Origin of the sequence: Parabacteroides faecis (assembly GCF_014647375.1) — a bacterium.
Lineage (GTDB): Bacteria > Bacteroidota > Bacteroidia > Bacteroidales > Tannerellaceae > Parabacteroides > Parabacteroides faecis.
The window spans coordinates 519,044-634,386 of record NZ_BMPB01000001.1 but is presented as its reverse complement, the minus strand read 5'-3'; the positions used below and the strand labels follow the sequence as shown (position 1 = coordinate 634,386).

Here is a 115,343-nt window from a genome sequence, read left to right as displayed (position 1 = left end):
TTTATATTCGGTATCAATGCATTCAAACATGGAAAGATAGTTTTCCGTCAGAATGAAACCACCTGTACCGCTGGCTATAACATTGGAAGATTGGTTTAATATCGCCATTTTCAACTTGTAAAGAGGGGCACTCATCAAAATAATTTCACATGAGACACCACCACTTATCTGCACGTTTCCACTCAACTTGACCGGTACTTTGCTAAATATAGTAGTAGCACTTCCACTGTTAAAGGTTAATGAAGCATTCATATTGGAAATAATACCCTTTATTGTACCCTGATTTATTACTATGGATCCGGACTGGGATCCTACATTGATAGCACCTTCCAAAGCCCGTTCGCCGTCAATGATTGAATTATTGATAATCAATTGTCCCCCTCTGTCGAGATATACAGGTGAACCATTTGATGATCCTTTTCGAGTTATATTTATTTGATTCAAATTAAGTCCTCCTCCTTTCAGGGTAATCCAGGAATTACTGCTGTTTCCTATAATGCTCCCTCCTGTCAATGTAATATATTTACCATCAATAGTGACACCTTTCGTAATTTCCACATTTCCAATAGATATAGAGGTGGGAGAGCCTGTGCTTCCTACCGGAGCCGCATCTATTTTCTTCTGTAGTTCGTCTTCGCTGTTCACAGTGGAAGACTGTTCGGTACATATAATATTGCCATCTTTTAGATCAAAAGACCAATTATTTTGATAATCCTTGAATTTAGCAACATCGTCAGTTGTCAAAGTGTATCCATCCGTAGCTGTCACAGCAATGGCACCTTCTTTTGCCAATATTCTCCAAACAGGAATTACATTTTCCAAAGCAGAAGAAAGCATCAGATGATACTCTCCATTCAGTCTAAAGTAAGATGTAATCTTGGCTGAACCTCCTATTGTAGCATTGCCTTCGGTACAAACAGAACGGATGGTACCACCAGTCATTGTGAACTGCCCTCCTTTAGCAACATAGACTTGCCCCATGTTATAATCATAACAGCCACCTATTTCTCCTCCTGTCATAACAAAAGAAGAACTTCCGTCTACCATAACACCTCCGGCTGTTACTTTGCTCGTTATATCATTATTAGTTATTACTGTTCCTGCTTTAACTGTTAGTTCTGAACTTCGTAAACTAATGAGAGGACCTACCGTATTCTTATTTTTTTCGTTGCCATCTACAACAACAGACTCTAACGTCAAATAACTATCCATCACATGCACAAATGTTCCGGGAGAATAAAAGTTATATCTTAAAAGTGTACCATTCTTTAGAGTAATATTCCTACCTCCGGTAATTTCCAGCATATCGGCTTGTTGGTAAGTTTTTCCTTCTAAATCAATAACTTTCGTCCCTTTAGCCGGAACATCATTAATCAATTGTTGTAACTCGCTCACAGTAGTTTGAGCCTTAGCAGGCAGCGATATTAAAATACCTCCCAAAAACACCAGCCAAATCAGAGAGGTGGTTAGTTTAGATTGGCTTGTATTAATCTTTTTCATGTGCAAATAGGTAAATATTAGAATTTAAGTACTTTATTTCATTTAACATATTTTAGGCGCATAACCTAACCAACGTTGGTTAGAAGTCTTAACTGCCTCCGGTTAGACAGTGTCTCTGCCATTGGTTAATCGGTCTAACCAACGTTGATCGGATAGTATTACTCGATTTCAGGACGGTCTCCTCCTCCACCACTCGGTTTGTTACCCACATAAAGCAATACCGGGAAGGTATAAGTGCGCGGTTCTTTTACGAGCTTGTTACCCGCAGCCGATTGGGTAATGATGCTCAACGTGTATTCGCCGTCTTCAAGAGCAGGCATCATAACAGTCAGTTCCGAAGGATTGTTATGGATCAGCAATGAACATTTCTGTGCCGTACCACCGGTTTTTGTAAAGAAAACACCTATACCCGCATCGTCACCGGCCACTTTGATATTGGACCCACTGATAACAGCAGGGGCAGCAGAAGTGAGTTGGGTATTCATTTCACCGGTTGTAGAGTCAATAATCGAGTTGATGACCGGGCCAGTGACAGCCGTACGAGTATCTATCTCCACATTTTTCAATGTGTCACGCAGTAGTTTGCCGGGGACATAACTGGCGGTGAGTATGTTTTTAGCAGGGTCGAAAGCAGCTTTTTCACCTTCAAAGGAACCGGTAATAGTAGCCATGTACTGGCCTACACCGTCAACAACACTTTTACCTTCGGCAATAGCAGTTACCTTTTCCTGATCACTCATACCCAGGATATACTCGATTGTATCCAGACGTAATTCAGAACCTCTTGCCAGGATGCGTTCGGCAATCTGATGGTTTCGTACTGTTCCTGTAATACGGGGCTTCGCTGTGTAATCGCCTTTTCGCTCCGTGACGGCGTTGTCGTAAAGATCGGCAGTCAAAATAATTTTTTCAGCCATAATAATAAATGATTGAGCCTGCTGGTTGGACAAGGCGTTACCTATGGATCTGTAACCTTATTTGTGAAATAAGGTATCAGTTTATCTTACGATTATCATATACAGAGAGTAACTTCCTCCCCTCTTGAGAGGGGATAGGGGGTGTGTAAATTGCTGTACAAAAGCACGAACTACATAGATTGACGCGGATATTTAACTGTTTTATCTGTGATTTTCTATCTGGATAGTCTTTATTTAGAGTATTAACACACCCACTGCCCCCTCTCAAGAAAGGAAAAGATACCCTCCGCCTTACTATGCCCATAACTCATGAAAAACGTATGAATTTCATCTTTTAATCTAAATCATCCCCTACCCACCTAATAATAAGCAGATATGTTTGTCTTTGTCTAAATAAAATTCCTATATTTGCCCTGTTCCCACATTAGTATAAACTTTGTTTTTCACAGCTTGTATAAAACGGGGCAAAATACCTTATTTCACAAATAAGGTTACGCCCTCACTCCTATCAGGACATCCAATCCTTTTGTAATAACCTCATTTGCCGAATTGAGTCTTGATTGATCGAGAGCTGCCAGATAGTGGCGCGTCGTTCTCTCGGAAGTATGCCCGAGTGCCTGGCTGATGACGGCCACCGGGGTATCATTTCGCAGAGCCTCTGTCGCCCAGGTATGCCGGAAAACATACGAGGTAAGGTAAACCGGGATAGAGAGACGACTCCCTATCTCCACCAGACAACCGTTATAGCGGTGCAGCGCTTGTTTATAAACCTCGTGTAATCGTTCACCGTCTGCCTCTTCCAGCAATACAGGAAAAAGATAACGGTTACCAGTCAACGCATATTTGTCGAGCAGCCGCCGCATACCGGGAGTGATACCGACACGTACCAGGACATTCGTCTTACACCGGTTATATACCAACTCATCACCGACGATATTGTCGTGTGTAAGATGAGCCAGGTCGACAAACGGCATACCACAGGCAAGAAAGGAGAAAAGCGCGAAATCCCTGGCAGCCTGTAACTCCGGCTCGACTGAGAGATCCATCCGGGCGATCTCTTCCATTGCCTGGATACGAAGGGCCCGTTTGGCTGTTTCCTCCTGCCGCAGGTTGAGATGTGCGAAAGGCGAGAGACGATTGACAGGGACCAATTCTTCACGAACTGCAGTATGATAGATAGCCCGGAAACTGCTGAGATAGCTGTTTACCGAGTTCGTTTTCAGATGCCCCAGCGCCAGGAGCCAGTCACAAAAACGGTCTATCATACCAGGGGTAATGTCGTCGAACGACAGATCGGCAGTTCCGCAGAACCGCAGCAACCAGTTGGAAGAAGCACGGTAAAGGTCGGCAGTTGAATATTTGCCAGCCTTGCGTTTACGTTTCACCAATGTATCGACATAGGTGAAGAAGGTTGTTGTCATAAGCATAATAATAAATATATACTTGCATAATAATGTCAAGAAGCAATTATTAAAATATGAATCAATTTATATTGTATACCAATTAATTTTAATACTTTTGTTTCCATATTAACAATCAAAACAGATTAATTATGGAAAGCAAAGATGAAATCATCATTTATCAATCCCAATCCGCTTTACGGTTAGAAGTCAGACTACAGAATGAAACAGTCTGGTTGACACAGGCTCAGATTGCCGAATTGTTCGGCACCAAACGACAAGCAATAACAAAGCATCTACAGAACATTTTCAACAGTGGTGAACTGGATAAAAATTCAGTTAGTTCCAAAGTGGAACTAACTGCTCAAGATGGAAAGAATTATGTAACCAAGATTTATAATCTGGATGCAATTATTTCCGTTGGTTACAGAGTCAACTCCAAGAATGCAACCGCATTTCGCCAGTGGGCTACCCAAGTACTTCGAAGTTATTTATTGAAAGGATATTCCATTAACCAGAGAATGGATCGTATGGAAGTTTCCTAATTATCGATGAAAAAGAACTTTATCATATAGGTGCTTCATTAAAGGATTTAGGTAAAAAATGGTTTGCTTTCTCCCGACTACAATTAGATATAAAAGATATACTGAATCATTTATAGTATCAACAAAACAAGCCTCCCGCCCTATGAATAAGGGACAAAGAGGCTTGCCAATTAAGAGAATAAACTGTTTGTTATTCAGTTATTGTAACCCGGTCGCCGTTAAAAATAGACAGACCCAGTTTATTCATTATATACTTGATAGCCAATTGTGCTTTTACAGAGTTACCTGCACTGTCAATTGGAGGGGCAAAAGCAGCTATACCGAACAGGCCGGGCATCACGCCCATTACACCACCACCTACACCTGTCTTTGCAGGGATGCCGGAAGTGTACAACCAGTCACCTGTATGTTCGTAGAAACCTACGGTAGCGATCAGGGAAGTGATCTTCGGTGACAAGGATGCCTCGAATATTTGCTTTTTGGATACCGGATTCAGACCGTCGTTGGCAATCGTGGCACCGCAGATAGATAATTGAGCGGCTGTGATTCCCAATGAACACTGACGGGTATACAGGTCGAGCGACATATCCGGATCGTCATAGATACGGTTGTAGTTCTTCAGCAACCAGGCAATCGAGCGGTTGTTGAAATTGGTAGCCGATTCCGATTTATACAGTTCGTCGATCAGTTGAGGCGCGCTGCCGCAAAGATCGGTGATATTGGAGACGATCGCCTCCCATTTTTTATTGGAATCACCTACCGGCTGTACCATACTACAAGCAGTGATCGCACCGGCATTCACCAGCGGAGTAGACGGATGATCCTTTTCCAGCAGGATAGCCATGATAGAGTTGAACGGCAGTCCGGTTGCATCGGCCCCGATCATTTGAAGAAGTTTCTGTGCCCCGTACTGGCGCAAAGCCAACACAGCGGTATGTACCTTCGACACAGATTCGATACCGAAGCGGTATTCGGAATCGCCCAGCTGGATGATACTTCCGTCCAACAGACAGATGCTGATACCGAACAGGTTCTTATCTATATTAGCCAGATAAGGGATATAATCGGCATTCTTTCCATCCGTGTTGCTTTTGTACATCTCATAGGCCTCCTGAGCTGCTTCCTTTATTTGCGAAACGGAAATCTTTTTATCCATATTCAAACAGCTTACTTAGTTGATTTTGGAATACCTGTGTGAGTGAATACAGAACCTTTTACTTTCTGGTTTCTGTCCTGTGCGATACGGGTCGGCGTCGGATATTCCAGTTTTTCCAGATCAACGATCGCGTTGTTGATATCACCCAGTAATTGGTCTGCCATGTCGCGGCTGAATCCCTGACGGACAACGATACGCATAACAACCCAGTTTTCAAGGTTTTCAGGCAATGTATATGCCGGAACCATCCATCCGCTCTGTTTCAGTTTATCCTGCAAATCGTATAATGTCCATTTGGCCGATTTAGCATATTCCGGTTTCAGATACCAGATAAACAAAGGGTTTACCACTTCTTTGCTGTAGTTCTGGAACGGAGCCATCTTGCCGATCTCAGCATGCAGGTAATCGGCTACAGCCATACTGTTCTGCTGCACTTCCTTGTAACCCTGGAATCCGAGACGGATGAACTGATAGTATTGTCCCAGGATCTGAGCTGCAGGACGAGAGAAGTTCAAACCGACCTGAGTGATGTTTGCACCTAAATAATTTACACTGAAAGACATGGAACCCGGCAGGTATTTCTTGTCTTTCCATACTACCCAGCCTAAACCCGGATATACCAATCCGAACTTATGTCCGGAAGTACTGATGGAAAGTACCCATTTCAGGCGGAAGTCCCATTTAACCTCCGGTTTCAGGAATGGCAGGATGAAACCACCGGAAGCTGCATCCACATGGATAGGAATATCGTAGCCTGTCTTTGCATTATAGGCATCGAGGGCAGCGTCCAAAGCTTCCACATCATCGTTCAGACCTGTCCATGTAACACCCTGGATAGGAACGATACAGATTGTATTTTCGTCACACATCTTCAGGGCATCCTGCGGGTCGAGAGTAATATGTTCCTGTGTCAAAGGTACCTGGCGCATTTCGATCTGCCACAACTGAGCAAACTTTTCCCATACAACCTGGAAACCGGCAGAGATAACGAAGTTAGGTTTGTCGACCGGTTTACCCTGGGCCAATCTTCTTTCACGCCAACGCAACCAGGCGGCAACACCACCCAACATACATGCTTCGGAAGAACCGATCGCCAATGCACCGGCTTTCCATTGCGCCTGTTCGGGGCTGTTCCACAGGTTGGCCATGATATTGATACATTTCGCATTCATCACAGCGATACGCGGATACTCAGTTTCGTCGATATAGTTGATGTTGATTGCTTCGTTCATCAACTTCGTTGCATAATCATCCATCCAGGTAGTAACGAATGTAGCCAGGTTCAGACGGGGTTGTGTCTGAGCGAAAGTTTCGTCTTTTACCATCTGATAGGCAATTTCCGGAGTAGTAGGACCATCGGGGATTACATCTACCGGAGCCGGATGCAACATCGCATTAGAGCCAAAAATCGCGGTTTTGGCATCACCTTCTCTAAAACTTGAATCTTTCATGTCTTTTTGTTTTTAATTATTTAAGAATTGGCGCAACCGACATTCGTGCGTCGATTTGTAGTGCAAAAACAGCCTCCAACGGCAATTGTTCTCCGTTTTTGGTTAAACATGCAATATTTAATTACTTTTGGCTTGATCCAAAAGTAAACAAAAGATCAAGGCTGCACCTGCCTCGCTACTCCGCATCCTACGTTCGCTGTCGTCTGCGAAACTCGCTTCGCTCAAACAACGCAGCCTCCGGGCGCTCACCCCGGCTGCTGCGCTTAACGCTCGCCCGCTGAGGCCTTTCCAAGGAAGCTTTGCTTCCTCTAAGGATTGCCGATACCGATAGTTTTTTTAGTAACGGAAATAACCTTTCAAATGAACATTCAGTCATAAGAATTGTTTTCTGTCTTATAAAACAGCTATTTAAGTATGAGAATACAGACAGGACAGGGGACGATTCCCCTCATCACATTAATTGGTATATGGTCGATCTCGGCACTGAACGCGCTGCCAGGACTGGCCGTTTCTCCTATCCTGGGAAAGCTTTCGGCGATATTTCCGCATTCGACGGAACTGGATATACAGATGTTGTCGTCGTTGCCTTCCCTGCTGATCATACCGTTCATTATCCTGTCCGGAAAACTGACTGAAAAGATCAATAATATCTGGTTATTACAGATCGGGTTAAGCATCTTTGCCGTAAGCGGTGTCCTGTACCTGCTCTCGACCAAAATGTGGCAACTGATCGCTGTCAGCGCATTGCTTGGAATCGGTTCAGGACTGATCGTTCCCCTTTCTACCGGGCTTATTTCACGATTCTTTATCGGTACATACCGGACAAAGCAATTCGGCCTGAGTTCTGCGATCACCAACGTGACACTGGTGCTGGCAACCGTACTGACCGGTTATCTGGCGGAGATCAACTGGCATTTGCCGTTCCTGGTTTATCTCTTTCCACTTATTTCGATCGTCTTGTCGTTCTACCTGAAAAAGAATATCAGTCCCCTACCCGCTTCCGCAACTGTTTCAACCAAAGAAAAAGGAAAAGAAAGCGATCCTGCATTCGGAAAATTCGGTATACAGGTCAGACACCTCGTACAGATCATGGGATTTTACGGGCTGGCGACTTACCTCGTCATCATTGTCAGTTTCAACCTGCCTTTCCTGATGAAAGAATATCATTTTACCAGTGGTAATTCGGGTATCATGATCTCGCTGTTTTTCCTGGCGATCATGGCTCCGGGGTTCGTACTAAACCAGATCGTAGATTTACTGGGTAAGAAAACGAAATTCTATTGCCTACTCTCGATTGCGCTGGGGATGCTCCTGATCCTGATTTCAAGGACAGAATGGCTGATCGGTTTAGGCTGTGTCTTTACCGGGCTTGCCTATGGCATTATCCAGCCGATCGCTTACGACAAGACAACCCGCACGGCTATCCCGGAAAAAGTAACGCTGGCACTGGCTTTCGTGATGGCGATGAATTATCTGGCGATCCTGTTATGCCCGTTCATTATAAATGTATTTAAAGATATGCTCCATATAGAAACACAACAGTTTGCCTTCATATTCAATATGACCATTGCCCTGGCAGCGGCTGTTTGGGCTTATATCAAACAGGATTCATTCCTGTTCAACGATAGTTTCAAAAGTAATTAAAGGTGCATATAAACGCTAAGCTTATGAAGAATAAAAAGACAGAAGCCAACCTAAGTATGATCGTATCGAAAACCTTCAGCGGTCTGAATGCGAACGCGCTCAGATATCTGCTTCCTTTATGGATCGCACCGCTGACAGGCGTCATGTTCCGATGTGTATTCGGAGCCCTTATGTTCTGGATTATCAGTATATTCTGGAAACAGGACAAGACAACGCTGCGTGAAAAGGTTACCTTGTTCCTTCTGGGAGCGATCGGACTGTTCGGCTTCATGTTCTTCTACCTGATAGGAGTCAGCAAAACAACGCCGGTATCCAGTTCACTGTTCAGCAGTCTGCAACCGATCTGGGTATTCATCCTGTCCGTTATCTTCCTGAAAGAACGGATCACAGCAATGAAAATCATCGGTATTACCATCGGATTAGGTGGTGCCCTGCTCTGTATCCTGACACAGAAAAGCGACGACCTGGCCTCGGATGCTTTTACCGGCAACATGCTCTGCATGCTCAGTTCCATTGCATACGCCGCCTATTTAATCATAAGCAATGTCGTGCTGGGTAGGGTCAGTTCACTCAATATGCTACGTTACAGTTTCCTCGGAGCTGCTTTCTCTTCACTGGCCGTCATGGCTGTTACCGGCTTCGACGCCCATCTATTCAGCCATTTTGAATGGACTCCTTTCCTCGTCCTGATGTTTGTCCTCATCTTCCCCACGACGATCAGCTACCTGCTGATCCCTATCGGACTGAAATATCTAAGTACGACACTGGTTGCCCTGTATGGCTACCTGATACTGATCGTTGCCACCATCGTCTCCCTTTCCATCGGCCAGGACCGTTTCAGCTGGTTCCAGATGATCGCCATCCTCCTGATTTGTTCGAGCGTCTATTTTGTTGAAATAGCGGAAAGTAAAGACAAAGCCACCGCTTCAAAATAATTGGCATATTGGCACATTACCCCATTGGCATATTATTTTTTTCTCTTTCTTTGTAACAACTTATCCGTTGCTCCCGTCTCCCTTATGAAGCTCTTCCAAAGCGCGCAAAAGGAAGGCGGAAATAAACCGGATTAGTAATCATTTAATACAATAGAAAGATGAAACGATACTTTGTTATCCTGGCACTGATCTTGATCTGCCAGGCAGGAAATAGCCAGACTATGAACGACCTGTTCAAAGAATTCTCTAAAATAGAACAGATCAATCATGTCAAGATAGGTAATATCACCATGAAACTTGCCAGTATATTCACCGAAACCATGGGAGTGAACGGCATTGAAGTGATCGAATTCAGTGACTGTAGAAACGAGATAAAAGAACGTTTTGTCAAAGCGATCAAAGAACTGAAAGACCCGGGCTTCGAAACAATGCTTACCTCCAATGAGAAAGGCAGCCGCACGAAAGTAATGGTCCGCATTGAAAAAGATATGATCCGCGAACTGGTAGTTCTCACGACAGGTAGCAGGAATGCCCTGGTCCGCATCAAAGGCAAGATCAAACCGTCCGACGTAAATAAAGTGATGATAGATCATGGGAATGGATGCTGAGAGCTTTAAACGAAAGTTCCTCTCCTTCCATCCCAAGCTTTTCCGGATTGCTTACGCACTTGTCGAAAACAAAGCGGACGCCGAAGATATCCTGCAGGATGCTTACTTCAAGTTATGGAATAAAAGGGATGATTTGCCCGATATAGCAAACCCCGAAGCCTTCTGTGTCACGCTGGTTAAAAACCTCTGCCTCGACTTCCTCCGGTCGCCTCGTGCCACCCGGCGGGAAGAAGAAATAGGAGAAGTCATTACGCTGGCAACCGATGCTTCTCCTGAAAAAGAACTGGAAACAAAGGATAAGGAACAGAAAATCCGGCAACTGATCGACCGGCTGCCTGAAAATCAGCGACAAGTCATCCGCCTTCGGGGAATAGACGATTGCTCGATGGACGAGATAGAACAGATCACCGGCCTGAATGCCGTAAACATACGCGTGTTACTCTCCCGGGCACGCAAAGTAATCCGGGAACAATTTGATAAAATATACGAATATGAACGATAAACAGATAGATGAATTAATCAACAAAGTCCTCCGGGAGGACCAGACGTTGCCGGAAGGACTTTCCGAACGGTTGGAGCAGCAGATCGACAGTTGGGCTGCCGCTGAAAAGAAAGAGACGGTCCGTTCATCTTTTCACCGCCGTTCATTGTACTGGCTTAGCGGAGCCGTCGCAGCTATCCTGTTGCTTTGTGTCGGTATCTTCGGACTGACAGACCTGAATACAGGCAAACAACAGTTGGCCGATACCTATACCAATCCGCAGGAAGCCGCCATAGCCGCCCAGAAAGCACTTGCTTTTATGTCTTCCAACCTGAACAAGGGAATCGACCAGATAAACGATGCCCAACAGGAAATAAATAAAGTAAACCGTATTCTGAATAAACATTTAAATGACTGATAAGATGAAAACTAAAAATATATTACTCCTTCTCTTTCTATGCTGCACAAGCATCTGTTTTGCACAAAACAAACTGTTCGACAAATATTCCGAAATGGATAATGTCACCTCCGTTTTTATCTCGAAAGCCATGTTCCAGATGATGCCTAATTTTGAAACGAACGGCCTCAACCTGATGAACCTGAAAGGAAAAATAGAAGGTCTGCAAATCCTTACGACCGAGAACAACAATATAAAAGAGACTATGCGCAACGACTTCAAAAACCTGATCGGTAAGGATCATGAAGAACTGATGAAAGTAAAAGACGGTAAGACACGTGCTACTTTCTATGTAAAACAAAAGGGAGACCTGATCAGCGAACTGATCATGCTCGCCGATACAGACAAAAGTTTTAATGTGATCCGGTTATCAGGCAACTTTACTTTGCAGGATATTCAGGAGATCACGAAGGAAATGAATAAGTAAAAGGCAGGAGGTGTCATTTTCCTAAGTCATAAAATCATTTTTAATACTTTCTTTTACTTATAAATGAGCATCTTTGTACAGCTTGGATCGTAACACTTTAATTCTGTACAAAATGAAAAAGACAAGGTCATTCCGTCTCTCCATATTGTTTACCTTTCTCTCATTGGCAATGTTTGCCAAAGGTTCTTTCTCTGTCCATCACTTAACATGCGAGCAGGAAACGAATCCTTTGGGAATAGAAAAACTTCAACCCCGTTTCGGTTGGCAGATCAATGCGGAGGAAAGAAACTTTGAGCAATCCGCCTGGCAAATCTTAGTAGCCGACACTCCGGAAGCTCTCAACTCCGACAACGGCACTGTCTGGAACAGCCAGAAGGTAAATAGTCCGGCCTCTATCCTGGTTCCTTTTGAAGGGAACGGGATAAAAGCCGGACATACTTATTTCTGGAAAGTAAGGATATGGGATAAACAAGGGAATGTATCTCCCTGGAGTTCCGTCAATCGGTTCCATATCGGATTACTTTCGGAAAAAGATTGGAGTAATGCCAAATGGATCGCTTTAGAAAAAGATAAAAAAGATGAGATTATCACTACCGGCATCCATACTCCGCTGGCAAACAACGTTCTCGGTGATAAGAAAACGGGAATGTATCGCCTGCCCCAATTCAGAAAAGAGTTCATGGTCGGCAAACAGTTAAAACGTGCTGTCGCCTATGTTTCCGGACTCGGTCATTTCGACCTGTTCCTGAACGGAAATAAGGTAGGAGATCATTTCCTCGATCCGGGTTGGACCAAGTATGATAAATGTGCTCTTTACGCATCTTTCGATATTACCGGACAGTTACAGCAAGGCAATAACGCGGTAGGGATTATGCTGGGTAACGGCTTTTTCAATATTCCGAGAGAACGGTATTACAAAATGCTCACTTCCTACGGAGCACCTAAATTTATTATGAAGATACAACTGGAATATACCGACGGCTGTGTACAAAATATAGTCTCCGGCACAGATTGGAAAGTAACCGAAAGTCCTATTACCTTCAGCAGTATTTACGGCGGAGAAGATTACGATGCCACCAAAGAACAGGAAGGATGGTCATCACCCGGCTTCAACGATAAAAACTGGAACAAAGCCATCGATTCCAACTGGAAAACAACATTATTATCCCAACGTATCCCTCCGTTAAAAGTTCGCGATCATATCCCGACAGTCCGTATCCTCCGGACAGAAAAAGGAGGCTGGGTGTATGACCTGGGACAAAACTTTTCCGGCATTCTCAGGCTGACAGTCCAAGCAAACGGTAAACAGCCGGTCAGACTCTATCCGGCAGAATTACTGAATCCTGATAACAGTATCAATCAAAGTGCCTCCGGCGATCCTTTTTATTTCACTTATACCCCCAAAGGCAATCAAACGGAATCATGGCAACCACAATTCACTTATTACGGTTTTCGCTATGTACAAATTGAAGGGGCTGTTCCAAGCGGAGAACCGAATCCGGAAAGACTGCCTGAAATAGTGAATATCACCGGACTCCATACCTGCAACTCTGCAGAGGAAACGGGGTCATTCAGTTGTTCCAATGAAATGTTCAACAAAATATATAACCTGATCGACTGGTCTGTCCGCAGCAACATGGCAAGTGTCCTGACGGATTGTCCCCACCGGGAAAAACTAGGCTGGCTGGAAGTGGCACACCTGATGCAATACTCTATCCAATACCGGTACAATATGGCCCGTTTCTATGAGAAAGTGATGAACGATATGCGTTCGACACAAGCAAAGAACGGGCAGATCGCCACCACAGCCCCCGAACTGGTGGAGTTTGAAGGAGGTTTCAAAGACACACCTGAATGGGGAAGTGCTTTTATTATCTCTCCCTGGTATGTCTACCAATGGTACGGGGATAAACAACTCATCGAAAAGAATTACCCCGACATGCAGCGTTATCTGGATTACCTGCTATCGAAAGCCGATAACTATATCATTTCCTACGGTCTGGGAGACTGGTACGACATCGGTCCGAATCATCCCGGCGAATCACAGCTGACTTCCAACGGAGTAACAGCGACTGCTATTTTCTACTATAATACGACAATCATGCAAAAGATAGCATCGTTATTGAATAAACCGGCTGATGCCGACAAATATGCCGGACAGGCAGCCCGGATCAAAAAAGCATTCAACGATACCTTCTGGAACAGATCGAATCATAAATACGATCGCAACAGCCAGGCTGCCAATGCTATCGCTTTATATACCGGATTGGTCGAACCGGAGAACAAAGAGCAGGTATTCAAGAATCTGATCGCTGATATCCGTGACAGGAACAATGCCCTGACAGCAGGTGATGTCGGATATCGGTATGTGCTTCGCGCACTGGAAGAGAATGATGCATCCGATGTTATTTACGATATGAATTGTAAATACGACGTTCCCGGCTATGGCTGGCAACTCGCACATGGCGCTACTTCCCTGACAGAATCATGGCAGGCATACGGATTTGTTTCCAATAATCATTGTATGCTGGGACACCTGATGGAATGGCTTTTCAGTGGACTTGGCGGCATACAGCAGGAAAAAGAGTCGGTAGCTTTCAGGAATATCGTTATCAAACCGGAGCCGGTAGGCGATATCCGCTATGCCAATACATCCTACGAATCTCCCTACGGACTGATCCGGTCGGACTGGAAAGACAATGAGGATACATTCGAACTACGAGTCGAGATACCGGCAAACAGCCAGGCTTCAGTCTGTCTCCCCGCCAGTACTATCGAGCAAATATCGGAAAGCGGAATACCCTTGAAAACACGACAGGGAATGAAGTTCAGCCCTCTTACAAACGGACGGATCAAAATAGAAATAGGATCAGGAATCTATAACTTTATGGTACAAAAGTAAAAATGAAGCAATTATAAGCCATAGTAAACGCTCTAAAATGTTATATTTGCGAGATATTAGGTATTTGACCCTGATTATCTATCAAATAACAAACGAGTAGAGAAACGTATGAAAAGTGGAACAGAGAGGTTGAATGTACTGATTATCCTGATTGCAATGTGCTTTCTATCCGGCATTGCATTCGCTGATGAAGGGATACATAAAAACGTACCGGAGGATATGACAGATTCCATATCCTACTCGCGTCATTTGATTCATCGAATAGGTATCGATGTCAGACCTACCTATATTTTCCCTACCAACTCTTTCCTGAGAGGAGATAATATGGATATGGAACCGATTCGGAAATCCGTCTCCGCCCATTTGAAATACTCTTTCCAATACTATCCGAACAGCTATACGGACCGGATTTACAGAGGCTCTTACCAAGGTCTCGGGTTGTCCATGTATTCGTTTGAAGATAAAGAAGAGATAGGAAATCCTTTTGCCATTTACCTGTTCCAGGGAGCCCGGATCGCCCGGATCAATCCGCGTTTATCGCTCAACTATGAATGGAACTTCGGGGTATCTTTCGGCTGGAAGCCTTATGATGAATACGATAACCGATACAACAAAGTGATCGGATCGAAAATCAATGCATATATCAATACGAACTTCTATCTGAACTATATCCTCTCAAAAGAACTGGACCTGACGGCGGGAGTCGATCTAACACACTTCTCGAATGGAAATACCCGGTTTCCGAATGCCGGACTGAATACGATCGGACTGAAAGTAGGATTGGTATATAACTTCAATCGAAATGGAGATTTATTTTCCAAGTCGTTCTTCCAGCCTCCTGTCCCCCGCTTTCCCCGTCATATCAGTTATGATGTCGTTCTGTTCGGTTCCTGGAGGCGAAAAGGTGTTTATGTAGGAGAAGGACAGATTGCCGCACCGGGAGCTTTTGCGGTAGCAGGGTTCAATATCAATCCGATGTATAATTTCGGATATAACTTCCGTGCCGGTGTATCCGTGGACGGCGTTTATGACGAGAGTGCCAATATCTATGCCGACCCGTCATCGTCTTCGACCGAACAGTTTTACCGGCCGCCACTCAGTTACCAGCTGGCACTGGGACTTTCTGCCCGTGCCGAATACGTAATGCCTTATTTTACAGTCGGAATAGGTTTAGGAGGAAATGTAATACACCGGGGAGGTGACCTGAAAGGTTTATATCAGGTCCTGGCTCTTAAAATAGAAGTTACCCGCAGCTCATTTATCCATATCGGATATAATCTGCAAAACTTCCATACTCCCAATTACTTAATGCTAGGTATCGGATACCGGTTCCATAACAAGTATCCGACATTCCATCGGTAAAAAATAATTTGTCACATTCCTGGAGGTAGATTTAGATAGTTCATTGTATCTACAACATCTACAATCTCATCCCGAACATTTTATAAATAAGCATCTTATATAATGGTTGAAGATAGTATATTATCTACAATTATTATTCGTTATCTACCACTTTATGTATCACTTTTGCCTTTCCCTTTCGAAGGGGAAAGGGACGAATAAAAAGTTTCTACAGGGAGAAAATATAGTTTCCTATAGGATAAACTTTTGTTTTGTGCTTAGAAAACAAAAGTTTAGACGGCAGAAAAACAAATAAACATTTAACTCTTAAGCATTTATCCTCCTACTATATTTCCTCGCAAAAAAAGTGAGTGTCATTTTATTTCCGGACGTTAAAAATAAGACGGAATAGACTGATATTTCGTTTTTTTCTGTATTTTTACAACCGGATCAAGGAGACTTGTCCAGACATATTAAGAAATTAAAGAAGCGTTATGCTTATTTCTTGCGAATGAAAACCTAGGAAATTTTCAAAGCGAACAAGAATAGCATGGTGGTTCTCACGCTATAGCGTGGGCTGCTATTACTACATCTGTTCGCAAAGGTTTTCCTAGGACCTTCATTCAAAGACGTGGCATTGCAGTTCCACGCTTCGTATTTTATAAAAGTCTACTAAGGGACTGGGGAGACATAAATAATAATACTTTTATGGGACTATTAGATTTATTCCGAAAAAAGACGAGTGATAATCCTGTTGTAGATTTGTATAGTGATTTAACGAGAGAACAGAGATATTCTATCATGCAATTGTATTCTCTTTTCAATGTGACTTGCTTCGAAAACCTCGAGAACAGCAAGATTTCATATGGGATTCTAATGACAGCAAGTAACGACTTGGGAGTAACTATTCAACAAGCTAATAAATATTTTGAGACACATGGACAATTTGTGAATCTCATGGTGCAAATGCGTTCCATCAACGACAAATCAATACTCGATATTCTTCTTTTAGATTATATGAAAATGATAGCACTTAGTAATGAAGAAAAAAGGGTTCAACGCTGCGAATTGATCACAAATATATATGAAGAATTGGGGTATACTGAAGATGATATCATAGAGAGAATCGAAAAAGCCGCAGCTATGGCGGGAATGTTTAATCTATAATTACAAAAATCATGATTATAAGAATCCTTATCCAAGTTGTCGTGATGTGTTTCATCAGTTGGCTATTATGTGACATCGAACCCTACGAGAAATATTCTTGGTACTCAGGTATCTGGCACGGATTATTTTTACCAGTAAACTTCATCCGAAGTTTAATATTTGATGATGTATTATATCAGGCTGCACGTCATACTACCGCCTATTCCGTTTTTTACTGGATATTTGGAGTCTTTTCCATCTTATCATTTGTTTTCGGCAATGGTAGAAAAGAATAAGATAACCCTGTTAATATTGGCAATAGCCTTGCTGATATGTTTAGCTCCTATGCCTTACGGCTATTATATGCTGATAAGATATGCCGCTACTATTCTGTTTGGTATAATGGCCTATGATTATTTTCAAAATAGACAAAAAAAATTATATGTCACGTGCCTTGCATTGGCGTTACTGTTTCAGCCTATTCTGAAAATACCGTTCGGACGTGAAGTTTGGAATTTAATAGATGTAGTCGTCGCTATATTCTTACTTTGGCTTTTCTTTAGAAAGAAAGAGACGAATATTTAATAAAACTTACTTAACAGAGAAAGTATTCACAATTATAAAATATGTAAAGCCTCGTAGACTATATTAATAAATCTACGAGACTTTACACTCCATATGTGTATTCAGTAATTCCTAATCTCTCACTTTCCTGCGATAATCTTCCGTATCTCGCTTAACTTGTTCAATGCTTCGATCGGAGTAAGATTGTTGACATCGAGATTCTTGATTTCGTCGCGTACCTGACTTAATACAGTAACTTACGTAGCAAACCTATAGATTGAAGACCTGTGAAAATCGAAGCAAATGGAAAACGTAAATTCTCGGCATCCGACCAAACCAGTGTCAATCCTGATTCCGAAGCTTTTGTCTACAGAGAATTACTTTTCAGGAAACCGAGAGCTACGCTCTTCGCCTGTTTCACATCAATAGGTTCAGCACTTATCGACATTGTCAACAAGGCGATAAAGAAAATAAAAGTATATCTTCCCATTACTCGTCATTTTTTAGTTTAAACTTAGTTTGCGCTTATCAGAGGTTTGATTGAGGATGAATGAACCATTAAAATAAGTATATCAAAATCTTCTGATAAATAAATATTATTCATACATTTAGCCACTTATTAATCACCAAAATTTATAAACTATGAATTTACAGGTAATACAAAACAAAATTTATGAGATCAGAGGACAAAAAATTATGTTAGATTTTGATCTTGCAGAGTTATATAGTATTGAAACCAAAGTTCTAAAACAAGCTGTAAAACGTAATATAAAACGATTTGAAGATGAGGACTTTATGTTTGAACTTTCTAAAGAGGAACTTTCAAGGTCACAAATTGTGACCTTGAACAAAGGAAGAGGAAAAAACTTCAAATACATGCCTTTCGCTTTCACCGAATTAGGTGTAGCCATGTTATCTTCAGTATTAAATAGTGACATTGCTATAGAAATAAACCGTAACATTATGCGTGCCTTCGTCCAAATGAGAAAACAACTGATTGCAAACTACGATCAGTCACCAACTAATAAGAAACTATCAGAACTGGAGCAGCAAGTCAAGTTTCTTCAGGAAGACATTGAAAGTCTCAGTAAAGATCATGAAAACTACGAGCAACATTTTGACGATATCTATCTTGCCCTGGCAGAACTTGCTACAAAAAATAAAGAAAAGCCAGGTAACTCCCAACCGAAAATAGGTTATGTGAAGTAAAACTAAATAAATTGACTAACTTTGTGGCTTTAAACTGAAAACGATATAAAACGATTAAATATTATGGAGTACAATTTCAGAGAAATTGAGAAAAAATGGCACGAATACTGGATTGCCAATGGGGTTTATAAAGTGAAGGAGAATAAAGATAAACCCAAATACTACGTGTTGGATATGTTTCCTTACCCATCAGGAGCTGGACTACATGTTGGTCATCCGCTCGGTTACATTGCTTCTGATATTTATTCCCGTTTCAAACGCTTGCAGGGTTTCAATGTTTTACACCCGATGGGATACGATGCTTATGGTCTGCCAGCAGAACAGTATGCTATCCAAACCGGACAACATCCTGAGGTAACTACGAAACAAAATATCGCCCGTTACCGCGAGCAAATGGATAAGATAGGTTTCAGCTATGACTGGAGTCGCGAAATCCGTACCTGCGACCCGGAATATTATCACTGGACACAATGGGCATTTATCAAAATGTTCAACAGTTATTATTGCAACGACGAAAAGAAAGCATTACCCATCGAAAGCCTGATCGAAGCATTTGAAACAACAGGTACGGAAGGTCTGAATGTTGCCTGCGGAGAAGAAATGCAATTCACCGCTGAAGAATGGAAAGCTAAGAGCGATAAAGAAAAACAAGCTATACTGTTGAATTACCGAATCGCTTACCTGGGTGACACAATGGTCAACTGGTGTTCCGAACTGGGAACCGTACTGGCCAACGATGAAGTAGTGAACGGTGTTTCCGAACGTGGCGGTTTCCCTGTAGAACAGAAAATGATGCGTCAGTGGTGCCTGCGTGTATCTGCTTACGCCCAGCGTTTACTGGACGGACTGGACACCATCGATTGGACGGACTCTCTGAAAGATACACAACGCAACTGGATCGGCCGCAGCGAAGGAGCTGAAATCCTGTTCAAAGTGAAAGATAGCGATATAGAATTTACCATCTTTACGACTCGTGCGGATACCATGTTCGGCGTAACTTTCATGGTGTTAGCTCCTGAAAGCGAATTGGTTGGACAATTAACAACACCCGAACAAAAGCAAGTTGTCGATGCTTACCTGGATCGTACCAAGAAACGTACGGAACGTGAACGTATTGCCGACCGTTCTGTGACTGGTGTATTCAGTGGTTCATACGCTATCAACCCGTTTACAGGTGATGCAGTACCTGTCTGGATCAGCGATTATGTATTGGCTGGCTATGGAACAGGGGCTATCATGGCAGTTCCGGCACACGATAGCCGTGACTATGCGTTTGCAAAACATTTCAATCTGCCTATCATCCCGTTAATCGAAGGCTGCGATGTTAGCGAAGAAAGTTTCGATGCTAAAGAAGGTATTGTCTGCAATTCTCCGAGACCCGATGTTACTCCTTACTGCGATTTATCATTAAACGGTCTGACGGTAAAAGAAGCAATCGCTGCTACCAAGAAATATGTATCGGATCATAAGTTAGGACGAGTAAAGATAAACTATCGTTTACGTGATGCTATTTTCAGCCGCCAGCGTTATTGGGGCGAACCGTTCCCGGTATATTATGATGCGGACGGAATGCCTCAGATGTTACCTTTCGAAGCATTGCCGTTACAACTGCCGGAAGTGGATAAATTCCTGCCGACTGCTACAGGTGAACCTCCGTTAGGACATGCAACCAAATGGGCCTGGGATTCCGTAAAGAAAGAAGTAGTCGAAACGCCCCAAATAGATAACAAAACCATTTTCCCATTAGAACTTTGTACTATGCCGGGATTCGCAGGTTCCTCTGCTTATTATCTGCGCTATATGGATCCGCATAATGACAAAGGATTGGTAGACAAACAGATAAATGAATACTGGCATAATGTAGACCTGTATATCGGTGGTACTGAACATGCTACTGGTCACTTGATCTATAGCCGTTTCTGGAATAAATTCCTGTATGATATGGGAGTTATCTGTGAAGAAGAACCGTTCCAGAAGCTGATTAACCAGGGTATGATCCAGGGACGTTCCAATTTTGTATATCGCATAAAGGATACCAATACATTCGCTTCACTGAACCTGAAAGACCAGTATGAGGTTACTCCTATCCACGTGGATGTGAACATCGTAAACAACGATATCCTGGATGTCGAAGCTTTCAAGAACTGGCGTCCGGAATATAACAACGCAGAGTTCATCCTGGAAGACGGTAAATATATCTGCGGATGGGCTGTTGAAAAGATGTCAAAATCCATGTTCAACGTAGTAAACCCGGATATGATCGTTGAAAAGTATGGTGCCGACACATTACGTCTGTATGAAATGTTCTTAGGGCCGCTGGAACAATCCAAACCCTGGGATACGAATGGTATCGACGGTGTTCACCGTTTCTTGAAAAAGCTTTGGGCTTTGTTCTACGGAAATACCGACAGCCTGCAGATAACAGATGCAGAACCGACAGCCGAAGAATTAAAATCATTACACAAACTGATCAAGAAAGTTACATTCGATATCGAGCATTTCTCTTATAATACTTCTATCAGTGCTTTCATGATCTGTATCAATGAATTAAGCAGTCTGAAATGCAATAAACGTGCAATCCTGGAACAATTGATCATTCTGTTGGCTCCGTTTGCACCTCATACTGCAGAAGAGTTATGGCATGAATGTGGTCATACGACTACAGTTTGCGATGCTCAATGGCCTCAGCACAACGAAGAGTATCTGAAAGAAAACTCAGTTACTTACGCTATCTCATTCAACGGAAAAGCCCGTTTCAGTATGGAACTTCCAGCTGACATGCCCCGTGAAGAGGTTGAAAAGGCAGCTCTCAACCACGAAAGTTCCGCTAAGTGGACGGAAGGCAAGACTCCTAAAAAGATCATTGTCGTTCCGGGTAAGATCGTTAATATCGTTATTTGATGAGAACGGCTCAGTTTTATAAAGTTTATTATTCAGTACAGGATTATCTGATGATCTTGTTCGGAACCTTATTATATGGTTTCGGATTCAATGCATTCATCCTGTCTAATGAAATTGTCACCGGTGGTGTAAGCGGTATCTGTGCACTGATATTCTTTGCCACCGGCGGTGCAATACCGGTATCGGTTTCATACTTTGTTATCAATGTAGTCTTACTATTAGCTGCTCTGAAGATCCTGGGATTCAAATTCCTTATCAAAACAATCTTCGGAGTATTCTCGCTTTCCGCTTCGCTGTCATTCTTTGAATGGTTATTGAAAGGCAATCCTATATTGCACGATCAACCATTTATGGCGATCATGATCGGGGCACTCCTCTGCGGAGCCGGGTTAGGATTGGTATTTTCAGCAAACGGAAGTACCGGAGGAACGGATATTATCGGAGCGATTGTCAATAAATATAAGAATATATCTATTGGACGTGCACTGCTATTCTGCGACTTTTTCATTATCAGCTCTTCCTTTTTCCTCTTCCACAATGTGGATAAAATCGTTTTCGGTTTTGTTGAAATGATAATCAGCAACTATGTTCTTGACATGGTTTTGAATGGAAACCGTCAATCGGTACAGTTCCTCATATTCTCCCAAAAGTATGATGAAATAGCCGAGAGGATCATCCACGATCTGGACAGAGGATGTACCATATTGGACGGTGTAGGAGGTTATTCCAGAAAACCGGTAAAAGTAGTCGTACTACTGGCAAAAAAGTCAGAATCGGTATCTATCTTCCGTCTGGTAAAACAGATTGACCACCAGGCTTTCATTTCCCAAAGCATTGTCCGGGGAGTTTACGGAGAAGGTTTCGATCAGATAAAAACTTAAAATATTATTCAAACAATTAAAAGCACTTCCATACGTTATATATATCGTACAGAAGTGCTTTTTTATTTAGATATTCACACATATGAAACTCGTATTCGCAACAAATAACCAACATAAGTTGGATGAAGTACAAAAAATAACAGCCGGTCATACAGAAATAGTAAGCTTGGCCGCCATCGATTGCCATGATGATATACCGGAAACAGCTGCTACCCTGGAAGGTAATGCTCTTCAGAAAGCTCGTTATATCAAAGAAAAATTCGGTTATGACTGTTTTGCTGACGATACCGGCCTTGAAGTGGAAGCTTTAAACAATGCTCCCGGCGTATATTCTGCACGATATGCCGGTCCGGGACATGATTCAGAAGCTAATATGAAAAAGCTCCTTCAGGAAATGAACGGTAAAGAAAACCGGAAAGCCCGTTTCCGTACTGTTATAGCACTTATCCTGAATAATAAGGAATATCTGTTTGAAGGGGTCGTTAACGGCCAGATAACGAAAGAAAAGCGCGGAACAAGCGGATTCGGATATGATCCTGTCTTTATGCCGGATAATTATACGGAAACATTTGCCGAAATGGGTAATGACATAAAGAATACAATCAGTCACCGGGCGGAAGCTGTAAAAAAATTGAATGCTTTCTTATCCACATTATCAGAATAAATTATGAAAAGAATAATATATACTCTTCTATTATTATGCATAGTAATATTTAATACTTCAGCTCAGAAAAGTGTAGGAGAATGGAGTACTTATCTGGCATATTATACGACAACTAAGATCGCCGAAGCAAATAATCATGTGTATGCAGTAGCAGATGGATCTCTTTACAGTTATAACAAAGAAGATAATAGTATAACTCATTATTCAAAACAAACAGGATTAAGTGATAGCGATATAAACTTTATCATTTTCAATCCTGAAGTAAATACACTATTAATTACATATAGTAATGGAAATATCGATCTGTTAAGTGATTCCGGTATTTACAATTTATCCTATTTACTCGATAATTCAAATATAACAGATAAAACTATAAATAACATCTATCTTAATAAAGAACTAGCTTATTTATCTACCAATTTCGGAATCATAGTCTTAAATATGGCCAAAAAAGAAATCAAAGATACATATAAGCTAAATAAAAAAGTATATTCTGTCGTTATCGATACCGATCATATTTATGCTGCCACTGCTGCCGGATTAATTTTTGCTTCTTTGGATAGTAATTTACTGGATTATAATGAATGGAAAAACTATACATTATCTTCTTCTGAATTTGGTACGGAAAGTATTCGTCAAATAGGTTTATTTAAGAATAATCTCTGTTTCCTTGCCGATCCCAGTGATAAAAGCAAGACAGGAATTTATTATCAGGAATCAAACGGAACTGTAAAAAACCTATTAAAAAATAGGGATTTAAAACAGATGGTTATTCAAAATAACAAACTGATAACTTACACCTATTCCGAATTATATATTTATTCATCCTTTACCGATAGAGATGTCGTGAATGCAGTAGTTATTAACGATATTGCATCTCTTAAAGATCCCAACACTTTCTGGATCGCTTCGGGTACCAACGGGATAAAAGGAATAAGAAAAAATAATAATCAATACGAAATTATACTGGAAAATACCAACGATAACACCAAATATCCTAAAAGAAACTATAATTATTTCATGACAATGCACGAAAATAAATTATTAGTAGCCGGAGGAGGACGTGGAACTGATCGTTGGGGAAGAGCCGGTACTTTAATGGAATATGAGGATGGGAAATGGTATAATTTTAATGAAAACGAGGTAAACAATAAATTCAGAAGAGTAAGAGATTATACGGGAATAGCTGTTGATCCGAAAGATCCTGAACACTATTTTATTTCTTCTTACGGAGAAGGTATAGTCGAAATTAAAAATAATGAAGTCGTACAATTATATGACCATACGAACAGTGCATTAACTCCGATTACTTACATACCAGGACTCAACCCTTTGGATTATGTCCGTATAGGAGGTGTTACTTTCGATAAAGAAGGCAATTTATGGGCCACTAACTGTGAAGTAACGGATGCACTTAAAGTACTGAAAACCGACGGAACCTGGGCCAGCTTCGGATTTAGTGATTTCACCAATGCCCATAAAGTAGATAAAATAACTATCACTTCCAACAACCGTAAATGGATCAACGCCGACGAAGGTATCCTCATTTTTGATGATAAAGGGACCATAGATGATAAAAGTGATGATGAATCCCGTTTATATGAAACATTTAGCGATACGAACGGAACCATCGATGCCAGCGGATATTATTGTGTAACGGAAGATAAAAACGGTCATGTCTGGATTGGGACCTCCAGAGGTCCGATCGTTTGTACCAATCCGGGAAACAATATAAACAATATATCCGCATCCCGTATTGTTAGAACAAACGATAACGGAGAACCTTATTATCTATTGGATGGTGAAAAGATCAATGCCATCGCTGTCGACGGAGGCAACCGGAAATGGATTGCAACAAACAGTTCCGGGATTTTCCTGGTCAGTGAAGACGGTATGGAAACAATATCCAACTTTACTACTGCCAATTCCCCTCTTCCGTCCAACCAGATAAATTCATTAACTATTAACCAGTTTACCGGAGAAGTCTTTATCGGTACTGAAAAAGGACTGGTATCCTACATAACCGATGCTACAGAAGGCAATGAAGATTATTCGGATATATATGCTTATCCCAATCCTGTCCGCCCCGAACATAACGACCGTGTAACCATCGTCGGGCTTATGAACGATTCAAACGTAAAAATAACAGATATAAGGGGTAATATCATTTACCAGGGCAAATCTGCCGGTGGAACATTCACCTGGGATTGTCGTAAAAGAGGCGGAAGCCGTGTTGCTACCGGAATCTACCTGGTGTTAGCAGCTACACCGGAAGCCAAAGAAAGCGTAGTTACCAAAATAATGGTCGTAAAATAAACCGACCTGTCAAATAATCGACAAAGTAAAAGCCGGAGATATTTAAGTATTCTCCGGCTTCTTATATCATAAACCTAACTTTTCTGATATTTCCAACATTTTCCGAATCGGTTTGATAGCCTTCTTTTGTACTTCTTCATCAACAAATATCTCCGGCATTTCATATTTCAGGCAGTTATAAAGCTTCTCCATTGTATTCAACCGCATGAAATTACATTCGTTACATGCACAGGTACTGTCATTAGGAGGAGCCGGTATAAACTCTTTATCCGGACTCTTTTTCCTCATTTCATGAATAACGCCGCTTTCCGTCGCTACAATGAACTGTTTCTTCTCAGACTTGATAGTGTGCTTCAAAAGTGCAGCAGTCGATCCTACGAAGTCTGAAACCTGTATTACGGGTTGTTTACATTCCGGGTGCGTAATCACTTCCGCATTCGGGTACTGTTTTTTCAATTCCAGTATCTTTTCCAGTGAAAACTGTTCATGTACGTGACAAGCTCCGTTCCAAAGCAGCATATTACGTCTGGTGATACTATTTATATAATTTCCGAGGTTACGGTCCGGACCAAAGATCATCTTTGTCTCTTCCGGGAAACTTTCAACGATCTGGCGGGCATTCGTAGAAGTTACCACCACATCTGTAACCGCTTTCACTGCTGCTGTCGTATTCACATAAGAAATGACCACATGACCGGGATGCTGTTTTACAAATTCGGCAAATTCGGGAGCAGGACAGCTATCTGCCAGCGAACAACCGGCATTCAGATCAGGAACCAACACTTTTTTATCCGGACAAAGTATCTTTGCCGTTTCACCCATGAAATGAACACCGCACAACACAATGATATCCGCTGTCGTTTTAGCCGCCCACTGGGCCAATGCCAGGCTATCGCCTACATAATCAGCTATATCCTGTATATCACCTGTCTGATAATAATGGGCAAGAATAACCACATTCTTTTCTTTACGCAACTTATCGATAGCTTCCTTCAGATCGATATCTTTCGGAACCGGTGCGTCCATATACCCAATCGATTGATTTGTCAACATAGTATATCTATTATATTATTCCTGGTTTCAATAGTCTATCAACAAGGTTATCATCAATCTTTATTATTGATATTCTTACTATTAGTATATTTATTAACATCTTGTTGATAATTTGCAAAGGTAAAAACTTTATTCGTTCCCGCCAGAAAAACAAAAGCAAAACTTAGTCGTCCGGCAACAAAAAGGTATAAATTATTTACCTTACTTTATAGGGGCGAGCAGAGAGTTTGTCATACCTAATTATCAAATAGTTATCCTTAAAAACGGTTACAACCAGGGGTAAAAACATACTACTTTAGCCTTTGTGTTTGTCACCATTAACATTTGTATACATCCAGCAGGTAGAAGAGTAAGTTATCACCGGGATGATATTGAAACGTCACCTCGGTGTTGATGGCACGTCACCGGGATGACAATATTCAAAAGTAATAGCTTTTATCATTAAAACCTATTGCTTTTATGTTTAAAGTCTATTATCTTTGACCTTAGCTATAGGTATCTTCGGACAACCTCACGGAAGTTTAGGCTATCGCTATTTACTATCTCGACGCAAGTCGCTCGAAACATATCCGCCGTATCCGGCCATTCCTTTTTAGTTATCCACAATTATATATTATATTCTTATTAATCTTTAATTAAAAAATAAAATATGATGAATATGATATCCTGTTGAAACAGTTAATACATTTCTGTTACAATATTTGCTCGGAGAGTTATTAAAGTATATGAACTGCTTATTAAAAGGATACCAACATATGAAATGATATATTAATAACTGGATATCTTTATGTTACAGACTTTATCAGTTTTATGTTGATAACTGCAGTTGTGTAAAAGTTTATATCTGTGGATGGTTGTTGAAACGTGTATAACCCTTGTTAATAGCTCGTAATAAATAATAGGTTATTATTGTTGCATAATTGAAACAAGGGGGAGTATAACGAAGAATCTGAATAATGCAAGAACTTTTTTTCATTTTATGTTCACGACTTATCAATACCTTTTCAACGGCATATCCACATTAATTAGCTACTTTTGCAGGCAAAGAAAAGTAGTTATGCGTAAACTGAAAATAACAGAAATGAACCGCCTCACTCCCGAGGCTTTCAAGGAAAGTAAAAAGATACCCTTAATTGTTGTGCTTGACCATGTTAGAAGCCTGAACAATGTCGGTTCAGTTTTTCGTACTTCCGATGCATTCCGGGTGGAAGCTATTTATTTATGCGGTATTACGGCTTGTCCCCCTCATGCAGAGATACACAAGACTGCTTTAGGAGCTGAAGAAACTGTCGATTGGAGATATTTTAAAGATACACAGGAGGCTGTTGATAACCTGAAGCAACAAGGGTATATTGTATGTGCGGTCGAACAGGCTGTAGGTAGTACTATGTTGGATAAATTGCTGTTAGACAAGGATAAAAAATATGCAGTTGTGATGGGAAACGAAGTCAAAGGTGTTCAACAATCTGTTGTTGATAACTGTGATATGTGTATTGAAATACCTCAATACGGAACAAAACATTCGTTGAATGTGTCGGTAACGACCGGTATCATTATCTGGGATTTTTTTAAACAGTTGTCAGATTAATCCTCTTTCAACCAGAATAACGACCCGTTCCGTCATGGCATCTTTTCCTTTCGGGTCATATTCAGATTTCAGGCTGGCTCCGAACATACCGGCAAACAGGTTCCAGAAGCCTGCCCTGAAACTACCCAGATAAGCTTTCAACAGGTTATAACTAGACTGGTTACATTCCCTGTCAATCAGTTTAATAAGTAGTTTACCCTGCGAGAAGGTCAGCTTTTTCAACTCCGGTTTATATTCTTTGAACAAATCTTTTTCCATCCGTTTCAGATGGGCTTGCCGGGCTTTTTCATCAGGAAGTGTTTCCATATATTCATACGTTTCGATCAACGTCTCATACACCATTTTGGCGTATGGTAATGTGCGTTTAACGTCCCGGACCAGCTTATTATATTTTTCCTGTTCACGTTTATTTTTGAAGCGCACCTGCGGAAATATGAAGACTTCCTGCAGATTAACGACAGGAACGGTATCTTTCCCGTCGATGTACGCTCTTTGTACACCTTCGGGAAGTATATTTATTTTCAGCTTCTGTGCCTGGCTCCCAACTGCACAGAATAGAAATAAAATAAGGATTTTATACCATCTCTTCTTTGTCATAGTCTACAAAAGTAGGTGATTTACCAATAGCCTGTGCTGCTTTTACAGAATTTGACTTATTATACGGAAATGATAATTTAGTTGTTAATAAGTTGTCAACTCGATAAGAATCATTATATTTGCTTCGATTCTGATAATAACAAAACCGGTAACTATGAATATTGGATAGCCTTTTTGTATTGGAAGAATATTTTAATTAACAACCAAACATATCTTATCTATGAAACGATTAGTTTTATTATGCTTCCTGTTGGAGATCTCTTCCTGTTTGTATGCTGTTGATAACCTCCGTATACCCGATATCCGCTGTATGGGAATGGGTACTTACGGTGTAACTAACTCTTTGTTATTCAATCCTGCTGTGGTCGGTCTGGAGAGTTCCGGATCTGTTGATATCAATTACTTTAATTATTATGGATTGAAAGAATTGGGAATGGTGAATATGGCATTCAGTTATCCGAACAACTTACTTTCTGCAGGTGTTAATATCTCTTCTTTCGGTTACGATCAATATAGAGAAAGTATGTTCCGGATATTTCTGGGGAAATTGCTTACTGAAAAGTGGATCGTAGGTATCAGTATCCAGTACACATTTCTGCAGGCCAAATTATTGAAAGAAAACCCACAATACTTGTCCGCAGATGTTGGTATCCTGTTTATTCCGGTTGAAAAGCTGTTGATTGGTATGTTAATACAGAATTTACCTTCTGTTGAGATTCGAAAAAAGGATATTGATATAGAATCTATTATCTCTTATTCGTTACAAATAGGTTTTCAATGGGAGATTATTAAAAACCTGTTGATAGTTGGAAATGCGGAGACGGATAAACAAACTACTTTATCGGGTCGTATCGGCATAGAATACCAATTAATCGATCATTTTTATATACGTACCGGAATAAAAGTGACTCCACTCCTACCCACTTTGGGAATCGGATATCGGTTATCCGGCTTTGTAGTCGATGTGGCCGCTCATTATCATCCGGTGTTAGGAGTAAGTACCGGTATTGGATTAAAGTATTGTTTCTAACCTGATAATAACTATGAAAAGATTGTGGATAACCCTGTTGGTATATCTGTTGATAAACAGTTATAACCTTAATAGTCAGAATATATATTCTGTTGATAAGTGGATGGAATATATGGAAGAACTGACTTCTGAAACGGAGGATGAGGCCCGGATTGAAAACCTATATACAGATCTCTCCTACTTGACGGAACATCCTTTTGAGCTGAATAGTGTCACTGAAAATGAACTGAAACGTTTGCCTTTTCTGTCCGACCAACAAATAACCAGTCTGTTGACATATCGTACAAAATATGGAAAACTGGTCACTCTTTATGAATTAAAGAATATGGAAGGAATGGATTTCGATACTATTTCCCTGTTGCTTCCATTTGTTTATATTGGAGATATATCGGTTAATAAACGTCCTTTCTCTGTTAAAAACTTGTTGAAGTATGGTTCTAATGAATTGCAAATCAGATATGATAAATGTTTTCAACAGAAAAAAGGATATTGTTCATATCCGGATAGTATTTTGCAGCAATATCCCAACCGGAAATATCTGGGCGAACCATTTTATCATCATCTACGCTATTCGTATGCGTTTGATGACAGACTGCAACTGGGAGTAGTAGCAGAAAAAGACGCCGGTGAACCGTTTTGGAACTCTTATCACAAAGGGTATGATTTCTATTCGATACATCTTTTTTTCAAGGATATGAATAAGTGGTTGAAAAGTCTGGCTATAGGTGACTATAAGATATCTTTCGGACAAGGTCTGGTTATCAGTAATGATTTTACACCCGGGCGTAGTTCGATCGTGGCACAAGCTGAAAGACGAACGAATGGTTTTCGTCGTCACTTTTCAACAAACGAGAATGATTACTTTCGCGGAATGGCGTCTACTGTAGCCTTGAAACAGTTCTATATCAGTCTGTTCTATTCTTACCGGAAATTAGATGCCGGTGTTGATAACAATGAAGTAAGTTCATTTAAAACAGACGGTTTACACCGTTTGGAACGTGATTGGGAAAAGAAACATATTATTCCTATGCAGACATATGGTGGAAACGTGCGTTATGAAAATTCCAATTTTTCGGTTGGGATAACAGCCCTGTCCTACTCTTTCGGAAAATATCGGATACAACCTGATCCGAAGCCTTATAATCTGTTTTATTTTAGGGGGAACGATAATATCAACATGAGCGTTGATTATATGTTGAAAACTAAAAAAGTAAAGTTTTACGGCGAGACGGCCATATCTTCCAATAAGGCAGTCGCCACACTGAATGCCTTTCAGTTAACGCCTGTTTCTTATTTGTCATTACTGGTATTGCACCGTTATTATGACAGGAAATACCAGGCCTTTTTCGGGAACGCGTTCGGTCAGAACTCTTCCATACAGAACGAACAAGGAGTTTATGCTGGTATGCAATGGACGCCATTTGCCCATTTCAAGTTGTTCATGTATGCTGACGTGTTCCGTTTTCCCTGGTTAAAATATGGTGTGGATGCTCCTTCTTCGGGGCAGGAATATATGGTTCAACTGGATGCTGATCCGGGTAAAAATTTTGCATGGTATTTACGTTATAAGTATAGGAAAAAAGAAAAGAATCGGACATTGGAAAATGAATCGACATTAAATATCCTGCCCTATTCACAACAACGTTTCAGATTACAGTTTTTATATGGTATACGATCGGTATGGATATTGAAAACATCTGCCGACTGTGTTTATTATGATGAATGGAAAGGGAAACGCAGTCTTGGATGGATGATTTCACAAGGGGCAGGCTGGAAACCGTCTAACCTTCCGTTTCAGTCGGATATTTATATGGCATATTTTCATACGGACGATTATTACAGTCGTATTAATTCGTATGAGAAGAATATTCTGTATGCTTTCAATATGCCTTCTTTTTATGGAAAAGGGATCAGGTTATCTTTATCTTTTCGATGGAACATACTGGATAAATTATCCCTTTCTGCTAAGCTGGGACATACTTATTATGCTGATCGTAATGTGATCGGTACAGATCAGGAGGAGATAGAAGGACATAACAAAACAGATTTATATGCACTTCTGCGGTATAAGTTTTAAAATATGATTTTATAACTCTGTTTTTAAGATATAGTCGATGCTATCTTTCAACATTTTGGTAAACTTTTCAGCTCCTTGTTTTGATAAATGGTCACCATCTTTGAAATCGATATCATCGAATCTGTCATCTTTCAGAAAATTGAGATAGAGGATATTTGGGTAGTTATCCACTTTTTCTTTTGCTGTAGAAAACAGTAAATCGAGTTGTTGTTCATTCAGATGTTCATAATAACTGGGATAGGTCGGCGTAGTGACAAGGATTAATTTGATCTGTTTACTCTCACAGAACCGGATTATTTTATCCAAAAATATAAGGTTTTCAGCTACACTTTCCCGGTTATTTAATGTATGTCGTTTAGCTGCTTTTATGCCGCTTATTCCTAAATTTTCAATTGAAGAATTATTGACTATGAATCCCGACGGAGAATATTGTGAAGTGTTTCCTTTTAAGTATTCTTTTATTTTTTCGTAAGTAATGCTACTCGTGATTTCTACACTATATTTATATTTATCATATCCCATATAAATACCGTAATATTTTAAACGGGATTTGTCTGTATAATCCATCCTATCCTGAAGTGTACAATACGAGAAAGAAAGGATGACATACTTTAACTCCGTATATATTTCTTCGTACTTGGTCAGTATGAAATAATCGCGTTCCAGATCTTGTGAAGAATTTGCAAAATTAAAAGCCTTATGAGTGAGAAAAAAAGGATCGATCCCTGACATACAATGTGAATTACCCAATATGAGCGTATTTAAGCTATCCGCATGTTGTAACATCCATTCGTTTTTATATTTGTAAGTATTAGGGATCTGTCTGATTGCATATTCCAATAAGGCGAATATGATCAGGAGAGGAATAAAGAAAACAATCAATTGTTTTATAAACTTCTTCATAACGTTCAGAATTGAAAGTAAATAAAATCAGCAGGTGTACCTTGTAAAAAGACGATTATAAATATCAGTATATAATAGATACTCCACCGGACCACGGGCGATTTAATCTCCTTGTTTATTTGTAAACCATGCTCTTTCTCCCGTTGTATCCATTCTATGGCAAGTAAGAATAAACAGTATATCAAAGCTCTCTTGCCATGAGGAAAAGATATGTCTAGTAAGGAAGAAGAAAAAAGACGGGACAGATAGTCGGCTGCTTCACCTATATTATCTGCCCGGAAAATGATCCATCCGATAAGAACAAAGAAACATGTGGTGAGTACTTGTACTGCTTCTTTCAAAGAGGGTAAAAACTTACCTTCTGCTACAATCGTTTGAGTATATCTTCTGTTTCGTTTGAGTAACAGAAGAGGAATAAAGAGGCAGGCATGATAAATTCCCCATACAATGAACGTCCAGTTTGCTCCATGCCAAAGTCCGCTGATAATGAATATAATAAACGTATTTCGAATCACTTTTGCTTTTTTACAGCGGCTCCCTCCCAAAGGAACATAGACATAATCACGAAACCAGGTACTTAATGAAATATGCCAGCGTCTCCAAAATTCAGATATATCTCTTGAAAAATAAGGATAATTGAAATTCTTCATCAAGTCGATCCCAAATAATCGGGAACACCCGATAGCAATATCCGAATAACCTGAAAAATCTCCGTATATCTGGAAAGTAAATAAAATGGCTCCCAGTAAAAGAGTAAAACTGCTCTGATACTGATAACTGCTCCATATCTCATTGACTGCTACCGCACAATTGTCGGCTATTATCATCTTCTTGAAAAAACCCCATAACATCTGCTGGCAACCGTCTATTGCCTTATGATAATCGAATGTCCGCCGTTTATAAAACTGAGGTAATAAGTTGGTCGCTCTTTCTATAGGACCTGCCACCAGTTGTGGAAAGAAACTGACAAAAGCAAAAAAGGCAACCGGATCATGACAGGCTGATATTTTCTTTTGATATACGTCGATGCTGTAACTTAATGCCTGCAGCGTGTAAAAACTTATGCCGACAGGAAGAAGTATATCCAATGTGATCCAGTCTGGTTCGAAACCTAACGTATGTAATACTGTTTTCAAATTAGCACTGAAGAAGTTGAAATACTTGAAAGTACCTAAAATACCTATGTTAAGTAAAATGTTGATCGCATTGATTATCTTTTGTTTTTTACGGTTTCCTGCGGCTTGTTCGATAAGAAGCCCGCTGATAAAACAAAAAGAGCTGGTCAATATGATCAGGGAAAGAAAACGTATGTCCCACCAACCATAGAATATATAGCTTACAATTATGACAAAAAAGTTTTGCCACTTTATATTTTTATTTGCCAGCCAATATAGTGTGAATACGACCGGCAGGAAAATGATAAACTCTATAGAATTGAATAACACAATAATATAATATTGCTGTCCCCAATTCCCCGAAGTGACAGTTAATAAGAATGAAAGCATAGGAACTGACCGGGTTCATTGCTGTCTCAATAATTCTTTCATAATTTATAATACATAGTCATTGCACTAATATATACATGACTTGTTTATGAATAAACAAATGTAAAATACTAGTGAGTAAAAATACTATAAACTATGAAATATAAATTGAAAAGAATAAAGCCAGATGCTTTCTGTAATAGATAGAGTATTGCTATATAACGGCCACCCATCCAATTGCAAAAATAATAAAATATAGTTTTATAACCTGTATAATCAAAAATAAATTGTGTATGGATAAGACAATGTGTTAAGCTCTTTTGTAGCTTTGTGTCCATAATTCAAGAAATATGACTGCGTTCTTTGTTATATGGAGAACCTATAGATAAAAAACATATATAGTTATGTCAACAATTCTTTTTGATAAAATAGTATTCGGTCCGATACATAGTCGGCGTCTGGGTGTTTCTTTGGGTATGAACCTGCTTCCTGTGGACGGCAAGCTTTGTTCTTTCGACTGTATTTACTGTGAATGCGGTTTGAATGGGGAACGTCGTACGCATACTAAATTACCGGTTCGTGAAGAGGTAAAAGCTGCTTTGGAAGAAAAGTTATCAGTGATGCAGACGGAAGGTATTGCTCCTGATGTGATCACTTTTGCCGGTAACGGTGAACCGACCATGCATCCGGAATTCGAAGGTATCATTGAAGATACGATCGCCATCCGTGACCGTTTCTTTCCGAACGCCAAGATTGCCGTTTTATCTAATTCGACGATGCTTCATAAAGAAGGTGTGTTCCGGGCATTAAATAAGATCGAAGATAATATACTTAAACTCGATTCTGTACTCGATAGCCGGATACGGCAATTGAATGTTCCGAATTCTCCCTCCTTTACATTCGATCGGTTGCTGGAACAATTATGCCGTTTCAAAGGGAATTTGATTATCCAGACCATGTTCCTCCGGGGCGAACTGAACGGTGAACCGGTCGATAACACGACTGAAGTAGAAATAAACGGCTGGCTTGAAGCATTGAAGAAAATAAAACCGAAACAAGTTATGATCTATACCATCGACCGTGAAACTCCTTTGAAAGGTCTCAAAAAAGTTTCCGGAGAAGCATTGGATGCAATAGCAGACCGGGCACGGAAAGCTGGTTTTGATGTGACGGTTTCATATTGATTCTATTGTTTAATACCCCGGATTGTTCGGACAGCTTTATCCGTGATCAGTTTGAAGAAATAAACTCCCTGCGGCATGGTTTGGACATCTATCCATTCTGCCGGGTCGTTTACTTTCCGAATCATTTTTCCGTCAGTAGAATAAATCTCTATGTTTTTGATTTGCCTGTAATTCTTTATCTGGATCCGATCTTTGAATACAGTTGGATAAATGTTGATATCATCCGTAGCCGATATGTTTTCAGAACTTACGGTTACTTCTGATGCCGCTTTAGTCGCTTTACTCTCTTTTAAGTCATAAAGAGCTGAAACACTGTAGGTATGTATACCTGCAGTGACATTCTTGTCTGTAAATTGGAGTGTAGAAGCCGGAACAGTTACGAGTTTTTCCTGGTTTTTATAGATAGTATATCCTGTGATAACAGGGAAAGCTGCGATGGATTCTGTTGAGGCAGATCGGAGATCCGCTAATTCGCCATATTCCGAAGTGACAGTGGCGGATATGATAAAATTATTATCATTTTCTTCATCTTTCAAATATTCCCACTGGTTTCCGTCGAACGATAACAGATTTCCTTTTCCATGAATAGCCGGTCCTTTGTCTATATAAGCTGGTCCGTTACTTCTACTGTATTTTCTCGCATATATGGAAATAATCAGTTCCTGACTGGCATCGATCACATATGGAGTTTTTAATTGTATCGTATTCGATCTGTTAGCTGTCGTAGAGCCGACTTCCTGCTGATAGATCCGTTCTCCCTGTTTGATATATATGGCATAGTAAACATTAACAGCAGGAATGAATTTTACATTCGTCAGTTTCTTGTTGTGGATATTTATCAGGTCTTTCGGTTCCCAACGCTGACCGAAATAGAAAGGAGTACTTTGATATCCCACGTGTGTGTATGCATTTTGTGTTCCCCACCCTATTGTTTTCGTATATAGAGGGGCGTTCCATTGTACAAGAACATGGTTGGAAGGTGAAACTTCAGCAGTAACATCTATTGGTGATTTGTAATTGATCAAATTTCCTTCTTCTCCGGTCTGCGCCAGACCTGGAAGTTCGGTAACACCGGTATTCAACGGATCCAGCCAGATATCCATACGACCGGTATTCCTCTTGCTGTATTGGTCCCAATGGTAAGAAAATTTACCGTATAGATTATTGCCGTTTGTCAGGCGACAGCTTGAATTTCCTCCGCTTAATGTTCCGACAATTTGTTTATTCTCATTGAAAAGAGGTGAACCGGAAGAGCCGCCTTCCGTGACGCTATGGCCATTGAGGGTTTTATCGAAAATTACGTTCCAATGTCCGTCGGGGATTCCGGTTGTAAATGTATTATCTATCCAGGTCGCTGTCCTTACCGGTCGATCGCCGAAAGTGGATATTTTCATATAATCGCCTGAAGGATGATGGATATTAACTCCTGATGAGGGAGCAATATCACTCCTGTTCCACCCGTTGAAATAAACATTATAACTCTCAGGTATCTTGTTATTCAGCAATAATAATAACCCGTCGGAACCACCTTCTATCGGGATACTTGCGATGTGGCTACAGCCTACCATTGTTTTGTAGTCGGTAGCGGGAGAAGAAGTTTCACATCCGGTCTGTTCAAAATGAAAATAAAACATCCATTGGTTGAAATCTTCTACCGAAGCTATTTTATCGTTATCATAATTTTTCATGCAGTGATAAGCAGACAAAATATAAGGTTTCATATCTTTGGCTGTATTATTTATCAGAGAACCGGAACAAAGGAGCCCGGCGCCACCTACCTTTTCAACCATTTGACAAACTCCGTTCTTTTCATTCTGCCATTCCTCCCCTTCCTCACAGTTGATATTTACCATACAGGAACTGGAAGTTCCCGGACCTGTGCTTCGTAAATTCCCGGATATAGTCAGATGATTGTATCCATATCCTACCTGATTGATAATTATTCCGGCTTTTTCACCGGAAACAGGCGGTTCATATTCGATCGTAAGATCATCCCCTGCCACAAATTCCGTTGCAAAAGCTTTTCCTCCCGGATTGGTCTGTGAAGTATAAGCTCCCAGTAATTGAGTTTTGTCGGCATTATAAATAAATAATTTTCCTCCTTCAGGAATATAAAACGCATTATAATAGAGCATTAATGCAATTGCCCCTTTTGCCTGCAGACGTAGTTGCCATATTTCTTTTCCATTGGGCAAGGTGAGCCATTGTCCGTCAGTATCCATATTCAAATCCGTATCTATTAAAGTGGAAACAGTCAGAGGGGCTCCCTGGCTTACCCGCCATTCATCGACAGCGATCAAATCTTCCACACTGAAGTTGACAGGTATCCGAACAACCGGCTGTTCACTTTTCAACATGTTTTGATAGTTGAAACTAAGCGGTTTTCCTCCTTCGCTTATCTGTGATTTTCCTTCACCTGCATACAACAGGAAGAACGAAATGATACTTATACAGAAACAATGCCGGAATAGCTTGATACGATTCATTATAGTTTTATATAGATATGTTTCTTATATAACCAATATCCCGGTATCCAGTTCAGTATGACAAAGAGAATTGCCCATACCAGTGAACCTCCGAAATTACCGAATAAGGGTGCCAGTACATCTGAATAAACATAAGATGTTATTCCGCATTTATCGAGTATGACAGCGAAAATAGCTCCCTGCACATAAAGATATAACGGGTTGATACCGAAAGACTCGAAAAATAACGACCATTTCTTTTTACCATTGATATCGATGATCCAGATAAGAAGAGCAAGGAATAATGAACCGAATCCGCAGGTTGTTAAAACGAATGTGCTGCTCCATAATTTTTTATTGATCGGACAACCGTAACTGAACAGGAATCCCAGGAAAAGAATGATTGTTCCGAATATAAACAGATTGCGGATGACCAGTTCGTTATTTTTTTTACTGTCCAGAATAATCTTACCGGCATAAAAGCCCAGCAGAACATGTCCGATACTTCCCAGACAACTTAACAATCCTTCAGGATCGAAAGCGATACGTGTTCCGTCTGCCAGATAATCATGGTACATATGTGTATTACCGAACAGGAAACGGTCTGCTATGGCTATAATATTATCTTCCGATAATGTCGTGCTTCCTGTAAAAGCAAGAAGCATCCAGTAAACGATCAGAATACCGGCGGCTGTTTGTAAAATGTATTTGTGGTTGATGGCGAGTCCGATCAGCGAACCGGCACCATAAGCCAGTGCGAGGCGTTGCATTACTCCCAGGATACGAAGATTCTCAAAATGAGAAAATCCGTTATAACAGATATGTGAGAATATATTCAGTCCGAGTCCGACCAGAAAGATAAGCACGGTTCGTTTCAGTACTTTTGTAACGCTTTCTTTGGAGAGTTTGAAGTTATATTTTCGTAAGGAAAAGAACATGGATACTCCCATAATGAACATAAAGAACGGGAATACCAGATCGGTTGGTGTTAAACCGTTCCATGATGCGTGGCGGAGTGGTGCATACACATAATCCCAGGTTCCCGGATTGTTCACCATGATCATTCCTGCGATAGTAATGCCTCTCATCACATCTAGTGAGAGTAACCTTCCTGATTGTGCCATAACTTAGATTTTTAGGTTGTAAGATACAAATGTAAGTAAAAATCAACAGGGTTATATAATTTGTAAAAGAAAACATGAACATCCGGTAGAATGTACCTGGATTTAGTATGTGAAGTAATTCATGGAATCATTCTGAGCTGTTTAAAGTTTGGACACTTTATCATTCGTCTGTATTCCGACATCTTTGGTAACTTTTAAAAATAAGAAAATCAGAACTGTTTATTCCATTATCTTTGGAACATGAAAAAGTTCGTGATAGGATTGTTTACATGTTTATTATCAGTTAGTTCTGTATATTCCCAACTCGCAATAAGGCGTCAGCTAACAGTACCTGAAGCTCCTGATCCGCTTGATCTTTCTTATTATTCTCCAAAGAAAGGATTTCAGGCGGGAGCAACTGTTTTCAGCATCAATATGGGAGTCTGGATCTTTGACCGGTATATCCAGAAAGGAGATTTTGCCTATATCAACGGACAGACGATTAAAGAGAATTTCAGGCATGGTTTTATATGGGATAATGACAAGATGGGGACGAATATGTTCTTGCATCCTTATCACGGCAGTTTGTATTATAACGCAGGACGTTCGAACGGATATAATTACTGGCAATCGGGGCTGTATGCGTTTGCCGGGAGCTTTATGTGGGAGATGTTTATGGAATGTGAATATCCTTCTACCAATGATATAATAGCGACACCGATCGGAGGGATGGCGTTGGGAGAGGTGTTCTATAGGGCATCCGACCTGATACTGGATGACAGGAAAACCGGGGCTGCTCGTTTTGGGTGTGAATTTGCTTCGTTCGTAGTTTCCCCGATGCGTGGGCTTACCCGTATTATCAACGGAGATGCCTGGAAACAGAGACCTACGTCGGGTAAACAGTTCGGAGTGCCGGACGTGAGTGTCGATATCTCGATGGGGATACGGGCTCTGGAACTGGAGGATGATATTTTCGATAAAGGGGTCGGATTCGCTTCTGAGATCAATATCGAGTACGGCGATCATTTCGATGCAGAAAACAGAAAACCTTACGATTACTTCTCTGTAAAAGCAAACCTGAATGTGCAAGCCTCACAACCGGTATTGGGGCAATTGAATATTATCGGCCGTCTGATGGGAAAAGAATTGATAGATAATAAAAAACATTATCTGAGCTTGGGGCTTTACCAGCATTTCGATTATTATGATTCGGATACTATTTCCGATATATCTTCTAAAACTCCTTATAAGTTCTGTACACCGGCATCGTTCGGAGGTGGTTTGGTATATAAGAATAAACGGTTCAAACGCTGGGATATAGATGCGTATGGTCATTTGAACGGAATACTTTTAGGCGGGGCATTAAGTGATTATTATCGGGTAGACGAACGGAATTATAATCTGGCAAGCGGATACAGTACGAAAGTCGGTTTCAATTTTATATATAAGAAGGATAAATTCTCAGCATCTACCACGTATGAGGTTTACCATATGTTTACCTGGAAGGGGTATCCGAAAGATATTGATTGGGATAATTTTAATCCGAAAATCCTGGATGCACAGGGAGACCGTTCGAAAGCAATCCTGCATGCAGTCGGTTTGAGGTTGGATGTTAAGTTGTGGAAAGGTTTGTATCTGACCGGATCGTTTATGAATTATTCCCGCCATACGGATTACAAATATTTTGAAGAAGTTTTTTCTCATACTTCGGAAGGACGTCTGATGTTGACTTATAAATTATAACGATTTGCACTTAACAGAGTAGGGGGATTTTTCGTTTTTTCTGTCTAATCAGTAGTAAAGCGAAAAGAACATAAAACGATTGCTGTTGTGGATAATGATGCTATTTCCGGTTTTGGCTGGTGCAAGTGAGGATGGATTCAAATTCAAAAGATGGGAGTTTGCCCTCTCCGGAGGATTAAATAATAATTATGCCTGGGAGGTGGAGCCGTCTTTTACCTATTTTATTTGTAAATATGTAGGTGTAACGGGAGGAGTTAATTTTACAGGTCAGTTCTATGATGAATATTATTCCGGACCAGCTCCCGGCGGCCCGGATTTGAAATGGTTTATCAGTTCGGATGATTCGAATGCGAAACGGATACTTTTCCGTCCGGCTATCCGGTTACGTACTCCTAATATAAATAAGTGGGGAGACCGTGATCTGTGTGTGACATTCAATGTGGAGCCGGGTATGTATATGGCGGTTCCTGTCAACGAGCACCTTCAGATCGGCTATAGGGAAGAAGACTATCTCGTTACGGGAATATTTAAGGAAAATGTTACGAATACGAATGGGGAATGGTTGTACTGGAATGTAAAGAGCTTTATGCAGATAGAAGTTGAAAGCTGGGTATTTTCAGCCGGATATACCATTTCCAATTATGATGTATACGGTGGCAGACGAAATATGGTTATCGAACGGAAACCGTTGAACGATATGCTCTGGAAGAAGAAAATGACACATGCCTTCTTTCTTTCTGTAGGTATTCAGTTTTAAAAGAAGCGGTTATTGGACCGCTTCTTTTGCTTTCTTTACTGCTTCATTGATATTCGAGCAAATATTTTCAGCACCTATTTTTTGTTCGAACCCTGATTTTTTCAGTACCTTCCGCACGTGTTCATTTACACCGGATAAGATCATATGAATATGTTCTGCCTGGGATAACCGGAACAGGCTTTCCAGGTTATGAAGTCCTGTGGAATCCATGAACGGGACTTTACGCATGCGGATGATACGTACCTTCGGTTTGTCGCCTACTGTTTTCATTACACCATCGAATTTGTTGGCTATACCGAAGAAGAACGGTCCGTCTATTTCATACACTTCCACTCCTTTCGGCAATGTCAATACTTCTTCATTATGGCGGATTTCGCCTTCACTGGAGAGATCTATTTCATCTCTGGTGACTGAGATATGTGTTGTTTCTGCCACACGGCGCATAAACAGGAACATCGCTATCAGCAAACCGATCTCGATAGCGATTGTCAGGTCGAAGATAACGGTCAGCAGGAAGGTTACCAACAGGACGGAAACATCGCTTTTCGGATTCTTCATCAGTGAACGGAATGTACGCCATTCACTCATATTATAGGATACGATGATCAACACCCCTGCCAGGCAAGCCATTGGGATATGCTTGGTAAGCGGTCCGAGGAATAACAGGATCAATAACAATACTATTGCATGGATGATACCGGCAACAGGAGTACGGCCACCGTTATTTATATTCGTCATGGTACGCGCAATAGCTCCTGTTACGGGAATACCGCCGAAGATAGGAACAACAATATTGGCTGCTCCCTGTGCGATCAGTTCTGTGTTTGAATTATGTTTATCGCCTGTAACACCATCGGCGACGGTCGCTGAAAGAAGTGATTCTATGGCTCCCAGCATGGCGATCGTGAAAGCCGAAGGAAGCAACAAATTGATTGTTTCCATATTGAAAGAAATAGCTTCCGGCTGTGGGAGGGAAGCGTTGATGGTAAAATGATCGCCAATTGTTTCTATACCGGTAATACCTAAATGGTTACGCATAATATAAACAACTACAGTCATTACGATGATAGCGATCAGTGAACCCGGGATCTTTTTGGAGAGCCGGGGGGAGAAGACGATAATGAATATACTGATGATCCCGATGACGAACGACCAGATGTTGATCGTATGGATATGTTCGAAATAGGCGATCCATTTGGAGATGAAATCGGCCGGAATTTTTTCCATTGTCAGTCCGAACAAGTCTTTCATCTGTGTGGTAAAAATTGTCAGTGCAATACCGCTGGTAAACCCTACAACGATCGGGTAAGGGATGAATTTTATGACTGTCCCGAGCTTTAACGCTCCCATAATCACCAGTATGATACCTGCAATGACGGTCGCAATGGCAAGTCCTTCGATACCGAAATTCTGTATGATACCATATACGATTACAATAAACGCTCCGGTCGGACCGCCGATCTGGACATTGCTGCCTCCCAGGAAAGAAACAATAAAACCGCCTATGATGGCAGTGATCAGTCCTTTCTCCGGACTCACTCCTGAGGCGATACCGAATGCAATGGCTAGCGGAAGGGCAACAATACCCACAATGATCCCTGCCATCAGGTCTGCCATGAATTTTTCTTTGGAATAGTTCTTCAGCGCCGAAAATAGTTTGGGCTGAAAATCAAATTTGCTCTCCATTTCTCTGCCTAATATGTTAAATTTTGATGCAAAGATACAACAATATTTATCGTAAAGCATAAAAGGTAGGATAATTTGCAATGTCGACATTACAAAATTAGAAATAATAGAACTACTTTTCTTTCAAGAGAAAAGTAACATTCAATTCCGCCAACGGGTATACTCTATCTTTCCTGTTATAAATGCTATTTATGAATCGATAGATATATTTTAAGTAAAATAATGAATTAAAGTTTTAAACATTTTCATACTTTTGGGAGTTATTTGAATAGGGCGATTAGACAAACTCATTTTATACTACATATATAATTAGCATTATGGAAAAAAGTATTAAAGGTACACGTACCGAACAAAATCTGCTTAAATCATTTGCCGGAGAATCTCAGGCAAGAAGTCGTTACACATTTTTTGCAAGCGTAGCTAAAAAAGAAGGTTACGAACAAATTGCAGGTGTATTCATGGAAACAGCTGAACAGGAAAAAGAACATGCAAAGCGTTTCTTCAAATTCCTGGAAGGCGGTATGGTGGAAATTACTGCTTCTTATCCTGCCGGTATAATTGGTACGACAATGGAAAATCTGGCTGCTGCAGCCGATGGTGAAAACGAAGAATGGGCTGATTTATATCCTGCTTTTGCCGATATTGCAGAAGAAGAAGGATTTAAACAGATTGCCGTTGCCTTCAGAATGATCGCAAAGGTGGAAGCCGAACACGAAAAACGTTATCGTAAATTGTTGGCAAATCTGACTGAAGGTAAGGTATTCGAAAAAGATGAAGCTATCTTCTGGCAGTGTCGTAACTGTGGTTTTGTGATCGAAGCAAAGAAAGCTCCGATGAAATGTCCGGCATGCGAACACCCGCAGGCATTCTTCGAACCAATGAAGCAGAACTATTAAAATCTTCTATTAAAATCAAGAATTTAGGCGTCCCTATCCAAAATATGTTGGATAGGGACGTTTTTTGTTTGTATTCATGTGAATAAAATATATCTTTACCAGCCTATTATAACTTAATTCTAATTTTCTCCTGAATAGTTGACCAAATGAGTATATCGATAAAGAACCTTAATAAGGTGTATCCGAATGGAAACCACGCCTTAAAAGATGTGAATCTGGAGATACCGACAGGTATGTTTGGCTTGCTAGGGCCGAATGGTGCCGGAAAATCTACGTTGATGCGTATCCTGGTCGCTTTAATGGAACCGACCTCCGGGCAGGTCGATATCTGCGGATACGATTTACTGAAACAACGTAAGGAGATCAGGAGTATATTGGGTTATCTTCCGCAGGATTTCCGTTTCTTCGCCAAATATAAGACACATGAGTTTCTGGATTATGCTGCCCGTTTGTCGGGGATGACTAATAACAGGCAACGCAAGCAAGCGGTGGATGCCATGCTTGAAAATGTGGGTCTCTTCGATGTACGTGAACGGTATGCGAACAAACTGTCGGGAGGTATGAAACGTCGTTTGGGAATTGCCCAGGCACTGATCCATCATCCGAAAGTGATCATTGTGGATGAGCCGACAACGGGGCTTGACCCTGAAGAACGTATCCGTTTCCGTAATCTGCTGTCGGAGGTGAGTGAGAATGATGTGACGATCATCCTTTCTACTCATATCGTAGGAGATATATCCAGCACCTGTAACTGCATGGCGCTGATGAATAAAGGAGAAGTCTCTTTTTACGGTTCCCCCCAGGATATGATGAAACAGGCGGAAGGGAAAGTATGGCGTATTAAAGTGACGAGTGATGAACTGCATGAAGTGGATAAGAAATATCCTGTTATTTCTACCATTCCTTCCGGTTCCGGATGGGAAGTGCAGGTAGTGGCTGATGAGATCGAAGGATATGAGGCAGAGTCGTATCCTCCCAATCTGGAACATGCTTATGTGTATTATATGGAGAATAAGTTAAATCTCTGGACCAACGATTAACAACCCCTTAATAGACCCTTTATGTCGTTTATCAACAATATACAATCGGTAGCAAAATACGAAAGCAAAATATTGATCCGGAGTTGGTTCTTTAAAGTGTTTATGGTACTGGCGATACTGATACTCGGATTCTTTGACTTCGGCATGCTCGTGGCAGACGATGGTGGAGGCATGTGGATGCTGAAAGCACTTCCTTCCAATTTGCCTTATGTCAATCTGTTACTGCTTAATACCGGCCAGGCGGTGATCTGTATCTTTCTTGCTTCGGAATTTTTGAAGAGGGATAAGAAACTGGATACCTCGGAGGTCTTTTATGTCCGTCCGTTGAGTAATGCCGAATATGTGATCGGGAAGATATGGGGAAACCTGCGGGTATTTCTGATACTGAACCTGATCGTGATGGGAATGGCATTAATTTTCAATCTGATCACTTCGGGAATGGCGGTAGATTGGGGAGCGTATCTTCTGTATTTCTTCCTGATAAGCATCCCGACACTGGTTTTCATTATCGGTCTGTCTATTTTCCTGATGCTGGTGTTGAAGAATCAGGCGCTTACCTTTATTATCTTACTGGGATATATCGGGCTGACATTGTTCTATATCAGTGATAAGTTCTATTATCTGTTCGATTATATGGCCTATAGCCTGCCGTTGGTGAAGTCGGGTATCGTCGGTTTTACGAATTGGGAAACGGTATTGAATCACCGGGCTATCTATTTCTTTGCCGGACTGGCTTTTATATTCTTTACGATCTTTCTGTTCCGGCGGTTGCCTAATTCGTCACGCAGCAATTATCCGTGGTTATTCCTTTCGTTCTGTATGTTGCTGATAAGTGGTGCGGCAGGGTATAAACATGTTCATTCCATTCTGGGACAAGGGGAGATGCGGACGTTGTATACGGAAGTCAATAATAAATATGTACATACTCCCAAAATGATCATCGAGCAGTATGATATTTCGCTGGAGCAGCAACCGGAAACATTCGTTTCGGAAGTAACGATGAAGGGGTTGGCACTGGAACCGGCTGCGGTATTTACTTTCTGTCTGAATCCGGGGTTACAGGTACAGGAGATAAAGAGGGGAGGGAACAGCCTCGATTTTAAAAGGGATAATCAGATCCTATTGGTTGATTTCGGTCAGGAGATCATCCCGGGCGATACGGTCACTTTCTCCGTTAAATATGGAGGGAAGATCGATAGTAAATTCTGTTATCTGGATATTCCGGCAGAAGTTTTACAGAAAGAATACAAGAATTTCCTGTTCAATATAGATAAGCAATATGTATTTCAAACGGACAATTACCTGTTGTTCACTCCGGAAACCTATTGGTATCCACGTCCGGGAACATCTTACAGCAATATGAGTCCGGACTGGCAGCAAACCTATTTCAGTAAATTCGGTTTGCAGGTGAAGCCACTTCCGGGATTGACTCCGCTTTCACAGGGGGAAGGAGTAAAGGAGGAAGACGGATCTTATTCGTTTACACCCGAATATCCGGTACAGGCTATTTCTCTGATCGTGGGAAAATATAAACAACAAAGTCTGGAGTCGGACAGTACAGTATATAGTATATGGCATATCGAAGGGAATGATTACTATACGGCTACATTCGATTCTATCCTCGATACGATACCGAGTTTCGTCCGTAATATGCGGGAGAACCTGGAACGTACCTATCGGTTGAGTTATCCGTTCAACCGTTTTTCTGTGATTGAAGTGCCGGTACAATTTTCTACCTATACCCGTGCCTGGTCGCAAGCCCAGGAAGCTGTCCAGCCCGAGATGGTCCTTTTCCCGGAAAAAGGGTGTGTCTTCGGACAACTCGATGTAGATAGAGCCTGGCGTAACCAAATAAAATGGTCGAAAAGGGGCGGGCGTGAAATCACTGAAGAAGAGGCGAAGATACGTGCGCTGAATAATTTCTTCTGGATTTTCCAGCGACCGGAAGGGAACTATAATTTCTCTTCTGCCGGACGGGGTAATTACAATATTTCTTCACAGGCAAATCCTTATTTCCTGTTTCCCCAGTTATATAATTACCGATATAACATCTTTTCTCCCGATTGGCCGGTTGCTAATGCGGCTATCGAACTTTACCTGCAGAAGAAATCGGATAACTACGGCTGGGAACGTGATATAAACGGTATCAGTAATAATGAAAAAGCAAGCCTGTTGATGGAAAAACAGGGATTTAAGGAACTTCTGGCTAATGTAGAGTACCGCAATTTACTTGAAAATATCGTCAGCTTGAAGGTCTACCGCCTGTTTGCCGATCCGGAGATCAGTATCGGGGTGAACGCGTTCAGGGATTCTGTGTATGCATTGCTGGAAAAGAATACATTCCGGAATATCCAGTTTGAGAGTCTGTTGGATACATTAGGGAATATCAGCCATACGGATATCCGTTCGGGACTGTCGGAATGGTCGTATCCTACGCCTCTGCCTTATTATACACTGGGACGGCCGGAAGTAACGCGGATCACGAATCGGGGACAGGAGGTCTTTGTCCTCAGGATGCAGGTCAGCAATAATTCTGATCATGACGGAATTGTTCATATAGATATACAGGGAGTGGGCAGACGCGACCAGAACAACATCGATCCGCGCACCAGCCGGAAGATTCCTTTAGCGGCCCATCAGACAAAAGAGTTGGTGTCCGTATGGGAAGAGGCACCGCGTGATGTCACTGTCAATACTTTGATATCCGGTAATCTGCCGAGTGTGATCAATCAACCTGTAGGGAATATCAAACAGGAAAGAAGGCAGAATATAGATACCGAGGGTGATTTCATCGTTTCAACTTCTTCGCAGGATATTGAAGGGGAGATCATTGTCGATAATGAAGATACGACTTTGTTTGTCCTGTCTGAACCGGATGTAGTGGGTATGCTGCCTAAATGGTTGGATAAAGTAGAGGATACCTCGTTCAAGTACTCCGGTGTCTCCGACTGGCGGCCACCCTTGCAATGGACAGCTACGACGAATGCTAATTATTACGGAAAATACATCCGTTCCGCTTACGTGATAAAAAGCGGTAACGGCAGCCAGACGGCTACCTGGAAGATTCCGGTACCTGCCGAAGGACAGTATGATGTTTATTATTATGTCAGCAAGAACAATGAAATGCGGTATAACGACCGTGCCCAGGGAGAGTACCGTTTCAAGGTAAAACAGGGAGAAGAGACGGAGGACGCTTATATCGACCTCCGGAAAGCGAATGAGGGATGGGAACAGTTGGGTGTCTATTATTTTGTAGCCGATACTGCATTTATCGTCCTGACAAACGAATGTAAATTAAGAAGTGTAACGGCGGATGCCGTCAAACTGGTAAAACGTTAATCATTAAAAGTCTACTTATATGCAAAGAGAGTTATTACGGATGAAAAAGATGCTTCTTACGGTTCTGGTCCTCTTGGGAGTGCCGCTGGCATCTCACGGGCAGTTGTCGCTGACTATCGAGAAAGCGTTGGATATTGCGGAAGAGAACAGTCCGAACCTGCGCCGTTCGCATATGAACCTGGAGCGGTATCAGGAGACGCTGGTTGCACAGCGGGCTTCCCTCAAATCCAAGTTTTCCCTGAACCTGAATCCGGTGGGATATGAGAAGAACCGCCGTTTTGACAATCGTTTGTCACAATGGTATACCAATGAATCATTTACATCAAGCGGAACTTTCCGGGTCGATCAGCCTATCTTATGGACGGATGGAGAGATCTCTTTGATCAATACGTTCGGCTGGCAGGATAACAACTCCAATATCGACGGTGATAAGAATAGTAATAAAGCGTTCAATAATAACCTCTATCTGCAATTATCCCAACCTATCTTCACTTATAACAAGCGAAAAATGGAATTAAAACAGATAGAATATGATTATGAGAATGCCCATATCAGTTATGCCCTGCAACGTCTGAATACGGAAAAAGATATCACGAATCAGTTCTATAATGTGTATATGGCTCAGAGCCAGCTGGCCATTACCCGCGAAGAGTTGGTAAATGCCCAGCAAAGCTATGATATCATCAAGAACAAGGTGGAGGCCGACCTGGCAGCCAAAGATGAGTTATTTCAGGCAGAGCTGAACCTGGCTACGGCTCGTTCTTCAGTGGAAGAACAACAGGTATCTCTTGAGAATACGAAGGATAAGTTGAAACAATCGTTAGGAATGAACCTGGATGAAGACCTGATGGTATTTGCCGAGATAGAAGTCAAGCCGATCGATGTCAACCTGCAACAGGCAATTTCTCACGGTCTGGAATCACGTCTGGAACTTCGCCAGCGGGAAATCGAGAGCGATGAACTCGGTTTTGATATGATCAAGACAAAAGCATTGAATGAATTTAAGGGAGATATATCCGTCTCTTTTGGTCTGATCGGCGATAATAAACGTTTTGATAAGATCTATGAGAATCCGACACAGAATCCGCGGGTAGCTATCAGCTTTACAGTACCGATCTTTGACTGGGGGGAAAAGAAAGCCCGTATCCGTGCGCAGAAAGTAGCTCAGAATATCAATAAACTCGATTTCCATGAAGATAAGGTCGATATCGAACTGAATATCCGCCAGGTATGGCGTAACCTGGAGAATCTCCGGACACAGATCAAGATCGCTGAACAAAACGTGATGAATGCACAGCGTACGTACGACCTAAACCTGACCCGTTACCGCGAGGGCGATCTGACCGGTATGGAAATGAGCCAGTTCCAGACACAGTTGTCGAATAAGAAGATTTCTTATACACAGGCGCTTATCAACTATAAGATCGAATTGTTGAATCTTAAAATACTCTCTTTGTACGATTTTGAAATGAATACTCCGATCGTTCCGATGAAAGACTTAATCTCAGAAAAATAATCAGTTATGAAAAAATATAATCATACCCTTGTATCTCTTTTATTACTAGCCGTAATAACAACCGGTTGTAACAACCAGCCGCAAAATGCTCCCAGCGATATCGCCACGCCGGTATCCGTAAAGGAGTTGAAAAAAGGTTCTATCAGCAAACTGATCAATACGACCGGTACGGCACAGCCAACCTATGGTGTCGATCTCAATTCCGAGATGAGCGGTTTGTATAAATTGCAGGTGAATCCCAAGACGGGAAAACCGTTCAAGTTGGGTGACCTGGTTTCAAAAGGACAGTTGATCATCCGTTTGGAAGATAAAGAATATGAGAATGGCATTGCTATAGACGCTAAAGAACTGAGTCTGGAAATAGCCGAGCAGGAACAAACGAAACAAAAGGCTCTTTATGAAAAAGGCGGCGTGACACTGAGCGAAATGCGTAACACCGAAGTGAAGGTGACGAATGCCCGTTATGACTTGGAGAATGCGAAACTCAACCTGGAGAAGATGAATGTGAAAGCGCCTTTCGACGGAGTAATCGTCAATCTGCCTCATTATACGACAGATGTAAGGGTAGAGCAGGGAAAACCGATGGTCGGATTGATGGATTATGCCCGGATGTATATGGATATCAATCTGCCGGAGAGTGCTATCAGTTATGTGAAAGCCGATCAGCCGGTGTTTATCACGCATTATACATTGCCGGAAGATACGTTGAAAGCCGTGATCAGTGAACTGTCGCCGGCTATCAGCACGGAAACCCGTACCTTCAAAGGGAAGATACTGATCCAGAACGGTGGCCTGAAACTGCGTCCGGGTATGTTTGTTAAGGCGGATATCGTGGTAGACCGTGCCGATAGTGCCATTATCATACCGAAAGATGTCGTACAATCCAACCGCCGCCGTAAATATGTATTCATTGTAGACAAGAATACGGCCATCCTGCGGAATATCAAGACAGGATTGGAGGATGAAGATAATATAGAAGTACTGGAAGGCCTTCGTGAAAATGACAATCTCGTTGTCAAAGGCTTCGAGACATTGAAGGAGAATAGTAAAGTGAAGGTACAAAAATAGGGGCGGAGAGTAGTATTATGAAGAACATTGTCAAATTTGCAGTAAGCAATCCGGTCACAATCTGTATGGTCGTACTGGCAATTCTGTTGCTGGGAAAGATATCGTACGATCAGTTGAGTGTGGACCTGCTGCCCGACCTGAATAATCCCCGGCTGTTCATCGAGCTGAAAGCCGGCGAACGTCCGCCGGAAGAGATAGAGAAGCAGTTCGTCAAAAATATGGAGTCGATGGCGATCCGGCAAAGCGATGTGACACAGGTTTCGTCGGTAGTCAAGGCCGGTTCGGCCCGTATCACTGTGGAATATACCTGGACGAAAGACATGGATGAGGCTTTCCTCGATTTGCAGAAAGCGATGAATCCGTTTTCCCAGAATAAAGATATTACCGAGCTGAAGATCACACAACACGATCCCAACCAGTCGCCGGTTATCCTGATCGGTATGTCCCATCAGACTATAACAGATATGGCGGAGCTACGAAAAGTAGCAGAGAGTTATATCCGGAACGAATTGATCCGGTTGGAAGGCGTTGCTGAAGTAACTTTGTCCGGCCAGGAGGAAAATACCCTGATCATACAGACCGACCCGTATAAACTGGATGCTTTCGGATTGAAGATAGAAGATATTGCCTCCCGTATCGAGGCGAACAACCAAAGTATATCCGGCGGCCGTGTCAGCGAGCTGGGATTGCAGTATCTGGTAAAAAGTTCCAGTCTGTTCGGCTCGGAGGCTGATTTTGAAAATCTGATCGTCGGCTATAAGCCTGTAACGAAGCAGGAGACGGCAGCGAATGCCTCTCAGAATACAGGGACGGATGCGGCGGCAGACAAGGCTCCGCTTTTCCTTCGGGAAGTCGCTACCGTTCAATTTGAGAATGCGCGACCCGATAATATCGTCCGCATCAACGGGCAACGGAGTATCGGGCTTTCCATCTATAAGGAAATGCGTTATAATACGGTCAAGGTGGTGGATGGCGTATCCCGTCAGCTGGCTGTTATCGAACAGGCGTTGCCCGGGTATCATTTTAAGGTGATAACCAATCAGGGAACGTTTATCAAGAATGCGATCGGAGAGGTGAAGGAGAGTGCAGTCCTGGGTATTATCCTGGCTGTCATCATCCTGTTTGTTTTCCTTCGCCGGTTCGGGACTACATTGATTGTCAGCATGGCTATTCCGATCTCGATCGTGGCGACTTTCAATTTGATGTTCTTCAACGGACTTACGCTGAATATAATGACGCTCGGAGGATTGGCGCTGGGAGCCGGGATGTTGGTGGATAATGCCATTGTGGTTATCGAAAGCATCTTCCGGAACCAAGAGAGAGGCGTACCTGTGAGGGAAGCGACCATAACCGGAACTTCCGAGGTAGCGGGGGCGGTGATCGCTTCGACGCTGACTACGATTGTGGTGTTCCTGCCGATCGTCTATCTACATGGGGCTTCGGGCGAGTTATTCAAGGACCAGGCATGGACGGTGACGTTCTCGCTGGTATCATCGTTGTTTGTGGCTATATTGGTGATTCCGATGTTGTATGATCGGTTGGTGAAACATTCTCATTCTTCCGGTGAAAATGACACACCCCCTGCCCCCTCTCAAGAGGGGAAAAGGATACCTTTGGACACTAAGAGGAAATTAGGAGGAACAGGTCTTCAGATGACAGGTTACAGCCATATTTTACGAAGTTTGATCAGTCATCGCTGGATTGTTATCGGTGCGGCTGTCGGCTTGATGGTCGTAACGGTTTTCCTACTGCCGTTTATTGGGACGGAGTTTATGCCGCGGACGGAAAGCAAGGCGTTTACTGTCCTGGTGAAAATGCCGGAAGGGACGCGGCTGGAACGTACTGCCTCGGCTGTCGACAACCTGGAACAGCTGCTTTATACCATTACGGGAGATAGCCTGTCGACCGTTTACAGCCATATCGGTGAAGGGAGCGGCTCGGAAAATGCCATTTTTGAAGGGGAGAACACGGCTATGATGAAAATAATCCTTTCTCCCGCCTGCCCGGTATCGCCAGAAGCGGTTATCGAACAGTTTGTACGTACGGCGGAGAATCCTGACGGATTGGAGTTGACTATCAAACAGGAAGAAAACTCACTGAGCTCGTTGCTGGGTAGCGAAGGCGCCCCTATCGTAGTCGAGGTGAAAGGAGAGGAACTGGACGAGATAGCCGCTATTACAGAAGAAGTGAAGAACCGGATGCAGGACGTTTCCGGCCTTTATAATATCATGTCGTCTATCGAAGACGGTGCCCCGGAGATCACCATCTCCATCGACCGGACGATGGCAGGTATCAATAACCTGAGCGTATCGACCGTGATCGAGCAGTTGAAACAGCAGCTGGGCGGGAAAGAGGCCGGAAAGATGGAATACCGCGGGGAGATGCGCGATATCATTATTAAAGTACCTGATATCCCGTTGCGTGCCCTGGGTGACCTGGTCATCAAGAACGGTGAACAGGAATTCCGTCTGCGCGAGATAGCGACCCTGGAAGAATCGCAGGCCCCGAAAGAGATCTACCGGCGTAACCAGAACCGTATCAGTAAAGTGATGGCTAATATGGATACGGGTAAATCGCTCGATAAGCTGGCGGAGGAGATCCGTCAGTCGGTCAGAGATATCGAATTGCCTAACAATTATTCAATCACCGTAACGGGAGAAGAGGAAAAGCGGCAGGAGTCGATGAATAGCCTGCTGTTCGCCCTTGCCTTGTCGGTCATCCTCGTTTATATGGTACTGGCATCACAGTTCGAATCGCTTTTGCATCCGTTCACGATCCTGCTGACCATTCCCTTGGCGGTAGTCGGCGCTATCCTGTTGTTTTTCCTGACGGGAACGACGATCAATATGATGGGTGTGATCGGTATCGTCATGCTGGTCGGTATTGCCGTGAACAACTCGATCATTCTGGTAGACCGCATCAACCAGCTGAAGACGGATCGCGACCTGACTGATGCGATTGTCGAAGCAGGCCAGCAACGTATCCGGCCGATTATCATGACGACGCTGACCACTATCCTGGCATTGCTCCCGATGACTTTCAGTTTCGGTGAAGGGGCTTCGCTTCGTTCACCTATGGCAATAGCCGTGATTGGCGGGTTAGTCACATCTACATTGATGAGTTTGATGGTCATTCCGTGTGTATATTATATTTTGGAGAAGGTGAAAACGGGCTTAATGAATAGAAGAGCATGAACTTTTTACTACATAGAAGAATAACTATCTGCATGTTGTTTATAGCACTGACCATGCTCGGTTACGTGTCGTATAAACAACTGCCGGTAGAGTTATTGCCCAACGCGGAACTGCCGACCCTGTTTGTCCAGGTATCCTCGCAGCAGGATATGGACCCTTCGTATGTGGAGTCGGAGGTGATCATCCCGCTGGAAGGAGCGATCAGTTCGATCGGCGGTGTAAATAAGATAGAATCATCCATCGACAGCCGCCAATCTTCCATACAGGTCGATTTTAAGAATACGGTGAACTTCAAGATCACTTCCCTCAAATTGCAGGAGAAGGTGAACGAGCTGGCTGCTACCTTCCCCGAAGGCTTTACGGTGCAGTTGCAGAAGGTGGATATCAGCCAGTTGGCGAACAACTTTATGGTTCTGCAGGTACGCGGTTCGGGAGGTGTCGACCGGGTGAGGAATATCGTGGATAAAGAGATCCGCACCGATCTGGAGAATGTCGACGGGGTGGCATCCGTAAATGTCTATGGCGGACGGGAGAAAGCGATCGAGATCCGGCTGAACCGGGAAGCCTGCAAAGCCCTGAACCTTACACCGTCTTCTATCAGTGGCCTGCTGACACAAAATACGCAGGATAAAGCCTTTGTCGGTTTTGCGAATGAGCCGGACAGCAAGTACTTTATCCATGTCAACGCACTTTATACGAAAGTATCCGATCTGGAGAATATCGTGGTCGCTCCCGGTCCGGTACTGTTGAAAGATGTCGCTACGGTCTTCTTCGACCTGAAAGAGGAGACTTCCTATAGCCGTGTGAACGGGAAAGATGCCGTCTCTGTCGCCCTGATGAACGATTCGCAGGCGAATCTGATCGACTTGTCTCACCGTGCCCTCGAGGCGATCGACCGGCTGAACGAGAAGCTGGCTTATCTGGACGTGGAGGTTGTGGTGCAGGAGAATACGGCGGAAACGATGGAGAACAATATCAACCAGATCATTAATCTGGCCTTGGTGGGCGGGTTGCTGGCCATACTGATCCTGTGGTTGTTCCTGAAGAACCTGCGGCTGGTATTCTTTATCGCTCTTTCCATACCTATTTCGGTCTATACGGCATTCAATTTCTTTTATGCGTTCGGTATAACGATTAACAGCCTGACGCTGGTCGGTATGGCGCTTGCGATCGGGATGCTGCTGGACAACAGTGTTGTCGTGCTGGAGAATATCTATCGCCTGTCGGCAGCCGGTTGTACGCCCGAACGTTCTGTAACGCAAGGAACGAAAGAGGTATGGCGTTCTATTGTGGCGGCAACGTTGACGACGGTCACTGTCTTCCTGCCGTTTGTCTTTTCTGATAATTTTATGATCAAGCTGATCGGACATCATATCGGTGTATCGATCATCTCTACCCTGACGATATCTCTGTTTGTTGCTCTGCTTTTCATTCCGATGGCAACATATGTGCTGCTTCGTCGGCAGGCAACTACAAATAGCAAAACAGTCTTTTACGAAAAAGTATCCATCACCCAGCGGGCTGTTCAGATTTATCTGGTTGCCCTGAAAACCTGTATGCGTAATCCGGGTGTGATGATTTTCGGTGCGATCATTCTTTTGTTTGTCACCCTCATTCTTTCCATCACACTGAATGTGCAGGGGATGAAGGAAGTGAATACCGACCGTATCAATGTCTATGTAACCATGCAGACAGGCAGTACGTTGGATAATGCGGATAAACTGGTACGGGTGGTTGAAGAGCGGCTCGATAGCTTTCCCGGGAGGAAAGAACTGATCAGCCGTATCAATGAGAAGAATGCAGTTCTTACCCTTACCTTTACCGACGATTTCGTGGAGAAGGCAGGCAGTAAGATGGCTGAATATAAAGCGTCTGTCCAGGGGCTTTTGTCTAATATACAGGGAGCCGAGATCTCTGTAGACGAGGCTACGGGCGGCGGAGGCGGATCGGCTATGGCCGGTTTGGGGAACTTTATGCGTCTGCTGGGGATCGGAGATAACCGGGAGCGGATCGTGATAAAGGGAGCCGATTTCGATGTAATGCAATTGGTGGCGGAAGATCTCCGCTATTATCTGGATGAACAGGAGTTTATCCGCCATTCGCGTGTCTCTTATAATCAGCGCCAGCCGGAAATACATCTGGATTTCGATCCGATCCTGCTGACTTCCTATGAAATTACCCGTGCTAATATTTCATCCGGGTTGGCTGCGCTCAATCCCGAATATTCTTCCGGTACTTCCTTCAAGATAGGAGAGGATACCTATGATATTATTATCCGTAACGATATCCCCGAAGAGGAGCAGGAACTGGGGGAAGAAGAGGAAGAAAATGTCGAAAATACCCAGAAGGAAAAGACAGTCGACGACCTGCGCCGTGTACAGATACAGAATGCCAACGGGGGGCTGCATAACCTGCAGGATCTGGCATCTATCAATTACGGACGGGGACGTTCCCGTATCATGCGTGTCAATCAGGACAAGCAGATCGAGGTTTTCTATAACTTCTCCAAAGATGTGGAATCGTCGAAAGATCTGCTGGAAGGATACCGTTCGGATATCGACCAGCTGGTTGCCAATTATAACCTGCCTGCAGGGGTTGCCGTAGAGGTCTTCCATGAGGAGGATGAGTTTGCCGATTTCAAGTTCCTGATATTGGCTGCTTTTATCCTGATCTTTATGATACTGGCTTCTGTCTTCGAATCGCTCGTGACACCTTTTGTATTGCTTTTCTCTATCCCGTTGGCTGCCATAGGCTCCTTGCTGGCTCTGTTGCTGACCAATAACAGCCTGTTGAATGCGAATACATTGACAGGATTCCTTATTTTGCTGGGAGTGGTGGTGAATAACGGTATCATCCTGATCGATTATTCCAATATTCTCCGTAAGCAAGGTTACAGGCGGAACAGGGCGTTAATGACGGCAGGCCTGTCGCGTATCCGTCCGATCCTGATTACTTCGATCACGACGATCGTAGCTATGTTTCCGTTGGCGATGGGAGATTCGGAATATGCCGGTGCGATCGGTGCCCCGTTCGCCATAACGGTCATCGGTGGTTTGACTTTTTCCGCTTTGCTGACATTGATCCTGATCCCTACTGTTTGTATGGGGCTGGAAAATACATTGGAGTGGTATCGCAGTTTATCCCGTAAGGTATGGGCACTCCATCTGGTTTTGTTCGTGTTGGGTGTAACCTGTATCTGGTTGTATGGCAACGGCATGTTGTGGCAATCCATTTACCTGGTCATCCTGATCTTCGGCATTCCGGGTGTTACTTATTTTGCACAGACCAGCTTGCGGCGGGCTAAATCGAAAGTGATCGATCCGGGAGAAGAGATACATATCTCTGTCCGTAACCTGGTGAAGATCTATGACTGGCCCGGACGTATCAGCCGCCAATGGAACAGCGGATTGCTTATTCGCCGGCATCTGGGATTGAGTAATGAATATCGTTCCCTGAAAGATTTTGTGAATGTGATATGGCTATTCGGTATCTTGTTCTTCGGAATCTATTTTACATGGTTCTTCATTCATAGTAAGTTATGGATCTTCCTGTTATCATTTGCCATCTATGCAACCCTGCTTTACCTGTGGCGGAAAGTACGGCAATATTTGTTCTTCCGTTTCGGAGATAAAAAGTGGGTGAAATATATAAACCGTGCGATCTTCTGGAGTATCCCTCCCGTCATTCTGTTTATCCTGTTCCGGAAGATGGATAATACGGGGCTGATTTCCGTTGTCGGACTTTTGTGGGCGTTCTGTATTGCAGTTTATATCTCTTCCCAGTATCTGTATGAGCGGGAGATCAATATCGAACGTATAAAAGGACGGCTTGCCGGTTTGCGCCGTTCCTGGTTCCGTATGGTGAAAAGTATTCCGTTGATAGGAAAACAACGAAAGCCGTTCAAGGCGTTGCGGGGTGTTTCTTTCGAGATCCGTACGGGTATGTTCGGTCTGTTGGGACCTAATGGGGCCGGTAAATCCACGCTGATGCGTATTGTCTGCGGTATTTTGGAGCAGAGTTACGGCAGTATATGGATCAACGGACTGGATACCCGTGTCTACCGGGAGGAATTGCAGAGCCTGATCGGTTTCCTGCCGCAGGAATTCGGTACGTACGAGAATATGTCGTCCTGGGAATTCCTCGATTACCAGGCTATCCTGAAAGGATTGACCGATAACGAGCAGCGGAATGAACGTCTGGAATATGTGTTGAAAGCCGTCCATATGTATGAACGGAAAGATGATAAGATCGGTTCTTTCTCCGGCGGTATGAAGCAACGTATCGGGATTGCTCTGATCCTGCTCCATCTGCCCCGTATCCTGGTGGTGGATGAACCTACTGCCGGGCTCGATCCGCGTGAACGTATCCGTTTCCGTAATTTGCTGGTAGAATTGAGTAAGGATCGCATTGTGATCTTCTCGACCCATATCATTGAAGACATATCCAGCTCCTGCAGCCAGGTGGTTGTTATCAATAAAGGTGAACTGAAATATTTCGGTGATCCGACGGATATGGTGGATATGGCAGTCGGTAAAGTCTGGCAGTTCCATATCGACCGGGATTCTTTCGAGCAGGTACTGGATAAAGCGATGGTGGTCCATCATATACAGGATGGCGATACGATACAGGTCCGTTATCTCTCTGTCGATTCTCCTTATGAAGGAGCGGTGCAGGTGGAACCGAACCTGGAAGATGCTTATCTCTGCCTGTTGAAAAATATGGAGGGGGGAAGCCGATAGCAGGATACCAGTGCTGAGCAGTGTAAGATGCTGGTGAAGAACAGTATGGAATGCTAGTGCTAAGCGGTATAAGATAATAGTGATAGATATGTAATAAAAAGATAGTTATGACAATAAAGCAATTGATACCTTTACTGCCCAAAGTAGTAAAATATAATCTGAAGATCATCTTTGCCGGCAAATTCATCTGGTTTTTGCTGGCTGCATTCGTGTTCTTTGCCTATTTTATGTTTCAGTCTGCCTGGAACCGTGCGGAGATCAATGAAGGGCTGATCTATGACCTGTTGATGTTTCCTTGTGTCTTGTTGGTTTTCTATCCTGCCGTATTCGGTATTCAGAACGATGAAGACAGCCGGATACTGGAGATACTTTTTGGTATTCCCGATTATAAATATAAGGTCTGGGGGGTACGTTTGCTGATGATCTATGTCGCTATTTTCTTTATCCTGGTCGCTTTTTCCTATTTGGCTACCTTGCTGTTGTATCCGGTCAATCCGTTTGAGATGTCTATCCAGTTGATGTTCCCGCTTGTTTTCTTCGGTAACCTGGCTTTTATGTTCTCCACGATAACGCATAGCGGGAACGGTACAGCCGTACTAACGATCATCCTGGCTATTCTCCTGATGATTACCAGTAAAATGAATTTCATAGAACGCTCTTTCTGGAATATCCTGCTGAATCCTTTTAAAGTGCCCGATAACTTCCTCCCGGTGATCTGGGAAGGATTGATCGTAAAGAATCGTATTTTCCTTTTGATAGGAGGGATCGTCTGGATGATGATTGGACTACTGAATTTGCAGAAGAGGGAGAAGTTTGTATAATAGAACAAGCACGGATTACACGTTTCTATTAATTAGATGAGTGTAATCCGTGCCTGAGTTATTGTTTTCAACTATTCTTATCTAACCAACGGCGACCTGCCGGAGATATGGCGAAAAGAAAAGCTCCAAGACCAGCAACACCTAAAAGGATATATAATAATAAAGCTGGTTCCATATTTATTTCTTTTTAAAGGTTAATACTATAAATCCAAAAATACCGAAAAATACCGCAATACTAACAGCGATTGTTATAATTAGAAATTTATCAGTATTAAGCTGTATAGCCGTTGTAATAACTGCTCCGCCGACTATTAGCTTCGATACGTCCAATAAATACATTCCATACTCTTTGCGAAGATTTATTTCTTCTCTCCGCATCTGCTCCTGTATGACAGGAACGGCTACAATCCTTGTCTTTTGCTTATTCTTCATAGTTAAATAATTTTGTTACAGGCAAAGATAGGATATATTGTTGAAAGAGGGTAGTGATCTCCGTTAATATTTATATCTCATCCGGCCACGGACAAGGCTTTCCTGTCGCTTTGAACGATGGGCGCTGTGCTTCCATTTTCCGTAACTGTTTCCCGAGGTCTTTGGATAGCTTCTTTACCAGTTTGGGATGAGTGGCGGACAGGTCGTTCTTTTCTCCTATATCGTCGGGAATATTGAACAATTCCTTCTTTCCGGTCTCGTAATAATAGATCAGTTTCCAGTCCCCCTGGCGGATCGTGCAGGTCGCTCCGATACCCGGACCGGTGTTTCCCCAAAGATTCGGGAAGTTCCAGTAGAGGCTGCGTCCCCTGGAAGGATCGCCGGTGTTGGTCAGTAACGGCATGAAGCTGACACCGTCGACAGGCTGGATCGTTTTGTATTTCTTTATGCCTGCCATTTCAAGGATGGTAGGGAAGAAATCTTCGATGATGAGGTATTTATCTGTCTTGGTTTGCGGCTGTACTTTTCCCGGCCAGCTGACGATCATCGGTTCGCGGACACCACCTTCATAGGCAGAACCTTTACCGCTGTTCAGCGGAGAGTTCTGGGTATGGGGAACACCGTCACGCCATTCCGGTTCGGCAGCAAGTCCGCCGTTATCCGACATGAAAAGGATGATGGTATTATCTGCCAGGTTATTCTTCTCCAGGTAATCCATGATATCTCCCAGGCTCTTGTCCATTCCCTCGATCAGGGCGGCATAAGCAGCCTCTTTCTCTCCCAGTCCCTTGTCGATATACTTCTGGTAGAAACGCATATCCTTGTCGATCGGGACGTGGATGGCGTAATGCGACATATACAGGAAGAACGGTTGGTCGTATTGCTGTGCCTTATCCAAGGCTTTCATGGCTTTCTGGGTTAAGGCTTCCGTGATGAAAATATCTTTTCCCCAATACTCATCCAATCCGGGAACGGCGAACCAGGGACTCGGTTTTCCGTCTGTCCGGTTACCGAAATTGGCTTCTCCCAGATAGCTTGCCAGTCCGCCACCGGCATGTCCTGCAATATTCACTTCAAAGCCAAAATGATACGGGTTCTCTCCCGGTGTATCGAGAGCTCCCCAATGTGCCTTTCCGCAGTGGATGGTATGATAGCCGTTATCTTTCAGTATTTGGGCCATAGAAGTGACCTGGTAGGTATGTTCGATGCCGGGAACTTCGCAGATACCGTTCACATTCCAGTCCGGTAGTTCCAGTACATCGCTTTTACGGTCGGTGGAGGCATTCTTCGGATAGGTCCAGTTCGTTACCCGGTGACGTCCGGCGTTCATACCGGTGTAGAGGCTGCAACGGCTCGGCGAACTGATACTGGAAGCATACGCCTGGGTGAACATCATTCCCTGATGGGCGAGACGTTCCATATTGGGCGTTTCATATACTTCGTTGTAATGGGTTTTTTCCTTCCAGAAGGGGAGGGAAGTATCCTGCCAACCCATATCATCTACTAAAAAGAGAATAATATTCGGCCGGTCCTGCGGGGTTGCCGCTTCGGCTTGTCTTGTCGTTCCCAGTAAGGGTATTGCTATGAGTGATACTAATATTCTTTTGTTCATGTTTGTATATTTTATCTCTTATTTATTCAACGTTATAGACACTGAAGTTTCGTATATCCGGTTGTGCCACCGATTGAGAGACCGTCAGGCGCAGAGCCGATGCTTCGACTGCCGGGAATTGTTCGATACGTTTATGTCCGACCGACTCGCCCTCGCAGACGGTTTGCCATTTACCGTTTACTTTGGCTTCCACTTTATACCGGCGGATACGTTCTCCATTAGCGATATTCTCCTGGATAATGCAATGGTTGACTGCTTGTGGTTTATCCAGTTTCAGTGTCAGGCTTTTCTTTTGTCCCGATGCAGAGGCAATGGGAGAGGAGAAACGGCGGTTGATCTCGTCACCCCATTCTTTCAGTCGTTGCACATCGCCGGCAGGGAGCAGTCCTGTCGTATCGGGAGTCAGTCCGACGATCAATGTGGCATTCCTTCCGACTGACTTATAATACATATTCATCAGGCTGTCTACCGGATAGATGGTATTCTCGTCGTCCGGCTCCCAGAACCATTCATGCCGCCCGTTCATGCCACGCAGCGGAGTGTCTGCCATAGCCGGGACCCAGTATTTACCATCCTGGTCACCATGCTTCAGTAGATCGTTATGGTTACGGCTTCCTTCCGTGTTGTTACTGTGTGAGTAAGGGTAGGGGAAAGAGGACCAGCAGGGGTAACCGACCGTACCCGACTCGGAACCGCCCCAACGGAAGTCCGCCCGGTCTACGTTATGATAGAAAAGGCATTCAGGCTGGTACTTGGTGACGATGGGTAATACATCCGGCCCGTCGCCTTTCGGATCGTCTGCGCCACCGTCAAACCAGATCATAAATAAATCACCGTAGCGGCTGCAGAGTTCTTCCACCATGCGCTCGCAGAAATGTTTATACCATTGTTGACGGTTAGCAGCAAACTCTCCTTCCCCCTGTACCTTGAAATTATGAACACCAAAAAGTGAATTCCATCGGATGCCGACATAAATGCCGGGCATTATATCGTATTTTCTACATGAATTGACGAAGTCTCGGATGATATCTCCTTTGCCGTCACGCCATTTCAACGCTTTCAGGCAATACGGATTGACATCGCTCTGGTAAATGGCAAAGCCTGTCTCGTGTGTTGCCGTTAGTACGGCGAACTTGGCTCCCGCTGCTTTGGCGGCCTGTACCCATTGATCGGTATTCAGCTGGGTCGGGTTGAAGATATTATAATCCTCTATCGGCTGGACACGGTTATTACCCTGACCGTATTTAATGCCGTCGAAGACATGGAGGTCATAATGGAAGACGACGCCCATTTCCGATTCGTGCCACTTCAACTGATGAGGTGCCGGGCGAGGTATCTCCGTTTGTTGTCCCATTGCCGGGAGAAAACTTGCTATCAATAAGATTACCAGATAAAAACGTGTATTCATGTGTTTATGTTTATAAGCTATTTGTAAAAGGATCGTTTGTCTTCTTCAACCAGTCTTTTAACCGGCTGGCAAACTGTTTAATCAATTCCGGCTGATCGGATGCAATATTATTTAGTTGGTACGGGTCTTGCTCGCGGTCGAACAGTATCCACTCGTCAGTCTGGCCGTTTGTAGCGTGTACTGCAAATGTATATTTTTTTGTCCGGAAACCTCTGTAGCCAGTCGTTAAATTTTCAGAGGAGACTTGATAATAAGGCTGTATTACCTCCTGGCCCTTATCGGGAGAAAGGATAGATGCAGACAGATCGAACGTCTCCACTTCGGCAGGTATCTCTTCCCTGAAGCCCATTAATGACAATAGTGAAGGATAGAGATCGGCAAAACCGATCATCAGTGTCGAGTCGTGGCGCGGTGCGATCTTCTCCGGCCAGGTGAGTATCATCGGGACGCGCATGGCTTCTTCGTAGTAAATATTCTTTCCGATATGATCGTGCATCCCCATACTATCACCATGATCGGAGGTGAATACCACGAGGGTATTCTCGAAAAGCCCCCGCTCTTTTAGTGCACGGATAATGCGGCCGACCTGGTCGTCAACGCCGGTCATGCAAGCATAATAATCCAGTACGCTCTTCCGGTAGAAATCCCCGTATTCCGTTCCTTTCGGTGCGATGATGGGAGAGTTGCATAGTGATTCGACATCTACATTCCGGTATACTTCTTTATATTTGTCGGGAACCAGGTCATACCCGGTGTGAGGCGGGTTCATGGATACGACCAGGGCGAAGGGTTTATCCCCGTCGCGGAGTTTATTATCTTGATTGGCGATATAGTCGATGGCCCGGTCGGCTTCATATTCCGGCCCCCATTGGTCTACGAAATAGAATTCCTCGCGGCTGGCATCCGTATCCCAATACATAGGCTTCAGATGATAATCGTATGTCCCGTAGGCGATCCAGTGACTGAAACCGTGACGACGGTTTTTAGGGCACCATTCGTTCCAGGCTATTTTCCCTTTGTTGTTATTCGTATCGATATAAGGTTGGTAAGGAGCATCCAGATGCCATTTGCCGATGTAACCCAATTCATATCCCTGATCTTTCAGGACGTCCGACCAGCAGCGTGCCGAGGTAGGCAGTTCGACTCCATAAGGGGCTGTTGCCGAATTACAATTTCCGGTAACTTTACTATGTACAGGATACATTCCCGTCATCAGCATGCCACGTGCCGGGGAAGATACCGGATAACTGCTGATTGCATTGGTAAAGTTAACACCTTCTGATGCCAATTGATCCAGATGAGGTGTTTTTACAGCCTCTTTACCCAGGCATCCTAAAGCATCTCCGCGCCATTGATCAGCCATAATAAAGATCAGGTTTGGAGAAGACTGTTTCTCTTGTGCTTGTATTCCCATTGCTAATATAGGAAATAGCAATAATGTGTGAGTGATAGTTTTTTTCATGGTGCAGTAAAGTTACATAATTATAGTGGAATACAATATCATTTTGAAAGAACAAGACCTCCCGGAGAAAATATGGAGGTCTTGTTTTATCATGAATAGATCATTAATCGCCTTCAGGAAGACTGCTGGTTTCTATCTTCCATCCCGGATTCTGATAAATTGTAGAGGAAGCATAATCAGTGGAACCCTCTGTTTCTGTTGTCAGTCGGAAATGGTCGAAGGCAATCGGGTTCAGATATTTGTTCTGGTTCCAATTGTAACCATTGTAAGCAATATTATTCGTATTGATACGGTAAGGACGAAGATACTGGCTTTCTGATTTTGCAGATACATTTGCATTTGTATTTCCTGATTCTATCAAATTAACGACCGAAAGAGTAACATCTGCTGCCGGAGTGGGAGTTGGCGTTGTATAACGTGCATAATTTTCACTCCATAAATCGAAACCTTCTACGTGATATCCCTGCATCATATCCAATGCACGCCAACGTTTCAGGTCATTCAGACGAAGTCCTTCGGCAGCAAACTCGATGCGGCGTTCACGACGGATGTTGTAGAGAGTCGTTGATACTAATTCAGAGCCGGAATAACGGGCAAAATCCAATTCTTTATTTAAATCCGTTGCATTTATTGTTTTCTGATAGTCGGTATCCATATTGGCACGTGCACGAAGAGCTCTCCAATATTTTCCACTGTTGGCATCTAACGAGTTGCTCAATTCATAATCAGCTTCCATATAATTCAGATATGCTTCAGCAGCCCGGAATACTACACAAGCTGTGGTAGAAGGCAGCGTCGGACCTTGTGCAGCATCTGTTGTCAGACCTTTTTTTACCGAATAACCGGTAGGGCATTTGTTCTCATTCTGACCCAGCACGATAGGTGCACGATAATAATAACCATATCCGTTCACAAGATATTCAATATTGCTTCCTCCTTCTGATAATAATTCACCGGGTAAAATGGTATTGTATCCTAAACGTGGGTCACGATCGGCTGCTACGGATTCATAGGTCTTATCACCTTGATAACCGGAGTTATTCGCATAGATCGGTAATCCGTTTTCCATCAGGTAAGATTGCATCATACTGCGTGTCCATCCGGTATTTCCACCTCCGTTACGTTGTATATAACCCACTACAAAATGGTTGACAGCAGGAGTAAGACTTGCATCATAGGCTCTCCATAATAATACCTCAGAAGTGCTACTTAATGATTGGCTGTTGAATAGAGACGGATAATCGCTGGATAACGAATATTTATCGGCAACTATTTGAGCAGCTTCTTTGGCTTCTGTCAGGAAGAATCTTATTTCAGAATCGATGTCGATTGAAAAATCTTTCAGATAATCTTTGTTCGCTCCCGGCCATCCCGGACCACCCGGCACGCGTGCTGTCCCTTTGTGGTATTTTTCCCATGTACCTTCAAATAAGGCTACACGGCTTTTCAAAAGGGCGGCACAATCTTTAGTCAGCCGGTTGGTCATGGGCGGAGTTTCTTTCATGTAATAATAGGCCGAGTCCAGGTCTTGCAGGATGAAACGTGCCACTTCATTGCGCGGACGTCTTTTGCTTGCTTCCCTGACAGTCTCATAATCTTCTGTAATCCAGTTTTTCAATATGGGAAAGTCGCCGAGTGCAACTAGTTTGGTATAGTAGATATATGCACGGAAGAAATACATTTCTCCCAAATAATGTTTATTGTTAGCTTCTGTTCCGTTTAATTCCCCATTCTCGAGCCGGGGGCGTACTTTGTCGATGAAATAGTTGACATTACGGATCTTTCCAAAATCCCAGGCACCTCCGCTTTGTGCTACGCGGGTTTCTCCCTTCACAAATGAACTATTGGGATTGCTTGCGGCCTGGTTGTCACTATTGTTGTCGGTGACGAATACCCCCATATTATATTGTCCGGGTGTATGGGAGGGAAGCTGATCGTACAGATTAGCCGAATAAGCAGCCAAATCACTTTCAGTCAATAAATATTTGTCGGTGGGCACAGCGTCCAACGGTTCTTTGTCAAGAAAATCGTTACAAGAGCATAAAGCACCAGCCAATGTTATGATGTATAATAGATTTTTTTTCATTGTTTTTGTATTTTAAAGAGTGATATTTAAACCGAATGAAATAGTTTTAGATAGCGGGTATGTCTTACCATTGCTGAATCCGTTGGCAGCAGTTGCTTCGGGATCGAACATATCAGCTATGCCACTGATAGTGAAAAGATTTTCTGCACTAACATAAATACGGAGCTTTTGGATATTCGCTTTATTCATCCAGGCTCGGGGGAATGTATATCCTATTTGCAGGTTCTTCATACGCATATAAGCTCCGTTTTGTAAATAGCGTGTCTGAGTTTTTTTGTTTTTGTTTCCTTTATCACCCAGATAAGCTTTGGGGTAGTAGGAATCGAGATTTGCTCCGAATACGGAAGTTGTGTTCTCCGGACGGAAATAGTCAAGGTGTTCACTAAAGCCAACCGATTGCCACTCTCCGCCATCAGCTCCCCAAAACATAGGACCGCCTAACCAAATGTCACGTTTCATAACTCCCTGGAAAAACATCTGTACATCGAAACCTTTCCAATCTGCTCCCAGGCTCAGGCCGAAACGGAAGCGAGGCGTATTGTTACCGATTACTTTTAAGTCGCCATGATCTATAGCTGTACTGTTTCCACTGTCGACTACTTTGTCACCGTTCAGGTCGCGATACATAATGTCGCCGGCTCCCCAGGCTGAACCGATTTTACTCTGGTCATTGTTGGCCAGCCATTCGGTCATTTGTTCATCGGATTTAGCGATACCTTCCGTCTCGTATCCCCAGATTTCTCCGATTGTCATTCCGTCGTAGTAAAGCGTATTACCGTCTGCATCCCAAAGAGCTTTAGAAGCATTGGGGTATGAAATAACTTTAGCGCGATAGTCTGAAAGATTAAATCCGGCATTGTAATTCACTTTTCCTATCTGGTCTCTCCAGTTCAGTTGTATTTCCCATCCTTTATTTTTCAGTTCGGCATTGTTCGTGTTCGGAAGAGAGGTCCCTAATATGGCACCCACTTCGGCTGCCGGTCCGACCATGTCTTTGGTTCTGCGGATAAAATACTCGGCAGTTGCATTCAGGCGGTTGTCCAGCATGCCGAGGTCGATACCTATATTAGTATTGTAGATTTTTTCCCAGGTAAGTGTGCTGCTGACCATTCCCGGAACTCCCGCCGTTGTCGGTTTGCCGCCATTCATTAACCAGTTGCCGCCATTAGCCGTTACGCTTTGTGTCAGATAGAACGGATAGTATGAGTCAGTATTCTGATTTCCTAACATACCCCATGAAACACGCGGTTTCAACGTATTGATGATGTTACTTATCGGTTCGAAGAACGATTCGCGTGCTACATTCCATCCTAAAGAGAAAGAAGGGAACACGTTCCAGCGCTGGTCTCTGAGGAAACGGGAAGAACCATCGTAACGAACGTTCATTTCTACCATATACCGGTCCTTATATGAATAGTTGATACGTCCGAAGAATCCGGCAGTCGACCAGTCATTATATTTAGAACTGTTGATTTTATCCTCCCCGGTAGACGCACTGATTTCCGGAACAAGGCTACTGATCACATCGGGACGTTGGGCGCTTAATTCGCGATAGACATATTCTTCGGTATTCATACCAATCAATGCCTTAAAGTAATGATCTTTCAGCTGTAAAGTATAATCGGTATAAACGCTTGTCGTATAGAAATTACTGTTCAGGTAAGCAGAGCGTGCGAACGAAGCTCCCGGAGAATAACTTCCGCTAAAAGCTAATGCCTGCGGATTCCCGTTTACATCGTGTTCATAGATCGGATTCAAGTTCGTTTGCTTGTTCTGATTGATAATTCTCATGCCGGCTTCTGCGTAAATATTCCATCCTTTAAGCGGGTGGACTACGAGCTGTCCCTGCATATAAATATTATCGTTATGGGTCTTGGAACGTCCGCCGTCTACCAACTGGTTGAGTTTTCCGTTTCTCATATAATAACCGTTCGGGTCTTTAAAAGGCATCATGGGCCACATACGGGCAATATCGTGGTAAAGAAGTCCGCCTTCTTCCAAATAAATAGGGTTGTCGAGGTCAAAACGTACGAACTTTGTGTTAATATTGAAATCTACATATTTGTTTATTTGTGTATTAACCTTAGCTGTTGCATTGTAACGTTTATAATTATCTTCTCCGTAACGCAAGTTGCCATTTTGGTTCAGATAACTTCCGGATGCGTAGTATTGTATCTTTTCCGTACCGCCGCTCAGACTGATATTATGTTCGTTCGACCATGCCCACTGGAAGTGTTTTTTCCACCAGTTTACATTATCATTAGCTTTTTCATGAAAATGCCAGTTGTTACCGTTGGCAATAGTCGTTTCCGCTAATTCTCCGGCCATGTATTTTTGTATGCGACCGATGGTCTCTTCGTCAAAAATGACACTACCTCCCTGATTGATAGAAGCTTCATTGAAGAAATTTGCGAAACGGTATGAATCGAGTTGATTAGGGAGATTGGTCGGACCGGAATAACGGACGTTATTGTTGTAGTTTATTTGCATTTTCCCGGCTTTACCTTTTTTGGTTGTTATCATAATTACGCCGAACGCTGCCCGCGAACCGTAGATAGAGGAAGAGGAGGCATCTTTCAATACAGAGATGTTTTCAACATCTTCCGGATTCAGGTTGTTCATGTTTCCTTCCATACCGTCGATCAGGATAAGTGGCTCGCCTTTGGAACCTTTACCGATCGTTCCTGTACCACGAATATTAACGTTCATGTTCTGACCCAATTGTCCTCCCAGGTCGGCGGTGGATAAGTTTAATCCGGGAACTGCCCCTTGTAAAGACTGTGAAACGGAAGTTACCGGCCTGGATGCTAATACCTTCTTATCGACAGTCGCTACAGCTCCGGTCAGATTAACTTTCTTTTGGGTACCGAACCCTACTACTACTACTTCGTCCAGTGCCTGAGTGTCTTCATTCAATTCTATTTTTAGACTGGATTGTCCGGTAAGTTTGATCTCTTGTGTAGTGTATCCTATGTAGGAGATCACCAGGATATCATCTTTCGAAGCATTGATAGAGAATTTTCCGTCCAAATCGGTAATAGTCCCGTTTGTTGTACCTTTTATTTGAATGGAAGCTCCGATAACGGGTTCATTCAGGTTCTTGTCAATGACAGTACCGCTAATGTTTTGCTGTTGCGCGTATATATGAAATATACTAACCATTAGCAGCACAATTAAAAAAGTGACTCTTTTCTTCATCCTTTTTAGTTTTAAGGTTGTTAATACTAATTTTATTAAATCTTTGTAAGCAAAAGTATCAGGTCTGCCTGGAAGGGATAACACGTGTTTTCTTCATTAACGATGGGCGTTTTCTTTATTTTTTCTGTTGAAAAACAGGATACTGGGTGTTTTATTCATGGATAGTCGGTAGATTATTCATGCATTATATTTATGTTGTTTTTCTTTGTCTTGTTTAGAGGTAATATCCTCTTTTTTTTGTTTCTTTGTATATGTTTGAAATATCTAAATGAGGAGCTTTGTTAATTAGATGATGAGGAAATTTATTGTCGCTATACTATTCTCTATTTTTTATAGTTTTTCCGGTTATGCCTTTTTTGAAAAGGATATCAGGGTGCTCACCATGCAAAACGGACTGGCCGATAATACAGTCTTGTGTATTCATAAAGATATGGATGGTTTTATGTGGTTTGGCACAGATAATGGTTTGAGCCGTTATGATGGAAAAAATATAAAGAATTTCGGTTCGGATGGGCTTTATATGAAAGTTTCCAGTATCCATGAAACCGGAAATAATCTGCTTTGGTTGAATGTGAGCGGGCAACTCTTCTGTTTCGATCGCCGTATGGAGCATTTTGTTTCTATTAATGAAAACGGGAAATTTACCGGAGTTCAAGATGAACTCTGTCTGTTTTATCTCAGCAATATGCTTAAAAGATGTGATAACATTCTTAACCAGCACATATATATCAACTTCTGACAGTTTTAATTGCACCATTCCGGCTTCTATTTTTTGTACATAGAGTAATTGATTTACCAGGGTAGATAATGAGGTTGCATTATTGTAAACCAATGATAACTTATCATATAGAATTTGTGAAAGGCGTTCCGTCTGCAATAACTCCTGTAAAGGAGAAAGAATCAGTGTCAGAGGTGTGCGAAGTTCATGAGAGACATTCGTAAAGAAATTGCTGCGTTCCCGGTTGATTTGCTTCTCTTTCTCACGTTCCAGATTGGCAACAAACAATTCGTGTTTTAACCGTTCTTCATGCCTCAGACGTGCCTGCTCCTTTTTTACACGGCGAATCAGATAATATATAATAAAACCGATTGTGATGATGATTAGAAGACGGAACCAAATTGTTTCATACCAATGAGGCAGGATGTTGATATCCATGGATGTCAGATAGCCGCTAGAACCGTCTGCCATAATACTTTGTACTTCAAAAACATATTTCCCTTGAGGTAAGTTTGCATACGAAACCTTTTCACCTTCATTGATTGTCAACCAGTTCGATTGAGCCGGACTTAACCGGTAATTATATTTTTGCAGGTCATCCGAGTAGGTCAGATTACTGAACATCAATGAAAAACTATTATTAGCAGCCTTTAATGTTAATCCGTGAGTATAAGGAATACCTTGTTTCAGAATGACTTGATTATTTATCTTTTGCCCGATTTCAACTGTTTTATTATCTACTTCCAATTGAGTTATTACTACTTTACCGGGAATAAAGTGGTTGTTCATTGCTTCATTCGGGAGGAAATAGGTTATGTTTTTATTATTCCCCCAAAACAGAAAATCCTTATAAAAGATGACTGAGCGGTTATTACCGGATATATAGTAATTATAGAACAATTTCTGATGTCTGCTGTAGTTACAAACACTCGAAGCGGAACCTAGCCAAATACGTCCTTCCGCATCTTCACAAATACAACCTATATAATTACTGCTTAACCCATTATGGGTTGTGTAAAAATTCTCGATTGAATCAGATTGAATATCCATTACCCCAAATCCGTCGGAATAACCTATATAGAGCTTTCCGTCTGAAGCAGCATAAAGGGAACGTATGTCCCTGACTGGAATATCAGCTGTTTTTTCATAGTCCGATCGAATAGGTTGACCATTCAAAGAACACTTTACTAAGCCGTATGACAATCCTAACAAGAAGTATTTATCGGGAACTTCTGCCATTGCCCGTATGGTTCCGGAACCGACAGGGTAATAGACAAAATCTTTTGTCTGGCGATCAAACAACAATAACCCGTTGGATGTTCCCAGCCATAAACGATTTTGATTGTCAATCAATAAAGACCAGATGGAACCAGACCACTCAGGTTTGTCTTTAATACGGACAGGATAAACGGTAAAGGTTTTATTTTCGGAATTATACTGAATTAGTTCGGACTGACCGTTTCCGAACCACAAGTTTCCTTTTTTATCGTTGAGCACACATAAAACAGTATTGCTCGAGCCGGCAGGGACCGATTCAAACTCCAAACGGCTTTGAGGATTGAAAGGTTCCGTACTTCTCAAAATACCCTTATGGAAAGTGGCTAGCCAGATATATTCATTTTCATCCGTCGCCATTTCACATATTTCATTATGTGTTTCCTGATGAAAGCGTTGATAAAATTGCTTTCGCAAATCGGAGGCATACACTCCTCCGCCTTGTGTTCCAATCCAGATGATACCTTCCGTATCATAATAAGCGGAGATCATTCGGGTCTCCAAGTTACGATGAAGTTGAGATGCAGTGTTGTTATAGACTTCTGTTGTATAGCGGGTAGGTTCTTCTTTATCAGGAATAAAAACTGTGTAACCATTCCATGTAGCAGCTAAATACCGTCCGTCTCCCAAAGAAACCATCTGGTAAATATCTCCATGGGAAAGAGTTTTTTTCGTATCCTCCGGTTTATAGCTATATTGAGTATAGACACCTGTTTTCGGATTGTAACAGATCGCTCCGTTGGCCCAGGTTCCAATCCAGACAGAACCGTCGGAATAAAGAAGGCGGTGAACGTGAATTTTATTGACTCTCGGTAAATCGCCTTGGCTTGTCATTTGACGTGTTTTTGGATTGAAAGTGACTATATTTCCCCAATCGGTCGCAATATAAATGATTCCGTCAGGGGATTGACACATAGCCATATAGTTTGTATTGTTCCCGGCCAGACCAGTAAACTCCATTTCTACTTTTAAGTCCACTTTGTCTATATTCCCCATTTTATCCATCTGATAAGCGATTGAAATAAGCGAAAGTACATCAGTGGATATCATCCAAAAAGTCGTATCGTTTTGCATGAGTACATCTTGGACTTTGGCATTCAATCTCTTTATCTCTGGATTGATGCCCCGAAAATAGAATCAGCTTTGAAGAACCTCCTTTCGAATGCGCTCAAATATACCCCGAAAGGCGGAAAGATAAGGGTTGCGATCGCCGAGAAGGAGGTGGACGGGAAAATGTTCTGTTTATTATCTGTTACGGATAATGGACCCGGTATCGCTGAAAATTTGCAGGGACGCATTTTTGAATCTTTTATAACGGGCGAAAATGATCCCTCATTTTCTACCAAGGTGGGTATCGGCTTGCGTATCGTTAAAAACACGATGGATCTCCATCATGGGAAAGTCTTGCTGAACAGTGTTCCCGGTAAAGGTTCCGAGTTTATCCTTTACCTTCCGTTAGGACGTGAGCATTTTAAAGAAGATGTATATCAACAGGTTGAGGATACCCGTGATGACCGGAAGGAGGAAGTATTCATTGCCCCGGAAAAGGTTCGTGAAGAGAGATCCCTCGAATCAGGTAAGAAATTGCTGGTCATTGAAGATAACGATGAGATAAGACATTATATTCATACTCTATTCGAGAAAAAATACCGTGTCCTGGAAGCTCGAGACGGTGAAGAGGGCATGCGGATCGCCAGTGAAGAGATCCCTGACCTGATCATTTCGGATATAATGATGCCGGTCAAAGACGGCTTTACCTGTTGTCAGGAGATCAGGCAGGAGTTGCAGACGGCTCATATCCCGATCATCATGCTGACGGCCAAAGCAGAGGAGGAGGATTTGTTGAAAAGTACCCGGATCGGTGTGGACGACTATATCATGAAGCCTTTCAATCCCGAAGTGCTCAAGGCCAAAGCAGAGAACCTAATCCGTATGCGTGAACAGTTGAAACGCATCTATACGAAAACTCTGATGCTGAAACATACGGTAGAAAAGCCGGAGGAAGAAGAGCAGGCCAGCCTTTTCATGCAGCAGGTGATCTGCATTGTCGAAACCAATCTGACAAACCCGGATTTCAGTGCCAAAAGCCTGGCGGGCCTGTTGAACCTCAGCCAGCCTACTTTATACCGGAAGATGAAGCAGCAGAGTAACTTGTCGATTATCGAAGTGATTCGCAGTATCCGTATCAGCAAGGCCGCTTCCCTGATCATGCAGAAGAAATATTCTGTTCAGGAGGTGGCTGAAATGGTCGGTTATAACGATATCAATACATTCCGCAAGCATTTTACGAATCAGTTCGGTGTATCGCCTTCCCGTTATAATGCTTTATAGTCTCCATTAGTCCGGGGAGAGTGTTGTCACTAGGGTGATGTTGTTGTTAACACGGCGTATCGTTTATCTTATTACTACGTCCTTCTTTGCATATCACAGTTGTGAAACAAAAGAAATCCATCTGTGAAACAAACGGAATCCAACTGTGATATGAAAGGAATGCAGTTGTGATAAGCAATAGAAGTATTAAAAAAGAATTATTACCAATAGCTATTGACTATTATGGAATAAATCTTATTTTTGTATGGTATTGAGATAAATGGAGAGAGAGCCTTCTTTAGATTCCATAGGAGATGAGTAATATAAGTTTCAGCGAGATATACACAAACTACTATAAACGTTCGTTTTTGTTTGTAAAGTCATATGTCAGGGACGATATGGCTGCGGAAGATATTGTGTCTGAGGCTTTAATTAATTTGTGGGATACCAGCAAAAAGGAAAAGGTGGAATATCCGTTATCTTTACTTGTTATGATGCTGAAAAACGGTGCTTTGAATTATCTGAAACATCAGGATGTAAAGCAGTCCGTCTCCGATTCGATCTCATCTAAAATGGCCCGTGATCTGGGCTACCGGATCTCTACTCTGCAGGCTTGTGATCTGGAAGAAATATTTTCCTCAGAGATAACCCGTATCGTAAAAGAAACATTGGAGGCTTTGCCGGAACAAACCCGGCGTGTCTTCGAGTTAAGCCGGTATGAATGCCGTACTGTAAAGGAAATAGCAGAGGAGTTGTCTATCAGCCCGAAAGGAGTTGAATACCATATAACCAGGTCTTTGAAGGTGTTGAGGATTGCCTTGAAAGATTACCTGCCTATTTTTTATTTACTCTTTCTGAAGTGAGGAACTGTTTCTTATCTGGAAACCCTTTCGCCAAACATAGTACATGACCGTGTCCGGCGAAAGGATTGTTGACAGGAATGATCCTGTATTATCTTACTAACGGAAACTCTGAAACACGTAGCGTTGTACACCCGTAAGGAATCAGAGTGATCTCTTCTACAGGGTTTTTACTTCTGCCGGTAGAGAAGGGGAGAGGGCCTGCCATTTCATTGTATAGTTGCCAGGAAGGTATTTCCTTCGCTTTTACCTTGATCTGGATAGGGGCATTTTCTACGTTCCAGAAATAATTATTTGCCTGTTTGGCTTTGTCGATCGTAACCTGGAAATTCTCCTTTGTATTTTCGGGAGCTGAAGCCAGTATTCCATAATTCCATTTGGTCGGTGAAGTGACTTCGTAGTAGGATTGACCGAACTGTGTAATATCATCTCCTTCAAATTTTTTCTTTTCCCATTTCTCCTCCATCTTCAGTGCATAGACCAGTGGACCTCGTTCAACGGCGATTGAATTCTCATACCATTTACTTGTCGTTACTTCCATCGGTAAGTGTAAAACGACCTGGTCGCCGGTTTTCCATGTTCGACGTATAATCGCCGTACTGTTTCCTTTGGCAGTAGATTCAGGAACGCCATTAACGGTAACAGTCGCATCTTTACACCATCCGGGGATACGCAAATGGAGCGGAAAGTCAACCTCTTTGGTCTTGCCGAGTAGCCGGACGGTAAACTGTATCTTATCATCCATCGGGTAATGAGTGTCCTCTGTAACAGTTACTCTATGGCCGTTGCCAACCTTTGTCGTCACCTCCGAAGGAGAATAGGCCAGCGCAGCAATACCATTATCCGGTGTAGCATACCAAAGGCTTTGAGTGAATTTAGGCCATCCCTGATGCATATTGGAGAAACAACAAGGATATCCGGTCCGTGTCCCATAGATAATATCTGTTTCTGCATGGTTGGCATCCTCATAGAAATTGTGGGCATGGCGTGTGACCATTACCTGATTGGCCTGCTGGAAATATTGTTTATCCATAAAATCATCTGTTATCTGAGTAGGGAGGGCGTTGAAAGCGATCCGTTCCAGATGGTCTGTCAAAGTCAGATCACCCGTTATCTCCATCATCTTTTCCAGTGAATACATAAATTCTACGGCAGAGCATAATTCGGAACCCTGGGTCGGATTGTTGCCATGCAATCCTTCATCTCCTCCGTACATTCCTTGTGGCTGTCCGTTATATTGACGAATATCGGCCAGTCCTTTTTTGACTGCATCCAGGTACTTCTCATCCGGGTTTTGCTGGTAATAAATAACCGGCTCCTTGAGTCCTTGTGCCAGGTTCACACAGTGAATCGTGTTGAAACGGGTCAGATCATTCCGGTTAAGGAACATGTCGACGAAATCGTAGCTTTGTTTATGTAAGAGATTTCCTAGATCGAGCAGGAATTTCTCTCCGGTAATATTGTAAAGCCAGTATACGGCCTGCAGGTTGTCGCAGGCACGATACTCGGCCCAGAAGGTCCAGTTACCCAGTGGGGTAGAAGGAAGAGTCGCTAACTGATAACGGAAATAGTTACTCATAAAGTCGATCACCCGTTTATCTCCTGTTGCCGAATAATACTGCTGCATGATCTTCAGCATTACCATCCGGGGCCACCAGTCTGCGGAATTATCCCTTTGAATGCCGGGTTCGGGATTATAATCCCTGGCAGGACCGAAGAAACCGTCTTCACGCTGGCTTTTCAAAGTCCATTCTATCCAGGGCTGTACCTTTTGCTTCAACTCCTTATCATCCAGGATATAGGCTAAGGGTAATAATCCGTCTATCCAGTACGGACCTCTTTCCCATTGGTCGCCGTCACCACCGAGCCATCCGTTACGTGCCCCCATCACTTCCGGATACAGGACGTCCATTTGACTGGACGCCCCTTTCTTTTGCCGCTCCAACATCTCCAGAAGCCAACCTTTGGCTTTGATGCTACCCAATGGTAGTTCCATGTAGGGTTTTCTTATGAGCGGATAACGGTTATTGGGGTGATCGGGGTTATCCGCCTTGGCAAGGGATACAGTGCTACATAATCCTATTGTAAGTATTAATGATAAAAGGAATTTATTGTTCATAATTGTATCTATTTATATTTTATTGATAACAAATTGACAGGCCCTAATAATCCGGAGGTCTGTAAAGGTGAATGAACATTCCATGAATTATGATGCGCCCATGTCGGACGTTCTGCCTCTGGCAGACGCAAATCACCGATCAGACGGTTCATCCAGGTATTAACTACTTCTACCTCCAGTTCATTGATACCGTCTCTTATCACATCTGAAACTTCTATCCGGTAAGGAGCTGTCCAAACACCACCGACATATTTACCATTGATCTTTATTTTGGCCATTGCCGTAACCTGGCCCAAATCTACAAAAAGTTTTCCTTCGGGCTTCTTTTTTACGTCAAATGTTGTTTTGTATATGGCAGTCCCTGAATAATATCTGATACTTTCATCTTCATGTTTACTCCAATCTGTGAGCGTTGAAAATGTAACCGGTTGAGCAGGTCCCCGTTTATATTGGTCTGATTCAAAAAGAACCTGCCAGGGCTGATCTATTTTAGTAATAATTTCCGGTTTCGGATAATTATCCTCCACACCGGTAGCGGCAGGTTTACCTGTTTTACGGAACACGATAAACCCACTTTCGTATGCTTCCAGTTGCAACGGGATGGTTGTCGATTCTTTACCCTGTATGAAAGCAGGTAATGGTCTGATTGACCCGGTTACAACATCCCATAATTCGGGTACTTTTCCTTGTACACGGAATTGTGGAGAAACGGTGATCGTCCGGTCACTTTGGTTCGTGATAAAATAGATTTCATTATCTCCGGCTGTGCGATGAACATAAAGGACCGGATCATTTTCTCCGAACTGACAGTCGGGAATCACGCCTGATCTGTCCAGAACCTCTTTTAACTCCACGTCGGTATAGATAGTCCCTTTTCCATAAGAACGTTGTTTTACGGATAGATCGCCCCACATTTTCTTTGCGAGTGCATTTACTTCCTGATCGGCAACCGGGTAGTTCTCCATACTGGGTGAACGGCTAGGAGGAGGACCGAGGATAACCGCCCCGTCAGCAACCAACTGTTCAATCTTCTTCAGGACAGATGGGCGCATGGTTTCCAGTTTAGGTAATACCAGTACGCGGTAAGATGTGCCGTGTGGCAATACCAACTTTCCGTCTTTTACTGTCAGGTCACGTTCTATAACTTCTGCATTAATGTAATCATATGAATATCCTTTGGGTATTTCAGGATCACGTATGCCTGTCATCTTTGGTGCATCTTCTCCAATAAAGTAAGCGATATCAGCTATATTCTGACCTTGCTGTAACATATAATTGGCACGTTTGATATAAGAAACAAAAAGACCTAAATGTGAGTACCATGTATTCAGGCGGTTAAATTCGTTGCCGAAACTGGTGTTGACTCCGGGTGGTCTGTTTTCGTAAGGTTGGTGGATATAAACATGTAAAAGAGTATTGTTGACACCTTCAGTGAACGACCAGTCACCACGTTGTTTCAGGATTGCAGGATAACGACTGTACGAACCTTCTCCGCAGGTGAATGACTCGGCAGAGACCTTTGGTTTTCCATAAATATGGGCACAGGAAGAAGCTGCACGATTCTCGATACTCCCCAGGTTACCTTCATTCCAAAATTCGCCGCCGACTTCATCGGACTGACCGCCATATTGCAGAAATTCGCCAGGGAATCCCCAATGCCCGTAATTCTCAAGCCAGGTGGTCATTCCATGTTCATGACTTATTTTTCTTAACCCTCCGACATAATCATAGGATATTTTGTCGGCAACGAACCTTCTGACATCCCATAGGAAGCGATCAGACAAATCAGGACTACCTATGATATGGCCTTTGAATACGGGAAGAAAAGGCACGGGATCGTAGCCATAGCGTTTTTGGAATTCTTTCAGAAAATCGTCAGTAAAATTTTGTCCTCCGGTTTCATAACTATCCTGAACCGCAACTTTTAATGTTTTACGATCGTCAGCAGGAATTCGCTCCAGGATCATTCCCAGATAGGCATCGAAATGACTGGCTACATGTTCTTTGCTCATTTTATCCACCTCGAGTCCTGTGCCTTCCGGAGAAGCCGGGCTGTTTGTGACGCCTGTCGGTGTCATTCCCGTACGCATAATAATCCATTCTCCTTCAGGAACATCCCAGGTTAACAGTCCCTGGTCATCCATATAGCCAGAGATGTCCAGGATTTCATCCGGTTGTGTCATTTTGTAACTGGTAACATCGGGTTGTTCATCCCATAAATAATCATGCCAATAGGGGAGTGGTGTCTGATGCATTTTTGCCAATGATTTTTCTGCAAACCTTTCCATTACAGGTGAAGGAGATAACAGGATACGCTTGATACCGCTTCCCGGATTGGCTTCCATCACAAGGCGGAGTTTCTGATCTTTTACTTCCGGTAAGCTGATAGCGACGGGAGCATAAGGTTCGAAACCAACATTTAATGCGGGGTTAGTGCGATTTAAGGTGAACTGTTTAATGTTTTTGAAAGAATCCCCCTCTTGAACCTGCAGTTCAATTTTCGCTCTTATTGGTCGTTCTGCCGGATAGAGAACAAGGCTTCGCGCTGTAGCCTCTTTCGGTAAGGTAATATCGATAGTAATTTCTTTATCATTGAAGGTCAACTCTTTCCCAGTGTTCAGATCCGCTTTTATATTTGAAGGTGAAATGGTATAAGTCCCTTTTTCCAACAAATTAATTAAGTAGTCCTTATTTACGGGCATGGCAATTACCTTAACATCCTGGAAATCCTTTGTCGGCTCTGTAAGATGTTGTTGTAATTTTTGGGGGCCTTTTACTTTGACTTCCGAATATGTAAGATATCGCATCGCTTGTTCAGGCTTGATCCATGGACCTCCTGACTGGCTCCATCCGGGACTGTTGAAAAGTCCTATTTCAATGTTTAATTCCGTAGCGGTTTTCAGTGCAGTATGCATAATATCCCACCACTCATCGGTAAAGATCTTGACTTTTCCGTAGGGGGCTTCTTGTGGAGATAGTCCGATATTACCGATAAAAGCCCGGTTGATACCGACCTCTTTCATCGAGTGCAGGTCTTTTATTACAGCCTCTTTGGATATATTATCGTTGATCCAGTACCAGTATATGGAGGTCTGTATATCAGCGGGGATATCCTTGAAGTTTTTCTCAACTTCTGTGAAGTCCACGGTATTCTTCTGTTGTTTTGTACAGCAACAGAGAAGGCAACAGACTATCAGTGGTGTAAAATAGGTATAAATTATTTTTTTCATTGCTTAAAAACTTGTTATGTTATACTTAACAGGCCCAAGAAGTCCCGAATCTCTTAAAGGGGCATCTTTTGAAGGGCCGTTTATAGTCCATGTTTTACGCATCTCTTCCGGTTGTCCGGCATCATAGACAAGACGATTGAACCAGGTACTTGTTATTTCTACAGTCAGTGTATTTTTTCCGGTTTTCACAGCTTCTGTTATATCCAGACTATATGGTGGAGCCCATAATGTACGGAGAGGTTTTCCGTTGACTGATACGGAAGCTATCATTTCTACTTTTCCCAGGTCCAAAGAAACAGTCATCCCTTTTTCAATTTTATCTATATTGAAAGATGTTTTGTAAATAGCAGTCCCTGAAAAGGCTTTACCTTCGGTCGGAAGGTCCATATCTTTCCACGGTTTTAAATCTGTAAGTTCCAATGAAGACGGTGTTCCCCATCCGGAAGGGAAAGTCAGAGTCCATGGATTAGAAAGTAATACAGATGTAACTTTTTTATTCTGTTTCTCTATTTCATATTGGGATTTATTATTTTTTGAGTGATGGAATACGACGAAACAAGAGCCTGCGACAGGTAGAGCCAACTTAACAGATGTACGGTTGCCGTTACTGGAACTTTCGATCGGTTTTGAAGTTCCTGTTACCGGGTCCCAAAGTTCGACCTCTCCTTCACAACGGAAATTGAGAATGCCGTTGAAATCTTCTCCCTTTTGCGGACATACAAAATACCAGTCGGCTTCTTCAACCTGTCGATGCGACCATAAAGCTTTCCCTCCTGTTACATCCGGAGTTATTTTTAATTCTTTTAAAGCTGTGTCGAGTGGAGTATTTGAAATTATATATCCTTTACCGACTTTTCTGATGCCTTTCTGACTCGCTTTTCCCCAGATGTTTTTAATTGCTTTGTCAAAACGTTGTTGAGCCGTATTTCCTCCTGTAAGAGTTACAAGCTTCTCGGGTGCATTCCCTATTACAGTAGCTCCGGCCCGAAGCAGTTCATATATTTTTTCTAAAGTCTCCGGTAGCATTCTCGGAGTATCAGGAAGCCATAATACACGGTAACTGATTCCTTCAGGAGTCACTATCTTGCCCTCTTTAACGGAAAGCCGGTTCAATAAAATATCTGGGTTGCAATAATCATATTTGAAACCTTCCGGGAATGGTGCATTTTGATTTGGCTTATGATTTATTTCATCTCCTAGATACCAGAGCACATCAGAAACCGGTTTTCCACGCTCTAACATATAACTGCAACGTGAAAGGTAGGTCGTTAATTCAGGCATATATTTCCACCAGGTCTGTCCTCGTAAGAATGGGCTGCCTATGCCTGACCCGAAGGATGTTCCCGGAGCAAAGAACGGATTCTGGGGGTTGTGTGTATAGGTGTGAAAAACAAGATGAGTAACGCCATCTGCATAATTCACATTTGCCACTTCTTTGAACATGCTCATGTGTTCGTCCCATGTCAGGTCGAAAGAGGTAAAGGCTTCTGCTGCTAGACGTGGCTTACCGTACAGGCGTGTAGCAGATGCTGCCGGTTTGATAGGTTTGAAATTTGAAGAACCGACAAAATTCTCAGTCATCGGTTGCCAGAATTCGCACATGGGTATATCTGCAAATTTGAAATACTCAAGTATATCAGCGGGGAATACATCTCCGGCAGCTGTCTCATAGGTCATGTACAGGCCGTTTTCATGTGCCAGTTCTGTCATTCTTCCATAAAAGTTGTGAGTGAACAGATCGTTTGTAGTAGCACGCCAGTCGTGTAAGAAACGTGTAGTCGTTTCGTGGTCTTTAATAACATAACCGAATACAGCAGGTAACCATTTACGGAGTTGATAATTTGCTACACGTTTAAATTCATTTTCCATATTATCGGTCCATGTCTGTGTATAGCATTCCCAGCTATCTATCAACATACCATTCAGTAATCCGTCTGCCAGTACTCCGTTATTTTTGATGAGGCGTCCTATATAACCGTCGAATTGGGCCTCTGCTCCTGATGGGGCAAATTTATTACATTCCCATCCGGTTCCTTCGGGAGGGGCAGGACTGTTCTTTTGTCCCGTATTTACGTGCCCGATTCGTAATATGGTCCATTTACCGGCAGGTACGGTCCAGTTCAGATTTCCGTCTTTATCCATAAAAGATGAAATATCCTGAATTTGATCAATGTCGATGAAGGCTTTTTTGTCTTGCGTAGGAAAAGCCCCGTTGCGTTCAATGCTTCGTAAAGTCCATCCGGCTTCTGACTCCCAGTTGTTTTTACGGGCGGCGGAGTATAAGAGGAGCGAAGATAGAGACATGTTGTGTTTATTGACAATAGATATCCGGTATTTATTTACTCCATAAACATCGGAGCAGGCCAGGGTAAAAGGTTTGTTGTCTTGAGAATTGGCTTGAGGTATATCTGTTTTTATTATGTCTTTTACGGAACCATCTGGTAAAACAGCTTGTATATTTACTGTTACTCCCGGCTCATAACATTGAGGATGATTAAACCAATTGATACTGGGAAATTCCACAGCTCGAAGGGGCGTTGCCTCTGGAAATGTAACCTCAAACCAATGCGGAGCATCTTCTGTGGTTGGTTGGAGTTTTACAGGCTGTTTCATCTTTCCCTGAAAAAAATCATTCCAGTCCATTTCATGGTTACTCCTTATTTCCATAGGGATGAGAGGGCTATTTGTATCATCCAGGGGAGTCGGGAATGCCAGTACTGTAATGTCTTTGTAATCACGCCAGATTTCTTCACTTGGTTGTGGGACAGATAATTTTTTGTTTATATGTACTCCTCCATCGATATCAGTCCGGCTCCATACCAGATGACGCATGGCATTCGATGTTTCAATCCATGGCCCTCCTGATGTTGCCCATCCGGAACAGTTCAGCATCGTGAAACGTAATCCCAAACGTTTACATTCTTCTGCGGTATGGCGTACAGCATCATCCCAATGAGGACTCAAACTTTTTATTTGAGGTTCTACTCCCGGCCACGGACCTCCAAACTGTCCGTGAAATAATTGAATCCCGGAAATTCCGGTCTTTGATATTGCTTCCAGGTCTTTGGTAATCCCTTCTTTTGAAACGTTTCCTCCAATGTAGTGAAACCAGGTTTCCGGATAATAAACTTTAGATGGAGATTGGAAATTCTTTCTATCTGTATTTCCGAAAGGGCTGTTTAATTCATTATCAGAAGGTAGTACCGGATGTTGGGCTGCTCCGTAGGAACTAACAAGGAAAGCAGCAGCGGTAAAACAATTCCTCAAAAAATCTAAATATCTCATGATGTATTTATTTTAGTGATTGGTAGATATATCTCGAATACGTTATTTCCATATAGTAGAAATTTTGTAATCGGGATCTATGGTTTTGAAGTGTCCTCTTTTTTTATTGTTACAGGTCCTATAAGACCGGAAGGCATCAGTCCGGAAGTTGGAGAGAAACCAATATTTGTTTTGGTAATTCTTTCTTTTTCAGGCAATGAAGCATCATAAACCAGTCGGTTCCACCAAGTGTTGGTTACTTCTATTTCAAGAACATTTCCTTTAGTTTTGCAATATTCAGAAATATCAAGTCTCCATGGAGCACACCACACTGTACCAAGATCATTCCCATTCAGGCGAATGGTAGCCAGATCGTGGACTGTGCCAAGATCAAGGAAAAGTTTTTCCTTTGAAATTTTGTCAAGATCGAATTCTTTGCGGTAAACTACAGCGCCGGAATAATACTTGATTTCGGGAACAGAACTTGTTGTCAGATCCTGTAGTGACTTATAAATTATAGGTTTTTCGGGTCCACCCAATTTCGGGTCAAAATGAAGGCTCCAGGAACTGTCAAGTGTTTTAAGTACTTCATAATTTGTATAATTATTTCCATCCAGCCGGGTCTCAGATGTCGGTTTCCGGAAAACAACAAAAATGCCCTGATATGGAGCTAGTTCCATAGGTATAGTTGTTCTGGAACCACTGATTGAAAAAGCTTTTGCTGAGCAGGAAGAACCATCTACCGGATTCCAGAATTCCGGTAATTTTCCTGTTATACGAAATTTGGCATCTATATTTTCAGTGGTATTCCTACGGTTGATAATAAAATATATATCCGTTTCTCCTTCTTTGCGATGGATAAAATCTATTTTTACCGGAGTCGTTCCATAACTTGCAATTTCATTCTCATTCATGTATGAGAAATCCCTTTCAATCGCTTTTTTCTTCAGAACTTCTGCAATTTTGACTCCGCTGATGACTCGTCCTTTGCCAACGGCACGATCTACCGGACCTTCTGTTTTGCCCCATAGCTTTTCAGTAATTTCACGAAGCGTTTTCTCACTTTCAGGAAAGTTTTTTAATCCGGGGGTTTTTATGAATCGCGGACCTATGACAGTCGCTCCTTCCTGTACTAATTCGAGTATTTTACGAGCGACTTCAATCGGGACAATCCCGGATTCAGGAAGAACAAGTACTTGATAATTCATTCCGTCAGGCAGGTAAATCCGGCCATCCCGAACGGATAAGCGGCTCATGATAATTTCTGTATTACATACATCATAATCATATCCAAAACCACGGTCAGGATCTATATTCTTCGGAGATACGAAACAAGGTACGAGATCTCCTTCATAATAAAGTACATCTGCGACAAAATGTCCGCGTCGAAGCATGTATTGGCAGCGTGCCAGATAATCTGTAAATGATTTTGCCCGGTTCCACCATGTAATCCGGTTATTAAAATGAACTCCGGCTGCAAATACAGTTCCCGGCATACCATTGGCAGGACCGGATGTAGCAGAACCATGGAAGGTTATGTCGTTGATGCCTTCACAAAAAGCGACATTGGCTCGTGGCAATAGAGTGGCAGGCGAACTGACCCAATGAGTAAAACTGGTAAATGCCTCCGAAGCCGTCTTTTCTTTTCCATATAAATGAGAGGCACTGGCTGCCTGTTTAGTATTGACATTCTGACGTCCTTCATACCATTCTTCCGAGAGTGATCCACTGTGATGCACTGCTGGGATCCATTGGTTTTCACTCCATTGACCGCCATACCAGAATTCTCCGACCGGAACATCCATTCTTCCCAGATTTTTCAAACCGTCATTCATCATTAATCTTGGAAGATGTTGTCCTCCGGCTTCTGCACGAACCTGTACCCCTTTTTCATGTGCACGGTCTGCCCATATTTTATAGTGTCCGTCAGCGACGCAATCAGCAATCGTTCGACGTACATCATTCAAAAAACGTTCTGTAATATCCGTATTTTCAACTATTTCGCCGGCCATAGCTGCAAGATAAGGTTTTGGGTCATAACCCCGTCGATTACGGAATTCTTCCAACATATTCTCTGTCCATGAATAAATACCATGAATTTCAACATTATCCTCATGTAAATATTTAAAAGTTGTTCCCTCTTGTTTTTCTGCTTCGCGGATCAATACTCCGCTGCTGTGATCAAAATCAAAGTCTGTGGATTCTACTGATAAATAGTCGGGCAATAAACCTCCGCCTGCCGGGATTTCAACAAAAGCGGTTCCTACTCTAATGATTTTCCATTTTCCTTCCGGGACTTTCCAGTTTAAACTTCCGTCCGGTGATATTTTATTGGTCAAGTCAATAGCGTCTTCTATGCGAAGAGGTGAGTTTTTAGAAGAAGCTTGTAATGGAGTTAAAGGGAAAGCTTGTTCTACTTCTAGTTTTGATGTGCCAATGGGGGTTAATGGATTCATCAGGCCGCGTTTGGCATTCATTAAAGCTACCTGATGAACGTCGCTTTTAGTTCCGAGAGATACCATACGGACAGATTCGCCTCTCCCCTTTTTCAGGACAAGCCGGAAAAAACGGGCTGTACGCTCGGGAACGGGTTGAAAAACATTTTGATAGACATCACCAATCGAATGAAGTGTATCGACTGGTTGATATGTTTTCCCATCTTCCGAAGACTCGAGTATTGTTGTCCCCTCTCGCTCAAGATAAACAAAATCAACCTTTTGGGGAGATTTAAAATCAAAAAGAATCCATGGCTCTTCCGTCTCATTTTCCGGATTCCAGGCGGTATTGTAATCGCCGTCCAACATATTGTTGATATCTTTGGCATTACTGCTAACTGAAATAGAAGGCTTAAATGAAATGGAATCATGGACTGGATAAGCCCAAACAGCATCGTCTTTGTATAATCCCGTAATTCCGGTTGGAGTATTTAATTTCCCTGAAAACTGAGATGGTCCTTCAAGGATTGTTTCACTAGAGGCTACACGTTTTGCCCCATTTTTCTGGTCAATCCAGGGACCACCGGAAGGCCAGCCGCTACTTACATTAGCCCCACATTCCAGGCCCAGGCGGGCACATTCCCGTACGGTATGGCGATATAGCTCAAGCCAGGCCTCACCTAAAAAAGGGACGTTGGGCATTCCGCCATGATAAAACACAAGAACTCCACCTATTCCCTTTTTACTAAGTTCTTCCAAATGCTCTGTTATAGCAGGTTTATCTACATTATCATACCACCACATAAACACCCACGGGCGGTTTTCTTTGGGTGGATTCAGAAAGTTATCGATTTCTGTATCTGATTTTTTTACCGCATGAACGGTTTCCGATATTAGGCTGGTAAAGAATAGGATAGCAATAATTACAGATATTATTTTTTTACTCATCGTTCTATTTTGATAAACTGTTTTTATAAAGCATTACATTAGTTTTCCTTATGGGGATATAGAGATTAACATTTTTCACATGTTCGGGACGCTTATAAAGTTCTAAGGACTGTATTAGAATACTACAGTCCTTAGATTAAACATATTTTTCAGAGTTAAAACTGAAACTATTTTATCTCATAACCGGAGTTTTGTTCCAGGCTATTATTACTTCTTTGAATTTCAGAAAAAGCAATGGGTAAGCGATAAAATGCATCTTTCCATTCATTTTTCCGGGAATCCTGAGTCAATTTATGGCGATTATAAGTTAATGTTCCATCATTATTCTTTATGATCTCTTGACCCATAATATGAGTAGTTTCTGTTTTTTCAGCAATCTTCCAACGACGTACGTCAAAATAACGATGTCCTTCAAACGCAAGTTCGATCATACGCTCGTGGTATATTTTATTCAGCAATTCCTCTCCAGTGGCTGTTACAGGAGGCATTTTTACTCCTTCACGACCTCTTACCTTATTAATGTATTCACGTGCAAGATCTTCATTTCCCAAATGATATTGAGCTTCTGCATAATTGAGATACATTTCAGATAACCGGAATAACGGGAAAGGACCTGTATAATGTTGGGTTTGTGAAATGCCTTTATCTTCCTCTATGAATTTTCTTATATAGTAGCCAGTCATGGTGGCATCCTGATTTGTTACATCATAACCTCCTTTATAAGTTTCTATTTTACGATCCATAAAATCAGCACCATTATAATAGATCGATGCATAGAAACGAGGGTCTCTGTTCACATAAGGATTGGATGGGTCGTACATCGATTTAGGATTGATTGTTCCCAACTCGCTATCGGTAACCGGTACTTCACCGTCTATTGTTTCGTAAGCATCCACTATATTCAAAGAAGGAACTGCCAATGCGAGTCCACTATTACCCGCAGTACCAATATAAAAGGTCAACTGACAGTAATAGGTCTCACTGAATTCTTTTGCGAATATAAATTCACTGCAGTTTACATCCAGGAACATTTTCTGATAGTCTGCTGCCAGCGTATATCCTTTGTCAAAAAGAGCTGCAGCAGCATCAGCTGCTCTCTGCCATTTCTGCTTATCATTGCTCGGATTATTCAATATACTTGCATCATAGAGTAATACTCGTGATTTAAGTGCGCGCGCAGCATTTCCACTGGCTCTGTTTCTTTCTGAAGGTCTGTCAGGAAGGTCAGCTATCACTTCATCCAGATTCTTAACTATATAGGTAACACATTCATCCCATGTGTTTCTTTCTACCTGTGACCAGTCACTATTGATGTCAAATGCTTCCTCTATAATAGGAACACCACCATATGCCCAGATCAGTTTGGCATAAATATAGGCACGTATGAATTTCATCTCGGCAATAAGTTCTTTTTTTACTGAATCATCAATTGATGATTCCCCTATGTTATTAAAGAACACATTAATATTATGGATGAATTTATACGAATTATCCCATACATGTAGTATATTATTTAATGAACCTACATTATCGGCTGTCAATATATTTTCCCGGATAAGATCACAGCCTCCTTCATTGTATTTGGAGAAAATATCATCTCCAAAATACATTATTTTATAATAATTATCTTTCGTACAAATGCCACTATATTGTTCATTTACAAACATTTTCAACAGGTTCTCATCCTGCCAGACTGCCGGGTCAGGATATCTGTCTGTTGGCGTTATATCAAGCACATCACTGCAAGAAGATAATAACATGATCCATGTTATGCTTACTAAATATATTATCTTTTTCATCATGTGTATTTTTAAAATGAAACGTTTACACCTAGATTTATTAATCGCATCGGATTCAAGTCCCATCCTCCATTGGCAACTTCCGGATCTATACCGAATTTGCTGGTATGGTCGATAGAGAATAAGTTCGTTCCGCTCACATATACCCGAGCTCTTGACAAACCGACTTTGGATATAATATCTTTAGGTATTCTATATCCTATTTCTGCATTTTTGAGTTTGAAGAAATTAGCGCTGATCTGAGTGAAAGTTGTTCCACCTATACCATATGCCGTACCTAACCGTGGTTTTGTTCCGTTCGGATTATCCGGTGTCATCGTATCTTCCGTCCACCACTGTAGTATATTTGCACCACCGTTTGATGTAGCCGGATTTACCCAGTCTTCACGAAGGTAAAAGACTGCCCGTGCCTGTCCCTGGAATCCTAACGTCAGGTCAAATTGTTTCCAACTGAGATTTATGTTAAGACCGTAAGTGATATCAGGAATATTGGTCATATCCTGACGAACCTGGTCGAGTGAATTGATTTCACCGTCTCCGTTGACATCCCGTATCTTGATGTCTCCGGCTACTGTTCCGGGTCTTTTGGGAACATCCGGATTGGCAATATCAGCTTCGCTGTATATTCCGATCGCTTCGTATCTTAATGCTGCACCAATAGGTTTTCCTTCTTCTTTCTGGTATATTTCCGCCATGGGCGTTTCATCCTTGAAAATTACTTTATTCCGGGCATAAGTCAGGTTGCCGGATACAGAATAAGAAAAATCTTTGGTGGGATCATCCCTGAAACCGAGCATCATTTCAACTCCTTTATTTTCGGTCTCTCCGATATTTTCATCAGGTAGGTTCAAACCTGTAAATGCCGGGATCGATGCATTACGCTTTGTCAGGATATCTTTTCTGTTTGTTTTGAACCAGTCAAAGTCAAATGTCAGACGGTTATTCAAAAATCCAGTTTCCAATCCGATATCGTATGTTTCGGCTTTTTCCCAGGTAATATTGGGGTTAGGCACATTTGCCTGAGAAATTCCTGAATATTGTGTTCCGTTAAAAACTGAGCCGTCTGCTAATGTATACATCGTCAGGTATTGGAATGAATCTTTGAGATAATCATTACCCATTTTACCCCATGAACCACGTAGCTTTAAATTGTTTAACCAGGTAATATCCTTCATGAAATTTTCTCTGGATATTGTCCAACCTCCTGAAATCCCAGGGAAGAATCCAAACCGTTTTCCGGAAGGGAAGTTGTGGGAACCGTCATATCTGAACTGGAATTGTAGCATGTATTTATGGTCATAGTCATATAATACACGTCCGAAATAGTTTCTTCTGGCTGTTTTTGAAGAACTACTGTGATTTGTCTGTGTATTGGCATCTCCGGCATTCAGTTCTTCTAACGTACCTGTAGGAAAATTTGTGCGTTTACCATCTAATGCCGTGCTTTTGGTTTGATTCTGTTCGAAACCGACAAAGGCATCCACTGTATGTACATCAGCAAATGTATTCAAATAATTGACACGTACATTTCCGTTGATATACTCAGTCCGTTTTTCCTCAATAAATAACTGAGGGGCAGAAGTATGACCCTTTAATTTTTCGTAAGTATTAGTACTTTCATCGTAACTATATACATAATATACATCTTCGAATTGTTTATAGTTCTGACCAAAATAGTCATAGGCTATACTTCCTTTTACCGATAGACCTTTCACCCAGGGTATCGATATGTCGATGGTGGATTGTCCGTTAAACACCCATGTTTTGGAAGCAGTAGTACCGGCATCTCCTGTAGAGATAACCAATGGATTATAATTACCCCATCCTTGATTTGTTGGATAATCTGTTCCAGGCCAGTATGCATGGGCTGTAGGAGCACTTAAACCAACCCAACTGTACATCCCGTTACCGCTGGCCTGACCATTATACGGTAAAGTCCGGTCTGTGTTTTTGCCGAACAAGTCAAAAGTAAGTTTAATGTAATCGTTTATTTTTGCATCTATGTTTGACCGGACATTGTACATGCGATTCTTCATAGAACTTTCTCTATAAGGAGAACCTTGATCCAGGAAACCTGCGGAAACAAGATAAGTTAAATTATCCATACCTCCGGTAAGTTGTATATTTGCTTTGTCCTGACCTGACCAGTTTTTCTGTACTACATCATACCAGTTTGTGTTAGGATAATGTAATGGGTCTGACCCATCGGCAAATTTTTGTATCTCATCTTCTGTCCAGCGAGGACTGATTCCTCTGATTTCATTTGCCAGATTCTGTGCTCTTGCATATGAAGCGGAGTTTGCCATTTTTACAGTCCGGGTAGGTTGTGTAAATGAATGATTATAAGAGAGTGAAATGGTCGGTTTTCCCACTTTACCACGTTTGGTGGTAATCAATATAACTCCATTTGCGGCACGAGAACCATATATTGCTGCTGAAGCATCCTTCAATACTGTGATCGATTCGATATCTTCCGGATCGAACCGGCTGAATATACCTCCTTCTTCGGAACGAACGACACCGTCAATAACATAGAGCGGGTCATTTGATACTAATGAGTTCTGGCCTCTGATACGTATGGTAGATTCGTCAGCTCCGGGTTCTCCGTTTCGTGTGTTAATGATAACACCAGAAAGGCGTCCTGCTAATCCGGAAGCCATATTTGCTGTTGGACTGAGTGAAATATCTTCAGATTTTAAAGATGTTATCGCTCCTGTAACCACTTCCTTTTTCTGAGTTCCGTATCCTACGACTACAACTTCATCCAATGCCTGTAAGTCTTCTTTCATGGTTACATTTAATGAAGTCTTATTTTGCACGGAAACCTCTTGTGTAAGATAACCGATAAAAGATATCTGCAATGTAGAAGAAGGAGAAACATTTAGCGTATAACTACCATCTATACCTGTTATGGTACCATTTGTTGTCCCTTTTTCTACAACATTTGCTCCAATGATGGCTTCTCCGTTCGAATCGGTTACTTTTCCGGAGATCTTTTTACCATTTTGTTGCTTTTTCATTTCTGCAGCATTCTTCATTAGCAGGATATTGTTGCCTTCTACTGCATATACTACATCTGAGTTCTTAAAAAGAATTTTCAGCACTTCTGCAACGGAGATATCCGAAGCCTTTAAGGAAACTTTTTGTGATAGATCTACATTCTCATAATTGTAAACAAATAGATAATCTGTTTGTGACTCGATCTGACTGATAATATCCTTCATGTGTGCATTTTCGGCCTGGATATTTACTTTAGTCGTCTGAGAATTGGCATTATTTGCCCAAACACTTGAAATACATAACAGAAATAATAAAAAGGTTAACTTCATAAGTCTGAATATGTGTTTAAAATTCGATAATAATAGGGCATACTTCTTCCCTATAGGTTTTTTTTTCATAACTTTGAAAAATCTAGAAAGTTAGTACTAAAATCAATTTGCTGTTGTGTCAGAGTACTGACTGTGATAACCGGGTTATGTTGGAGCATGATCCGGTTAATTTTTACATCTCATTTTTATCTCATAGGCATATTTATTTTATAGTTATTAGATTCAAATCACTATTTTTGGTATAGCTGAACTTATGTTCTATCTGCAATACTTTCAATACTTGCTCTATACCATCTTTGGTCCTGAATTTACCGGAATATCGACTGTTTAGGATCCTCTTATTATAAATTTTGATGTCAATATCGTAGTATAGTTTAAGCTTCTCAATGATTGTTGCAACTGATTCGTTATTGAAACAGATGAGTCCTTCCTTCCATCTGAAATAATCATAATCGGCTATTTGATCGATAATTAACTTGTTGTCTTTTAACTGGACGTGTTCTTTCTCCTTCATCCTGTAGTTGGATGGGAGGTTGGGTGAAGATAGCTCTATACTTCCTCTTAATAAAGATACCTCAAAATCAGAAGAGTTGGAATAGGAGGCCACATTAAATTCTGTACCTAACACCTGTATGTCCATTTGCTGAGTTTTCACAATAAAAGGTTGTTTCTCATTATGGATAACATCAAAATAGGCTTCTCCATTTAATTCCACCTGGCGGGTCCCTTTACCGAAACTGACAGGGTATACAAGTTTACTATGGGCATTGAGCCAGACTCGTGTACTATCCGGCAAAATCAATTCGGCGCGTTGTCCGGCAGGTACGTATAGTGTCTGGTACGTCGCAATACTTTCTTCGGTAATGTTGTTTGTTTCGAATAATTTTGTTCCTCCCCAGAATATGATCAGTATTGCTGCTATTTTGGCCAGTTCATAACCTATCTTTCGGAAAGAGATAGTTCTTTTTACCTTTTGGATATCGACCTGCTTATCCGGTTGATTCAGTAGGGAGATGTCGTTCAGTTTATGTAATGCCATAAACTCCCGGACGTTATTTTCGTCTGCATCTAACCAGTCAACGACGGCTATGATTTCTTCCGGGGTGACATTTCCTTCTACGTATCTTTGTAATATCTCTTTATCCATTTATAGGTCTACTAGTGTGTTCTATTTTTGTCTTGTATAGAAGAGACAACACAAGTTTGAAAATCCCTAGTAGGAAAATGAGATATTTTTCTGTTTTACTGTTTTTTTCTCCGACAGATGCCAGCAGGCAGTCAAATCATTGTTTTCTGATCGATTGATAATCAAATATAATGCCGGAAATGCTACACGAATTGTTATGTAGACACAACAATATACTTTAGTACTTGAAATCGGCAGGATATGCCAATAACTGATAAGCTAAAGCTTTAGCCATCCGGTAATGGCCTGCTGCATTCGGGTGGAGCCGGTCGGTTTTTTCGTTATGGAAATAAGGAGTTTGTGCATCACACATCGGATAAAGTCCACTAATACTGTTTAAGTCGATGACCGGTACTGCCCATACGTTGGATGCTTCTTTGATGACATTGACATAGGAGTCTACATATAATCCCGATTTATTAGGAAAGGCTTCTTCCGGCTGAATGTTATCTTTTCCGAAATAAGCCTGTGCACGATGAATCGGGGTCATCAAAATGATCTGCTGTGTGGGGAAATTCTCTTTCAGGTACGCCATAACATTGTTTATACGTCCCCTGAAATTTGTATCATCTGTCTGTGGGATGCGTTTAAGCCGTATTTCCCGGGAAGGACCAGCCACTTCTACACTGGTTTTTTTCGTGCGAAACCAATCTCCCAAAGGTATTCCTTCATTATAATCATTAGTTCCCGCAAAAATGATTATCGCATCTACCTGATTCCCCTTTTCTTCTTTCAGCTTTTTCGCCTGTTCCAGCACACCTATCCAATGATGGCCATTGATACCATAGACCAGTGCCTCCAAACCCAGCATCTCTTCCAGATATTGCCAGTAATTTTTTGTTGTCCCTACATGCGATGTATCTGTAATGGAATCGCCCAGGAAAGCGACCTTTTTACCCTTCCATTGGGTTTGTATGACTTCCGTTGCTACAGGTTCTTTTTGATGTGAATGTATAGCGGCGATACAAGGACTAACATTGGTTGACAAGATCAGGCCGGATAGTAGAATTGCAGAATATTTTGTGTTCATGGTATTAATAATAGGTGCTATTTTATACTTTCAGTTTGTTTACCAGTCATCTGTACGGAATGAAGAGAGAGGTAAGTTCCCTTTTTCCGTGAATATTTCAGTTGCTGAAGTATCATCGAAACAATAACATACGGCTCCGGTTGAGATACATAAGGAGAAAAGGGATAACTTTATCGCCTGTCAAAGCAACCTTTGCCGGATAGATCATGAAATATTTATTGTCCTTTTTTTACCGGCGGATAATCCAACGTATAATGTAATCCCCGGCTTTCTTTTCGTTCGATGGCCTGACGCATAATCAGATAACCGACATTGATCATGTTACGCAGTTCGCAGATATCTTTCGAGGCAACCGAACGTTTGAACAGGCTTTCTGTCTCTTCGTAGATGATATCCAGACGGTCCCAAGCGCGTTTCAGGCGCAGATCGGAACGGACGATGCCTACATAAGTGCTCATGATCTGCCCGACCTCTTTTACACTCTGGGTGATCAATACCATTTCTTCCAGGGAAGTCGTTCCTTCATCATTCCATTCCGGTATGCTTTCCTGGTATTTTAACGAGTCGATGATGCTCAGGCTGTGTTTTGCCGCTGCATCGGCATAAACGACTGCTTCGATCAGCGAGTTGGATGCCAGACGATTTCCTCCGTGCAGGCCGGTACATGAACATTCACCTACCGCATACAGGCGGTCGATAGACGAACGGGCGTCCAGGTCGACTTTGATACCTCCGCAAAGATAATGGGCGGCAGGAGCGACCGGGATATACTCTTTGGTTATGTCGATTCCCAGGCTCAGACACTTCTCGTAGATATTGGGGAAATGCTTCTTTGTCTCCTCCGGATCTTTGTGCGTGACATCCAGATAAACATGATCGTCACCGCGGGTATCCATTTCGTTCTTAATGGCACGGGCCACAATATCACGTGGAGCCAATGAAAGACGTTTGTCATATTTCTGCATGAATTCCTTCCCGTCTTTCGTACGGAGCACGCCGCCATAACCGCGCATTGCCTCTGTGATCAGGAAAGAAGGACGGTCGCCCGGATGGAACAGGGCAGTGGGGTGGAACTGTACGAACTCCATATCTTTCACCGTTCCTTTTGCCCGGTAAACCATGGCAATGCCGTCGCCGGTTGCCACCAACGGATTGGTGGTTGTCTGATAAACGGCACCGACACCTCCTGTTGCGATCAGGGTCACTTTAGAAAGGAAAGTATCGATCCGGCCATCCGGGTCCATGATATAAGCGCCATAACATTCGATATCCGGAGTCTGGCGGGTGACGGTAACACCCAGATGGTGTTGGGTCAGTATTTCGATTGCGAAATGATTTTCAAATACGGTGATATTAGGATGCTTCTGGATTGCCTGGATCAGGCTGTCCTGTATTTCGGCACCAGTGTTGTCTTTATGGTGTAGGATGCGGAATTCGGAGTGGCCGCCTTCCCGGTGCAGGTCGAAGTTCCCTTTTTCATCTTTATCGAAATCGACTCCCCAGCTGATCAGTTCTTTGATTTGCTGAGGGGCATTACGCACAACTTTTTCTACTGCACCACGGTCACTGAGCCAGTCACCGGCTATCATTGTATCTTCAATATGCTTGTCGAAATTGTCAACAATCAGGTTGGTTACCGAGGCGATACCACCCTGAGCGAAATAGGTGTTGGCTTCTTCCAGATTAGTTTTGCATACAAGGGCTACTTTCCCTTTATTGGCTACTTTAAGAGCGAAACTCATTCCTGCAATACCGGAACCTATCACTAAGAAATCGAATCTTTGTACCATAAGACATTACTGTTTAGAGCGCCAAAGTTAGGAATTAACTTTTATGGTTGTACCATTCGGGGTGCCCTTTCGGTTAAAAAGTCCCGAAATACTTATTCTTTTGCTATTTTTAAAAGAAAAGCCATAAACATTCGCAGGCTTCCTCTGTTTTAACAACGCATTGGATATCCGGCTTATTATTAATACTTAAACGTTATAAATATGAAATCTAAAGTTTTACTGTTAGCTTTAGCCTCTATGTTGGCAGGCGGAGCTATGGCACAAGATTGTACATTCTTTTTCCCGACGACAAAAGGTACTAAACTGGTGAAAAAGAGTTATGATGGCAAAGGCAACCTGTCAGGTGTGATGACTTATGTTGTGGATGAGGTGGAAAGTAAACAATCCGGCCTGGAAGTCGAAGCCGATTACGTGTTCACCAATAATAGCGGGACAGTTGTCGACAAAGGCGAACTGGAAGCTTTTTGCCAGGATGGCGAATTCTTTATGGATATGAAAGAGGTTCTTACTAATCCGTCTTTTGTCTCTACAACGAATACCGCAGTGGCAGCTACCGATGCTGTGATCAATTATCCGAGCGTATCGAAAGGAGCTTCTCCGGATGATGTGTATTTCGACGATGCAGTGATCAACATTTATTCAAAGAAGAATCGTAAGGACAGGAAGAACATCTCTATTTACGATCGTGAATATGTGAAAACAGAAGAGATCACTACTCCGGCAGGTACATTCGACTGTACGAAAGTAAAATTTAAAATCAAATCACGTTCTCCGAAAGAAACGATCGAGGGTTATGGTTATGAATGGTATGCTCCGAATATCGGAGTCGTTCGTACTGAACAATACAATAATAATAATGTATTACAATCTTATTCAGTACTGGAAGAGGTGAAATGATACAATGCGATTTTAGGAAATAAGAGAATTTACATAAAATATATTCCTTTTTGGGAATTGTTTGACCGGTTTAAGTGGATACGTCGTTACTGTGAAGTGGCGGCGTATTTTCGCTTTTTTTAATGATCAATTGAATCATAACAGAACTAAAAAATTCAGGAACGCGGATAACTCCGCGTTCCTGAATAATCTCTTGATACAACTATTTATTCCGACAACGCTTCCAGTATTTCTCTTCTTGTCTTCCGGAAATGACCGCCTTCCGTATCGTAGAGCGTCCAGTGAAAGACGGTCAGGCGGCACAGTTCTTTAGCCAGTTCCGGGTTTTTCCGTTCCAGCATCTTCAGTAAGGTATAATCGGCAATGCCGTCGCGCATGGCTTCCAGACGGATAGAACCGTATAACTTGCCATTGTCCGGATAGACGATCCAGCTATCCCCTCCGGGTAACGTGTTTCCGCTTTCCGTGTTCATCAGGGTTGTTTCTTTATAGGGATCGTTATTAGCAAACCATTGATTGAATCCCCAGTGCAGATACCCTGTTGCACCATATTTGAAGTTCAGCCAGTGGATTAACCGGGTCTTTATAAGCGGTTGCTCCAGGAAGCGGTTGGCAAAGTCTCCTTGCGGAGCCAGGCAGGTGTAAAACCATACTTCGTCGCCCTGCTTCTGTCGTTCGCGGTAAAAATCATATCCGTCTTTATAGAAGTTCAACTGCGGTACCCAGATATCCAGAGTATTTTCCAGGTCGTGCGAATGACAGGCCTCTATGATCTTGATCTCCGGTGCCAGTTGTTTGATAAACCGGGCAATCTCGACATAACTTTTTATATTGGAGCTGATCGGTTCGTCCGCAATGTGCTGGGCATAGATTTCTCCCATTTGCTGCTCTTTCAGATGAGCCGTTAATGAAGGGATGAACTGTTTGTAGAAGTTTTGTGCCCGGGGAGAAGACATCGGGTATTGTACCCGGGTCTTTTTGCCGTCTTTATATTCCGGAACATAGGGTTCGAACTGGCTGTCCCAGTTGCCGGTGCGTCCCGCTATATGTCCGCCTTCGATCATCTTTAGAGCACCCGCTTCTTTGAATATAGAGACCATCTTGTCGAACTGGGTGTAATCGAATGTATATATCCCGTCTTTCTCTGAAAATTCAACGTATTGCAAGGGGGAGATCAGGATGACATTGGAATAGCATTCTTTCAGTTTCAGGGCTAATTCCTTGATCATATCCCAGTAAACGGGGGAGTAAAGTTCTACCTCTTTTCCACCGTTAAATATCTTCATTTTCTCAGGTGAAGTACCGAACCAGTTGGTCACCCATAAAGAAGGTTCTTCCATGACGACCGGATATACTTTGATCTGTATCTCTTTCTCCTGGCGGAAGAGTTTGCCGCCAGCTTTGCCTGTTAACCGGAACGTCGCTTTATAGTCGCCGGGTGCGGCATCTGAAGGGATGTTTGCCGTCAGCCAGATAGGCTGTGCCATGTCCCGTTCCACATTCCACCGGTCTTTTTCGATGATCGGGTCCGGATAGTAATAGGATAAGGAGGTGATCGCATCTTTTGCCCGGTCAGGAGTTTGGCGGCCTACCCGTACAAAATCGACAAAGCCTGAACGCACAGCCGGTAAAGTAACCCCTTGTTCATTCGTGAAAGGAGACACCTCTATCGCCAGGTCTTTCAATGTTGCAGCACTACGGACAACGAACTGAAATGTCGCATGTTCGCCTGCCGCCACTTCTTCCGTCTCGTTGTATTCCGGAAAGAAGTTTGATTCCCTGAATACTTTCAGGAAAGGATCTACCTGTGCGAAACTGATCGTATCTTTCGTATCCGATGTGTTTGCACATGCCATAAGTAAAATGCAGAAAGATAAATAGGCCAGATGTTTCATGGTGTATAGCTTTTAAACTTATGATTGACAAATTATAGGTAAAACCCAGTAAGGATTCTCCCGAATGCTTACTGAGTTTATTGAGTTATCGATGTATGTTGAAAAACTTTATTCCAGTGCGGATGCGCTGGCTACTGTCGGCCAGTACGGATTCTGATACAGGTTGGATGTCTCCAATCTGGAATCCGGAGAAGCCAGAGTCATTTCCAGGATGGAATAAGGACTCAGATAGTAGGCTTTCATCCAGTTATATCCGTTCCATACCTCGTTGTTTTCTTTTACTACACGGTACGGACGTATATATTTGCTGTCATTCCGGTTTGAAATGTTCGCAGAAGAAAGTCCGTCTTTCTGTTCGATCAAGGCAGATTCATTCGTCAGTTCACCGGCATCGTTCCTCTTCAGGTAAGCCGTGTTCTTGTGCATCTCTGTCCAGAAGTTGACACCTTCGGGAACGTACGGCCCCATGTTTTCCGAGAACAATGCATCGAACGAACGCCAGCGGATCAGGTCATCCCATCTTCTTCCTTCTCCGATAAATTCGCAACGGCGTTCACGGCGGATATTATAAAGGGTAGGATCTACTTTCTGTGAGCCGGAGTAAACGCCCCAGTCCGGTTCTTTGGAAAGGTCGGTCGCAGCGATCGTTTTCGTGAAATCGGCATCGATGCCCGCCCGCTCACGCAACTTTCTCCAATAAGAGGCCGCTGTAGCGTCGATCGATCCGTTCTTCAGGTAAGATGCTTCCAGATAGTTCAGATAGGCTTCGGCAGCACGTGCGGTTACGATACCGTTCGTACCCCGTACCCCGTTACGTATCTGTGCAAAATCGTAACAGAAGGATTTACGCTGACGGAAACCGGTACGGTCGCGATGTTCTGTCAGACCGACTACCTCCGGTGCGTTATAATATTGAAGCGAATCTTCATTTCCGAGCACAGTCGTTTCACCGAATAAGAATAACTGCAGACGGCCGTCGCGGTCTTCTTTCTGCTGGTCGATCGTTATGTCTCCCTTATAGCCTGAATTGGCGGCATAGATAGGCAGCCCGTTCTCCATCAGGAAAGCGTCGACGTAACTTTTCGTCATACCGTTGTTTCCTCCCTGCTGTATGTAAGCCATAAAGCCGTGGGTCACACTCAGGTCGGCATCGAAATCACGCCAGAGTATCACTTCATCCAACGTGCCCGGAGTCGGCATCGAGAACATTTCAAAATAAGGATTCCATCCGTAGATCTGGTTGATTGCCGGATTCATCACCATCGTGTTCTGTGTCAGTTCATGGTTGTCGGCTACTTCTTTCGCAGCGTTCATCGCTTCCGTCAGGAAGAAACTGACTTCACCGTCGATATTGAAGCTCTTCCCTGAGTTGTAAGCTTTGTCGGCACCCGGCCAACCTTGTTCTCCCGGAACACGGGGTGTCCCTTTGTGATATTTTTCAAATGTACCTTCATATAAGGCTACCCGTGATTTCACTAAATAAGCTAGTTCCTTTCCGATACGTACCTTGTTGAAAGCAGTACCGCTTTTCAGCATGGAGATAGCGCGGTCGAGGTCTTCCAGGATGAAACGCGCCACTTCATTACGCGGGGAACGTTTGCTCAACTCTACCAGTTCCGACGTTTCATCGACCGGTACGGTCGTTATGATAGGATAATCGCCATACGATCTTAAACGGTCGAAGTAAACCGAGGCACGCATAAAATAAATCTCCCCGATATAATGCCGGATATTTTCCTCCGTACCGGAGATACTACCCGCCTCATATTTCGGTAAAACTTGTTCCAGGAAATAGTTCATGGCACGTATCAGCGAGAAATCAGGGCTGCCGGAAGAGGGTACCAACCAGCGGTTGGAAGCAAAATAAGTCGTATTGGCTTCCCCTACAACCATATTGTCCGTGTTTCTGTCCGCATTCAACGGACCGGCTGCATAGGCATCTGCATAACTGGGGATGATCGAATTATAATAGTTGATCGCATAGGCTCCCAGTTCTTCTGCCGAATTGAAGTATTGCTGGGGAGTAATACTGGAGATCGGCTCTCTGTCCAGAAAATCATTGCACGACGGCATCGACAGGCCGGCTGCCGCTACAATCGAATAGATATATATGCTTTTAAAATTCAGTTTCATGATCGGATAATTTAGAAATTAACATTTAAACCAACAGATATAGTTTTACACAATGGATACAGCTTGCCGTCTCCATAATCTCCGCCGAGAGTTTCCGGGTCGAATACGCCGGTAATGTCAGATATCGTAAGCAGGTTGTCGCCGGAGATGTAGACACGGACAGAAGACATGCCCGCCTTTGAAACCCATTGTTTCGGCAATGTATAGCCTACCTGGATGTTTTTCATACGGATATATGCTGCGTTCTGCAGGTAACCGCTCTGTACATATTGGTTTTTAGCTCCGTCAAAACTAGCCCGCGGGTAATAAGCGTTCAGGTTCGCTCCCAGAGGATCGTCGGCTCCGCGCCAGAAGTCCCAGTGTTCTGTGAACCCGGCCGATTGCCACATTCCGCCTGAAGCACCCCAGAAATACGGGCCGCTTAACCAGTAATCACGTTTGGCTATTCCCTGGAAGAATACGGAAAAGTCGAGACCTTTCCAGGAAGCATCCAGCGTTAAACCGAAGTTATAACGAGGTGTGCTGTTACCGATGACCTTACGGTCGCCCGGTTCGTCTACCGTATTGGCACCGCTGTTGATAACGCCGTCTCCGTTCAGGTCGGCATACATGATATCACCTGCACTCCAGCTGGCTCCCCAACTAGGCTTGTTATTGGCAAGGTGTGCGTCCATTTCTGCCTGCGACTGGGCGATGCCTACAGTAGTGTATCCCCAGATCTCGTTCAGCATTTTCCCGTTGTAGTGAGCGATATCCAACGATCTCGACTCATTCGGGTATCTGGTGATCTTCTGTTTGGCGTCAGACAATACGAATTTTGCTCCGTAGTTGAAATCACCGACACGGTCTCTCCAGGACAGTTCCAGTTCAAAACCGTACGACTTCATATCCGAGTTATTGATTTTCGGAGGGGAAGCACCCAGTACGCCCGGTAGTTCGGGAGCCGGACCGATCATGTCGTATGTGTAACGTGTAAAGTAGTCGAATGAACCTGTTAAACGGTTGCCGAGCAAAGCCCAATCCAGACCGACATCCCACGATTCGATCGTTTCCCATGTTTTTAAAGAACTGACGATACCCGGCAGTCCGGCTACGTTCGGTTTCGTTCCGTCAACCAGCCACGTACCTGTAGCAGTCCCTGTCGGCATTGTCTGATAGAAAGGATACCAGGCATCTTTCGTGTCCGTATTTCCCAACTGTCCCCAGGATGCTCTCAGTTTCAGGGTGCTGAAAAGATTCGACCAATCACTGAAAAACTCTTCACGGGCAATGTTCCATCCTCCGGATACGGAAGGGAAGAATCCCCAGCGTTTATCGCCGATGAAACGGGAAGAACCATCGTAACGACCGTTCAACTCGACCATATAGCGATCTTTATAGTTGTAATTGATACGTCCGAAGAAGCCTGCTACTGAGTTTTCCGCCCGGCCGCCAGTCACTTTCTGTTCCGATGTTGTCTGGCTCAGGTAAGGAGTTTCTCCTGAGATCAGCTTGTCGCCTCGTCCTGAAGTCGTATCGTATTTCGTTAATTCCGCGTTGAAACCGGCCATCACTTTGAAATAATGGTCATTGATCGTTTTAGAATAGTCGGTATAGATATTTGTTGTAAAATAATCTTCAGTATACCGGTATTCATATACACGGCTGGCCCCCGGTGAATAAGAAGCGCCGCCATCCCAGCTGACATAATACGGAGATCCGTCCGCGTAATAGGCGGAAACCGGTAGTACGGCGTAATGTTGGTTGTTGGTATGCGTACGCATATTGCCATCCACATTGATCGTCCAGTCTTTGATCGGTTCGAACTTCAATCCTATCTGTTGTGTATAGTAGTTTTTCTGGTGTGTCTGCTTACCACCATCCTGCATCTGGATCAATTCCATACCGTCGGTCAGGTGACCGTTGTCATCATATACCGGACAAGTCGGCCAGCGGCGGGCGATATTATGGAAGAACAAGCCAGTCATATAAGTAGGACGGCTGTAGTCCTCGCGTGTCCATTTGTTGGTGTAATTCAACGTTGCCCAATCTGTCAACTTTGCCGAGATCTTTGCGTCCATGGTGTAACGTTTGAAACGGTCTTCCCCGAAACGTATCAGACCCTGCTGATTCAGGAAACTACCGCTGACACGATAAGTGACTTTCTCTGATCCGCCGCTGACACTCAGATTGTGTTCATGCGAAGGTACCCAGTCGCGGTATACTTCTTTAAACCAGTTCGTGTTGGCATTCGCTCCTGAATACATATTCCATTTACCTTGTGCGTTGGGTGTCGAGACAGTCGATATTTTTCCAGCCTGGTAATCCTGGATACGCTGCATCACCTCGGCACTGAATACGGCACTTTGTCCGGCATTAGCTGCGGCTGCATTGAAATACTGGGCAAATTGATATGAATCCATCATTTCCGGTATCTGCAGTGCATCCGTGAAGCGGACGTTACCCGTATAGTTTACATTTACTTTTCCGGATTGTCCCCCTTTTGTCTTGATCAGGATCACACCGAAAGAGGCGCGTGAACCGTAGATCGAAGAAGAGGCGGCATCTTTCAATACGGAGATAGATTCGATATCGGCCGGGTTGATCGTGTTCATATTACCTTCGATACCGTCGATCAGGACCAAAGGGGATGAACCGGAACCGTCACCGATCGTACCGGCACCACGAATGTTTACATTCATCGTGTTATCCAGTGTTCCTCCGTTACTGTTCACCGTAAAGTTCAAACCGGGAACAACACCCTGCAGGGCTTGAGATACATTCTGAACGGGTCTCGATTCGATCACTTCCGCATTGACCATGCTTACGGCACCGGTCAAATTGACTTTCTTTTGTGTACCGAAACCGACTACAACCACCTCGTCGAGTGTTTGTGAGTCTTCCTTTAACTGTACTCTGATGGCATCCTGACCGGTGTATTTTACTTCTTGAGTAACATAACCGATAAAAGAGATTACGATGACGTCTCCTTTTTTCACGTTTGATAAACTGAACTTACCGTTCATGTCTGTGACGGTTCCGTTCGTTGTTCCTTTTACTACCACGGAAGCGCCGGTTACGGGACCGAACTCATCCTCAATGGTCCCTGTGATTTTTTCTGCCTGTTGCGTGATTGAAGTTTCAGTACCCACTTCAGAAGCATACACGTTTCCTCCGAAAGAGAGGGCTAATGATAGCAGCAGAAAGCTAACAGTTTGTGTTTTTTTCAGCATAATAGTGTCTTTAATTTTGTTTAAATTGAAAGCTTTTAACTCTAAGGTATCCCTAAGTTAATCAGTTGTTTACGCGTCTTGCGCAGCTCATTTCATACTTCTCCTCTATATAAGTTCTGATAGAACTTATTCTATTTATAAATCTTTGTATGAATGATGAGCCTATATGTTCTATGTTATAGAGGAATTATCCGGGTTGATATCATTTATATTATATATACAGTGCTTATTTTAAATAAATTATACAATCACTAGCCTTTGTTGATAAAATCTTGCGTTAAAAGATGAAATATTAAAAAATATATTATATATTTGTGCCGATAATAAAAATAGTTCTATCAGAACTATGATACTATTTTTAGGGCAATTTCTTTTCTGCTGCTGTACTCTGAAAAAAACACTCATCTCTTTTGCCATATATAGAATAAATCTAATAATTAAACTATTCCATTTTAATATATCACTGATATGTCAAAATGCTATTTTATCTTCTAATGGCTGGTTTGTAATGAACCGCTTATAAGATATTCGGATTTTGTGCTGTTCTCAAGAAGTTGAGGAATATCATAAAGATTTATTTACTTGGATAATGCGTTCAATTAGCTTGTTGTATTTCTGTTTATTGTCCCAGATTATATTCTTATGTGGTGAAATTGTAGTCATAATGTAATTTGGATGCTCTCTTTTGGTAGTCTTGTTTTAGATGGTTAATCCTGTTGAAAAACATATATTGTGTTCTCGTCTTGTTACTTTTTGATGCGTTTTTTGAGTGTAATTAACATATATTTCATTTAAAATGAATCACCAACTCATTTAAAACAAAAAATAATTCGTTTAAAACGAGTTTGCAAAAAAAATTGAAAAGGCTGAGGAATGGGTTTAGAAAGGATTATAGTTAATATATGTTTAATTGAATATTCTAAAAGGACTTTTTATCAGATGACTTGGTTACGAAAAGAGGCTTTATTCGAGTATTGTGTCATAAAATACGGTACTTTGCCTTTATTTTGTTATTTATGCTTTTATATGATGATATTAAAGCCCGTAAACTTTTTAATATGAGCAGAATTTCGTAATATTGCTTATTACTAACTTTAATAGATGAGATTATGGAAAAGCAGACGTTTAGAAAGAGACTAGTGACTCCAAAACATGTTGCGATAGCAGTTAGTATGCTTATCCTTTTTGGATTACTGTATTTGAATGAGATACGGCAGCCGGCAGCCTATATTCTGATCCTTGTTTTTATTGTGCCTGCATTATACCCTTATAAGATTGACAAGGGTTATCTGACACAGGGTAACTTTGTGGCAATCCCGGTAAAAGATATAGAGAAGTTATTTATCAAGCAATCGGGTAGCGTAGTAATCTATTATGGCAAGCCTTATAAAGACAAGGAGTATACCAACACCGTCCATCCGGTCGATACCGAAGGTTTTGTGGCTGCTTTACAACAAGTAAATGAAGAAATGACTATCTTGCGCGAAAATTCGTGAAATGGATAGAGTCTTTAAATCTAAGATCGGATGGTGGTACCATCTGTTGATTATTGTGTTGGCAATCCTGTGTGTCGTATCCGTACTGCATCAGAATGTTGCGGCAATTGTTAGTACATTAGTTGCCAGTGCGTTGACATTGCATGTATTTTTCAATACCTACTATGTAGTTACAACTGACGGAATGTTGTTGCTCCGCTGTGGTTTTTTCCCTAAAAAAGAAATCGCCATAGCTGATATAGAGGCGTTGCAACCGTCTATTCTTCCCGTTTTCAGTTATTCTTTATCTCTGGACCGGATCGTGATCTGGAAAGAAGGTAAAATGTGGATGCTGATATCTCCGCAGAATGAAAAAGAGTTTGTAAAGCTGCTGAAGAAGTTCAATCCGGATATCGAGATCAAACGCAATGAAGGAATCCAAATATAAAACTTAATTAAATCTGATAACATGAAATACGATGTTGCTATAATTGGCGGGGGACCAGCCGGTTATACAGCTGCTGAAAAAGCGGCAGCGGGTGGATTATCCACTGTGTTGTTTGAAAAGAATGCATTGGGCGGTATCTGCCTTAATGAAGGTTGTGTTCCTACAAAAACACTTCTTTATTCGGCTAAAGTGTATGATACCATAAAACATGCACAGAAATATGCCGTCAAGGCGGAGAACCCTACTTTCGATTTTCCTAAAATCATTGCCCGTAAGAATAAGGTCGTGAAGAAACTGACTGCCGGTATCCGTATGAAGATGACGGAGCATGGTGTCGTTGTCGTTAACGGCGAAGCGGAGATAAAAGGGCGTTCTGCCGACGGTACGATCTCCATTGTATGTGGAGAGGAAACGTATGAAGCTGCAAACTTATTGCTGTGCACAGGCTCGGAAACGGTTATTCCTCCTATCCCCGGATTGGCAGAAACCGACTATTGGACAAGCCGGGAAGCCTTGCAGACGAAAGAACTTCCTGCTTCCCTCGTCATTATCGGCGGTGGGGTGATAGGTATGGAGTTCGCCTCTTTCTTTAATAGCATGGGAACCGAAGTCCATGTGGTGGAAATGCTGGATAAGATACTGGGCCCGATGGATAAGGAGCTTTCTGAAATGCTTCAGGCTGAATACGCCAAGAGAGGCATTCGGTTTTATCTGGGGCATAAGGTGACAGCCGTTCACGGAGGTGAAGTGACCGTAGAGAAAGATGGGGAGAGTTTCGTGATCGAGGGCGAAAAAGTGCTTTTGAGCGTGGGGCGTTGTCCGGTGACGAAAGGGTTCGGACTGGAGACTTTATCTCCGGAACCTTTCCGTAACGGCATAAAAGTAAACCAATATATGCAGACATCTCTTCCGAATGTCTATGCCTGCGGGGATATCACTGCATTCTCTCTGCTGGCCCATACGGCAGTCAGTGAAGCGGAAGTAGCGGTTAAACATATTTTGGGCAAGGCTGGGGCCGGTATGAGCTATAAAGCAATTCCGGGTGTGGTCTATACCAATCCGGAAATAGCCGGTGTAGGCAAGACGGAAGAAGAATTGCAGGCGGAAGGAATCCCTTATATCGTGAAGAAGCTGCCGATGGCTTTTTCCGGCCGTTTTGTGGCGGAGAACGAACAGGGTAACGGCGTTTGTAAACTAATCCTCTCGGAAGACGAGACGGTGATAGGAGCGCATCTGTTAGGTAATCCGGCTTCCGAACTGGTGGTTATCGCAGGCATCGCCATTGAAAAAGGAATGACGGCCGAGGAACTGAAATCGATCGTATTCCCGCATCCGACAGTCGGTGAAATTATAAAAGAAGCATTATAATAAAACCTTTTATACATGAATATCCCGGTCACTCGATGAATGGCCGGGATATTTTATTTTAGCAGTACCGCTTCTTGTTATTGTATTGTGCGGAAAGGTATTTGCAACGTCTCTTCCGAAGATGTACGAGTGCCTGCCTTTGTCTGGATTTTTGGTCCCGGGATGAGGGGGCTGTAATTTAAGACATGGCGTACTCTTGTGTACTGGTCTTCCGTAAATTTGTTCGTGAGACTGTATGCGTAATCCATCAGATTGTCGGAAATGAACTCCTCTCCCTGACAGTTGCTCCGTTGCGATAAATATTCGAGATCATAATTACCTGCGGGTAATCCTCCCAGCCACGCATCGTATTCGACTTTATTGTAGGAAGGTGTATCTTCGCAATAGTCCGTATCCTTGCACTCATTGGCCGCTGCACCGTTCTCGTCTTCAGCAAAAGGATGATGCAGGCCCAGATAGTGCCCCAGCTCATGTGCAAGGGTAATAATCGGATCGTTCGGACTGTATTGGCTAACTCCTGCATTTATATAAGTCGTGTTGATGGATACACAGTAAATGTTCGAAAGTTGTGACGCCTGGATATTTGAATAGTCTGTCAGTGTCAGTCCTTCCAGATAATTTTGTTGCGTTGTCAGCGGTAAATGTGAGACACCTAGTACATCCTCCTCCTCGAAAGCATAAAGGAATACATTGATATATGAGTTAGGATCTTTCATTAGCTTGTAATGGTCGGTCCCTTTTTCACTGTTCATGAATTCTTTACAACTGATAGAAGCTGAGGCGGATGAAACGGGTTCTATTTCAGCTATTTTGAATGTGAGATTCATATTATTATTCTGATAGAGTTTGTTGACGGCAGTCAGGATCGTTTCTATCCTGCTTTGCGGAACATTCTGCGCACTGTTATTGTACAGGACGTGGAAGTAAACTGGCAATTCGTAAGCATATCCGTCTATATCGCCGTTACCCGCGTTTTGTGTGACGGTGACGGTTTTCTGTGTCCGGTGGGATGTCACGATGATCGTCGCCCTTCTCGGTTTGTCATTCAGGTTGGCCCCGACAGAAAGGCTGAGGGTCTGATTTCCTGTTCCTTCGGCCTGGGAGATGCTGCACCAGCTAGCCGAACTTTCTGCCGTCCAGGAAGAATTACAGATGATATCCACCGTCAGAGAGGCACCCTCGCTGCTGACTTCGTCGAATGCCGATGCCGATAATTCAACTGCCGAAGAATCGGAGTCACTACAGCTTACGGTAAAGAGCGCCAGGGTGCATAAAGTGCATATAAGGAATAAATATTTCGTTTTCATAACTGGAAATTTTGTTATTGAGAGTACATGATACAAAGATAATGTTTTTATCCCTACCTTTGCACGAAATAAAAAATACATGGATTTGTTTGAAGGATATGTAGGCATTCGTTTGTGGGACGGACAGCTGATAGATGATGTCATCTTCACGCTGCTGCTATCCTTGCTTATTGCCTTTGCCATAATATTCCGATCTAATTTTCAGCATTTTATAAAGATGATGAAAGATGTGATATACTTGAAGGAGCGGCAGAACCTGTTTGACGAAACGATAGGGAAGAGCGGATCTTTCTTTCGCAATTTTATGACTTTTCAGGCATTGTTTCTTTGTAGTATCGCTTTGTTTTCGATAGGCCGGACACGGGGAATGGTCGGTTTGCAAGGGGAGAAAGAGGTCTTGTTGGCTATTGCCGCCCTTTTTGGCGTGCTGTTCTTGTTTTATCAGTTCAAACAACTGAGTTACTATCTGTTGGGATTTGTGTTTGCAGCACCCGATAAATACAAGTTCTGGAAAAAAAATTATAACGCCATTATGGGGGCATGGGGCATTTTGTTATATATTCCGGTGGTGTGGTTGATGTTCGTGGGAAGTAAAACATTGGCTCCCGTAATAATGTTTTGTATTTTCTATTTTTTGTGTCGTTTTGTAATAATTTATAAGACAATACGTATATTTCACAAGAATAATGTCGGTTTTTTATATATTAGTTTGTACCTTTGCACCCAAGAAATCTTACCCCTTATATTTTTGTATGAAGGTATGATTTTTTTGTATAACTTTATTGAGACGAGTACTCTATGGCATTGAACATCAAAAAGTTGCTGGTATCACAACCGAAGCCTGCATCCGAGAAGTCACCGTATTTCGACATTGCAGAGAAATATGGGGTCGAGATCGACTTCCGTCCTTTTATCAAAGTAGAAGCTCTTTCTTCCAAAGAGTTTAGACAGCAGAGAATTTCTATTCTGGACTATACGGCAGTAATCTTTACCGCCCGTACAGCTATCGACCACTTTTTCCATTTATGTGAAGAACTACGTGTCACTATTCCGGAAACAATGAAGTATTTCTGTATGACGGAAGCTATTGCAGTTTACCTTCAGAAGTATATTGTATACAGGAAGCGTAAAATCTTTTTCGGTCAGACCGGAAAGCCTGAAGATCTGGTGACTGTTATTGCAAAACATGCAAAAGAAAAATATCTGGTGCCGGTTTCTGACGTGCATAAAGATGATTTGTTAAGTTTGCTTGAAGCGAAGAAGATCAACTATACAAAGGCCGTGATGTATAGGACGGTAAGTAACGAATTTGCTAAAGATGAGGAGTTCGATTACGATATGTTGGTATTTTTCAGTCCTTCAGGTATTTCTTCTTTGTTGAAAAACTTCCCGAATTTTAAGCAGGAAGATATAAAGATCGGTTGTTTCGGCCCTACGACAGCAAAAGCTGTAAAGGATGCCGGTTTGCGATTAGACGTGGAAGCGCCAACACCTGAAGCTCCTTCAATGACGGCTGCTTTGGATTTGTATCTGAAGAAAGAGTTGGGCGGAAACAAAAAGAATGGAAAATAGAAGGTATACCCTTTCAAAAGAAGAACGCCTGTCGTGGAAACGTTACATTGACCTGTTATTTGAAAAAGGACAATCGTTTGTAGCGTTTCCACTGCGGGTCGTTTATTTACCACTGGAGGAAGAGATGTCTGTTCCCGTCTCTATCCTGATCAGTGTCCCCAAAAAAAAATTCAAACGTGCCGTAAAACGGAACCTGATCAAACGTCAGGTACGTGAAGCTTACCGGGTACGTAAATACGATCTGATCGATCCGTTGACAGAAAAAAATAAACGCATGCTGATTGCTTTCCTCTATCTGGATAAGGAAATACATCCCTTCACCGATATGGAAAAGGCGATGACGAAAGCGATCCGGATCTTGCGTGAAAAAGAATAATGAAGAAATTCTTTACTGCACTTCTCCTGTTGCCGGTCTATTTCTATAAATATTGTATTTCTCCTATGACACCGGCTTCATGCAGGTATACACCTACCTGTTCCGAATATGCTGTGCAAGCCCTGAAAAAATATGGTCCCGTCAAAGGACTTTACCTCGCTGTCAAACGGCTGCTCCGATGCCATCCCTGGGGTGGGAGCGGGTATGACCCGGTTCCCTGAACCGATCCCTATCCTTTATTTTACTTCAAATTCTTTGTTGAAAGAGATGATTCTCTTATCATCTGTTATCACGTCGATAAGCAGGCGGTATTTTCCCGGTTGCGACGGTGCTTTGATATGTTTGGCTGGTTGTTTATCTGTGATAGTGAGTCCGAAAGGATAAACCATTTCACCTAGTGGATCGTTTTCATATATTCGGGGTTCTTTTAATGTTTCGATAGCAATTGCCCCGTTGGGTGTTCCGTAAATCGTACAACGGGTATCTGTCGGTCTGATTAATTCTATGGATTTAATATCTCCGGCTGCCCACTCTAGTATATGATCGATATTACTGAAAATTACTTCCCCGTTGATGACTACATTTAGAGGCGCAATATCTCCATTAAAAAAGGAATACTTTCCTGATGCTTTCCAGGTTATGGTTGTTTCCCCCTCTTCTCTTCTCATTTCTCCATTGGATATCCTTGATTGGTTTCTGGCAAGAGCGTTTTGTCTTTTTATTATTCCTTCACCGCTGCCAGAGCCTCCTTTTGTGATCTTAATAGCTGTAAAATTGTTTAGCAGGGAGCGTACACTTTTACCGGGCCATTTCTTTAATGTTTTTTCGCCGATGAAATTATTGGGTGTTCGACTCATCTCCTGTATGTTTGCAGATTTTCGAGATTGTACAGTTATATTATCAATATGATAAATGCGTTGCTGATCTTCGTCTACACTATATCGTATAATGGTGTCTCCCACGATAATATCTGTTTGTAGACGAGTTTTTGTGAACAATGGGTTTGGGATAATTATTTTCGGATATGTTTCTTCTGCTAAAGTAAATGAGCTGTTTACCGTTTTCCCTTTATTGTTTTTACTGATCAGTAAAAATCCAGTGCCTTCTGGATAGTTATCGACAGGCAAAACAAAGTCTCCTTCCTGATTGATTTCACCTGTATAAAAGGAGAGGTCTTTTTTGTTTTGTGCATCGATCAGACCAGGTCCGAAAGGTTTATCTTTCCTTTTCCAGGCTGTTCCTTTCAAAAAAAGTCCGTCTTCAATAGGATATGGAAAATTTATTCCTTCTTTTAATACTGTTTCTGGTGAGAAAAGGATAAATCTGGCCGTGTATAGCCATTGATTTAACTCTGTTTCCTGTTCTTCCTGTATTTGACTGTTTATTAATGGAAAACGTACTGGAGACAGAATCTCTCCACCCAACCAAAAGCTGGAATAAGCCTGTGTGGCAAGTAAATCATCCTGCTGGGCTATCCGGATAAAGACTGTGCTGTTGTGTGGTGAGTCTAACTGAAATTGCAAAGGAGATTGTGGCGAAACAATTCTCTGTGATAATGAGCAATTGAAAGTAGTCTGCGACACTTCCGGCTTCTCTAGCCATAAAAGACGCTCGCTCAGCAGATTTAAATCTTTATCCATTAGAAAGACAACAAGAATACCTTTTGGATAGTTGGATAGCTCGACTGCGGCAACTTTTTGCCCTGTGTGAAAAGGAATTTCCTGTAGGCCTTTATGGGAATGATAGAGGAACAGGCGATAATGTTTTCCTTCCTCATTCGACAGGAGACGGCATGACAAACGTTCTCTGTTTATGACTGCTTGTAAAGAAGCTCCCTTGGAATCTGTTTGTAGTGGAAAAGTAAAAAAACGGTTGTTATATTCCACCAGCAATCGGTATTGTTTGCTTGCTTCCGGTAGGAAGGTCATCTTTCCCAATCCATTTTCAGATACGATAATATGATGTCTGATTGTATCGTTTTTCTCATCCAGCAGAAAAGCATCCGCAGTAGAGATTGGAAAACCGTCATCATCGGTTAACCGGAATACTACATTCTGTTGAAATCCGTTCAATAATTTACCACCTTCAGGATAGAAGACGCCATGAATATCTTGAGTAATGTCTTTTTTTTTCGGATGTATGGCTCCTAATAGAAAAGGAGCTACAGCAAAACTTTCTATGGAATAGTTTTGCATCAATCGGGTATATGCCCGTAAATAGCAGATATTTGATTCCCATTCGAATTGTGTCGGAACTGCTGTATAAAAATATCCTCTTTCATCGCATGCTACTTTCTGCCGGAGTAAAAGAGAATCCTTCTGATCGATACATTCCAAATAGATATATCGGCTATAGGGATAAAAATCCTGATGGTTTGTTGAGAGTAACTGTCCGCTAACTCGTAGTGTGTCGCCTGGCATGCAACTTTCTCTTTCTGGTGACAGAAAAATCTGTTCTGCCCGAAAAGTCTGGGCAGAACCAAGCTGTAAACAGCATAACCCAATTAATATCAATACAAGTTTATACATAATCTAATATTCTTTGAAAATAATTCGTATAATTCCAATTCTAACTAGATAGGGTATATACCCTGATCCAGACCACATATTATCAGAAATATTAACTTGGACATCAAAAAAGCCATTTAATTAACACAATATACACATTTGTTTAGATATAAATAATGTTGTTATGAATTTTTTGTAATGAAACAAATTGGTTTTTTATTTGCTCAAAATATTCATTATTTTTGTTTCTTATAATGACAAGATTGACAACACCATCGATTTTTATGTATTACGATGTACATACTCATTCGAAGCAGACTACTGTTTCGGAGGAAGTTATGACTGTTTACAATATAGCTGTAGGAAAAGATAGTTCATTAAATATACACTCTGGCCAACTGGTATCCTGTGGTATACACCCGTGGTATATTCAGGCGGATACAATAGAGGAACAGGTAAGACTATTACGGGAATTAGTCTGTAATGAACAGGTTGTCATGATTGGAGAGGCTGGTTTGGACAAGCAAGTATCCTTATCGTTAGATTTACAGATAGAAGTCTTTGAAGAGCAGATTCTTATTTCTGAAGAATTGAAAAAACCTCTGATAATCCATTGTGTCAAGGCATGGGATGAATTGATCGTAATTCGTAAAAAGCACAATCCCTCGATGCCTTGGATTATTCATGGTTTCCGGAAGAAAGGTGACTTGGCAGAACAATTGTTGAAACAGGGTTTTTATCTGTCTTTTGGGGAACATTTTCAGGAATCGGCTTTACGAAAAGCATGGCCTGATCATCTGTTGATGGAAACAGATGAATCGTCTTACCCTATACAGGCTATTTATCAACGTATTGCTTTTACTCTCCAAATGTCTGTTGAAGAATTAAGTAGGCAAGTAGAACAAACAATACGTCGCTTGTTTCTGGTTAAATGAATGTTCTTTTTATGTTGCGTTTATGTTCACTTTATAATTTGTGTATCCGCATAAAGTCGTATCTTTGCCCGCATTAACTATATAATAATGAATAATTAAAACGATGAATTTTGTTGAAGAATTAAGATGGAGGGGCATGATTCATGATATGATGCCCGGAACAGAAGAGCAGTTACAGAAAGAAATGACTTCTGCGTACGTAGGCATTGACCCGACGGCCGATTCATTACATATCGGACACCTTGTTAGTGTAATGATGCTGAAGCATTTGCAGCGTGCCGGACACCGTCCTATCGCTCTGGTCGGTGGTGCCACCGGTATGATCGGAGACCCTTCAATGAAGTCGGCAGAACGTAATCTGCTGGATGAAGTAACACTTCGTCACAATCAGGACAGTATAAAGAAACAGTTGGCTAAGTTCCTGGATTTCGATTCGGATGCTCCTAACGCAGCCAAGTTGGTGAACAACTACGACTGGATGAAGGATTATTCCTTCCTGAACTTTATCCGTGATATCGGTAAGCATTTGACTGTTAATTATATGATGGCTAAGGATTCTGTAAAGAAACGTCTTAGTTCCGAATCAAGTGTGGGTATGTCCTTCACTGAATTTTCTTATCAGCTGTTGCAGGGATACGATTTCCTGTTCCTGTATCAGAACGAAGGTTGCCGCTTGCAGATGGGTGGTTCCGACCAATGGGGTAACATCACTACCGGAACGGAACTGATCCGCCGTAAAACGGGTGGTGAAGCATTTGCCCTTACCTGTCCGTTGATCACGAAAGCCGACGGTGGTAAGTTCGGTAAGACTGAATCGGGTAATGTATGGCTGGACCGTCGTTACACTTCTCCTTATAAATTTTACCAGTTCTGGTTGAATGTAAGTGATGCCGATGCAGCAAGATATATCAAGATCTTCACAGACTTGAGCAAAGAAGAGATCGCTGCCCTGGAAGAAGAACAGGCTGCTGCCGCTCATCTTCGTCCTTTGCAGAAACG

75 protein-coding genes and 3 pseudogenes (2 of these 78 running past the window's edge) are annotated in these 115,343 nt (G+C 42.5%); 43 read left to right on the top strand and 35 right to left on the bottom strand.

Features of this window, described 5'->3' with window-relative positions; all coding sequences use genetic code 11:
* From IEY67_RS02015 to IEY67_RS02005, 3 genes are all read right to left on the bottom strand, one after another.
* On the bottom strand, positions 1 to 1,500 hold the beginning of the coding sequence (locus IEY67_RS02015; protein ID WP_183670141.1) for a hypothetical protein. 1,962 nt of this gene lie to the left of the window's left edge; the window shows 1,500 of its 3,462 coding nt (coding positions 1-1,500); the start codon lies at positions 1,498 to 1,500; its stop codon lies off the left edge, out of view.
* Between the two features lie 158 nt (positions 1,501 to 1,658).
* The gene (locus IEY67_RS02010) at positions 1,659 to 2,417 is read right to left on the bottom strand and encodes a DUF4469 domain-containing protein (RefSeq protein WP_183670143.1); all 759 of its coding nucleotides are present in this window, start codon (positions 2,415 to 2,417) and stop codon (positions 1,659 to 1,661) included.
* 491 nt (positions 2,418 to 2,908) lie between these two features.
* Positions 2,909 to 3,838 carry a tyrosine-type recombinase/integrase gene (locus IEY67_RS02005; RefSeq protein ID WP_183670145.1) on the bottom strand — a complete coding sequence of 310 codons (930 nt, stop codon included), beginning with the start codon at positions 3,836 to 3,838 and terminating at the stop codon, positions 2,909 to 2,911.
* A gap of 131 nt (positions 3,839 to 3,969) precedes the next feature.
* Between IEY67_RS02005 and IEY67_RS02000 the strand changes: the two are divergent.
* Positions 3,970 to 4,353, top strand: a pseudogene (locus tag IEY67_RS02000) (virulence RhuM family protein); the annotation flags it as partial.
* A 199-nt stretch (positions 4,354 to 4,552) separates the two neighbouring features.
* On the opposite strand, the gene glsA reads toward IEY67_RS02000, so the two are convergent.
* Both glsA and gad read right to left on the bottom strand, forming a co-directional pair.
* Positions 4,553 to 5,518, bottom strand: coding sequence for a glutaminase A (glsA, locus tag IEY67_RS01995; protein WP_122355250.1), 966 nt, complete (start codon positions 5,516 to 5,518; stop codon positions 4,553 to 4,555).
* An 11-nt stretch (positions 5,519 to 5,529) separates the two neighbouring features.
* Positions 5,530 to 6,969, bottom strand: a complete 1,440-nt coding sequence (gene gad, locus IEY67_RS01990; protein ID WP_122355248.1) for a glutamate decarboxylase — start codon at positions 6,967 to 6,969, stop codon at positions 5,530 to 5,532.
* Between the two features lie 414 nt (positions 6,970 to 7,383).
* On the opposite strand from gad, the gene IEY67_RS01985 reads away from it, so the two are divergent.
* The 10 genes from IEY67_RS01985 to IEY67_RS25365 all read left to right on the top strand — a co-directional run bounded on the left by IEY67_RS01985 (position 7,384) and on the right by IEY67_RS25365 (position 17,495).
* On the top strand, positions 7,384 to 8,613 hold the full coding sequence (locus tag IEY67_RS01985) for an MFS transporter (protein WP_183670150.1): 1,230 nt from the start codon (positions 7,384 to 7,386) through the stop codon (positions 8,611 to 8,613).
* Positions 8,614 to 8,636: 23 nt separating this feature from the next.
* Positions 8,637 to 9,548, top strand: coding sequence for a DMT family transporter (locus IEY67_RS01980; RefSeq protein ID WP_183670152.1), 912 nt, complete (start codon positions 8,637 to 8,639; stop codon positions 9,546 to 9,548).
* A 158-nt stretch (positions 9,549 to 9,706) separates the two neighbouring features.
* Positions 9,707 to 10,156 (top strand): DUF4252 domain-containing protein, encoded by a 450-nt coding sequence (locus IEY67_RS01975; RefSeq protein ID WP_183670154.1) that lies wholly within the window; start codon positions 9,707 to 9,709, stop codon positions 10,154 to 10,156.
* Positions 10,146 to 10,658, top strand: coding sequence for a GFO_1088 family ECF-type sigma factor (locus tag IEY67_RS01970; RefSeq protein ID WP_122355386.1), 513 nt, complete (start codon positions 10,146 to 10,148; stop codon positions 10,656 to 10,658). The genes IEY67_RS01975 and IEY67_RS01970 overlap by 11 nt, the downstream gene beginning before the upstream one ends.
* Complete coding sequence (locus IEY67_RS01965) at positions 10,648 to 11,055, top strand: hypothetical protein (RefSeq protein ID WP_122355240.1); 408 nt, start codon at positions 10,648 to 10,650, stop codon at positions 11,053 to 11,055. Before IEY67_RS01970 ends, IEY67_RS01965 begins: the two co-directional genes overlap by 11 nt.
* Positions 11,056 to 11,059: 4 nt before the next feature.
* Complete coding sequence (locus IEY67_RS01960) at positions 11,060 to 11,521, top strand: DUF4252 domain-containing protein (RefSeq protein ID WP_183670156.1); 462 nt, start codon at positions 11,060 to 11,062, stop codon at positions 11,519 to 11,521.
* A gap of 112 nt (positions 11,522 to 11,633) precedes the next feature.
* The gene (locus tag IEY67_RS01955; RefSeq protein WP_183670158.1) at positions 11,634 to 14,423 is read left to right on the top strand and encodes a glycoside hydrolase family 78 protein; all 2,790 of its coding nucleotides are present in this window, start codon (positions 11,634 to 11,636) and stop codon (positions 14,421 to 14,423) included.
* A gap of 108 nt (positions 14,424 to 14,531) precedes the next feature.
* Positions 14,532 to 15,785 carry an acyloxyacyl hydrolase gene (locus IEY67_RS01950; protein ID WP_183670160.1) on the top strand — a complete coding sequence of 418 codons (1,254 nt, stop codon included), beginning with the start codon at positions 14,532 to 14,534 and terminating at the stop codon, positions 15,783 to 15,785.
* Between the two features lie 687 nt (positions 15,786 to 16,472).
* Positions 16,473 to 16,931 (top strand): hypothetical protein, encoded by a 459-nt coding sequence (locus tag IEY67_RS01945; protein WP_183670162.1) that lies wholly within the window; start codon positions 16,473 to 16,475, stop codon positions 16,929 to 16,931.
* 162 nt (positions 16,932 to 17,093) lie between these two features.
* Complete coding sequence (locus tag IEY67_RS25365; RefSeq protein ID WP_308425738.1) at positions 17,094 to 17,495, top strand: DUF6804 family protein; 402 nt, start codon at positions 17,094 to 17,096, stop codon at positions 17,493 to 17,495.
* 119 nt (positions 17,496 to 17,614) lie between these two features.
* Here IEY67_RS25365 and IEY67_RS25500 read toward each other — a convergent pair.
* Together IEY67_RS25500 and IEY67_RS25305 are read right to left on the bottom strand one after the other, a co-directional pair.
* Positions 17,615 to 17,725: pseudogene (locus IEY67_RS25500) on the bottom strand (hypothetical protein); the annotation flags it as partial.
* A gap of 116 nt (positions 17,726 to 17,841) precedes the next feature.
* Entirely contained in the window at positions 17,842 to 17,964 is a 123-nt protein-coding gene (locus IEY67_RS25305) for a hypothetical protein (protein ID WP_262889861.1), read from the bottom strand.
* Positions 17,965 to 18,116: 152 nt separating this feature from the next.
* Between IEY67_RS25305 and IEY67_RS01940 the strand changes: the two genes are divergently transcribed.
* From IEY67_RS01940 to porZ, 5 genes are all read left to right on the top strand, one after another.
* Positions 18,117 to 18,683, top strand: coding sequence for an ORF6N domain-containing protein (locus tag IEY67_RS01940; RefSeq protein ID WP_183670164.1), 567 nt, complete (start codon positions 18,117 to 18,119; stop codon positions 18,681 to 18,683).
* Positions 18,684 to 18,746: 63 nt separating this feature from the next.
* The gene (gene leuS, locus IEY67_RS01935) at positions 18,747 to 21,584 is read left to right on the top strand and encodes a leucine--tRNA ligase (RefSeq protein ID WP_183670166.1); all 2,838 of its coding nucleotides are present in this window, start codon (positions 18,747 to 18,749) and stop codon (positions 21,582 to 21,584) included.
* Positions 21,584 to 22,465, top strand: a complete 882-nt coding sequence (locus tag IEY67_RS01930; protein WP_183670169.1) for a YitT family protein — start codon at positions 21,584 to 21,586, stop codon at positions 22,463 to 22,465. The genes leuS and IEY67_RS01930 overlap by 1 nt, the downstream gene beginning before the upstream one ends.
* Before the next feature lie 82 nt (positions 22,466 to 22,547).
* A complete protein-coding gene (locus tag IEY67_RS01925) occupies positions 22,548 to 23,129 on the top strand; it encodes a non-canonical purine NTP diphosphatase (protein ID WP_183670170.1) in 582 nt (193 codons plus the stop codon).
* Positions 23,130 to 23,132: 3 nt separating this feature from the next.
* On the top strand, positions 23,133 to 25,445 hold the full coding sequence (porZ, locus tag IEY67_RS01920; RefSeq protein ID WP_183670172.1) for a type IX secretion system anionic LPS delivery protein PorZ: 2,313 nt from the start codon (positions 23,133 to 23,135) through the stop codon (positions 25,443 to 25,445).
* Positions 25,446 to 25,511: 66 nt separating this feature from the next.
* On the opposite strand, the gene nadA is transcribed toward porZ, so the two are convergent.
* Positions 25,512 to 26,498, bottom strand: a complete 987-nt coding sequence (gene nadA, locus IEY67_RS01915) for a quinolinate synthase NadA (protein ID WP_122374686.1) — start codon at positions 26,496 to 26,498, stop codon at positions 25,512 to 25,514.
* 1,057 nt (positions 26,499 to 27,555) lie between these two features.
* Here nadA and IEY67_RS01910 point away from each other — a divergent pair.
* A complete protein-coding gene (locus IEY67_RS01910; RefSeq protein ID WP_122374687.1) occupies positions 27,556 to 28,086 on the top strand; it encodes an RNA methyltransferase in 531 nt (176 codons plus the stop codon).
* Here the strand turns inward: IEY67_RS01910 and IEY67_RS01905 are convergent.
* Positions 28,078 to 28,683, bottom strand: a complete 606-nt coding sequence (locus tag IEY67_RS01905) for a DUF4294 domain-containing protein (RefSeq protein ID WP_122374688.1) — start codon at positions 28,681 to 28,683, stop codon at positions 28,078 to 28,080. The two genes, IEY67_RS01910 and IEY67_RS01905, sit on opposite strands and share 9 nt — an antisense overlap.
* Positions 28,684 to 28,903: 220 nt before the next feature.
* Between IEY67_RS01905 and IEY67_RS01900 the strand changes: the two genes are divergently transcribed.
* Together IEY67_RS01900 and IEY67_RS01895 are read left to right on the top strand one after the other, a co-directional pair.
* Complete coding sequence (locus IEY67_RS01900; protein ID WP_122374689.1) at positions 28,904 to 29,713, top strand: hypothetical protein; 810 nt, start codon at positions 28,904 to 28,906, stop codon at positions 29,711 to 29,713.
* Positions 29,714 to 29,726: 13 nt separating this feature from the next.
* Positions 29,727 to 31,790: a helix-hairpin-helix domain-containing protein gene (locus IEY67_RS01895; protein WP_183670174.1), complete on the top strand. Its 2,064-nt coding sequence runs from the start codon at positions 29,727 to 29,729 to the stop codon at positions 31,788 to 31,790.
* Positions 31,791 to 31,799: 9 nt separating this feature from the next.
* Here IEY67_RS01895 and IEY67_RS01890 read toward each other — a convergent pair whose 3' ends face one another.
* On the bottom strand, positions 31,800 to 32,693 hold the full coding sequence (locus tag IEY67_RS01890; RefSeq protein WP_183670176.1) for a DUF1574 family protein: 894 nt from the start codon (positions 32,691 to 32,693) through the stop codon (positions 31,800 to 31,802).
* 5 nt (positions 32,694 to 32,698) lie between these two features.
* Positions 32,699 to 34,138 carry an MBOAT family O-acyltransferase gene (locus IEY67_RS01885; RefSeq protein ID WP_183670588.1) on the bottom strand — a complete coding sequence of 480 codons (1,440 nt, stop codon included), beginning with the start codon at positions 34,136 to 34,138 and terminating at the stop codon, positions 32,699 to 32,701.
* Positions 34,139 to 34,581: 443 nt separating this feature from the next.
* On the opposite strand from IEY67_RS01885, the gene IEY67_RS01880 reads away from it, so the two are divergent.
* Positions 34,582 to 35,361, top strand: coding sequence for a radical SAM protein (locus tag IEY67_RS01880; RefSeq protein WP_183670178.1), 780 nt, complete (start codon positions 34,582 to 34,584; stop codon positions 35,359 to 35,361).
* Between the two features lie 2 nt (positions 35,362 to 35,363).
* Here the strand turns inward: IEY67_RS01880 and IEY67_RS01875 are convergent, their stop codons facing one another.
* On the bottom strand, positions 35,364 to 37,847 hold the full coding sequence (locus tag IEY67_RS01875) for a T9SS type A sorting domain-containing protein (protein WP_183670181.1): 2,484 nt from the start codon (positions 37,845 to 37,847) through the stop codon (positions 35,364 to 35,366).
* Positions 37,847 to 38,950 (bottom strand): acyltransferase family protein, encoded by a 1,104-nt coding sequence (locus tag IEY67_RS01870; RefSeq protein ID WP_183670183.1) that lies wholly within the window; start codon positions 38,948 to 38,950, stop codon positions 37,847 to 37,849. The genes IEY67_RS01875 and IEY67_RS01870 overlap by 1 nt, the downstream gene beginning before the upstream one ends.
* 240 nt (positions 38,951 to 39,190) lie before the next feature.
* On the opposite strand from IEY67_RS01870, the gene IEY67_RS01865 reads away from it, so the two are divergent.
* Both IEY67_RS01865 and IEY67_RS01860 read left to right on the top strand, forming a co-directional pair.
* The gene (locus IEY67_RS01865; protein ID WP_183670185.1) at positions 39,191 to 40,672 is read left to right on the top strand and encodes a DUF3943 domain-containing protein; all 1,482 of its coding nucleotides are present in this window, start codon (positions 39,191 to 39,193) and stop codon (positions 40,670 to 40,672) included.
* A 94-nt stretch (positions 40,673 to 40,766) separates the two neighbouring features.
* A complete protein-coding gene (locus IEY67_RS01860) occupies positions 40,767 to 41,429 on the top strand; it encodes a hypothetical protein (protein ID WP_221267778.1) in 663 nt (220 codons plus the stop codon).
* Positions 41,430 to 41,438: 9 nt separating this feature from the next.
* Here IEY67_RS01860 and IEY67_RS01855 read toward each other — a convergent pair whose 3' ends face one another.
* Complete coding sequence (locus tag IEY67_RS01855) at positions 41,439 to 43,115, bottom strand: SulP family inorganic anion transporter (RefSeq protein ID WP_183670187.1); 1,677 nt, start codon at positions 43,113 to 43,115, stop codon at positions 41,439 to 41,441.
* Positions 43,116 to 43,432: 317 nt separating this feature from the next.
* Here IEY67_RS01855 and rbr point away from each other — a divergent pair, with 317 nt between their 5' ends.
* The 8 genes from rbr to IEY67_RS01815 all read left to right on the top strand — a co-directional run bounded on the left by rbr (position 43,433) and on the right by IEY67_RS01815 (position 59,728).
* Positions 43,433 to 44,011 (top strand): rubrerythrin, encoded by a 579-nt coding sequence (rbr, locus tag IEY67_RS01850; protein ID WP_122374698.1) that lies wholly within the window; start codon positions 43,433 to 43,435, stop codon positions 44,009 to 44,011.
* A gap of 146 nt (positions 44,012 to 44,157) precedes the next feature.
* Positions 44,158 to 45,051, top strand: coding sequence for an ABC transporter ATP-binding protein (locus tag IEY67_RS01845; RefSeq protein ID WP_183670189.1), 894 nt, complete (start codon positions 44,158 to 44,160; stop codon positions 45,049 to 45,051).
* A 21-nt stretch (positions 45,052 to 45,072) separates the two neighbouring features.
* Positions 45,073 to 48,390 carry a golvesin C-terminal-like domain-containing protein gene (locus tag IEY67_RS01840; protein WP_183670192.1) on the top strand — a complete coding sequence of 1,106 codons (3,318 nt, stop codon included), beginning with the start codon at positions 45,073 to 45,075 and terminating at the stop codon, positions 48,388 to 48,390.
* Between the two features lie 19 nt (positions 48,391 to 48,409).
* Entirely contained in the window at positions 48,410 to 49,906 is a 1,497-nt protein-coding gene (locus IEY67_RS01835) for a TolC family protein (protein WP_122353691.1), read from the top strand.
* Between the two features lie 6 nt (positions 49,907 to 49,912).
* The gene (locus IEY67_RS01830; RefSeq protein ID WP_122353690.1) at positions 49,913 to 50,974 is read left to right on the top strand and encodes an efflux RND transporter periplasmic adaptor subunit; all 1,062 of its coding nucleotides are present in this window, start codon (positions 49,913 to 49,915) and stop codon (positions 50,972 to 50,974) included.
* 17 nt (positions 50,975 to 50,991) lie between these two features.
* Positions 50,992 to 54,168 (top strand): efflux RND transporter permease subunit, encoded by a 3,177-nt coding sequence (locus tag IEY67_RS01825; RefSeq protein ID WP_183670194.1) that lies wholly within the window; start codon positions 50,992 to 50,994, stop codon positions 54,166 to 54,168.
* Positions 54,165 to 58,907 carry an efflux RND transporter permease subunit gene (locus tag IEY67_RS01820; protein WP_183670196.1) on the top strand — a complete coding sequence of 1,581 codons (4,743 nt, stop codon included), beginning with the start codon at positions 54,165 to 54,167 and terminating at the stop codon, positions 58,905 to 58,907. The genes IEY67_RS01825 and IEY67_RS01820 overlap by 4 nt, the downstream gene beginning before the upstream one ends.
* 107 nt (positions 58,908 to 59,014) lie before the next feature.
* Complete coding sequence (locus IEY67_RS01815; protein WP_183670198.1) at positions 59,015 to 59,728, top strand: hypothetical protein; 714 nt, start codon at positions 59,015 to 59,017, stop codon at positions 59,726 to 59,728.
* A gap of 177 nt (positions 59,729 to 59,905) precedes the next feature.
* Here the strand turns inward: IEY67_RS01815 and IEY67_RS01810 are convergent, their stop codons facing one another.
* The 6 genes from IEY67_RS01810 to IEY67_RS01785 all read right to left on the bottom strand — a co-directional run bounded on the left by IEY67_RS01810 (position 59,906) and on the right by IEY67_RS01785 (position 69,890).
* A complete protein-coding gene (locus IEY67_RS01810) occupies positions 59,906 to 60,160 on the bottom strand; it encodes a DUF6722 family protein (protein ID WP_183670200.1) in 255 nt (84 codons plus the stop codon).
* A gap of 70 nt (positions 60,161 to 60,230) precedes the next feature.
* Positions 60,231 to 61,772: a sulfatase gene (locus IEY67_RS01805; protein WP_183670202.1), complete on the bottom strand. Its 1,542-nt coding sequence runs from the start codon at positions 61,770 to 61,772 to the stop codon at positions 60,231 to 60,233.
* A gap of 22 nt (positions 61,773 to 61,794) precedes the next feature.
* Positions 61,795 to 63,126: an alpha-L-fucosidase gene (locus IEY67_RS01800; RefSeq protein WP_373292231.1), complete on the bottom strand. Its 1,332-nt coding sequence runs from the start codon at positions 63,124 to 63,126 to the stop codon at positions 61,795 to 61,797.
* A 64-nt stretch (positions 63,127 to 63,190) separates the two neighbouring features.
* The gene (locus IEY67_RS01795; protein ID WP_183670207.1) at positions 63,191 to 64,642 is read right to left on the bottom strand and encodes a sulfatase family protein; all 1,452 of its coding nucleotides are present in this window, start codon (positions 64,640 to 64,642) and stop codon (positions 63,191 to 63,193) included.
* 103 nt (positions 64,643 to 64,745) lie between these two features.
* Entirely contained in the window at positions 64,746 to 66,728 is a 1,983-nt protein-coding gene (locus tag IEY67_RS01790; RefSeq protein ID WP_183670209.1) for a RagB/SusD family nutrient uptake outer membrane protein, read from the bottom strand.
* Positions 66,729 to 66,740: 12 nt separating this feature from the next.
* A complete protein-coding gene (locus tag IEY67_RS01785; RefSeq protein WP_370450089.1) occupies positions 66,741 to 69,890 on the bottom strand; it encodes a SusC/RagA family TonB-linked outer membrane protein in 3,150 nt (1,049 codons plus the stop codon).
* Between the two features lie 325 nt (positions 69,891 to 70,215).
* Here IEY67_RS01785 and IEY67_RS25405 point away from each other — a divergent pair, with 325 nt between their 5' ends.
* On the top strand, positions 70,216 to 70,665 hold the full coding sequence (locus IEY67_RS25405; RefSeq protein ID WP_122374774.1) for a two-component regulator propeller domain-containing protein: 450 nt from the start codon (positions 70,216 to 70,218) through the stop codon (positions 70,663 to 70,665).
* Positions 70,666 to 70,695: 30 nt separating this feature from the next.
* Here the strand turns inward: IEY67_RS25405 and IEY67_RS25400 are convergent.
* Positions 70,696 to 72,279, bottom strand: a pseudogene (locus IEY67_RS25400) (ligand-binding sensor domain-containing protein); the annotation flags it as partial.
* Positions 72,280 to 72,987: 708 nt separating this feature from the next.
* Here IEY67_RS25400 and IEY67_RS01770 point away from each other — a divergent pair.
* Positions 72,988 to 74,250, top strand: coding sequence for a hybrid sensor histidine kinase/response regulator transcription factor (locus IEY67_RS01770; RefSeq protein ID WP_229800936.1), 1,263 nt, complete (start codon positions 72,988 to 72,990; stop codon positions 74,248 to 74,250).
* 293 nt (positions 74,251 to 74,543) lie between these two features.
* Positions 74,544 to 75,092 (top strand): RNA polymerase sigma-70 factor, encoded by a 549-nt coding sequence (locus IEY67_RS01765; protein ID WP_122353680.1) that lies wholly within the window; start codon positions 74,544 to 74,546, stop codon positions 75,090 to 75,092.
* Positions 75,093 to 75,180: 88 nt separating this feature from the next.
* Here the strand turns inward: IEY67_RS01765 and IEY67_RS01760 are convergent, their stop codons facing one another.
* The 9 genes from IEY67_RS01760 to nadB form a co-directional block, all read right to left on the bottom strand.
* Positions 75,181 to 77,208, bottom strand: a complete 2,028-nt coding sequence (locus IEY67_RS01760) for a beta-L-arabinofuranosidase domain-containing protein (RefSeq protein ID WP_183670211.1) — start codon at positions 77,206 to 77,208, stop codon at positions 75,181 to 75,183.
* 8 nt (positions 77,209 to 77,216) lie between these two features.
* Positions 77,217 to 80,438, bottom strand: a complete 3,222-nt coding sequence (locus IEY67_RS01755) for a glycosyl hydrolase (protein ID WP_183670213.1) — start codon at positions 80,436 to 80,438, stop codon at positions 77,217 to 77,219.
* A gap of 3 nt (positions 80,439 to 80,441) precedes the next feature.
* Complete coding sequence (locus IEY67_RS01750; RefSeq protein WP_183670214.1) at positions 80,442 to 83,723, bottom strand: glycosyl hydrolase; 3,282 nt, start codon at positions 83,721 to 83,723, stop codon at positions 80,442 to 80,444.
* Between the two features lie 77 nt (positions 83,724 to 83,800).
* Positions 83,801 to 87,085, bottom strand: a complete 3,285-nt coding sequence (locus IEY67_RS01745; protein WP_183670216.1) for a glycosyl hydrolase — start codon at positions 87,083 to 87,085, stop codon at positions 83,801 to 83,803.
* Positions 87,086 to 87,252: 167 nt separating this feature from the next.
* Positions 87,253 to 88,884, bottom strand: a complete 1,632-nt coding sequence (locus IEY67_RS01740) for a RagB/SusD family nutrient uptake outer membrane protein (protein WP_229800935.1) — start codon at positions 88,882 to 88,884, stop codon at positions 87,253 to 87,255.
* 11 nt (positions 88,885 to 88,895) lie between these two features.
* A complete protein-coding gene (locus IEY67_RS01735) occupies positions 88,896 to 92,213 on the bottom strand; it encodes a TonB-dependent receptor (protein WP_229800934.1) in 3,318 nt (1,105 codons plus the stop codon).
* A 202-nt stretch (positions 92,214 to 92,415) separates the two neighbouring features.
* A complete protein-coding gene (locus IEY67_RS01730; protein ID WP_122353673.1) occupies positions 92,416 to 93,360 on the bottom strand; it encodes a FecR family protein in 945 nt (314 codons plus the stop codon).
* 217 nt (positions 93,361 to 93,577) lie between these two features.
* Positions 93,578 to 94,429 (bottom strand): SGNH/GDSL hydrolase family protein, encoded by an 852-nt coding sequence (locus tag IEY67_RS01725; RefSeq protein ID WP_183670218.1) that lies wholly within the window; start codon positions 94,427 to 94,429, stop codon positions 93,578 to 93,580.
* 215 nt (positions 94,430 to 94,644) lie between these two features.
* Positions 94,645 to 96,219, bottom strand: a complete 1,575-nt coding sequence (gene nadB / locus IEY67_RS01720) for an L-aspartate oxidase (RefSeq protein WP_122374717.1) — start codon at positions 96,217 to 96,219, stop codon at positions 94,645 to 94,647.
* 201 nt (positions 96,220 to 96,420) lie between these two features.
* On the opposite strand from nadB, the gene IEY67_RS01715 reads away from it, so the two are divergent.
* The gene (locus IEY67_RS01715; protein ID WP_122353670.1) at positions 96,421 to 97,116 is read left to right on the top strand and encodes a TapB family protein; all 696 of its coding nucleotides are present in this window, start codon (positions 96,421 to 96,423) and stop codon (positions 97,114 to 97,116) included.
* 206 nt (positions 97,117 to 97,322) lie between these two features.
* Here IEY67_RS01715 and IEY67_RS01710 read toward each other — a convergent pair whose 3' ends face one another.
* The 3 genes from IEY67_RS01710 to IEY67_RS01700 form a co-directional block, all read right to left on the bottom strand.
* On the bottom strand, positions 97,323 to 99,011 hold the full coding sequence (locus IEY67_RS01710; protein WP_183670220.1) for a DUF4091 domain-containing protein: 1,689 nt from the start codon (positions 99,009 to 99,011) through the stop codon (positions 97,323 to 97,325).
* 108 nt (positions 99,012 to 99,119) lie between these two features.
* On the bottom strand, positions 99,120 to 101,144 hold the full coding sequence (locus IEY67_RS01705; protein ID WP_183670222.1) for a RagB/SusD family nutrient uptake outer membrane protein: 2,025 nt from the start codon (positions 101,142 to 101,144) through the stop codon (positions 99,120 to 99,122).
* 11 nt (positions 101,145 to 101,155) lie between these two features.
* Positions 101,156 to 104,356, bottom strand: coding sequence for a SusC/RagA family TonB-linked outer membrane protein (locus tag IEY67_RS01700; protein WP_183670224.1), 3,201 nt, complete (start codon positions 104,354 to 104,356; stop codon positions 101,156 to 101,158).
* A 1,109-nt stretch (positions 104,357 to 105,465) separates the two neighbouring features.
* Between IEY67_RS01700 and IEY67_RS01695 the strand changes: the two genes are divergently transcribed.
* Genes IEY67_RS01695 through lpdA form a run of 3 tightly spaced genes read left to right on the top strand, consistent with a single transcriptional unit; the run spans position 105,466 to position 107,647 of the window.
* Positions 105,466 to 105,852, top strand: coding sequence for a hypothetical protein (locus tag IEY67_RS01695; RefSeq protein ID WP_122374721.1), 387 nt, complete (start codon positions 105,466 to 105,468; stop codon positions 105,850 to 105,852).
* 1 nt (position 105,853) lies between these two features.
* Entirely contained in the window at positions 105,854 to 106,279 is a 426-nt protein-coding gene (locus tag IEY67_RS01690; protein ID WP_122374722.1) for a PH domain-containing protein, read from the top strand.
* A gap of 21 nt (positions 106,280 to 106,300) precedes the next feature.
* Entirely contained in the window at positions 106,301 to 107,647 is a 1,347-nt protein-coding gene (lpdA, locus tag IEY67_RS01685) for a dihydrolipoyl dehydrogenase (protein WP_183670226.1), read from the top strand.
* 77 nt (positions 107,648 to 107,724) lie between these two features.
* Here lpdA and IEY67_RS01680 read toward each other — a convergent pair whose 3' ends face one another.
* A complete protein-coding gene (locus IEY67_RS01680) occupies positions 107,725 to 108,954 on the bottom strand; it encodes a zinc-dependent metalloproteinase lipoprotein (protein WP_183670228.1) in 1,230 nt (409 codons plus the stop codon).
* A gap of 79 nt (positions 108,955 to 109,033) precedes the next feature.
* Between IEY67_RS01680 and IEY67_RS01675 the strand changes: the two genes are divergently transcribed.
* Genes IEY67_RS01675 through yidD form a run of 4 tightly spaced genes read left to right on the top strand, consistent with a single transcriptional unit; the run spans position 109,034 to position 111,123 of the window.
* Positions 109,034 to 109,762: a DUF4271 domain-containing protein gene (locus tag IEY67_RS01675; protein WP_122374775.1), complete on the top strand. Its 729-nt coding sequence runs from the start codon at positions 109,034 to 109,036 to the stop codon at positions 109,760 to 109,762.
* The gene (locus IEY67_RS01670) at positions 109,759 to 110,526 is read left to right on the top strand and encodes a uroporphyrinogen-III synthase (protein WP_183670590.1); all 768 of its coding nucleotides are present in this window, start codon (positions 109,759 to 109,761) and stop codon (positions 110,524 to 110,526) included. The genes IEY67_RS01675 and IEY67_RS01670 overlap by 4 nt, the downstream gene beginning before the upstream one ends.
* Positions 110,516 to 110,902 (top strand): ribonuclease P protein component, encoded by a 387-nt coding sequence (gene rnpA / locus IEY67_RS01665; protein WP_183670230.1) that lies wholly within the window; start codon positions 110,516 to 110,518, stop codon positions 110,900 to 110,902. Before IEY67_RS01670 ends, rnpA begins: the two co-directional genes overlap by 11 nt.
* Positions 110,902 to 111,123, top strand: a complete 222-nt coding sequence (gene yidD, locus IEY67_RS01660; protein ID WP_122353659.1) for a membrane protein insertion efficiency factor YidD — start codon at positions 110,902 to 110,904, stop codon at positions 111,121 to 111,123. Before rnpA ends, yidD begins: the two co-directional genes overlap by 1 nt.
* A 15-nt stretch (positions 111,124 to 111,138) precedes the next feature.
* On the opposite strand, the gene IEY67_RS01655 is transcribed toward yidD, so the two are convergent.
* Positions 111,139 to 113,430: a hypothetical protein gene (locus IEY67_RS01655; RefSeq protein ID WP_189086817.1), complete on the bottom strand. Its 2,292-nt coding sequence runs from the start codon at positions 113,428 to 113,430 to the stop codon at positions 111,139 to 111,141.
* 263 nt (positions 113,431 to 113,693) lie between these two features.
* On the opposite strand from IEY67_RS01655, the gene IEY67_RS01650 reads away from it, so the two are divergent.
* Together IEY67_RS01650 and tyrS are read left to right on the top strand one after the other, a co-directional pair.
* Complete coding sequence (locus IEY67_RS01650; RefSeq protein WP_229800933.1) at positions 113,694 to 114,344, top strand: TatD family hydrolase; 651 nt, start codon at positions 113,694 to 113,696, stop codon at positions 114,342 to 114,344.
* A gap of 103 nt (positions 114,345 to 114,447) precedes the next feature.
* Positions 114,448 to 115,343: the 5' portion of a tyrosine--tRNA ligase gene (gene tyrS / locus IEY67_RS01645; RefSeq protein ID WP_183670235.1), read on the top strand. Its footprint extends 397 nt past the window's final position; only the first 896 of its 1,293 coding nucleotides appear in the window; it begins with the start codon at positions 114,448 to 114,450; the stop codon falls past the right edge of the window.

What these genes read in the sequence shown, in the direction of transcription:
- IEY67_RS02010 (WP_183670143.1), bottom strand. Translation starts at nt 2,417, where the DNA reads ATGGCTGAAAAAATTATTTTGACTGCCGATCTTTACGACAACGCCGTC.
- IEY67_RS02005 (WP_183670145.1), bottom strand. Translation starts at nt 3,838, where the DNA reads ATGACAACAACCTTCTTCACCTATGTCGATACATTGGTGAAACGTAAA.
- glsA (WP_122355250.1), bottom strand. Translation starts at nt 5,518, where the DNA reads ATGGATAAAAAGATTTCCGTTTCGCAAATAAAGGAAGCAGCTCAGGAG.
- gad (WP_122355248.1), bottom strand. Translation starts at nt 6,969, where the DNA reads ATGAAAGATTCAAGTTTTAGAGAAGGTGATGCCAAAACCGCGATTTTT.
- IEY67_RS01985 (WP_183670150.1), top strand. Translation starts at nt 7,384, where the DNA reads ATGAGAATACAGACAGGACAGGGGACGATTCCCCTCATCACATTAATT.
- IEY67_RS01980 (WP_183670152.1), top strand. Translation starts at nt 8,637, where the DNA reads ATGAAGAATAAAAAGACAGAAGCCAACCTAAGTATGATCGTATCGAAA.
- IEY67_RS01975 (WP_183670154.1), top strand. Translation starts at nt 9,707, where the DNA reads ATGAAACGATACTTTGTTATCCTGGCACTGATCTTGATCTGCCAGGCA.
- IEY67_RS01970 (WP_122355386.1), top strand. Translation starts at nt 10,146, where the DNA reads ATGGATGCTGAGAGCTTTAAACGAAAGTTCCTCTCCTTCCATCCCAAG.
- IEY67_RS01965 (WP_122355240.1), top strand. Translation starts at nt 10,648, where the DNA reads ATGAACGATAAACAGATAGATGAATTAATCAACAAAGTCCTCCGGGAG.
- IEY67_RS01960 (WP_183670156.1), top strand. Translation starts at nt 11,060, where the DNA reads ATGAAAACTAAAAATATATTACTCCTTCTCTTTCTATGCTGCACAAGC.
- IEY67_RS01955 (WP_183670158.1), top strand. Translation starts at nt 11,634, where the DNA reads ATGAAAAAGACAAGGTCATTCCGTCTCTCCATATTGTTTACCTTTCTC.
- IEY67_RS01950 (WP_183670160.1), top strand. Translation starts at nt 14,532, where the DNA reads ATGAAAAGTGGAACAGAGAGGTTGAATGTACTGATTATCCTGATTGCA.
- IEY67_RS01945 (WP_183670162.1), top strand. Translation starts at nt 16,473, where the DNA reads ATGGGACTATTAGATTTATTCCGAAAAAAGACGAGTGATAATCCTGTT.
- IEY67_RS25365 (WP_308425738.1), top strand. Translation starts at nt 17,094, where the DNA reads ATGATGTATTATATCAGGCTGCACGTCATACTACCGCCTATTCCGTTT.
- IEY67_RS25305 (WP_262889861.1), bottom strand. Translation starts at nt 17,964, where the DNA reads ATGGGAAGATATACTTTTATTTTCTTTATCGCCTTGTTGACAATGTCG.
- IEY67_RS01940 (WP_183670164.1), top strand. Translation starts at nt 18,117, where the DNA reads ATGAATTTACAGGTAATACAAAACAAAATTTATGAGATCAGAGGACAA.
- leuS (WP_183670166.1), top strand. Translation starts at nt 18,747, where the DNA reads ATGGAGTACAATTTCAGAGAAATTGAGAAAAAATGGCACGAATACTGG.
- IEY67_RS01930 (WP_183670169.1), top strand. Translation starts at nt 21,584, where the DNA reads ATGAGAACGGCTCAGTTTTATAAAGTTTATTATTCAGTACAGGATTAT.
- IEY67_RS01925 (WP_183670170.1), top strand. Translation starts at nt 22,548, where the DNA reads ATGAAACTCGTATTCGCAACAAATAACCAACATAAGTTGGATGAAGTA.
- porZ (WP_183670172.1), top strand. Translation starts at nt 23,133, where the DNA reads ATGAAAAGAATAATATATACTCTTCTATTATTATGCATAGTAATATTT.
- nadA (WP_122374686.1), bottom strand. Translation starts at nt 26,498, where the DNA reads ATGTTGACAAATCAATCGATTGGGTATATGGACGCACCGGTTCCGAAA.
- IEY67_RS01910 (WP_122374687.1), top strand. Translation starts at nt 27,556, where the DNA reads ATGCGTAAACTGAAAATAACAGAAATGAACCGCCTCACTCCCGAGGCT.
- IEY67_RS01905 (WP_122374688.1), bottom strand. Translation starts at nt 28,683, where the DNA reads ATGACAAAGAAGAGATGGTATAAAATCCTTATTTTATTTCTATTCTGT.
- IEY67_RS01900 (WP_122374689.1), top strand. Translation starts at nt 28,904, where the DNA reads ATGAAACGATTAGTTTTATTATGCTTCCTGTTGGAGATCTCTTCCTGT.
- IEY67_RS01895 (WP_183670174.1), top strand. Translation starts at nt 29,727, where the DNA reads ATGAAAAGATTGTGGATAACCCTGTTGGTATATCTGTTGATAAACAGT.
- IEY67_RS01890 (WP_183670176.1), bottom strand. Translation starts at nt 32,693, where the DNA reads ATGAAGAAGTTTATAAAACAATTGATTGTTTTCTTTATTCCTCTCCTG.
- IEY67_RS01880 (WP_183670178.1), top strand. Translation starts at nt 34,582, where the DNA reads ATGTCAACAATTCTTTTTGATAAAATAGTATTCGGTCCGATACATAGT.
- IEY67_RS01875 (WP_183670181.1), bottom strand. Translation starts at nt 37,847, where the DNA reads ATGAATCGTATCAAGCTATTCCGGCATTGTTTCTGTATAAGTATCATT.
- IEY67_RS01870 (WP_183670183.1), bottom strand. Translation starts at nt 38,950, where the DNA reads ATGGCACAATCAGGAAGGTTACTCTCACTAGATGTGATGAGAGGCATT.
- IEY67_RS01865 (WP_183670185.1), top strand. Translation starts at nt 39,191, where the DNA reads ATGAAAAAGTTCGTGATAGGATTGTTTACATGTTTATTATCAGTTAGT.
- IEY67_RS01860 (WP_221267778.1), top strand. Translation starts at nt 40,767, where the DNA reads ATGATGCTATTTCCGGTTTTGGCTGGTGCAAGTGAGGATGGATTCAAA.
- IEY67_RS01855 (WP_183670187.1), bottom strand. Translation starts at nt 43,115, where the DNA reads ATGGAGAGCAAATTTGATTTTCAGCCCAAACTATTTTCGGCGCTGAAG.
- rbr (WP_122374698.1), top strand. Translation starts at nt 43,433, where the DNA reads ATGGAAAAAAGTATTAAAGGTACACGTACCGAACAAAATCTGCTTAAA.
- IEY67_RS01845 (WP_183670189.1), top strand. Translation starts at nt 44,158, where the DNA reads ATGAGTATATCGATAAAGAACCTTAATAAGGTGTATCCGAATGGAAAC.
- IEY67_RS01840 (WP_183670192.1), top strand. Translation starts at nt 45,073, where the DNA reads ATGTCGTTTATCAACAATATACAATCGGTAGCAAAATACGAAAGCAAA.
- IEY67_RS01835 (WP_122353691.1), top strand. Translation starts at nt 48,410, where the DNA reads ATGCAAAGAGAGTTATTACGGATGAAAAAGATGCTTCTTACGGTTCTG.
- IEY67_RS01830 (WP_122353690.1), top strand. Translation starts at nt 49,913, where the DNA reads ATGAAAAAATATAATCATACCCTTGTATCTCTTTTATTACTAGCCGTA.
- IEY67_RS01825 (WP_183670194.1), top strand. Translation starts at nt 50,992, where the DNA reads ATGAAGAACATTGTCAAATTTGCAGTAAGCAATCCGGTCACAATCTGT.
- IEY67_RS01820 (WP_183670196.1), top strand. Translation starts at nt 54,165, where the DNA reads ATGAACTTTTTACTACATAGAAGAATAACTATCTGCATGTTGTTTATA.
- IEY67_RS01815 (WP_183670198.1), top strand. Translation starts at nt 59,015, where the DNA reads ATGACAATAAAGCAATTGATACCTTTACTGCCCAAAGTAGTAAAATAT.
- IEY67_RS01810 (WP_183670200.1), bottom strand. Translation starts at nt 60,160, where the DNA reads ATGAAGAATAAGCAAAAGACAAGGATTGTAGCCGTTCCTGTCATACAG.
- IEY67_RS01805 (WP_183670202.1), bottom strand. Translation starts at nt 61,772, where the DNA reads ATGAACAAAAGAATATTAGTATCACTCATAGCAATACCCTTACTGGGA.
- IEY67_RS01800 (WP_373292231.1), bottom strand. Translation starts at nt 63,126, where the DNA reads ATGGGACAACAAACGGAGATACCTCGCCCGGCACCTCATCAGTTGAAG.
- IEY67_RS01795 (WP_183670207.1), bottom strand. Translation starts at nt 64,642, where the DNA reads ATGAAAAAAACTATCACTCACACATTATTGCTATTTCCTATATTAGCA.
- IEY67_RS01790 (WP_183670209.1), bottom strand. Translation starts at nt 66,728, where the DNA reads ATGAAAAAAAATCTATTATACATCATAACATTGGCTGGTGCTTTATGC.
- IEY67_RS01785 (WP_370450089.1), bottom strand. Translation starts at nt 69,890, where the DNA reads ATGGTTAGTATATTTCATATATACGCGCAACAGCAAAACATTAGCGGT.
- IEY67_RS25405 (WP_122374774.1), top strand. Translation starts at nt 70,216, where the DNA reads ATGATGAGGAAATTTATTGTCGCTATACTATTCTCTATTTTTTATAGT.
- IEY67_RS01765 (WP_122353680.1), top strand. Translation starts at nt 74,544, where the DNA reads ATGAGTAATATAAGTTTCAGCGAGATATACACAAACTACTATAAACGT.
- IEY67_RS01760 (WP_183670211.1), bottom strand. Translation starts at nt 77,208, where the DNA reads ATGAACAATAAATTCCTTTTATCATTAATACTTACAATAGGATTATGT.
- IEY67_RS01755 (WP_183670213.1), bottom strand. Translation starts at nt 80,438, where the DNA reads ATGAAAAAAATAATTTATACCTATTTTACACCACTGATAGTCTGTTGC.
- IEY67_RS01750 (WP_183670214.1), bottom strand. Translation starts at nt 83,723, where the DNA reads ATGAGATATTTAGATTTTTTGAGGAATTGTTTTACCGCTGCTGCTTTC.
- IEY67_RS01745 (WP_183670216.1), bottom strand. Translation starts at nt 87,085, where the DNA reads ATGAGTAAAAAAATAATATCTGTAATTATTGCTATCCTATTCTTTACC.
- IEY67_RS01740 (WP_229800935.1), bottom strand. Translation starts at nt 88,884, where the DNA reads ATGAAAAAGATAATATATTTAGTAAGCATAACATGGATCATGTTATTA.
- IEY67_RS01735 (WP_229800934.1), bottom strand. Translation starts at nt 92,213, where the DNA reads ATGAAGTTAACCTTTTTATTATTTCTGTTATGTATTTCAAGTGTTTGG.
- IEY67_RS01730 (WP_122353673.1), bottom strand. Translation starts at nt 93,360, where the DNA reads ATGGATAAAGAGATATTACAAAGATACGTAGAAGGAAATGTCACCCCG.
- IEY67_RS01725 (WP_183670218.1), bottom strand. Translation starts at nt 94,429, where the DNA reads ATGAACACAAAATATTCTGCAATTCTACTATCCGGCCTGATCTTGTCA.
- nadB (WP_122374717.1), bottom strand. Translation starts at nt 96,219, where the DNA reads ATGGTACAAAGATTCGATTTCTTAGTGATAGGTTCCGGTATTGCAGGA.
- IEY67_RS01715 (WP_122353670.1), top strand. Translation starts at nt 96,421, where the DNA reads ATGAAATCTAAAGTTTTACTGTTAGCTTTAGCCTCTATGTTGGCAGGC.
- IEY67_RS01710 (WP_183670220.1), bottom strand. Translation starts at nt 99,011, where the DNA reads ATGAAACATCTGGCCTATTTATCTTTCTGCATTTTACTTATGGCATGT.
- IEY67_RS01705 (WP_183670222.1), bottom strand. Translation starts at nt 101,144, where the DNA reads ATGAAACTGAATTTTAAAAGCATATATATCTATTCGATTGTAGCGGCA.
- IEY67_RS01700 (WP_183670224.1), bottom strand. Translation starts at nt 104,356, where the DNA reads ATGCTGAAAAAAACACAAACTGTTAGCTTTCTGCTGCTATCATTAGCC.
- IEY67_RS01695 (WP_122374721.1), top strand. Translation starts at nt 105,466, where the DNA reads ATGGAAAAGCAGACGTTTAGAAAGAGACTAGTGACTCCAAAACATGTT.
- IEY67_RS01690 (WP_122374722.1), top strand. Translation starts at nt 105,854, where the DNA reads ATGGATAGAGTCTTTAAATCTAAGATCGGATGGTGGTACCATCTGTTG.
- lpdA (WP_183670226.1), top strand. Translation starts at nt 106,301, where the DNA reads ATGAAATACGATGTTGCTATAATTGGCGGGGGACCAGCCGGTTATACA.
- IEY67_RS01680 (WP_183670228.1), bottom strand. Translation starts at nt 108,954, where the DNA reads ATGAAAACGAAATATTTATTCCTTATATGCACTTTATGCACCCTGGCG.
- IEY67_RS01675 (WP_122374775.1), top strand. Translation starts at nt 109,034, where the DNA reads ATGGATTTGTTTGAAGGATATGTAGGCATTCGTTTGTGGGACGGACAG.
- rnpA (WP_183670230.1), top strand. Translation starts at nt 110,516, where the DNA reads ATGGAAAATAGAAGGTATACCCTTTCAAAAGAAGAACGCCTGTCGTGG.
- yidD (WP_122353659.1), top strand. Translation starts at nt 110,902, where the DNA reads ATGAAGAAATTCTTTACTGCACTTCTCCTGTTGCCGGTCTATTTCTAT.
- IEY67_RS01655 (WP_189086817.1), bottom strand. Translation starts at nt 113,430, where the DNA reads ATGTATAAACTTGTATTGATATTAATTGGGTTATGCTGTTTACAGCTT.
- IEY67_RS01650 (WP_229800933.1), top strand. Translation starts at nt 113,694, where the DNA reads ATGTATTACGATGTACATACTCATTCGAAGCAGACTACTGTTTCGGAG.